The organism is Cellulomonas denverensis (assembly GCF_012396125.1).
GTDB lineage: Bacteria > Actinomycetota > Actinomycetes > Actinomycetales > Cellulomonadaceae > Cellulomonas > Cellulomonas denverensis.
The window spans coordinates 1-114,665 of record NZ_JAAXOX010000006.1 but is presented as its reverse complement, the minus strand read 5'-3'; the positions used below and the strand labels follow the sequence as shown (position 1 = coordinate 114,665).

Sequence of the window (114,665 nt, the reverse complement as noted above, 5' to 3'; positions counted from 1 at the left end):
ACACTGCCGACCAGCGACCCGGTCGGGAACGCCCGCGGGAACACGGCGACCGCCACCAGCGAGGCCACCGCCGAGGCCAGCGCGACCCCGCGCAGCCAGGACGGGCCGGCACGCAGCGCGAAGGCGGTCACCAGGAACCCGGCGGTCGGGACCCCGAACAGCAGCACCGCCACGGCCCGGGCCGCCGCGCCGCCGACCAGCCACGACCCCAGCGCGTCCGCCGGCAGACCCGGCACCCCGAGCACCGGTCCCCAGCCGAGCACGTGCCCGATCCCGTGCGCGCCGACCACGATGGCCGCGCCGATCTGCATCCAGGACATCTGCCGCTCCCCTTCCATGCGTACACCGTACGCGCAGAGCGTACAGTGTACGCTGGGAGGCGTGCCCACCCAGGACCGCCCCGAGGCTCAGCCGGATCAGCCGGGCCGCACCCGCCAGCAGGCCCCCACCCGCCAGCAGGCCCCGTCCGATCGGCCGGCCCTCACCCGGGAGGCGATCGTGACCACCGCAGCCGCGATCCTCGACCGAGCCGGCCCCGAGGCGCTGAGCATGCGGGCGGTCGCCGCCGATCTGGGCTGTGGCGTGATGTCGCTCTACCGCCACGTCGCCGACCGGGACGAGCTGCTCGACCTGGTCCTGGCCCGGCTGGTCGCCGCGATCACCCTGCCGCCACGGACCGGGCGCTGGCAGGACGACCTGGCCGGCGTCGCCCGGGCGTTCCGCGCCGCACTGGTCGCCCGCCCACAGCTGACCCCGCTGCTCACCGCACGCGCCGGACGCAACCGAGGAAGCCTGGCCCTGCTGGACGCCGCCCTCGCCGTACTGCGCGACGCCGGACTGGACCCGGATCACGCCGTGCTGGCCGGCAGCGCGCTGGGCAATCTGGTCGCCGGTGCCGCACTGCAGGAGGTCGCCGGAGCCGCCCCGGTCGACCAGGACGACGACCTGGCGCACCTGGCCTGGGCCCGCCCCGCCCTGATCGCGACCACCGCCGATGAGAGGTTCGAGTTCGGGCTCCGCCTGATCATCGACGGGATCGAGTCCCGGACGCCCTGAATGCACCGGTGAAGTCGACTTTCCGGACATCGCACGACACTCCCAAAACGCAGCCGGGCACAATGCTGACAATGTGGGAAGAAAGTCCCTGACGTGCCCGGGCGTGGCCGCCTATCGTTCCGATCCGGGTCGCTGACCAGCGCTCCGTCGGCTCCGGCACTGACCCGGAACTCCGTGCACGCAGGGGAGAAAACGCCCATGGCAACCGCGCCGCGGCCCACACCGCCCAGGTATTCGAGTCCTGTGACGAATGCGAAGCCGTCCCGGTGGAAGCTCAAGCTCGGCATCGGCGTCGCGGCCGGGCTCCTGATCTTCTTCCTGGGCGTCGGCGCCGGCGGGACCTCCCCCGACCCGAAGGACACCGCACTGATCGCGGACCTGCGCAGCCAGGTCGGCGCCCTGGAGACCGACCTGGACGACGCGACCGAGGAGATCGAGGAACTCCAGCCGTTCGCCGACCGGGGCCGCGAGGTGATCGAGGCCGAGGAGGCCGCCGCCCGGGAGGCCGAACGGGTGGCCGCCGAGCAGGCGGCGGCGGAGCAGGCAGCCGCCGAGGAGGCCGCCCGGGTCGCGGCCGAGCAGGCAGCCGCGGAGCAGGCCGCCGCGGAGCAAGCGGCCGCCGAGGAGGCAGCCCGGGCGGCGGAGCAGGCCGCTCGGGCAGCCGCACCGGCCGCACCCGCCGGTGGGTCCGGCGGGGCCTACGCCAACTGCACCGCCGCCCGCGCGGCCGGCGCCGCGCCGGTGTACCGCGGCGAGCCCGGGTACGGCTCCCACCTCGACCGGGACAACGACGGGATCGGCTGCGAGTAGGCCGGGACGGCGAAACGGGCGGCCCACCCGCAGGTGGACCGCCCGTTCGTCAGCGCGCCGGACTCAGAAGTCCCAGTCCTCGTCCTCGGTGTTCACGGCCTTGCCGATCACGTACGAGGAGCCCGACCCGGAGAAGAAGTCGTGGTTCTCGTCCGCGTTCGGGGACAGGGCGGACAGGATCGCCGGATTGACGTCGGTCTCGTCCCGGGGGAACAGCGCCTCGTAGCCCAGGTTCATCAGGGCCTTGTTGGCGTTGTAGCGCAGGAACTTCTTGACGTCCTCGGTCAGGCCCAGGGGGTCGTAGAGGTCCTGGGTGTACTCGACCTCGTTGTCGTACAGCTCGAACAGCAGCTCGAAGGTGTAGTCCTTGAGCTCCTGGCGCTGGGCTGCCGACAGCTTCTCCAGTCCCTTCTGGAACTTGTAGCCGATGTAGTACCCGTGCACGGCCTCGTCGCGGATGATCAGCCGGATCAGGTCGGCGGTGTTGGTGAGCTTGGCCCGCGACGACCAGTACATCGGGGCGTAGAACCCGCTGTAGAACAGGAAGGACTCCAGCATGGTGCTGGCGACCTTGCGCTTGAGCGGGTCGTCGCCGCGGTAGTAGTTGAGGACGATCTCCGCCTTCTTCTGCAGGGCGGGGTTCTCCTCGGACCAGCGGAACGCCTCGTCGATCTCCCGGGTGGAGATCAGGGTGGAGAAGATCGAGGAATAGGAGCGGGCGTGCACCGACTCCATGAACGCGATGTTGGTGTACACCGCCTCCTCGTGCGGGGTGATGGCGTCCGGGATCAGGCTGACGGCGCCGACGGTGCCCTGGATGGTGTCGAGCAGCGTCAGCCCGGTGAACACCCGGGTGGTCATCTGCTTCTCGACGTCGGTCAGGGTGGCCCAGGACTGGATGTCGTTGGACAGCGGCACCTTCTCCGGGAGCCAGAAGTTCCCGGTGAGCCGGTCCCAGACCTCCAGGTCCTTGTCGTCCTCGAGCCGGTTCCAGTTGATTGCCTGGACCCGGTCGATCAGCTTGAGCTTCTCGGCCATCACTGCTTCCTCATTCGTCGGTCATCCCCCGTGCTGATCATGGTGGCGCTCTGGGTCAGAGCATGCAGGACACGCAGCCCTCGACCTCGGTCCCCTCCAGCGCGAGCTGGCGCAGCCGGATGTAGTAGAGCGTCTTGATGCCCTTGCGCCAGGCGTAGATCTGGGCGCGGTTGATGTCCCGGGTGGTGGCGGTGTCCTTGAAGAACAGCGTCAGCGACAGGCCCTGGTCGACGTGCTGGGTGGCCGCCGCGTAGGTGTCGATGATCTTCTCGTAGCCGATCTCGTACGCGTCCTGGTAGTACTCCAGGTTGTCGTTGGTCATGAACGGCGCGGGGTAGTACACCCGGCCGATCTTGCCCTCCTTGCGGATCTCGACCTTGGACACGATCGGGTGGATCGAGGAGGTCGAGTTGTTGATGTACGAGATCGACCCGGTCGGCGGGACCGCCTGCAGGTTCTGGTTGTACAGCCCGTGCGCCTTGACCGACTCGGCCAGCTCGCGCCACTCGTCCTGGGTGGGGATGTGCACGTTCGCGTCGGCGAACAGCTGGCGCACCCGGTCGGTGGCCGGCTCCCACACCTGGGAGATGTACTTGTCGAAGTACTCCCCGCTGGCGTAGGTCGAGTCCTCGAAGCCGGCGAAGGACTGGCCGCGCTCGATCGCCAGCTTGTTGGAGGCCCGGATCGCGTGGAAGGCCACCGTGTAGAAGTAGATGTTGGTGAAGTCGATGCCCTCCTCCGAGCCGTAGAACACGCGCTCGCGGGCCAGGTATCCGTGCAGGTTCATCTGGCCCAGGCCGATGGCGTGACCGCCGGCGTTGGCGCGCTTGATCGACGGCACCGACTCGATGGAGGTCTGGTCGGAGACGGCGGTCAGCGCCCGAATCGCGACCTCGACGCTCTGGCCGAAGTCCGGGGAGTCCATCGACAGCGCGATGTTCATCGAGCCGAGGTTGCAGGAGATGTCCCGGCCGACGTGGCTGTAGGACAGGTCCTCGTTGAAGGTCGACGGGGTCGCGACCTGGAGGATCTCCGAGCACAGGTTCGAGTGGGTGATCTTGCCCTTGATCGGGTTCGCCTTGTTCGCGGTGTCCTCGAACAGGATGTACGGGTAGCCGGACTCGAACTGGATCTCCGCCAGGGTCTGGAAGAAGTCGCGGGCCTTGATCTTCTTCTTGCGGATCTGCCCGTTGTCGACCATGGCGTAGTACTCCTCCGACACGTTGATGTCGGCGAAGGGCTTGCCGTAGACGCGCTCGACGTCGTAGGGCGAGAACAGGTACATGTCCTCGTTCTTCTTGGCGAGCTCGAAGGTGATGTCCGGGATCACGACACCCAGCGACAGGGTCTTGATCCGGATCTTCTCGTCCGCGTTCTCCCGCTTGGTGTCGAGGAACCGCATGATGTCCGGGTGGTGCGCGTGCAGGTACACCGCACCGGCACCCTGGCGCGCGCCGAGCTGGTTGGCGTAGGAGAACGAGTCCTCGAGCAGCTTCATCACCGGGATGACACCGGAGGACTGGTTCTCGATGTGCTTGATCGGGGCGCCGTGCTCGCGGATGTTCGACAGCAGCAGGGCCACGCCGCCGCCGCGCTTGGACAGCTGCAGGGCGGAGTTGATGCCGCGGGCGATCGACTCCATGTTGTCCTCGATCCGCAGCAGGAAGCAGGACACGGGCTCGCCGCGCTGCGCCTTGCCGAGGTTGAGGAAGGTCGGGGTGGCCGGCTGGAAGCGACCGGAGATGATCTCGTCCACCAGCTGCGAGGCGAAGGTCTCGTTCCCGGCGGCCAGGGTCAGGGCGACCATGCACACCCGGTCCTCGAACCGCTCCAGGTACCGCTTCCCGTCGAAGGTCTTCAGCGTGTACGAGGTGTAGTACTTGAACGCGCCGAGGAAGGTCTGGAACCGGAACTTGTGCGCGTAGGCCTGCTTGAACAGCGCCTTGACGAACTCCGGGCTGTACTGGGCCAGGACCCCGGGCTCGTAGTACTTGTTCTCGACCAGGTAGTCCAGCTTCTCCTTCAGGTTGTGGAAGAAGACGGTGTTCTGGTTGACGTGCTGCAGGAAGTACTGCCGCGCCGCCTCCCGGTCCTTGTCGAACTGGATCTCCCCGTCCTTGCCATACAGGTTCAGCATGGCGTTGAGCGAGTGGTAGTCCTGATCCAGGGCGATGGTGCCGAGCACCCCGGTCGCGTCGGTCAGACCGTCAGTGACTGTCGCTGCCAAAATCGTCCCCATCCCTTTCGGACGCGCTGGACGTCCTCGGTCGTTCCCATGAGCTCGAAGGCATACAGGTACGGGACCTGGCACTTCGCCGCGATGATGTCTCCGGCGATGCAGTACGCACTGCCGAAGTTGGTGTTCCCCGCCGCGATCACGCCACGGATCAGGGAACGGTTCGCCTCGTCGTTGAGGAACTTCACTACCTGCCTCGGGACCGCCCCGCCCTCGTTGCCGCCGCCGTAGGTCGGGACCACCAGCACATAGGGGTCCTCGACGTGCAGGAAGGGCTCGCTCGGGCGCAGCGGGATCCGCGCGGCCTCGATGTCCAGCTTGTCCACGAACCGGCGGGTGTTCTCCGAGACGCTGGAGAAGTAGACCAGGGAGCTCATCGCTCGATCCCCCTTCGCCCCGGTGGATCGTGTACGGCTGGGAAGAGAGACCGGGCCGCCCGTGGTGGGACGGGCGACCCGGGATCTCGGGTGGTCGTCAGGCGACGACGGTGGCCGACTGCTCGGCGAGCGCCTTGATCTGGTCCGGGCGGTAGCCGGACCAGTGCTGCCCGTCGGCCACGACGACCGGGGCCTGCAGGTGGCCGAGCGACATGACGTAGTCGCGGGCGTCCGCGTCCTCGGTGATGTCCACGACCTCGTACGGCAGACCGGCCTTGTCCAGGGCGCGGTAGGTCGCGTTGCACTGGACGCACGACGGCTTGCTGTAGACGGTGATGGTCATCGCGTTCTCCCCGAATGTCTGCGGTGCTTGTTCTGTGTGCTCCGCACCCGTGGGTGTGGCCGGCACTGCTGTGGTCTCACGTGTCGCCTGCACTGGTCTTCCTCGGCGGTTCCGGCGGTCCCACCTGGTGTGTCGTGGGGTGCTGCCGGTCCCCGCGGGCCTTGTGCCGGGCGACGAGTTGGAACACTACACCTAGTGGTGGGTGGCGCCACCGACCACAAGGGTTGGTGTTACACCCATGTCGTTCCCCCGTCCCCATGTCATCCACAGGCTATCCCCGGGCACTGACACGCACTCCCTCTGAAACACCAGGCAGGGGCCGGTTCATCCACAGGGTGACGCCGGTCTGGGGACAAGCTGCGCACACCCCCCGGGTGCCGCGCACGTCACTCGAACGACGGCGTGTCGCGGCGGCCCCGGCGTGTCGCACCGCCCGAGTCGTCACCTGCCCGCAACGCACCGCGCCGCCGGCCGAAACATGTACACGCTTCTGTATACGGCCATGAGCACAGAGCCCGTCCCCCAGGCGTCCCCGGCGCCGGGCGGCCCGCCGGAACCCTCCCGGCGCGACCGCGTCTACCTCGCGCTCCGCGACGAGCTGATGAGCGGTGGCGTCTCCCCGTACGAGCGGCTGACCGAGGAGCGGCTGGCCGAGCGGCTGGGGGTCTCGCGCACCCCGGTGCGGGAGGCGCTGGCCCGGCTGCAGGCGGACGGGATCGTGATCAAGCGGGACGGCGGGCTGCACCTGTACGTGCCGAGCTTCCGTGAGCTGACCGACCTGTACGAGCTGCGGATCGCCCTGGAGCTGCGCGGGCTGACCCGGGTGCTGGAGGACCCGACCCTGCACCACGACCGGCCGCGCCTGGAGGCGGAGCTGGCGCGGTGGTACGGGTTCCGCGATCACCGGCCGGCACCGGACGCCGGGTTCGTCGGCCACGACGAGCAGTTCCACACCACGCTGCTGGACGCCTCCGGCAATCCGTCCCTGACCGAGGCGCTCGCGCAGGCGAACCGCCGGATCCGGTCGGTGCGGATGTACGACTACCTGACCGAGGACCGGATGACCGCCACCATCACCGAACACATCGCCATCGCCGACCTGGTGGTCCGCGGCCGGATCGCCCCCGCGCTGGACGCCCTGCGCGACCACGTCGGCGCCTCCCGCGAGGTGGTCATGCAGCGGGCGGCCACCGCGCTGGAGATGACCCGGCTGATGGCCGCCGAGGTCCGGCGGTGACCGCGCTGGACCGGGTGGCCCGGGCGTTCGACGCGCTGGCGGCCGCGGGGCGACCGGAGGTGTGGACCCTGGTCCGGCCGCGTGCCGAGGTGGAGGCCGACGCCCGGGCGGTGGACCGGCGGGTCGCCGGCGGTGCGACGTTGCCGCTGGCCGGGACGGTGCTGGCGGTGAAGGACAACATCGACGTCGCCGGGCTGCCGACCACCGCCGCGCACCCGGCCCGCCGGGACCCGGCCGCACGCTCGGCCACCGTGGTCGAGCTGCTGCGGGCCGCCGGGGCGGTGGTGCTGGGCAAGACCAACCTGGACCAGTTCGCCACCGGCCTGACCGGCAGCCGCAGCCCGTACGGCGCGGTGGCGAGCGCGGTCGACCCGGAGCGGGTGTCCGGCGGCTCGTCCTCCGGGTCGGCGGCGGCGGTGGCGCTGGGGATCGTGGACCTCGCCCTGGCCACCGACACCGCCGGGTCGGGCCGGGTGCCGGCCGCCTTCAACCGGATCGTCGGGATCAAGCCGACGCTCGGTCTGGTGCCCAAGGACGGGGTGGTCCCGGCCTGCGCCTCCTACGACTGCGTCACCGTGCTGGCCGGCGACCTGGCCCTGGCCCGCCGGGCGCTGGCGGTGATGATCGCCGCGAGCGCCGCCGACCCGTCCTCCCGCAGCTGGCCCGCCGACGTGCGGCTGGCCGCCCCGCCGGCCCCGGTGGTCGCCGTGCCCCGGCCCGCCGACCTGGCGGTGGTGCACCCGGCGGTCCGGGATGCCGTCGCCCGGGCGGTGCAGACCCTGGCCCGTCGCGGGGTCACGCTCCGGGAGATCGACCTGACCGCCTTCCTCGCCGCGGCCCGGCTGCTCTACGACGGCGGGCTGGTCGCCGAGCGCTACGCCGCCTACGGCCCCTACCTGGCCGACCACCCCGAGGGCGCCGACCCGACGGTGGCCCGGATCGCCGCCGCCGCGGGCACGGTGACCGCCGCGCAGTACCTGCACGACCGGGACCAGGTGGCCCGGCTGCGCTCGACCGCGCTGGCCGAGCTGGACGGCTGCGACGCCCTGGTGCTGCCCACCGCGCCGGAACACCCGACCCTGGCGGAGGTGGCGGCCGATCCGGTCGGCACCAACGCGCGGCTCGGGGTGTTCACCAACTTCGTCAACCTGTTCGACCTGTGCGGGGTGGCGGTGCCGCTGGGCCCGACCGGGCACGGCGAGGCCGGACTGTCGGTGCTGGCCCGCGCCTTCGACGACCAGGTCGCGCTGGACCTGGCGGCACTGCTGACCGAGGACGAGCGCCCGGCGGACGCCCCGGTGGCCGAGCCGGTGGTGCCGACCGGGGTGCCGGTGCTGGTGTTCGGCGCGCACCTGCGCGGCCAGCCGCTGCACCACGACCTCACCCGGCTCGGCGCCCGCTGGGTCGGCCCGGTCGGCACCGCACCGGACTACCGGATGCTGGCTCTCGCCGGCCGGCCGCTGGTCTACGCGGTGGCTCCCGGCACCGGCGGCGAGCTGGCCGGTGAGGAGTGGCTGCTCACCCCGCACGCCCTCGGGCAAATCCTGCTGTCCATCCCGGCGCCGCTCGGCCTCGGCCGGGTCCGGACCAGCGACGGCCGGGAGCTGATCGGCTTCCTCGGCCAGCCCGGCGCCGTCCCCCCGCCCGACCACCCCGGCGGGCCGATCGATGTCACCCACCTTGGCGGCTGGCGAACCGCAATCGCCGCCGGGGCCGTCCCCGCCTGAACCCCGTTCCTCCCCTCCCCCTGACAGACCCCCTGACAGAGAAGAGAACCCCCGTGCGCCTGATCCGCCCCCTGGCCGCCCTCTCGGCCGCCCTGGTCGTCACCCTGACCGCGTGCAGCCCCGACTCCGCCGGAGCCACCGACGACGCGGACGGCACCACCGTCGTCACGGTCGGCACGCTCAAGGGCCAGCCCCACCTGTACGCCCCGTTCCTCTACTCGGACCTGGCGCCGGAGGGCGTCGAGTTCGAGGTGGTCCAGTTCGACACCTCCCCCGACATCAAGAACGCCGTGGTCAGCGGGAACATCGACTTCGGGGTGGCCGGCATCCCGTCGGCGATCTCCGGCGCCGCGGCCGGCCAGGACGTGGTGGTGGTCGCCGCGGCGGCGGACGGCGGCTCCGGCATCATCGGCCGGGAGGGGCTGGACGGCATCGAGTCGCTGGCCGGGCAGACGGTCGGCTACCCGCAGGGCTCCTCGCAGGAGATCCTGCTGCGGCTGACCCTGGAGCAGGCCGGGCTGGACGCCGACAGCGACGTCGAGCTGGTGAATCTGCCGTTCTCCGACATGGCGAGCGCGCTGGACGCCGGGCGGATCGACGCCTTCGCCAGTGCCGAACTCGGGCCGTCCACCGCGTTGCAGGCCGGCGCGGTCCAGGTCGCCTCGCCCTACGACACCCCGGTCGGCCGGGTGAACATCGGGCTGTACACCACCGGGGAGCTGATCGAGCAGAACCCGGAGCTGGTGCAGCAGGTGGTGGACACGCACATCCAGGCCACCGAGCAGATGGCCGCCGACCCGCAGGCCTGGGCGGACGGCGTGGTCGAGGAGTTCGGCATCGACCAGGCGGTGGTCGAGACCGCGGTGCAGAACATCTGGCCCCGGTGGGAGATCGACCAGGAGTACACCGCCCAGGTCGCCGCGCTGATCGAGCAGATGGCCGGCCTGCAGCAGATCGACGGCGAGGTGGACGTGGACACCCTGATCGACCCGCAGTTCGTCGAGGCCACCCCGTGACCCGTCGGCACCCCGGCCTGACCACCCTGCTGCTCGCCCTGCCGGTCCCGGCGCTGATCCTGGTGCTGTGGACCCTCGGGGTGCAGCAGGCGTGGGAACTGCCGTTCGGGATCCGGATGGGCTTCCTGCCCACCCCACTGGAGGTCGGCCGCCGGCTGATCGACCTGGCCGGGGGCGGGCTGATGGACGACGCGTTCAGCGGCACGCTGCTCGCCCACCTGTGGGCCTCCACCCAGCGGGTGCTGGCCGGGTTCGGGCTGGCCGTGCTGTGCGCGGTGCCGCTCGGGGTGGTGATGGGCCGGTTCTCGCTCGCGTTCCGGCTGCTCGACCCGACGGTGAACCTGGCCCGGCCGATCCCGGTGACCGCCTGGGCGCCGCTGACCCTGCTGATCATCGGCTACGGCGACGGGTCGGCGATCTTCCTGGTGTTCCTGGCGGCGTTCTTCCCGGTGCTGCTCAACACCATCGCCGGGGTCCGGCAGGTGCCGGTGCGCCTGCTGGAGGCCGCCGCGATGCTCGGCACCCCGCCGGCGCAGGTGCTCTACAAGGTGGTGCTCCCGGCGTCGATGCGGTCGATCGCCAGCGGGCTGCGGGTGGCACTCGGCCTGGCCTGGGTGATCCTCGTGGTCGGCGAGACCGTCGGGATCAGCACCGGGCTGGGCGCCATGATCACCCAGGCCCGCGACCAGTCCCGGACCGACCTGATCGTCGCCGGGATGATCGTGATCGGGCTGTGCGGATTCGTCGCCGACCGCCTGCTGAGCGGGGCACTCATCCTCGTCACCCGTCGCCGACCCACCCTGACCTGAGAGGAGCCGTCATGCCCCGCATCGGCCCCGTCCGTCCCCGCCGGCCGGCCGACGTCACCGTCACCGGCCTCGGCAAGCAGTACCCGACCCGCACCGGCGCCCCGGTGGCCGCGATGGCCGGCGTGGATCTGACCATTCCCGCCGGGGAGTTCGTCTGCGTGGTCGGTGCGTCCGGCTGCGGCAAGAGCACGCTGCTGCGCATCCTGGCCGGGTTCGAGCCCGCGACCTCCGGCACGGTGGAGGTCGCCGGTCTGCCGGTGGACGGCCCGGACCCGGAACGCGGCGTGGTCTTCCAGGACTACGGGCTGTTCCCGTGGCTGTCGGTCCGGGAGAACATCGCCTACGGCCCGCGCCAGGCCCGGTTGCAGCGGGACGTGGTGCGCGAGCGGACCGACCGGTTCCTCACCGCGGTCGGCCTGACCCGGTTCGCCGACCGGTACCCGAGCGAGCTCTCCGGCGGGATGCAGCAGCGGGTCGCCATCGCCCGAGTGCTGGCGAACGACCCGTCTCTGCTGCTGATGGACGAGCCCTTCGGCGCCCTGGATGCGCTCACCCGGTCCTCGTTGCAGGGCGAGCTGTCCCGGATCCACCGCGAGACCGGCACCACGGTCGTGTTCATCACGCACTCGATCGAGGAGGCGGTGTTCCTGGCCGACCGGGTGGTGGTGATGGCCGGCGGCGCGGCGCACGGGGTGCCCGGGCACGTCCGCGAGCAGGTGCCGATCGACCTCGGGCCGGAGCGGGACGTCACCTCGGCGGAGTTCAACGCGCTCAAGCGCCGGATCGCCGCCCTCGTGCACGAGGAGGTCGTGCCCGCCTGAACGACGCGTGCCTGACCGCCTGACGCCGCACCGAGAGTGCACGAATGCACGCCTCCCGGATCGGGAAGCGTGCATTCGTGCACTCTCGGCGGTGAGCCGGTCAGGACGTGGCGTGACCGGTGGCCAGTGCCGGGTCGGCGGAGAGGACGACGGTCGCGCCCCCGGCCTCGACGGCCTGCAGGGTGCGCAGGGCGAGCAGGGCCGGGTGGTCGGCCATCAGCCGGGCCGCGTTGGCCATCGCCCGGGTGGCGGCCACCTCGGACCGGGCCCGCTCCAGCGCCGCCAGGCCCTCGGCCCGGGCGGAGGCCAGCGCGGCGGCCGCCCGGCGCAGCTCGGCCGGGACGATCACGTCGCGCAGGGCCACCGCGTCCAGGGCGGCACCGACCGCGGCGGCCTGGTCCTGCACCGCCAGGCGGACCCGCTCCGGCAGCCCGGCCCGGTCGGCGAGCAGCGCGTCCAGGGTGAGCGCGGCCACCTCCTCACGCAGCGCGATCTGCACCGCGGAGTAGACGAACGCGGCCGGCCCGTCCACCGCCTCGTGCCAGAGCCGCGGGTCGGCGGTCCGCACGGTGAGCACCAGGGACAGCTTCACCGACAGGCCGTCACCGGTGAGCACCTCCTGCACCGGCATCGCCATCAGCCGCGGCCGGACCGGCACCCAGACCGGCACCGTGTGACGGCGCGACCGGCGGTGACGACCGGGCCCGAGGGTCTCCTGGTGGATCCCGTCCCGGTAGATCAGCACGTTCTCCCATGCCTGCACCACGATCCGCATCGCTCGACCCTCCTCCCGTGCCGTCGCGCCGGCCGACGGTCGACCGGTCGCCACTGCCCCGGCCTGGGCTCGGAGGGCCGGTGCCCGGTCCGGCGGGCAGCGGGGGACGTCGGGCCGGAGCCCGGGTCGCAGACCGGTGACCGCCGCGGTGACCGGGCACCGGCCGACGGGAGTCGAACCCGCATTCGCCGGAGCCTTCCACAGAGGCAGGGTCATCGCCCGATGCGCAGGACCCGCGACGGCGACGCCGCCCGGCTGCCTGGAGCCGATGACGAGCAGGAACGTTAGGGGCATCCCCGCGCCGGGCGCACCCGAATTTCAGCGGCCGGTGGGCCGCCAGAGCACGATCGCCCGCTCCGGGCGCTCCGAGGCGTCGGCGGTCCGCTCGGGCATCGCGCGCCGGCGACGGCTGCGGCCGATCGCCACCACGTCGCCGGAGGGGTGCGCGGTGAAGATCCGCCGGCCGGGCTCGGCCAGCCCGCGCAGGTAGTCCACCTGGGCGGACAGCCGCTCGACCTCGGCCTCCAGGTCCAGGATCCGCTTGATCCCGGCCAGGTTGATGCCCTCCTCCTGGGAGAGCCGCTGCACCTCGCGCAGGGTGGCGATGTCGCGCAGCGAGTACCGGCGGCCGCGGCCACGGGTGCGGGCCGGGGACACCAGGCCCAGCCGGTCGTACTGCCGGAGGGTCTGCGGGTGCATCCCCGCGAGTTCGGCGGCGACCGAGATCACGTAGACCTGGGCGCTGTCCGCAGGCATCTGGTTCACCGTCCTTCGACACGTCGGGCCGCGGGGCACCGGTGGCGGTGCCCCGCGGCGGGGATCACTTCCCGGCCTGGGCGATCAGCTCGGCTCGGGGGTCGGTGCCCTCGGTGGCGGCACGGAAGGCCTCGACGGCCTCCTTCGCGGCGCCGTCCAGCCGTTGCGGCACGACCACCTGGGTGGTGACCAGCAGGTCGCCGGTGCCACTCGACGTGGTGATGCCCTTGCCCTTGACCCGCAGCGTGCGGCCCGAGGGCGTGCCGGCGGGGATCTTCATGGTCACGGTGCTGCCGTCCAGGGTGGGCACCTGGACCTTCGCGCCGAGGGCGGCCTCGTCGAAGGTCACCGGCAGGGTCACCCGCAGGTTGTTGCCGTCCAGGGTGAACACCGGGTGCGGGGCGACCTTGACCGTGACCTCCAGGTCACCGGCCGGTCCACCACCCTCGCCCGGACGCCCCTTGCCGCGCAGCCGAATCTTCTGCCCGTCCCGCACCCCCGCCGGGATCCGGGCCTTCACGGTCCGGCCCTCGACGCCCAGGGTCACGGTGGAGCCCTCCACCGCCTGGCGGAACGGCAGCGTGGTCACCGCGGACAGGTCGACGCCCCGGCGGCTGCGGGTCTGGCCGAAGCCACCGCCGCCCCCGCCGAACATGCCGCCGAGGATGTCCTCGAAGCCGGCCCCGCCCCCACCGGTGCTGAACCGGACCCGCGACCCGCCACCCGGCTGGCCGCCGGCACCGAACATGCCGCCGAACAGGTCCTCGAACCCGGCGCCGCCGGTCCCGCCACCCGGGCCACCGGCCTGGAACCGGGCGCCGCCGGCCATCGCGCGCAGCTGGTCGTACTGCTGGCGCTGCTCGGGGTCGGAGAGCACCGCATAGGCCTCGCCGACCTCCTTGAACTTCGCCTCGGCCTGCGCATCCCCGGGGTTGTGATCCGGGTGCATGGTCCGGGCGAGCTTGCGGTAGGCCTTCTTGATCGTGGCCGCGTCCGCGTCCTTGGAGACGCCGAGCACGGCGTAGAAATCCTTCTCCAACCAGTCCTGTCCGCTCATGACGCCTCCTTCCGTGTCGGGTACGGCCCGGTCGCCGGGACCGCCGCGTGCGCGACGGGCCCCGGCGACCGGGTGCGAGCGGGTGTGATCACTCCGGGTCGACCACGGCCACCCGGGCGGCGCGGATGATCCGCTCGCCCATCCGGTAACCGGGCTGCAGCACCTGCTGCACGGTCGTCTCGGTGACATCCGCGGCGTGCCCGTGCATCAGCGCCTCGTGCACGGTCGGGTCGAAGGTCTCCCCGGCGGTGCCGTAACGCTCGATGCCGAACCGGCCCAGCGTGCTCTCCAGCTTCTCCGCGATCGACGCGAACGGGCCGGTGAGGTCGCCGTGCTGGCGGGCCAGCTCGATGTCGTCCAGGACGCTGATCAGCGCCTCGGCGACCGCCGCGACCCCGGAGTCCCGGGCCGCCGCGTTGTCCGCCTTGGACCGCTTCACGAACGCCGAGTACTGCTGCTCGAGGTTGTAGTAGTCGGCGTTGCGGCGCTGGAGCTCGTCCAGCCGCTCGGCCGCCAGCTTCTCCGCCTCGACCAGGCCCTCCAGGACCACGGTCTCCTCTGCCGCACCGGCGACCGCCTCGGCCTCGGCGAGCACCTGCTCCTCGGCGCTGGGCTCGCGCACCTCGCCGGTCTCCGGGTCGATGCGGCGCTTGTCCGTGAAGCGAGGGGTCTCCTCGGGGTTCTCCTCGGTCACTTCTTGTCACCCTCGTCGTCGACGATCTCGGCGTCCACCACGTCGTCGTCCGCACCGGAGGCCGGGGCCTCGTCGGCGGCCGGCTGCTGCGCGGCGTCGGCCTGGTTCTGGGCGTACAGCGCCTCACCGATCTTCTGACTGGCGGCGACCAGGGCGGACTGCTTGGCGGTGACCTCGGCCAGGTCCTCGCCCTCCAGCGCCTTCTTCAGGTCGTCGACGGCCGTGCGGACCTCGGTCTTGACGTCGTCGGACAGCTTGTCGTCGTTGTCGGTGAGCAGCTTCTCGGTGGAGTACACCAGCTGCTCGGCGGAGTTGCGGGTCTCCGCCTCCTCACGGCGCTTCTTGTCCTCGGCGGCGTGTGCCTCGGCCTCCTTGACCATCCGGTCGATCTCGTCCTTCGGCAGGCCGGAACCACCGGAGATGGTCATCGACTGCTCCTTGCCGGTGCCACGGTCCTTGGCGGACACGTGCACGATGCCGTTCGCGTCGATGTCGAAGGTGACCTCGATCTGCGGCATGCCACGGGGGGCCGGGGCGATGCCGGTCAGCTCGAAGGTGCCCAGCGGCTTGTTGTCCCGGGCGAACTCGCGCTCACCCTGGAACACCTGGATCAGCACCGAGGGCTGGTTGTCCTCCGCGGTGGAGAAGATCTCGCTGCGCTTGGTCGGGATCGCGGTGTTGCGCTCGATCAGCTTGGTCATCACGCCACCCTTGGTCTCGATGCCCAGGGACAGCGGGGTGACGTCGATCAGGAGCACGTCCTTGCGGTCGCCCTTGATCACACCGGCCTGCAGCGCGGCACCGACGGCCACGACCTCGTCCGGGTTGACGCCCTTGTTCGGCTCCTTGCCACCGGTCAGCTCGCGCACGACCTCGGTGACGGCGGGCATCCGGGTCGAGCCACCGACCAGCACGACGTGGTCGATGTCCGACAGCTTGATGCCGGCGTCCCGGATCACCGCGTTGAACGGCGCCTTGGTCCGCTCGAGCAGGTCCTTGGTCATCTCCTGGAACTGGGCCCGGGTGAGCTTCTCGTCCAGGTGGATCGGGCCGTTCTCGCTCATCGAGAGGTACTGCAGGCTGATGTTGGTGCTGGTCGCGGACGACAGCTCCTTCTTGGCCTGCTCGGCGGCCTCACGCAGCCGCTGCAGCGCGATCTTGTCCTTGGACAGGTCGACGCCGGTCGAGTTCTTCACCTGCGAGACCAGCCACTCGACGATCCGGTTGTCCCAGTCGTCGCCGCCGAGGCGGTTGTCACCGGAGGTCGCACGCACCTCGATGGTGGAGAAGTCGTCGTCCTTGCCCACCTCGAGCAGGGACACGTCGAAGGTGCCGCCACCCAGGTCGAAGACCAGGATGAGCTCGTCCTCCTTGCCCTTCTCCAGGCCGTAGGCCAGCGCGGCGGCGGTCGGCTCGTTCACGATCCGCAGCACGTTCAGGCCGGCGATCTGGCCGGCGTCCTTGGTGGCCTGGCGCTCGGCGTCGTTGAAGTACGCCGGGACCGTGATCACCGCGTCGGTGACCGGCTCGCCCAGGTACTCCTCGGCGTCGCGCTTCAGCTTGCCCAGCACCCGGGCGCTGATCTCCTGCGGGGTGTACTTCTTGCCGTCGATCTCCTCGGTGGTCCAGTCGGTGCCCATGTGGCGCTTGACCGAGGTGATCGTCCGGTCGACGTTGGTGACCGCCTGGCGCTTGGCGACCTCGCCGACCAGCACCTCGCCGGTCTTGGAGAACGCCACCACCGACGGGGTGGTCCGGGAACCCTCGGCGTTCGCGATGACGGTGGGCTCGCCACCCTCGAGGACCGCGACCACGGAGTTGGTGGTACCGAGGTCGATGCCGACTGCACGTGCCATGTCTGATGCCTTCCTTCGTCCTGCTGTTCAGGTCTGGGTCGTCGTCACGGGGACGACTTGAGTCGTCTGCGCTCAAGTCTGCGCCGGTCGGCTGCGGCTGGCAACTCGGGGGCGGTGAACTTGAGTCTGACTGGCTCAACTCTGGAGAACGAGGGATTGTTCCCGGAGGGCCCTGCCCCAGGCAGGAAGCGGTGTCAGCGGGAGGCGTCGGAGGGTGACGGCGACACCAGCGTGGTCGCCGCCCACGACGCGAGCAGCGCGAGGCCGTCGGCCGAGGGCGTGGCGGGGGCGGCGGTGTACACGTTGAGCTGCAGACCGGGGTCGGCGGGCAGCATGAGCGCCTCGTAGTCGAGCTCGAGGACGCCGACCGCCGGATGGTGGAAGACCTTCGTGCCGGAGCGGTGATAGCGCACGTCGTGCGAGGCCCACAGCCGGCGGAAGTCCTCGCTGCGGGTGGACAGCTCACCGACGAGGTCGGTCAGGCGCTTGTCGTAGGGGTTGCGCCCGGCCTCGACCCGCAGGATCGCGACCGCGTCGTGGGCCATCCGGTCCGCCTTCGCGCCCCAGAACTCACGTGCGGCACCCGGGTCGAGGAACTGGAACCGGGCGGTGTTGACCGGCCTGCCCGGGACGTGGGTCGGTGAGTCGTACAGCGGCGCATACAGCGCCCGGCCGAGCAGATTCGCGTGCAGCACGTCCAGGCGCCCGTTGCGCACGAATGCCGGTGCGTCCAGGGCGTCGACCACCCGCTGGACCGCGGGTCGCAGCACGGCGGTGGGGGCGCGGCGGGCGCGCGAGCGGGCCGCGCCGGAGGCATTGGCGGCACGGGCCAGGTCGAGCAGGTGACCGCGCTCGGCCTCGTCGAGCTGCAGCGCCTCGGCCAACGACTCCAGGACCTCCTCGGAGACGCCGGCGAGGTTCCCGCGCTCCATCCGGGTGTAGTAGTCGATGCTGACCCCGGCGAGCATCGCGACCTCCTCCCGGCGCAACCCCGGCACGCGGCGGTTGCCGCCATAGGCGGCCAGGTTGGCGCGCTCGGGGGTGATGCGGGCACGCCGAGTGGTGAGGAACTCCCGGGTCTCGGCTCTCAGGTCCATGTTCCGACGGTACGTCCCGGCGGGTCCGACCAGGGAGGGACTGGCATGACCGGGCCCGGCGAGCGGGGTAACACCAGACCCTCCCGGCCCGCTCGATCCACTCCTAGCGTGACAGGCATGACGATGATCCCGACCCTCACCCTGAACAACGGTGTCACCATGCCGGCCCTGGGCTTCGGGGTGTTCCAGACCCCGCCCGACGAGACGGCCGCGGCGGTTCGCGCCGCCCTGGAGGTCGGCTACCGGCACATCGACACCGCTGCCGCCTACGGCAACGAGCGCGGGGTCGGGCAGGCGCTGGCGCAGTCCGGGCTGGCCCGTGACGACGTGTTCGTCGAGACGAAGGTCTGGGTGTCCGACTACGGGTACGACCAGACGCTGCATGCCTTCGACAAGTCGGCCCGCAAGCTCGGTCTCGACCAGCTCGACCTGCTGATCCTGCACCAGCCCGCGCCGGACCGGTTCGATCTGACCGTCGGCGCGTACCGGGCGTTGGAGAAGCTGCTGGCCGACGGTGCCGTCCGGGCGATCGGTGTCAGCAACTTCATGCCGCACCACCTGGACACCCTGCTCGGCCAGGTCGAGGTCGTGCCCGCGGTCAACCAGGTCGAGCTGCACCCGTACTTCACCCAACCCACCGTGCAGGCGGCGGACGCGCAGCACGGCGTGCTCACGCAGGCGTGGTCGCCGATCGGCGGGATCACGTTCTACCCCGGCTGGGGCGACGACACCCGCCGCAGCACGCTCGACGACCCGACGATCGCCGGGATCGCCGCCGCGCACGGCCGGACCGCGGCCCAGGTGATGTTGCGGTGGCACCTCCAGCAGGGCAGGTCCGCGATCCCGAAGTCGGTCACCCCGGCGCGCATCGCGGAGAACTTCGACGTGGTGTCGTTCGACCTGACGGCCGACGAGCTGGCCGCGATCGACGCCCTGGACACCGGCGTGCGCGGCGGGCCCGACCCCGACGTCCCGCGGCCGGAGTTCTTCGCTCGGGCGATCCCCGAGGCGTGAGGCCGTCCTGGGATTGATGCAGACTCGGTGATCCCGGCCGGTGTGGACCTCAGACCAGGTCCACCCGGTCCGCCTGCGGCCCACGGTCGCTCTGCCGCACCTGGTACCGCACCCGGTCGCCCTCGTACAGCGGCTCCCCGTCGCGGACCACCGACACGTGCACGAACAGGTCCGGCCCGCCGTCGTCGGGGGTGATGAAGCCGAAGCCGCGGTCGGCATCGAAGCGCGCCACGACGCCCTGGCCGCCGCGGGTGGGGCGGTCCGATCCACCCCGGCCCGACCCACCCCGGTCGGATCCGCCCCGGCCACCGCGGGCCCGGCCGCCGACCAGCCGGACGCCCTGGGCCTGCACGCCCCGGTCGCCCTCCGCGGTGCGGTAGCTGACCCGGTCGCCCTCGGCGAGCTCGGCGAGGTCGCCGGACAGCGCGCGTGCGTGCACGAAGACGTCCTGCTCGCCGGAGTCCGGGGTGATGAAGCCGAAGCCCTTGCCGGCGTCGTACCAGTTCACGGTGCCGTCGGCGCCGTCGTTCCGGGGGGCCGTTGCGGGCCCGGCGCCGATGGCGAGCGGCAGCACGTGGTCGGCCTGCGGGCCCTTCTCGCCCTCGACCACCAGGAACGCGACCGGCTGGCCGTCGGTGAGCACGCCGCCGCCGACGATGGCCGAGCTGTGCACGAAGATCTCGCCCTGGCCGTCGTCGCGGGTGAGAAAGCCGTAGCCCTTGGCCGGCTCGTACCAGTTGACGGTGCCGAGCACGCCGAGGGTGGCGTCCGCAGCGACGTCGCCGGTGACCCGGACCCGGCGGGCCTGCGGGCCGCGGTCGCCCTCGCCGACTTCGAACTCGACGGCCTGGCCCTCGCGCAGCACCGTCGTGCCGTCCTGGCCGACGATCTCCGAGGCGTGGACGAACAGGTCGTCCGTCTCGTCGGCGGGGGCGATGAAGCCGAAGCCTCGCTCGGTGTCGAACCAGCGGACGGTTCCCTGCTGCACGGTGGTGCTCCTTGGTGGTGGTGGCGGGTTGCTGGGATCCAGTGTCCCCCGGATCGCCCCGGCGATGTCGCGCTCGTCCTAGGCTCTCTGGATGGAACAGACGCCCCTGCTGGCACTGCGCACCGGCCGCATCGAGGGCTGGAAGTACACGCATCATGTGGTCGACCTGGGGACGCTGCGGCTGCCGAGCGGCCGGCTCGAGGCGTCCGACCCGTTCGTGGCACTGGGCGAGGGGATGGTGGTCCGGGTCCCGCCCGGCGAGTACCCGGTCCGGGTCACGGTCGTCGATGTGAGCGACGCCCAGGACGGCAGCCATCTCCGCGAGGCCTGGCTCAGCGTCATCCTGGCCGACGGTGAGCCCGCCACCACCCCACGGCTGACCCCGGACGGGGTGACCCCCGAACCGGGGCTGGTCTACGGGGTCGGCGTGGATGCCGGGACGGTGGCCTTCGCCGACCAGGAGGCGGTGGGGCGGTGCATGCCGCCGCCCATGACCTGGTACGACGAGGTGTACGACACCGGGCGGCCCGACTCCTGGTTCGCCCTGATGGACTCGGCCGAGCACCTCGGGCCGGGCCTCGCCAACATCACGATGCCGCACGCGACGGCCGGCGAGAACGTGGTGCTCAGCCACTCGGGGTGGGGGGACGGGTTCTTCCCCGTGGTCGGCGGCTACGACACCGACGGACGCCTGCTGTCGGTGCACATCGACCTGCTGGTCGAGGACCCCGAGGACGACCGCCCGTCAGCCTGAGCCCGGGGGGCGGCGGTCAGCAGATCCGCGGCAGCTGCTCCCCCATCGGCCGGGACACCACCCGCCCCGCGCCCAGCGGCGAGCGGGCGACCAGGATGCCGGGGTGCTGGTCGGTGACTGTCCCGATCACGGCGGCCTGCGCCCCGAGCGGGTGGGCGCGCAGTGCCGCGAGCGCCGCGTCGGCGTGCTCGCCGGGGACGATCGCGACCAGCTTGCCCTCGTTGGCCACGTGCATCGGGTCCAGGCCGAGGAAGCCGCAGGCGGCGGCGACCGCCTCGGGCACCGGGAGCGCGGACTCCTCGACCTCGATGCCGGCCCCGGCCACCTCGGCGATCTCGGACAGCGATCCGGCGACGCCGCCCCGGGTGGGGTCGCGCAGCACGTGCACGTCCGGGACGGCGGCGAGCAGGTCGGCGACCAGGCCGTGCAGGGGTGCGGTGTCGGAGGTCAGGGTGGTGCCGAACTCGATGCCCTCGCGCAGCGACATGATCGCGACGCCGTGTTCGCCGATCAGGCCGGAGACCAGCACCACGTCGCCCGGGGTGGCGCGGTCCGGGCGGATGTCGACGCCGTCCGGGACCAGGCCGACGCCGGCGGTGTTGATGAACAGCTGGTCGGCCTTGCCGCGGTCGACGACCTTGGTGTCGCCGGTGACGATCCGGACCCCGGCGGCCCGGGCGGCATCCCCGAGCGCCTGGGCGACCCGGCCCAGAGTGGCGGTCTCCAGGCCCTCCTCCAGGATGAACGCCGCGGACAGCGCGAGCGGTTGGGCGCCGGACATCGCCAGGTCGTTGACGGTGCCGTTCACCGCCAGGTCGCCGATGCAGCCACCGGGGAAGAACAGTGGCGAGACCACGTAGGAGTCGGTGGTGAAGGCCAGCCGACCGCCGCAGGGCAGGCCGAGCACCGCGGAGTCACGCATCTCGGCGTTGGTCTCGTCGCCGAGGGCCGGCAGGAACAGGTGCTCGATCAGTTCGCCGGACAGCACGCCGCCACCGCCGTGGCCGAGCACGATCCGGTCGGTGTGGCGCAGCGGCACGGGGCAGGACCAGCCCTCGACGTCGAGCGGGGCGATGGGCAGATCGGTCACGGGGTCACCTTCACGGGGAGGTCGAGGCGGCGGAACTCGTAGTAGGCGGCACACGCTCCCTCGGCGGAGACCATGGTGGCGCCGAGCGGGGTGCGGGGGGTGCACAGGGTGCCGAAGGACGGGCACTCGAAGGGTTTGATCAGGCCCTGCAGCACCTCTCCGGAGTGGCACTCCTCCGGTTCGGCGGTGTGCACGTCGTCCACGTCGAACCGGATCGAGGCGTCGAACTCGCGCCAGGCCGGGGACAGCTGCCAGCCGGAGGCCGGGATCATGCCGATCCCCCGCCACTGCCGGTCGCAGACCTCGAACACGTCGGCCAGCACGTTCTGGGCGACCGGGTTGCCGCCGGGGTCGACCGCCCGCGGGTAGGCGTTGCGCAGCGCGGGGGTGCCCGCCTCCAGCAGCGCGACGGTCTGCCGGATGCCCTCCAGCAGGTCCAGCGGCTCGAAGCCGGTGACCACGATCGGCACGCCGTACTCCTCGACCAGGGGCCCGTACTCGCTGGTGCCCATCACGGTGCACACGTGCCCGGCGGCCAGGAAGCCCTGCACGCGGGTGACCGGGGAGTCCATCACGGTGCGGATCGCCGGTGGCACCCGCACGTGCGAGGCGAGCATGGAGAAGTTGGTCAGGCCGCGCCGCCGGGCGGTGACCACGGCCATCGCATTCGCCGGGGCGGTGGTCTCGAAGCCGACCCCGAAGAACACCACCTGCTTGTCCGGGTTGTCCGCGGCGATCGCGACCGCGTCCAACGGGGAGTAGACGATCCGCACGTCGCCGCCGGCCGCCTTCACCGAGAACAGGTCCCGCCCGGTGCCGGGCACCCGGATCATGTCGCCGAAGGAGGTGAAGATGACGTCCGGCCGGGAGGCGATCTCCAGCGCCCGGTCGATCATCTCCAGCGGGGTGACGCAGACCGGGCAGCCGGGGCCGTGGATGAACTCGACCGCATCGGCGAGCAGGGTGTCGATGCCGTTGCGGATGATCGAGTGGGTCTGGCCACCGCAGACCTCCATCAGGGTCCAGCGCCGGGTGGCCAGCGCCAGGATGTCGTCGATCATCCGCTTGGCGACCACCGGGTCCTTGAACTCGTCCAGGTACTTCATCGCGATCCTCCCTCGCCCGCACCGGCCGGTGGCAGCACGATGCCGAGTTCGGCCTCCAGCATCCCGAGCTCGCGGAATGCCGCCAGCGAGGCCAGCGCGGACTCCTCGTCCAGCCGGGTCAGCGCGAAGCCGGCGTGCACGATCGTGTAGTCGCCGACCCGCAGGTCCGGCAGGTACTCCAGGCACACGTGGGTCGAGGCGCCACCGAAGTCGACATCGGCCATCAGGGCGCCGTGGTCGTCCCAGATGCGTTCGACCCGGCCGGGGATGCCGAGGCACATGGCTGTTGCTCCTTCATCGATTCCGCCGCGGCGAGCACGGCCTGTCCGAGGCTGAGACCCCCGTCGTTGCAGGGGACGAGGTGATGGCGCAGGACCCGGAAGCCGTGCGCCGCAAGCTGTGCGCCGGCCAGGCGCAGCAGCACGGTGTTGGCGAAGACGCCGCCGGTGAGCCCGACCGTGCCGACCCCGGTGCGGTCGCGCTCGGCCACCGCCCGGTCGGTGATCGCGGTGGCCAGCCACTGGTGGAAGCCGAGGGCCAGGGCGGCGCGGCCGGTGCCGGTGCGCAGGCCGGCGACCAGGGCGGTGAGCATCGCGGCCGGATCGAGCAGGGCGCGCCGGGTGTCCAGGGACAGGTCACCCGGGACGTCGGTCCAGCCACCCGCGGTCGCCACCGCAGGGTCGCCGGCCCAGGTCGCCGGGTCGGTGTCCTGGGCCGCGAGCGCACCGCCCAGCGCGCCGAGTGCCAGGTGTTCCAGCTCGATCGCCGCCTGGCCCTCGTAGCTGATCCGTTGCCGGACCCCGAGCAGGGCGGCGACCGCGTCGAACAGCCGCCCGGCCGACGTGGTGGTGGTCGCCGCCAGGCCCCGGTCCAGGGCGGTGGCCAGCAGCCGCCGGTCGGCCTGCGCGCTGCCCGCGACCGGCGGCAGGTCCTCGGCCCAGTCGATCCCGGCGCGGCGCAGGTGCGCCAGGGCGAGCCGCCACGGTTCCCGGACCGCCCGGTCGCCGCCGATCATCGTCACCGGTGCCAGGCCTGCCACCCGGGTCAGCGCGGCCTGCCCCCGGTCGAGCAGGTCGCCGCCGGTGGCCAGCCACTCCCCGCCCCAGGCGGTGCCGTCGTCGCCGTAGCCGGTGCCGTCGAAGCACACGATCAGGGCGGGTTCGGCCAGCAGGTCGTGCTCGGCGAGCAGGGCGGCGGCGTGCGCCCGGTGGTGCTGCACCTCGATCAGCGGCACGTCGGCGAACCGCTGGGCCCAGGCGCGGGTCTGGTACGCCGGGTGGGCGTCGGCGGCCCAGCGCTCGGGGCGGATCCGGTACAGCGCGAGCAGGTGGGCGGCGGTGGCGGCCAGGGTCTGCTGCGACTCCCAGCCGGCCATGTCGCCCAGGTGCTGGGAGCACACCGCCTGGTCGCCGTCCAGCACGCACACGGTGTTCTTCAGCTCGGCGCCGACCGCGAAGGTGGCGGGCAGGTCACGCTCCGGGTCCAGCTGCACCGGCAGCGGGGCGTACCCGCGCGAGCGCCGCACCGGCGAGGGCCGGCCGTCCACCACCCGGAACACCGAGTCGTCGCAGGGCGTGACGATCGGGCGGTCGTGGCCCAGCACCAGGTCCGCCAGGCCGAGCAGCAGCGGGACGTCGTCGGTGTGGCACAGCGGCTCATCGGTCAGGTTGGCACTGGTCATCACCAGCACGTCGCCGACCGGCAGCCCGGACGGTCCCGGGCTGAGCAGCAGGTGGTGCAGCGGGGTGTAGGCCAGCAGCACGCCCAGGTCGGGGGCGCCGGGGGCCACCCGGTCGGACACCGGGGCGTCCGGGCGGCGCGGGGCCAGCACGATCGGCCGGGCGGGCGCGGTGAGCAGGTCGGTGGCCGGGTCGTCCAGGTGCACCAGGCGGCGGGCGGCAGCCAGGTCGGCGGCCATCAGGGCGAAGGGCTTGTCCGGCCGGTGCTTGCGGGCGCGCAGGCGATCGACCGGCGCGGCGTCCGGGCGGCAGGCCAGGTGGTAGCCGCCGAGCCCTTTGACCGCGACCGTGCCGCCGTCGGCCAGCACCCGTTGCGCCCGGGCCAGCGCGGGTTCGTCGCCGTCGACCCGGCCGTCGGCATCCTCGGCCCACAGCCGCGGGCCACAGGCGGGGCAGGCGACCGGCTGGGCGTGGAACCGCCGGTCGGCCGGGTCGTGGTACTCGCGCTCGCAGTCCGGGCAGAGCGGGAAGCCCGCCATCGAGGTCAGCGGCCGGTCGTAGGGCAGGCCGGTCACGATGGTGAACCGGGGGCCGCAGGCGGTGCAGGTGATCAGCGGGTGCCGGTAGCGCCGGTCGCCGGGGTCGTGCAGTTCGCGTAGGCAGTCCGCGCAGACCGCGGTGTCGGCCGGGACCGTGGTGTGCCGGTCCTGGTCGTGCAGCGAGGCCAGGATGGTGAAGCCGGTCAGGTCCGGGTCCTCCGGCAGCGGGGCGGCGGTGAGGCTGCGCACCTGGGCCGCGGCCGGGGCATCGTCCCGGATCCGGCGGGCCAGCTCGTCCAGCACCGCAGCGGTCCCCTGGGCGTGCACGATCACCCCGGCCGCGGTGTTCGCCACCGTGCCGGCCACCCCGAGCTCCCGGGCCAGGCGGTACACATGCGGACGGAAACCCACCCCCTGCACCACCCCGGTGATCCACAGCCGACGACGCACCACCGCCTCAGTCCTCTCCCGGCGGCAGCAGCCCGAGCTCGGCGAAGGCGGCCAGCGACTCCGCGGCGGCCTGCGGGTCCAGCAGCTCGACGGCGAAGCCGGTGCGCACCAGCACGTGGTCCCCGACGACGGCCTCCGGGGTGTACGCCAGGCAGCACTGCTCGGTGCGGCCGGCGACCTCGATCCGGGCCATCGGCAGCGGGCCCGGGATGATCTCCGCGATCCGGGCCGGGATGGTCAGGCACATGGCACGGTCTCCACCCGCAGGCCCATCGACCCCGGCGGGGCGTCGGTGCACGGCAGGCACGGGTCGGCCTCCCGCACCGCGTCCTCCAGGTCGGTCTCCGCGGCGGCGGCGTGCCGGAGCAGGTCGGCCAGCCAGGGTTCGTTCTGGGCGGTGGGGGTCAGGATGCTGGTCGCGGTGACGATCCCGGCGGCGTCCGCGGCGTACCGGTGCACCAGCAGGCCGCGCGGGCTGTCCACCCAGCCGACCCCGACCCCGGCCGCGGGCTGCGGGTCCGGCGCGGGGAGCTGGAGCGGGCCGGTGGTGAGCTGGTCCAGATCCAGCAGGGCGGCGATCCGCTCCACGGCGTGCACGGTGATGACCGCCCGGGCGGGTCCGGCACCGGCGGTCCAGCGGTGCTGGAATCCGGCGGCGACCGGGGTGTCGAGCGGGCCGATCCGGAGCTGGGCGACCGGGCCGACCCGGTAGCCGCCGTCCCCCGGTCCGAGATCGACCAGGTAGGGCCGCGGCGCGATCGCCCCGGGGTCGGACTCGGCGACCACCCGGTCCCAGTCGGTGGGTGCGGCGCCCGCGACCAGCACCGTGCCGTCCGCGGCGACCGCGCGCAGGTGCTCGCCGAGCAGGTCCGGCCGGCCCTCGGCATCCACCAGGGCCAGGTCGGCACCGGTGAACCGGTCCGGGCCGGGGCGGTGACCGGTCAGCATCCGCTCGGTGACGGTCGACGCGGCCGCGAGCGCGGCGGGCACCGCGGCGACCAGGGCGTCCCGGGCGGCCGGGTCGACGGCGTCGGCCACCCCACCGGGGACGGCGGTCACCGGGAAGTGCCCGGGCGATCCCGCGGCGTCGGCCACCTGGCGGGCGAACCGGGCCAGCAGCGCACCGGCCCCCGGGTCGACCGTGCCCAGCCGAGGGGCGTGCGCGCCGATCGCCGCGCCGTGGTGCAGCAGCGAGCGGACCGCCCGGGCGGTGCCGGTCAGCGGGCCGGTGCCGGACAGGCACTCCAGGGCGCGGACCCCGGCCAGGTGGTGGGCGGCCGGGCAGATCCCGCACAGCCGCTCGATCAGGGCGGGCAGCCCGGCGACCGGGCGGCCGACCAGCAGTGCGTCCATCCGGGGCATCCCGCTCAGGTCGAACCGGGCGGAGCGGACCCGGCCCCGGTCGTCCCGCTGCAGCACCACCCGGGCCTCGAAGGCGTCCACGATCTCGTCCAGCACCCAGCGGCTCATCGGCGTGCCACCATGACCGGATGCACGAACTCGGGCTGCTGCGGTCGGTGGTGACCGCCGTCGAGCGGGCGGCGAGCGACGCCGGGGCCACCGTCGTGGAGGCGGTCGGCCTGCGGGTGGGCACGCTCAGCGGTGCGGTACCGGAGGCGCTGGCCGGGGCGTGGCCGATCGCCACCGCGGGCAGTGTGCTGGCCGGTGCCCGGCTGGAGGTCGAGGAGGTGCCGGCCGCGGTGTGGTGCCCGGGTTGTGCCGCCGAGCAACCGGTCGACCGGTTCTACGCGCTGACCTGCCCGGTGTGCGGCACCCCGGCCGGTGACCTGGTGCACGGCCGGGAGTTCGCGGTCGCCTGGGCGGACCTGGGCGACGCCCCCGGTCACGGCTGACCCACCGCGGCGGGCAGTTCGGCCAGCCACTCGTCCAGCACCGACACCGACGCACGTACCGCCGCCGGGACCGCCGCCCGTACCTGCGGGGTCAGGCCCAGCCCGAGCTCGACCGACGCCGGGACGATGCCCACCACCTCGATCGTGGCGGGGGTGCGGCCGAGCAGCCGGGCGGCGGACAGCACGTCCAGCAGGCCGACCTGGTGCGGGGACAGCGTGCCGGCCAGCAGCCGGGGCAGATGATCGCCGGACAACCGGACCGCCACCCCCGGCCGGGGCCCGGCGACCGCGTCCAGCAGCAGCAACCGCTCGGCCTCCTGCACCACCGGGACCAGTTCCATCCCACCGGTGCCGCCGTCGAGGTACCGGACCCGCGGGTCGGGGCGGGCGGCGGACACCGCGGCCAGCAGCTCCAGGCCGGTGCCGTCGTCGGTCATGATCGGGTTGCCGATGCCCAGCACGGTCACCGGGGCCGGCCCGGGTTCGCGCTCATCCACCGCGGTGCCGGGGCGGCGGCGACCGCCCGGCAGCACCAGCCCCGGTCCGGCGGTGAGGTCGTCCGCGGTCACTCGACCTCCGGGGCGTCCACCGGCTTCGACCCGCGGCGCAGCCACACGCCGCCGTTCATCATCGCGGACACGCCGCCGTGCCGTTCCAGCGAGTCGGCGCGCACCGCCAGGTAGACGTGCACGATCACGAACGCCCACAGCCCGAACATCACCATGGTGTGCAGCAGCCGGATCGGCGGGATGCCGAACCAGTGGATCGGGGTGCCGATCAGCTCCCAGAACGGGTTGCCCGGGTAGGCCAGCGAGTACAGCACCAGGCCGGTGCCGATCTGCAGCCCGCCGATCACGTAGAGCATGGTGTAGGTCAGCTGCTGCAACGGGTTGTGCGCCAGGTACAGCGGCGCCTCCTTGGAGATCAGCGCGTAGTGCCCGATCACCTGCCGCAGGTGCCGCAGATCCGCGCGCGACTTCAACGGCCACAGCGTCGGCCAGCGCAGGTAGCGGTCCCGGGAGGTGAAGGCCGACACGATCCGGGTCGCGCCGACCAGCACCCAGGCGAACCCGGCGGTGAAGTGGATCAGCCGGACCCAGCCCATCAGGTAACCGGTGTCCTGCCCGGCGGCCGCACTGGGCCCGAAGAACGGATCCATCATGTAGTAGCCGGTGCAGGACAGGATGAAGATCAGCGCCACGTTGATCCAGTGCTGCCAGCGCAGCGAGGCCGACCACAGGCTGATCCGGACCCAGGAGCCGTCCTCGGTGTCGTCCTCCTCGGTGTGCGGGTGCACCGCGTGCACGGCGACGAAGCCCTGCAACCGGTAGTCGCCGATCGTGCCGTCCGCGGCGATCGGGGCGGCGGCGATCACCAGCGGCCGGGACCCGCGCTGGGTGACGTGGTCGGCGTTCTTGCGCAGCAGCCCCCGGGCCTGGCGACCGGCGTGCGAGGCGGCCAGCACCGCGCTGCCCTCGCCGCGCATCACCATCACGTCCCGGGTGCTGCCGTCCGGCAGGTGCAGCCCGCGCAGCCGCAGCACCGCGTACCGGCGCTCCGGGGTGGCCGGGTCGACGTCCTCCGGATCGACCGGGGGCAGCTCGGTCGCCGGGTGGTCCATCCGGACCGCATAGCGGGCGGCGGCGACCACCGGGTCGTTGCTGTCCTCCGGTGCCGCGGCGGCCAGGGCCAGCAGCCGGCCGTGGCTCAGCCCGCCGACCGAGACGATCTCCCCGACCTGGAGCTGGGGCACCGGGGTATCGGTGGTCATGACTCCACGACCTGCAGCTCGTGGCCGTCCGGGTCGAACACGTGCACCGCGCAGGACATGCACGGGTCGAAGGAGTGGATCGTGCGCAGCGGCTCCAACGGCTGATCGGCATCCACCAGCGGGTGGTCGCCGGTGCCGGCCAGCGATTCCTCGTACGGGCCTTGCCGTCCGTCGGCATCCCGGCCACCGGCCAGCCAGGTGGTCGGCACCACCGCCTGGTACCGGGCCACCTTGCCGCCCTCGATGGTGACCCAGTGGCTGAGATTGCCCCGGGCGACCTCGACGAAGGAGTAGCCGCTCGCGCTCTGCGGCCAGCTGGACGGCGCCCACCGGCTGGGGTCGAAGACCTCGGTGTTGCCGCGGGAGATGTTGTCCATCAGGCCGGGGAAGGACACCTCGGCCAGCTTCCGGGCCGAGGTGACCGCCTCCACCGCCCGGGCCAGGGTGCGGCCAGCGGTGCTGTTCAGCTGCTCCAGCCGGATGCCCAGGGTGTCCACCGCCTGGTCGACCAGCTCGACGGTGTGCGGGTGGCCCTGGGCGTAGGCGAGCAGCACCCGGGCGACCGGCCCGACCTGCACCACGTGGCCGTCGTACCGCGGCGCCTTGGACCAGGTGTACTTCGCGTCGTCGGCCACCCACTCGTACGGCGGTTCGGGGCCGGTGTAGTCCGGGGTGGTTTCGCCCTGGTCGGGGGTCAGGCCGACGTCGTCGCCGTCCTGGTAGCTGTACCAGGCCGAGGTGACGTACTCGGTGACCTTGGCCGGGTCGAAGGGGTGCACGGTGGACAGGTCGCCGTCCAGCAGCACCCCCGGGGACACGTCCTCCACCGCACCGGTCCGGGACTCGGCCGGGTCACCGGCGAAGGTCGCCCCGGCCATCCCGACCGCCAGGTAGTTCGGCTGGGCGGCGCCGATGTCGAAGTAGTCCGGGTAGACCGACATGATCGCGGTCGCGTCCGGCAGGTAGCACGCGTTCACGAACTCGGTGGTCTCCGCGATCCAGCCGGCCACCTGGCTGAGCTGGACCTGGTTGATCGTCTCGGACTTGTCCAGGTCGATCGAGCAGGCCATCCCGCCGACCAGGAAGTTCGGGTGCGGGTTCTTGCCGCCGAACACCGTGTTGATCCGGATCATCGACCGCTGGAACTCCAGCGCGTCCAGGTAGTGCGCCACCGCCATCAGGTTCGCCTCGGGCGGCAGCCGGTAGTCCGGGTGGTCCCAGTAGCCGCCGGTGAAGATGGTCAGCTGGCCGGACTCCAGGATGCTGCGCACGGTGTCCCGGACCTGGGTCATCCGCTCGACGGTGTTGCCCTTCCAGGTCGAGCCGATCGACGCGGCGAAGGCGACCGCCGCCTCCGGGTCGGCCTCGGCGGCGGAGGGGACGTTCACCCAGTCCATCGCGTGCAGGTGGTAGAAGTGGATGACGTGGTCCTGGATCTCCTGCGAGGCCAGCACGATGTCCCGGATCTGCCGGGCGGCCTCCGGCGGGCGGGAGCCGATGGCGTTCTCCACCGCGACCACCGAGGCGATGGCGTGCACCGAGGTGCACACGCCGCAGATCCGCTGCACGAACGCCCAGGCGTCCCGGGGGTCGCGGTCCTGGACGATGGTCTCGATGCCACGGAACTGGGTGGTCTCGCTCCACGCCCGGACGATCGCCTCGCCCTCGGTCTCCAGCTCGATCCGCAGGTGGCCCTCGATGCGGGTGATCGGGTCGATGACGACGCGGGTCGACATGGGTCAGTCCGCCTTTCCGGGCTGCTCGGGTGCTGACGGGGGATCGTCGGTGCGGACGGTGGGGGTGGGCAGCCACACGTGCCCGTCGCCGAAGGCGTCCAGCGGCAGTTCCGCCTCGGACCGGCGGGCGGCCGAGCGGCGGACCGCGGTCAGCCCGGCGTGGGCGGCGACCCCGGCGACGGTGGCCCCGACCAGTCCCCAGCCGACCTTCTCCGCGGTGGCCTCGATGCCCACCCCGGTCACGTTCGGCAGCGCCTGGTAAAACGGCGTGAACTGGTCGAAGAAGTTCTTCTCGGTGCAGCCGATGCACGGGTGACCGGCGCCGATCGGCCAGGAGGTGCCCAAGTTCCACTGCAGGATCGGGCAGGCGGCGAAGGTGCTCGGGCCCTTGCAGCCGACGTCGTACAGGCACCAGCCGTTGTGGGCGCCCTCGTCGTCGAAGGTCCGGACGAACTGCCCGGCGTCGTAGTGCGCGCGCCGGGGGCAGGAGTCGTGGATCCGCTGCTCGTAGGCGAACAGCGGGCGGCCCTGGGCGTCGGTCCGGGGTGCCGAGCCGTGGGTGAGCAGGTAGGCCAGGGTCGCGGTGATCACCTCGCCGATCGGCGGGCAGCCGGCCACGTTGATCACCTGCCGGTCGGTGAGGATCTCCTCGACGCCGACCGCTCCGGTGGGGTTCGGGCGGGAGGCCTGGACCGAGCCCCAGACCGCGCAGGCGCCGACCGCCAGGATCGTGGTGGCGTTCTCCGCCGACTCGCGCAGCACCTGTTCGGCCGACTTCCCGCCGATGGTGCAGTACGCGCCGCCGGCACCCAACGGGATCGAGCCGTTCACCACCAGGATGTGCGGTTCGGCGTTGGCCTCCTCCAGCGCCAGGTCGGCGGCGTGGCCGGAGGGCGCCATCAGCAGCTCGTTGTAGTTCATCGAGAGCAGGTTCAGCACCGCCTCCTCGACGGTGGTGTCACCCGAGCGGAGCGTGCTCTCGATGCAGCCGGTGCACTCCTGCAGTTGCAGCCACACCACCACGGGCTTGGTGAGCGCGGACAGCTCGTCGGCGATCTCCTCGGCGGTGACGGCGGCGGCGGAGCCGGACCGGGCGGCCTCCAGAGTGAAGGCGGCGGCCAGCGTGCCGCAGAACGCCAGGAAGTCGCGGCGTGAGACCCCCGCCCGCTCGAGGTTCTCCCCGAGCGTCGGTGCCTGCCACTGGGACAGCTCTCCGGGCATCGATCTGGACCTTCCTCGGCACGACGGCCGGTCCTCGCATCCATCGGGTCTGCGGCCACCTGGAAGGAAGGGCGAGGACGATCAGGGTCGCCGCGCGCCGGTGCGCGGTGACTGCTTCCCGGGACGTTAGTCCTGACGAATCGGCGGATCTGTGACTTTGGTCCCAGGCGAACGCGCCTGTGGGCAGGGAACGTCGGCACGGGCAACGGTGCCGACCAGGAGAGGAGTGCCGGGTGCACGAGGTCTCCCTGTGCCGCCAGGTCGCGCGCACCGTCACCCGCGCCACCGGCACCCGGCGCGTGGTCGCCGTGCACCTGGACGTGGGCCAGGCCCGCCAGGTCGTGCCCGAGGCGATGCAGCACGCCTGGGGCTTCGTGGTCCGCGGCACCACGCTGTCCGGCGCCACGCTGCACCTGCGCACCGTGCCCGCCGTGCTGCACTGCGCGGACTGCGGCGCCCACCGCACGCTGGACCGCAGCTTCGGCTTCGCCTGCACCGACTGCCGCTCCACCCGGACCCGGTTGATCTCCGGTGAGGAGTTCGTGCTCACCGCGGTCGACGTCGACCCCTGACCCCACCCGCCCGAGAGGACCGCCCATGGGACGCTTCCACCGCCACGACGACGGCACCGAGCACAGCCACGACCACCCGCACGAGCACGACCACTCGCACGACCATGACCACCCGCACGGCCAGGCCACCGCCTTGCAGGGCCCGGAGCAGCTGGCCGAGCTGATCGGCGACCACTCCGCCTACCGCACCGGCCGCGAGCGGATCGAGATCCTGGAGGACATCTACGCCGAGAACGACCAGCTCGCCGCCGCCAACCGGGCCGCCCTGGACGCCGCCGGGGTGCACGCGATCAACCTGATGAGCTCCCCCGGGTCCGGCAAGACCGCGATCCTGGTCCGGACCCTGGCGGCGTTGCGCGGCGAACTGCGGGTCGGCGTGATCGAGGGCGACATCGAGACCCCGCTGGACGCCGAGCGGCTGTCCGGGCTGGGCGCGCAGATCTCGCTGCTGAACACCGGCGACGGCTTCGGCGGGGAGTGCCATCTGGACGCTCCGATGGTCGCGCGGGCGCTGGCCGGGCTGGACCTGTCCACCCTGGACCTGCTGCTGATCGAGAACGTCGGCAACCTGGTGTGCCCGGCCGAGTTCGAGGTCGGCGAACACCGCAAGGCGATGGTCTGGTCGATCACCGAGGGCGAGGACAAGCCGCTGAAGTACCCGGTGATGTTCCGTTCGGCCGGGGCGGTGCTGGTGAACAAGATGGACCTGGCGCCCCACCTGGACGTCGACCTGGACCTGTTCCGGCGCAACCTGGCCGCGGTGAACCCGGACGCGACGGTGATCGAGGTCTCCGCGCGCACCGGGGACGGGATGGACGCCTGGCTGGACTGGGTGCGCCGGCGCTGAGGGTCAGGCGCCGTGCCGTGCTGCGAGCGCCTGTCCGGTGAGCGAGTCCGGGCAGGCGATCAGCTCGGCCGGCGGCCCGGCGAACACGATCCGGCCGCCCTCCACCCCGGCGCCCGGGCCGAGGTCGATCACGTGATCGGCCCGGGAGATGACGTCCAGGTTGTGCTCGATCACGATCACCGTCGACCCGGCGTCCACGAACCGGTCCAGCAGGGCGATCAGCCGGTCGACGTCGGCCATGTGCAGGCCGGAGGTCGGCTCGTCCAGCACGTAGACGTCGGCCGGTGACCCGAGCTCGATCGCCAGCTTCAGCCGCTGCCGCTCACCGCCGGACAGCGTGGACAGCGGCTGGCCGAGGGTGAGGTAGCCGATGCCGACGTCGTCCAGGGCGGTGAGCATCGCGGCGATCGGCTTCTCGGTGAAGAACTCCTTCGCCTCGACCACCGGCAGTTCCAGCACGTCGGCGATCGACTTGCCGCGCAGGGTCAGGTCCAGCACCTCCTGGGTGAACCGGCGCCCGCCGCAGGTCTCGCACGGGGTCTTCACCGACTCGAAGGTGCCCAGCTCGGTGTAGATCACGCCCAGTCCGCCACAGGCCGGGCAGGCGCCCTCCGAGTTGGCGCTGAACAGGGCGGGCTTGACCCCGTTGGCCTTGGCGAACGCCTTGCGGATGTGGTCGAGCATGCCGGTGTAGGTGGCCGCGTTGGACCGGCGCGACCCGCGGGTGGTGGCCTGGTCGACGACCACGGCGTCCGGGTGCTGCTGCGGCAGGACGCCCCGGATCAGCGAGCTCTTGCCGGAGCCCGCCACCCCGGTGACCGCGACCAGCACGCCGGTGGGGATGTCGGCGTCGACGTCGCGCAGGTTGTGCCGGGTGGCATGCCGCAGCGGGATCGACCCGGTGGCCGGCCGGGGGTCGGTCTTGAGCGGCTGGTGCCGGCTGAGGTGGTCGCCGGTGAGCGTGCCGGAGGACCGCAGCCCGGCCACGTCGCCCTGGTAGACCACCCGGCCGCCCGCCCCACCGGCACCGGGGCCGACGTCGACCACCTCGTCGGCGATCGCGATCACCTCCGGCTTGTGCTCGACCACCAGCACGGTGTTCCCCTTGGCGCACAGGGCGGTCAGCAGCTCGTTCATCCGGTGCACGTCGTGCGGGTGCAGGCCGGTGGACGGCTCGTCGAAGACATAGGTCACGTCGGTCAGCGCGGAACCGAGGTGCCGGACCATCCGCACCCGCTGCGACTCGCCGCCGGACAGGCTGGTGCTCTCCCGCGCCAGGCTCAGGTAGCCCAGCCCGATCCGGACCAGGTCGTCCAGCCGGTCGGCCAACCCATCCAGCAGCGGGCGGACCGCCGGGGCGTCCAGGCCGCGGATCCAGCCCGCCAGCTCGCTGACCTGCATCGTGGTGCAGTCGTGGATCGACTTCCCGGCCAGCCGGCTGCCGCGGGCGGCGGCGTTGACCCGCGCTCCCCCGCACTCCGGGCAGGTGCCGCGGGTGGAGATCCGCTCGACCGCGGTCCGGATGTGGCCCTGCAACTGGTCGAGGTTCTTGCTCAGCGCGGACCGGCGCAGCTTGGGGATCAGGCCCTCGTAGGACATCGAGATGCCGCCGACGTCGACCTTCACCGGCTTGGACTTCTTGCCCTCCGGCTGGTCCGGGCCGTACAGCAGGAGCTTGCGCTGCTCGGCGGTGAAGTCGCGGGTCGGCACGTCCAGCGGGAACCAGCCGGTGTCGGCGAAGGCCTTCCAGTACCAGCCGCCGACCTGGTAGTTCGGGAAGTCGATGGCGCCGTCGTTCAGGCTCAGCTCGGGGTGCAGCAGGGCGTCCTCGTCGATCGCCGCCACGCTGCCCGCCCCCTCACAGGCCGGACACCAGCCGCGCGGGTCGTTGAAGGAGAAGGCGGTGGGCGTGCCGAGTGCCGGCTCCGCGGCCCGGGCCCAGATCCGGCGCAGCATCGTGTACGCGTCCGTCGCCGTGCCCACCGTGGACCGGATGTTGCCGCCCATCGGCTCCTGGTCGACCACGATCGAGGCGGTCAGCCCGGTGATCGAGTCGGCGTCGGGCTGGGCGGACTGCGGCAGGAAGTTCTGCACGAACGCGCTGTGCGTCTCGTTCAGCAGTCGCTGCGACTCCGCGGCGATGGTGTCGAAGGCCAGGGAGGACTTCCCGGAGCCGGAGACGCCGGTGAACACGGTCAGACGGCGCTTGGGGATCTCCAGGTCCACGTCCTGCAGATTGTTCTCCCGGGCACCACGGATGACGATCGATTCGGACATGGTGGGCTCCTCGGCGGGGACGTGGGGGTCGGCACGGAAGCGGCGGAAAGAGGGTCGCACAGCATACCGACACTCACCCCAGGTCCGGCCCGCCCCCGCCCAGCAGCTCGGCGACCACCGTGCGCTGCGCCCACCGTGCCCACGCCAGCCGGGTCCACCCCGCCCGCAGCACCAGCGCCTGCCACGACTCCGGGCCGAGCACCAGGTGCAGCACATCGGTGGCCTGCTCCGGGGTGGTCACCTGGGACAGCGCCGGGCCGAGCGAGTCGATCAGCGCCCGGTGCAGCTCGCGGCGCCGGTCGTCCTCGGCGGCACAGATCGAGGTCAGCTCCGGGTCGCCCTGCGCCTGGGCCCGCAGCAACTGGGTCAGCTCCGCGCCCGCGGCCAGCAGGTCCGCGCAGCCCCGCACGTGCAGGAACAGCCGCCGGTTCAGATCGGGTTCGGCCCGCGCGCCCTGCGCCCAGGCCAGCAGGCTCAACGGCCGGTGCCCGGTGCGGCGGTCCATCCCGTCCACCGCCTGGTCCAGCGCCCCCACCAGCAGCGCCGCCTTGGTCGGGAAGTGGTAGTACACCGTCTGCACCCCCACCCCCGCCCGGTCGGCCACGGCGGTCACGCTGGTGCCGTCGAACCCCCGGTCCAGGAACAGCGGGGCGGCCGCGGTGGCGATCACCCGCCGGGTCCGGGCGGCCCGGCGCGCACGGCCGTCCGGCAGCACCTCGATGGAGAGGGCGGGGTCGTGGTGGCTCACGGGGGTGATGGTAGTGCGACTACAGAAACCGTCGGCGTGTCGGCGCGAGGTCAGGGTGTCGTCGCGGGGCGATCCGGGGTTGTGGGAGTGGGACTACAGGAACTTGGGAGGGTGGGGACGGGGGCTGAAACCCGTACGAGCACGGGGCGCGGGCGGGATCGTTGTGGGAGAAGGGGGAGACCGGGGTGCGCCGGTCCGGCGTCGCTGTGCGGCGTCGAGGGCGCGGGGCCCGGGGCTAGTGTGCGGCGTCGAGTGCCCTGCGCCCGGGGCCGCTGTGCGACATCGACAGCGCTGCATCCGGGGCCTGCGCAATTGTGTAGTGCGACTACGGAAACCCCGGATCGGCGCGCTCACACACCCCTATGGAGGCGCGGCCGGCGCGCGCTGCGCCGCGTGCCGGCCGCTGGGTGCGACGGCGGCGTACGCGATGGTGAGCGCTCGGCGGCGGTGGCACCGGATGCGGGCGCGAGTAGTGGCGGTCGCCGGCGACCTCGCTCGCAGGGCCTGGCGGCGTTGCGGTCGACAGCGCGACGGAGCCCCCGGTCGCGGGGGGGCGGCCGGGGGCTCCGTGGGGCGGGTGGGTCAGCTGCCGAGGGCGTCCTCGATCAGGGGGACCAGGTTCTCCAGCGCGTAGGTCTGGGCGCCGATGGTGCCCAGGGAGTAGGCGGAGGACAGGTCGCCGTCGATGACCACCGCGCGGCCGTCGGCGACCGCGGGGATGGCCTGCCACTGCGGGTCGTCGGTGATCTCGGCGGTGTCGATGTAGATCGGGAACGCCACGATCAGGTCGGCGTCCAGCAGATCGAGCTGCTCGGCGGAGATGTCGACGCTGAAGCCGGAGGAGGACACCGGCAGGTCGGCGATGGTCGGGGACTGCACGAAGCCGAGGTTCTCCAGGAAGTCGACCCGGTCACCGCCCTCGATGTACGCACCCCAGCCCTCGGAGGTGCGGGTGGCGGCGGCGATCGTCTTGCCCGCCCAGTCCGGGTGCTCGTCGCGGGCGGCGGTGAAGGCGTCCTCGAGCTGGGTCTGCAGCTCCTCACCCTTCTCCGGCACGCCGAGCGCGGCGGAGATCAGCTCCAGTTGCTGCTGGCCGGTGGTGAGGTACGAGTCGCCGCCCTCGGGGACGCCGACGGTGGTGGCGATCTCGGACAGCCGGTCGTACCGGTCCTGGTCGCCGGAGGACTTCACGTCCAGGATCAGGTCCGGCTCCAGCGCGGCGATCGCCTCGTAGGACGGCTCCAGGGTGTCGATGATCTCCGGCGACTCGTCGTAGAGACCCTCGGCCCACGGGCCGACCCCGTCGCCACCGAAGGCCAGCCAGTCCGAGGCCCCGACCGGCTGGTAGCCCAGCGAGAGCGCGGTCTCGGCGTCGCCCCAGCCCAGCGCCACGATCCGCTCCGGCCGCGACTCGATGGTGACCTCACCGAACTTGGTGTCGACGGTGGCCGGGAAGGCGCCCTCTGCCGAGGCGGAGGCGCCGGTGCCGGCGGTACTCTCGCCGGAGTCCGCGGAGTCGTCGGTGCTCGAGCATGCGCTGAGCGCGAGGACGGCGACCGCGGCCAGACCGGCGGCGACACGCATGGACTTCATCGCAAGGCCTTTCGTGAAGGGTGCCCGTCGGTGCATGCGAACAGCGTCACAATCGGGCTGATGCGTGGAAGGGTAGCCTAACCTCATGACGAGCGGGAACCCCGGGTGACGGCCGTCGCTGCCCGGACCCTCGCGACCACGTACTCCCCGGGGCGGCGCCGCACCGCGCTGATCGTGCTGCTGATCCTGCTGGTCGCCGCGATCGCACTGAGCCTGGCCGTCGGGTCCCGGCCGGTGAACCTGGGCACGGTGTGGGGTGCGCTGACCGGCCAGGACGTGCCGGCGGCGGACCGGGCGGCCGTGGTGGGCCTGCGACTGCCGCGGACCGTGCTCGGCCTGCTGGTCGGCGCCGGACTCGCGGTGGCCGGTGGCCTGATGCAGGCGGTGACCCGCAACCCGCTCGCCGACCCGGGCATCCTCGGAGTGACCAGCGGTGCGGCCTTCGCGGTGGCGATGGGCGTGGTGCTGCTGGGCGTGACCCGGCCGAGCGGCTACGTCTGGTTCGCCTTCGCCGGGGCGCTGGCCGCGACGCTCGCGGTGTACCTGATCGGCTCGGCCGGACGGTCGAATGCCAGTCCGGTGCAGCTCACGCTCGCCGGGGTGGCGATCAGCGCGGTGCTGACCGGGATCGTGGGGGCGCTGCGGCTGGCCGACCAGGAGCGGTTCGCGGTGCTGCTGACCTGGGAGTCCGGGTCGTTCCAGGCCCGCGGCTGGTCGGTGATCGTCCCGGTGCTGCCCTTCGTGCTGATCGGCCTGTTGCTGGCCGGGCTCGTCGCCGGGGCGCTGAACACCCTCGGGCTGGGCGAGGACCTGGCGACGGCGCTGGGCGCGTCGGTGACCCGGACCCGGGTGCTGGCGATCGTCGCGATCACGCTGCTGGCCGGGGGCGCGACCGCGATGGCCGGGCCGATCACGCTGGTCGGGCTGATGGTGCCGCACATCGTGCGCTGGCTGGTCGGACCGGATCAGCGCTGGATCCTCGGGCTGTCCGCGGTGGCCGGGCCGGTGCTGGTGCTGCTCGCCGACGTCGCCGCCCGGGTGCTGCTCTGGCCGGGCGAGCTGCCGGTCGGCGTGGTGACCGCGTTCGTCGGGGCGCCGGTGCTGATCGGGCTGGTCCGGCGGCGGAAGGCGAGCGGACTGTGACCGCCCACCGCCGGCGCGCCGGAGTCGTGCTGATCGCGCTCACCGTGGCGGTGCTGGTGCTGGCGGTGGTCGCCCTCGGCCTGGGCGACTACCCACTCAGCGTGCCGGAGGTGGTGCGCGCACTGGTGAGTGACCAGGGCTTCGCCAGCACGATCGTGACCCAGTGGCGGCTGCCCCGGGTGCTGGTCGGACTGGCGTTCGGCGCGGCGCTCGGGGTCTCCGGGGCGCTGTTCCAGTCGCTGACCCGCAACCCGCTCGGCTCGCCGGACGTGATCGGCTTCTCCACCGGCTCGTACACCGGCGTCCTGATCGTCAGCACCGTGCTCGGCACCGGCACCCTCGGGGTGTCCGCCGGGGCGCTGATCGCCGGGCTGGCGACCGCCCTGGTGGTGTACCTGCTGGCTTACCGGGACGGGGTGCAGGGCTTCCGGCTGATCGTGGTCGGCATCGGCGTGACCGGGATGCTGCACGGGGTGAACGTGTGGCTGCTGCTGCGGGCCAAGACCGAGGTGGCGATGGCCGCGTCGATCTGGGGCGCCGGGTCGATCTCGCTGACCGGCTGGTCGCAGGCGGTGCCGGCGTTCGTGGTGCTGGCCGTGCTGACCCCGCTGGTCTGCCTGGTCAGCCGCCCGTTGCGGCAGCTGGAGCTCGGCGACGACGCCGCGGGGGCGCACGGGGTCCGGGTGGAACTCGCCCGGCTGGCGGTGGTGGTGCTCGGCGTGGCGCTGATCGCGACCGTCACCGCCACCGCCGGGCCGATCGCCTTCGTCGCGCTGTCCGCGCCACAGATCGCCCGCCGCCTGACCGGGTCGCCGGGCCTGCCGCTGACCGCCTCGGCGCTGACCGGTGGGTTGCTGCTGCTCGGCGCCGACCAGATCGCGCAACATGTGCTGCCCACCGCGATGCCGGTGGGCGTGGTGACCGTGGTGCTCGGCGGGATCTACCTGCTGGCCCTGATCGTGCAGGAGGCACGCCGCCGATGGTGAACGACCGAGCGGGACGACTGCGCGCCGACCGGGTGACCCTCGGCTACGACCGCAGGACCGTGTCCACCGACCTGAGCCTGGACATCCCGGACGACTCCTTCACGGTGATCGTCGGGCCGAACGCCTGCGGCAAGTCGACCCTGCTGCGCTCGCTGGCCCGGCTGCTCAAGCCCAGCACCGGCCAGGTGGTGCTGGACGGCGAATCGATCCAGCGGATGCCGACCAAGGAGGTCGCCCGCCGGGTGGGTCTGCTGCCCCAGACCGCGCTCGCCCCGGAGGGCATCACGGTCGCCGACCTGGTCGCCCGCGGCCGGTACCCGCACCAGAACCTGTTCCGGCAGCCGAGCGCGGCCGACCGGCGCGCAGTGGCCGACGCGATGACCGCGACCCGGATCGCCGACCTCGCCGAGGTGCCGGTGGACGAGCTCTCCGGCGGTCAGCGCCAGCGGGTCTGGGTGGCGATGGCGCTGGCCCAGCAGACCGGCATCCTGCTGCTGGACGAGCCGACCACGTTCCTGGACATCGCGCACCAGATCGAGCTGATGGACCTGTTCGCCCGGCTGCACCACGACGGCGCCACGCTGGTCGCCGTGCTGCACGACCTGAACCACGCCGCGCGGTACGCGACCCACCTGGTCGTGATGAAGGACGGCGCAGTGGTCGCCCAGGGCCGGCCGGCCGAGGTGGTCACCGCCGAGCTGGTCGAGCGGGTGTTCGGGCTGCCGTGCCTGGTGGTGCCCGACCCGCTGGCCGGGACGCCGATGGTGATCCCCCGTGGGGCCGCACACCCGGCGGCCGACCAGGCCTGAGCCGGGGTCAGGCACCGGTGGCGAGTAGGACGAGCAGGACCACGTTCAGCGCGACCACCAGCCCGACAACCAGGATCAGCACCCCCTGCAACCCGCGGCCGTTGACGTGCTCGCCCATCAGCCGGCGATCGGAGTTCAGCCGGACCAGCGGGATCGCGGCGAACGGGATGCCGAAGCTGAGCACCACCTGGCTGACCACCAGGGTCCAGGTCGGGTCCGCGCCGAGGCCGAGCAGCAGCAGGGCCGGCACCAGGGTGATCGCCCGGCGGACCAGCAGCGGGATCCGGCGGTGGATCAGCCCCTCCATCACCGCGGCACCGGCGTAGCAACCGACCGAGGTGGAGGCCAGGCCGGAGGCGAGCAGCCCGATCGCGAACACCAGGCCGACCCCGCCGCCGAGCGCACTGCTGATCGCGGCGTGCGCGCCCTCGATGGTGTCGGTGCCCTCGACGCCGCGCAGGTTGGCCGCGGCGACCAGCAGCAGGCCGATGTTGACCGCGCCGGCGACCACCAGGGCGGTCACCACGTCCCAGCGGGTGGCGCGCAGCAGGCGGTGCCGGGCCGGGGCGTCGGCGGTGCTGCCGAACCGGTCCCGGCTCAGCGCGGAGTGCACGTAGATCGCGTGCGGCATCACGGTCGCGCCGAGCATGGAGGCGGCCAGCACCACCGAGTCGGTGCCGGCGAACCGCGGCGCCAGCCCGGCCAGCATCTCGGACGGGTCCGGCGGTCCGACCACCAGCCCGCACAGGAAGCCGATCACGATCACCAGCAGCAGCGCGGCGACCACGGCTTCGAACCGGCGCTGCCCGTACCGGTCCTGGGTGGCGAGCAGCAGCATCGACACCACGCCGACGATCGCTCCGCCCCAGACCAGTGGCAGCCCGAACAGCAGGTGCAGCGCGATCGCCCCGCCGACCACCTCGGCCAGGTCGGTGGCGGCGGCGACCACCTCGCCCTGCGCCCAGAAGGCCAGCCGGGGGCCGCGGCGCATCCGGCGGCCGAGCACCCCGGGCAGCGACTCCCCGGTGACCACGCCGAGCTTGGCCGACTGGTACTGCACCAGCACCGCCATCGCGTTGGCCGCGACCAGCACCCAGAGCAGCAGGTAGCCGTAGCGGGCACCGGCGGTGAGGTTGGCCGCGACGTTGCCCGGGTCGACGTAGGCGATGGCGGCGACGAAGGCGGGCCCGAACAGCGCGACCAGCCGGGGCCGGCGCGCGGGGGTGTGCGCGGCCGGCGCCGTAGTGACCTCGGTGGCCACCGGCGTCCTACGTGTCACCGTACCTCCTAGTTCGGATGTCCGAACTTAGAGTAACGGCGAGCCGTGCGAGTGCAATCAGGCAGCGAGTTGCCTGCGCCACACCCCGTCCGTGCGGGTGAATCCGACCCGGTCGAGGTAGTCGTCGAGCGCCCTCCCGGCCGGGGTCACGGTCAGTTCCCGCAGCCCGGTCCCGGCCAGCGCACCACTGCGGCGGTAGACGAACTCCCCCGGCGCGAAGTCGCGGAACCGCGGTGTCACGTAATCGAGCAGCACCTCACCGACCCCGTCGCCGGAGTCCCGCAGCACCACCATCCCGACGGTCTCGTCCCCGCGCAGCACCAGGTACGCCCAGCGCGCGTCCTCGTCGGCCGTGTAGCCGGGGTAGAACCGGGCGATGTCCTCGGCGTGCACCGCCACCACGTGCCGCAGGTACGCCTCGTCCGGCCCGACCTCCACCACCCGGTAGGCGTCGGCGTCGTGACGCTCGCGCAGCAGGCGCCAGATCCAGTAGAGGTCGATCACCGCGATCACGCCGTTCATCGCGGCGAAGGGCCAGATGCCGACCCAGGCGTTGTACCCGGTCGCGATCGCGGAACCGACCAGGTTGAGCACGCGGAACCGGAGCACCCGGGCCTGCATGAGGGACACGACGACCAGGACCGATCCGGCCCATCCGATGATCTCCAGCAGCGGCATGGCGAGACGGTAGCGGGTGGGCGCAAGGGCGACCGGGCCCGATCGGGTGGTTCAGCGGGTCAGCACCGCCGAGGCGTGCGGGTCGACCCGCAGCCAGACCCGCTCGCCTGGGCCCGGCACCCGGTCCGGTCCGGGGCGGGCGGCCACCGGGGCGAGGGGGGCGCCGTCCAGCCCGGAGGCGCCCGCCCGCGGGTCCAGTTCGGCCAGCACCTCGGGCCGGCCGCGGCGGGTGCGCCGGCCGGTGACGACCGCGGCGACCAGGTCGCCGCAGCGCGCCTGGTGGTCCGCCGGCAGGTCACCGTCCTGCACCGACCAGCCGCCCTCGGCGACCACCCGGGTGCCCTCCGGCCCGGGCAGCGCGGTGCGGTAGCCGAGGAACCGGGCGACCGCGGCGTCGGCCGGGGCGGCCCAGAGCTGTTCCGGGCTGCCGGACTGGACCAGCCGGCCGGCCGACATCACCGCCACCCGGTCGGCGACGGTGGCGGCCTCGTCCTGGTCGTGGGTGACGAACAGCGCGGTGGTGCCGGTGGCGACCAGCACCGCCCGCAGGTCGTCGGCCAGGCGCTCGCGCAGATCGCGGTCCAGGGCGGACAGCGGCTCGTCCAGCAGCAGCAGCCGCGGCCGGGGCGCCAGCGACCGGGCCAGGGCGACCCGCTGCCGCTCGCCGCCGGACAGGGTGCCCACCGGCCGGTCGCCGTAGCCCGGCAGCCCGACCAGCTCCAGCAGCTCGGCGACCCGGGCGCGGGAGTCCCCGGCGCCGCGCAGCCCGTAGGCGACGTTGCCCGCGACCGTGCGGTGGCCGAACAGCTGACCGTCCTGGAACACCAGTCCGAAGCCCCGCCGGTGGGTCGGCACCCCGGCCAGGTCCTCGCCGCGCCAGGCGATCGACCCGGCGGCGACCGGTTCCAGGCCGGCGACCGCGCGCAGCAGCGACGACTTCCCGCAGCCGGAGGGGCCGAGCAGCGCCAGCACCCCGCCCGGCGCCAGCTCCAGGTCCACCCCGTCCACCGCGGTCACCGGCGGGCGGCCCGGGTAGCGGACCACCAGTCCGTGCAGGCTCAGCCCCGCATCCGTCACAGTTCACCTCCGACACCGGGCGCCCGCAGCCGTTCCGCGAGCGCCATCACCCCCGCGGTCGCCACCGCGAGCACCACACTGGCGGCCAGCGCCATCCCGTACCGGTCGGCACCGGGCAGCCCGATCAGCCGGAAGATCACCACCGGCAGCGTCGGCCGGTCCGGCCGGGCCAGGAAGCTGGTCGCCCCGAACTCCCCCAGCGACACCGCGAACGCGAAGCCGACCGCCAGGCCGAGCGAGCGGAGCACCACCGGCAGGTCGATGGTCGCCAGCACCCGCCCGGGTCCGGCGCCCAGGGTGGCCGCCGCCTCGCGCAGCCGGGGGTCGATCGCCCGCAGCACCGGCAGCACGGTCCGCACCACCAGCGGGATCGCCACCACCGCCTGGGCGATCGGCACCAGGATGCCGCTGGTGCGCAGATCGGTCGTGATCCCGAACGGGTGCGCCATCACCAGCAGGAACCCGAAGCCGACCGTCACGGCGGACACCCCGAGCGGGAGCATGAACGCCCCGTCCAGCACCGCCACCGCCCGGCGCAGCACCGGCTGTCGCGGCCGGCGGGACACCACCAGTGCGACCAGCGAGCCGACCACCACCGCCAGCACGGTCGCGTCCACCGCCACCCGCAGCGAGTTGGCCAGCGCCTGCCACACGGTGACGGTCAGCGCGGAGTCGCCGCCGGTGGTCGCCAGCGCCCGGTAGTGGTCGAGCCCCCAGCCGTCACCGACCCGGAGCGACCCGGTGACCAACGCGATCAGCGGCATCGCGAGCAGCACCAGGGTGACCGCGGTGATCGCCGTCGGCAGCGGGTGCGGACGACCGCCCGGCACCGGCGCGTCCACCAGGGCCAGCGCCCGCTCCCGGCGGCTGCGCGCCCGCCCGGCCACCGTCAGCGCGGCGACCACCACCACGATCTGCACCACGGACAGCACCGCCGCCGCCCGCAGGTCGAGGAACTGGGTGGTCTGGATCCAGATCTCGGTCTCCACGGTGCCGAACCGCAGTCCGCCGAGCACCAGCACGGTGCCGAACGCGGTGGCGCAGAACAGGAACACCAGTGAGGCGGCGGACACGATCGCCGGGGTCAGGGCCGGCAGGGTGACGGTCCGGAACGCCCGCGCCGGGGAGGCGCCCAGCGATCGGGCCGCCTGCTCCGGGCGCGGGTCGAGCCGGGACCACAGTCCACCGACCGTGCGCACCACCACGGCGTAGTTGAAGAACACCAGCGCGGCGATGATCGCGGCGAAGCTGCCGTCCAGGCCGAGGAACCCCAGCGGCCCGTTCTCCCGCAGCAACGCCCGGAACGCCACGCCCACCACCACGGTCGGCAGCACGAACGGCACCGTCACGAACGCCCGCAGCACCCCCTGGCCGCGGAACCGGCACCGGTACAGCAGGTAGGCCCCGGGCACGCCGAGCAGCACCGAGATCACCGTCCCGGCGACCCCCTGCGCCAGGGTCAGTCCGATGATCCGCCAGGTCCGCGGCCGCCCGAAGACGTCCGCGAACCCGGACAGGTCCGGCCCGCCGTCCCAGAACCCGCGCCCGACCAGCGACAGCACCGGCCAGGCGAAGAACACCGCCAGGAACGCCAGCGGCACCGCGGCCGCCACGGTCCAGGCGACCGGGGCCAGGCTGCGCCGGGGACGGCGAGCGGCGGAGGTCATCCGACGACGAGCTCCGTCCAGTCGCGGACCCACTGGTCGCGGTTCGCCGAGATCTCCGCCGGGTCGACCGTCCACGGGTCCTCCGGCAGCGGCGCCCACTGCTCCCACGCCTCGGGCAGCGCGGCGGTGCTGGACACCGGGTACATGTACATCGACCCCGGGATGTCCTCCTGCACCGCGTCGGAGAGCAGGAAGTCGATCAGCTGCTGCGCGCCCTCCGGGTTCGCGGCGCCGTGGATCACCCCGGCGTACTCGACCTGGCGGAAGCAGGTGCCGAGCATCGCCGCGGTGGTCGGTCCGGCCGCCTCGTCGGTGACGGTCTCCGGCGGGGAGGAGGCGTAGGACAGCGCGATCGGCCGGGCGCCACCGCCACCACCACCGGAGAAGTCGGAGTAGTAGGCGTCCGACCAGCTCTCGGCGACCTTGAGGCCGTTGTCCTTCAGCGCGGTCCAGTACGCCTGCCAGCCGTCCTCGCCCTTGGCGCCGATGGTGGCCAGCAGGAACGACAGTCCGGGCGAGCTGGTCGCGGCGTTGGTCACCACGGTCAGGTCGCGGTACTCCGGCGCGGTGAGGTCGTCCAGGGTGGTCGGCTCGGCCACGCCGTGGGCGGCGAACCAGGTGGTGTCGATGTTCAGGCACACGTCGCCGAAGTCGACCGCGGTCAGCGATCCGGAGTCGTCCGGGGCGTACTGGGCGGCGTCCTCGGCGGCGGGCACCTCGGAGGTGTACGGGTCGAGCACCCCGGCGTCGATCGCGCGACTGGCGAAGCTGTTGTCGATCCCGTAGACCACGTCGCCGAGCGGGCTGTCCTTGGTCAGGATCAGCTGGTTGACCAGGGCGCCGCCGTCGCCGGGGGCCACCTGCTTCACGGTCAGCCCGGACTCCTGCTCGAACTGCTCGATCAGCCCGTCGCTCAGGTGGAACGAGTCGTGGGTGACCAGGGTGACCGTGCCGGCCGACTCGCTGGCCGACGGCGTCGATCCGCCGGCGACCGAGCAGGCCGTCAGCGCGAACGCGGTCAGGACTGTCAGGGCGATCCCCGCCCCGGGGGTGGTACGCATGGTCCTCCTCGATGGGTACCGAGGGGGCGTCCGGGCACGGATGTGCCAGGACGCAGGAGAGATCTCGACTCCCTACGCCGGTGCTAACCGGATCAGGTGTGAGGGTCTGCGGTCCGTCCGCACTCTCAGCGCCGGTCGGGCCGGCCGGAGCCGACTCGGGGCGCTCCCCTGTCGTTCGCCGCCGACAGTACACCGTGCGCGACCTGCGTCGCCACCCGGGTCCGGCTAGCGTGGGACCCCGCAGCACCGTCACCGACCCAGGAGGTCCGCACCGTGTCCGACCAGGAAGAGAACGAGTCCACGCTCGCCAAGGTCACCGGCCTGATCGTGGCCGGGGCGGTCGCCTGGGCGGCGCAGAAGGCGATCGGCGCCGTCTGGCAGAAGGCGGTCGGGCACAAGCCGCCGCAGCCGGAGGACCCGGGCGACTCCCGGCTGGGCGAGGTGGTGGCCGCCGCGGCGATCACCGGCGCCGTGGTCGCGCTGGCCCGGGTGCTGGCCACCCGCGGCACCGCGAAGTTCAGCAAGCGGGTGAACGACGGGCGGCACCTGCCCGGGAAGAACTGAGCCGGCGGCTCAGCTCTCGTTCGGCACAGCTCTCAATCGGCTCAGCGCTCGTTCGGCTTGGCCTGCTCGCCCCGGTTCGCGGCCTCGGCCTGCGCGGCGGCCTCCTCGGCGGCCCGCACCGCGCGGTCCTGTGCCTCGGTGAGCTCGTCCACCACCAGCAGGTCCTCCCGGACCTTGCCGGTGCGGTAGCCCGCGCGCCCGACCAGGTGCGCGGCCACCGGCGCAGTGAGCATCTGGAACAGCGCGACCAGCACCAGCGCCCAGACCGCCGACCCGTCCCGCAGCCGCAGCGACAGGCCGAGCAGCACCAGCACCAGGCCCAGCACCTGCGGCTTGGTGCCCGCGTGCATCCGGGACAGCAGATCGGGGAAGCGCAGCACACCGACCCCGGCGGCGAACGCCAGGGCGGCACCACCGAGCAGGCAGATCGCGGAGGCCACATCCGCGATGGCGGTCCAGTTCATCAGTGCCCCTCCCCGGTGTCCTTGCCGGAGTGCTCGGCGTCCTTGGCCCGGCGGGCGCGGCGCTCGGCCTCCGCCTCCTCCTCGGCCCGGATCCGCTCGGCCTCCTCGGCGGCGATCTCCTCCCGGGTGCGCACCCGGCCCTCACCCTCCGGCTCCACCGAGGCGAACCGGGAGATCGTGACCGAGCCGATGAACCCGACCAGGGACAGCACCACCAGGATCGGCACCACATCCGCCCGGCGGTCCACCGCGGCGTAGAGCGCGATCGCGGCGACCAGCACGCTGACCACGATGTCCAGGGCGATGGTCCGGTCCAGCATGGACGGACCCTTCTCCGCCCGGATCAGCGCCATCGCGGCGGCGCCGGCCAACAGCACCGCACTGACGATCACGACGACGATCATGCGGCCACCCCCTGACGACGACGGTGCGGGTGCGGGTCCAGTCCGGCCTCACGCAGCTCGGACTCCGAGGCCAGCGCGCGCAGCACCCGCTCCTCCTGGTCCAGCACCACCTGGCGGGCGGCCTCGATCCCGCCGACCTGGTCCACGTCCAGCACGTGCAGGAACAGCTTGCCGGTCAGCCGGTGCGCCTCGACCACCAGCGACCCGGGCACCAGGGAACACAGCTCCGCGGTGATGGTCAGGTACAGGTCCGAGTGCGAGCGCAGCTGGACGCCGATCACCGCACCGTGCGGGGTGTGGCGGGGGCGCAGCGCCACCCAGGACACCTCGATCGACGCCCGGAACAGGTCCCAGATGAACCGGCTGACCAGGACGATCAGGCCCCAGGGGTGCACCCGGCCGTGGAAGTCGATCGGGGTCATCCGCAGCAGCCCGGTCACCCCGGCCGCGATGATCAGGCCGGCGATCACGTTGCCCCAGGACAGCGAGCCCCACAGCAGCACCCAGACCACGGTCAGCCAGAGAATCGTCGGCCACTGGCGCAGCAGACTCGGCTTCGGCGCACGGCTCATGGCGTCACCTCCGGGCTGGGCTCGTCGTCCTCGGCCTGCCGGGCGACCTCCGCCGAGTCACCCTCGCCGCGTTCGCCGTCCGGCAGCACCGCCTCGACGTAGGCCCCGTCGGTCAATGCCTCGGCGGCGCGCTCGGCGTAGCCGTACAGCGGCCCGGCGAACACGGTCAGCGCCAGGCCGAAGACCACCAGCGCGGCGGCCGACCCGACCATGCCGCGCGGCAGGCTGGTGTCCGGCAGCGGCGCGGGCGGGTTCTGCCAGAACGCCTTGTTCCACGCCTTGATCAGCGCGTACAGCGTGAGCAGCGAGGTGATCACGCCGCCGACCACCAGGGTGATCGCCAGCGGCGTGCCGGCCTGGGTACCGGCCTGCATCAGGCCGACCTTGCCCAGGAACCCGGACAGCGGCGGGATGCCGGCCAGGTTCATCGCCGGGATGAAGAACAGGATCGCCAGCAGCGGCGCCGCCTTGGCCAGCCCACCGAGCTCGTCCAGCGACGTACTGCCGCCCCGGCGCTCGATCAGGCCGCTGACCAGGAACAGCGTGGTCTGCACCGTGATGTGGTGCGCGACGTAGTAGATCGCCGCGGTCCAGCCGGTCATCGAGCCCAGCGCGATGCCGAAGATCATGTAGCCGATGTGGCTGACCAGCGTGAAGGACAGCAGACGTTTGATGTCGTCCTGGGCGACCGCACCCAGGATGCCGACCAGCATGGTGGCCAGCGCCGCCCACATCAGCACCGTGTCCAGCCGGCCGTCCGGGAACAGCAGGGTCTGGGTGCGGATGATCGCGTAGACGCCGACCTTGGTCAGCAACCCGGCGAACACCGCGGTGACCGGGGCCGGGGCGGTCGGGTAGGAGTCCGGCAGCCAGGCGGACAGCGGGAAGATCGCCGCCTTGATCCCGAATGCCAGCAGCAACAGGATCTGCAGCAGCAGCCGCACCCCGGAGTCGATCTCCGGCAGCCGCTCGGCCAGCTGGGCCAGGTTCACCGTGCCGGTGGCGGCGTAGATCAGCGCGATCGCGATCAGGAACAGCACCGAGGACAGCAGCGCCACGACGACGTACACGCTGCCGGCCCGGATCCGCTCGCCGGTGCCGCCCATGGTCAGCAGCACGTAGGAGGCGAACAGCAGGATCTCGAAGCCGACGTAGATGTTGAACAGGTCGCCGGACAGGAAGGCGTTCGCCACCCCGGCGGTCAGGATCAGGTACGTCGGGTGGTAGATCGACACCGGTGCGGCCTCGTCGCCGTCGGCCTCACCCTGGGCCAGCGAGTACAGCTGCACGCACAGGGTGACCGCGGCGGAGACGGTCAGCATCAGGGCGCTGAGCCGGTCGGCGACCAGGTCGATGCCCACCGGGGCCGCCCAGTTGCCGACGTCGATCACCACCGGGCCGGAGTCGGCGGCGACCAGCAGGATCGCCGCGACCACCAGCACGATGCTGAGCGCCAGCACCGAGATGATCCGCTGCAACCGGGGCCGGCGGTACAGGGCCAGCGCCAGTCCGGCACCGAACAGCGGCACCACCACCGGCAGCGGCACCAGCCAGGAGAACTCGCTCATGCGCGGTCCTCCTTGTCGGCCGGGTGCAGCGGGTCGGGGGTGGGTGGCAGGGCGTCCTCGCCGTCGTCGGTCTCGTCGCGGGTCTCGGCCGCCTGTTCGTCCAGGGTGTCGATCGTGTCCTCGGTGTCGGCGTCCTCGGTGGCACGCTCGTCCCGGGCGGCCAGCCGGGCGATCCGGCGGTCCTCGATGTCGTCCTGGACCTCGTCGTGGCGGTGCAGCTGCCAGGAGCGGTAGGCCATCGCCAGCACGAAGGCGGTGGTGGCCAGGGTGATCACGATCGCGGTCAGCACCATCGCCTGGGGTAGCGGGTCGGCCTGTTCCTCCACCGGCGCACCGCCCACGATCGGCGGGCGCCCGGCGCGGCCACCGGCGATCAGGAACAGCAGGTTCGCGGCGTTGCCCAGCAGGATCACGCCGATCAGCACCCGGGTCAGCGAGCGCTCCAGCACCAGGTACACCCCGGCGGTGACCAGCACGACGATCACGGCGACCAGCACCAGGTTCGGGCTCATGTCGATCATGCGTCACCGCCCTTCGTCGCCGGGCCGGCCGGTTTCCCGGCACCGCGGCGGGCGGCGGCACGGATCGCGGCGAACGGGTCGTTCATCTGCTCCCCTGGTTCGGCGTCCCCGCCCACCGGCAGGTCGTAGGCCTCACCGGCGGCCTCGGCCTGGCGGTCCAACTCGGCGCCCAGGCTGCGCAGGATGTCCAGCACCAGCCCGACCACCACCAGGTACACCCCGATGTCGAAGAACAGCGACGTCACCAGGTGGATGTCGCCGATCAGCGGCAGGTGCAGGTCGATGATCCAGGACTGCAGCACCGATCCCCCGGCCAGCAGGGCGACCAGCCCCACCCCGGCGGACAGGAACAGCCCGGAACCGAGCAGCAGACCCGGCTGCACCGGCGCCGCCTCGCCCAGCTCGTAGCGGCCACCGGCCAGGTAGCGCACGATCAGCGCGATCCCGGTGACCAGCCCCGCCGCGAAGCCGCCGCCGGGGTTGTTGTGCCCGGAGAACAGCAGGAACAGCGAGTACACGATCATGGTGTGGAACAGCAGCCGCACCACGACCTCGAACACCACCGAGCGTCGTTGCGGCGCCAGGGTCCGGGCCGAGCGCAGCCACTCGCGCGGCTGGTAGGCGGCGCGACGGGTGTCCGAGATCGGCAGGTTGCGCACCGCGCCCTGCGGGTCGGCCGAGCCGGTGCCGGTCCAGACCTGGCGGTGCTCCGGCGCCTCGCCCGCCCGGTAGATCGCCCCGGAGCGGCGGCGCAGGAACACCAGCGAGGCGACCCCGGTGGCGGCGACCAGCAGCACCGAGATCTCGCCCATCGTGTCCCAGGCACGGATGTCGACCAGCGTCACGTTGACGATGTTCTTGCCGCCGCCGAACTCGTAGGCCTCCGCCGCGAAGTCCACCGACACCGGGTCGTGCACCCGGGCACCGGGCACCACCAGCGCGAGGCCGCCCACGGTCAGACCGGCCGCCAGGCCGACCGCCAGCCGCACCCAGCGCGAGCTGGTCCGGGGCCGGTCGGAGAAGTACGGCGGCAGGCGGCGCATCACCAGCACGAAGACCACCAGGGTCAGCGTCTCGGTCAGCACCTGGGTCAGCGCGAGGTCGGGGGCGCCCTGGAGCAGGAATAGCGCGGCGATGCCGTAGCCGCACACGCCGAGCAGGATCACGGCCTTGAGCCGGCGCCGGGCCCGGGCCACCAGGATCGCGGCCAGCGCGATGAACAGGCCGAACACCACCTGGGCGGGCTCGTCCCAGCGCACCACGTCGTCCGGCAGCGAGGTCAGCCGCAGCATCGGGATGCCGACCCCGAGCACGAAGACCACCAGGATCGACCCCAGGTACAGCGGCAGCGAACCACGCTGGGTCTGGGCGGTGACATCCGCGGCCAGGTCGTCCAGGCGGCGCATCAGGCGGCGGTAGACCCGGTCCGCCTCGGGCACCCGCGGCATCGCGGCCTGCAGGTGCTCGACGAAGGTCCGGCGCCAGAACAGCAGCCCGCCCACGGCGAGCACCGCGATGGTCACCAGCAGCGGGAGCCCGACCCCGCCCCAGAGCGTCAGGTGGCCGGCCTCGCCCACCGGGTACTGGTCCGCGTGCGGGGCGAGCAGTTCCTCGCCGAAGTGCGGCACCAGGGCCACCGCGATGCCGAGCACCGCCAGCAGCAGGGCGGGCCAGACCAGGATCCAGGACGGGCGGCCGACCGGTGCGGGCTCCTCGAGCAGGTCGCGCGGGTCCTCGACCTCGGGCACCGGCAGGTGCGCCTCGGTGGCGGTGATCATCCGGACCTTGGCGGCGGACATCACCGGCTTGGTCGCGAAGGCGCCCCACCAGAACCGCAGTCCGTAGGCGACGGTCAACGCGGAGCCGACCGCGACCCCGGCCAGCACCACCAGGCCCAGGGTGTCGCCCTCGTGCGCGAAGGCCTCCAGCGCCGCCTCCTTCGCCACGTACCCGGCGAACGGCGGCAGGCCGATCATCGACGCGGTGGCCAGCCCACCGGCCAGCGCGGTGAACGGCAGGGCACGGCCCACCCCGGACAGCCGGCGCAGGTCACGGGTGCCGGTGGCGACGTCGACCACCCCGACCACCAGGAACAGCGCCGCCTTGAACATCGCGTGCGCGCCGAGCATCGCCAGCCCGGCCAGCGCGGTCGCCCGGGTGCCGTAGCCGACCAGCAGCACGATCAGGCCGAGCTGGCTGACCGTGCCGAAGGCCAGCACCAGCTTGAGGTCGTGCTGGCGCAGCGCCCGGTACCCGCCGAGCAGCAGGGTGCCCAGCCCGAGGATCACGATGAACCAGCGCCACACGGTCAGCTCGGAGTACGCCGGGGCGAACCGGGCGACCAGGTAGACCCCGGCCTTCACCATCGCCGCCGCGTGCAGGTAGGCACTGGTCGGGGTGGGTGCGGCCATCGCGGCCGGCAGCCAGAAGTGGGTGGGGATCAGCGCGGACTTGGTCGCGGCGCCGATCAGCAGGCAGACCACCCCGGCGGTGACCAGCGAGGAGTGCGGCGGGTCGGCCAGGATCGCGGACAGGCTGTAGGTGCCCGCCGCCTCGCCGATGAAGATGATCCCGACCAGCATCGCCAGACCGCCGGCCGTGGTGACGACGATCGCCTGCATCGCCGCCCGCCGGGAGGCCTTGCGCTCGTGGTAGTGGCCGATCAGCAGGTAGGAGAAAACCGTGGTCAGCTCCCAGAACACGAACAGCAGCAGGGTGTTGTCCGCGGTGACCAGGCCGAACATCGCCCCGGCGAAGGCGGTCAGCACGCCGCCGAACCGGCCCAGCCCGGACGCGCCCGCCTTGAAGTAGGCCGCGCAGTAGATCAGCACCACCGCGCCGACCCCACCGACCAGCAGGCTCATCAGCCAGCTCAGCGTGTCCATCCGGAACGTGAGGTCCAGGCCGATCGCCGGGATCCAGGCCACGGTCTGGGTCGGTCCCCGGCCGTCCATCACCGCACCGGTCAGGCTCAGCGCCCAGACCGCGACCGCCGCGGGGGCGAGCGCGAGCACCCAGAACGCTTTGCGGCCGAGCCACGACACCAGGGCAGGCGCGGCCAGGGCAGCGACGAGATGCAACGTGAGCAGGTGCAGCAAGCGCTCGCTCCGTCCTGTCGGTGGGCGGGTGAGGTCATGGTCGCATCGCCGGATCGGCAGCGCCCCCGTGGACCCCAGCCACGGGCACAACACAGAACGACGACTTCAGTTGTCAGATCACAGGTACGACGACGCACGGCAACGCGGGGCGTCGTCGTGGTCAAGGGATCGGCGGCACTCTATCAAGGTGGGCCTTTGGTCCGCGCTGTGCGTTCGCCCACGGCGATCACGTCCCGGTGTGCGCGCTCCCGGCCGGGCTAGCCTCATCCGGTGACCGCCCTGCGCCTGAGCTGCTTGATCCTGGTGCTCCTCGCCACCGTCGCCGGGGTGGCGGTCTTCGTCCACGGCGCGATCCGGTTGACCCGGGCGATCCGGATGGGCCGGCCCGCGCCCGGCCGCTCCGGACCGGTGCTGCGCCGGACCGGCCTGGTGCTGCGCGAGATGCTCGGACACGGCCGGTTCCAGCACACCCCGGTGGTCCGGATCGCGCACTGGACCGTGATGGTGTCCTTCCCGATCCTGTTCTTCACCCTGGTCACCGGGTACGGGCAGGTCGTCGACCCGGCCTGGACCCTGCCGGTGCTCGGTCACCTGGCGCCCTGGCAGTGGCTGACCGAGGTGATCGCCTGGCTGTCGCTGGCCGGCATCCTCGCGCTGATCGTGTTGCGGGTGCGGATCACCCCGCGCCGGGACACCCCGGAGCCGGTGGCCCGCCGGTCGCGGTTCGCCGGGTCGAACACCGGGCAGGCCGTGGTGGTCGAGGCCACCGTGCTGCTGGTGGTGCTGGCGGTGCTGCTGCTGCGCGGGCTGGAGTACCGGCTGGGCCTGGGACCGGCCTGGCAGTTCCCGACCACCGCCTGGATCGGCGACCTGTTCTCCGGGGTCGGCACCGGCACCGTCGAGACGCTGATCGTGGTGTGCGCCACGGTGAAGATCCTGGTGTCGATGGCCTGGTTCGTGGTGGTGGGCAGCCGGCCGGCGATGGGCATCGCCTGGCACCGGTTCCTGGCCGTGGTCAACCTGTACGCCCGGCGCTACGACGACGGCCGGCCGGCGCTCGGACCGCTGGAACCGGTGCGGGTCGACGGTGCGCCGCTGGACGTCGCCGCGCTGGACCAGCTGCCCGAGGACGCCCGGCTCGGTGCCCGGGCGGTGCAGGACCTGAGCTGGAAGCAACTGCTGGACGTGGCCACCTGCACCGAGTGCGGGCGCTGCCAGGACCAGTGCCCGGCCTGGGCCACCGGCAAACCGCTCACCCCCAAGGGCGTGGTGATGGCGCTGCGCGACCACGCCGCCGCGACCGCCCCCTATCTGACCGCGACCGGCTCGGCGCACGTGGACGTCGACCTGGTCGCCTCCGGCGTGATCGACACCGACGCGCTGTGGGCCTGCACCACCTGCGGCGCCTGCGTCCAGCAGTGCCCGGTGGACATCGAGCACGTCGACACCATCGTGGACATCCGGCGGTACCAGACCCTGATGGAGTCCGCCTTCCCCGCCGAGCTGGCCGGGACGTTCACCAAGCTGGAGCGGCGCGGCAACCCGTGGGGGCTGCCGGCCCGCCAGCGGCTGAACTGGGCCAAGGACCTGCCGTTCGACGTGCCGGTGATCGGCGCCGATGTCGAGTCGGCGGCCGACGTCGACTACCTGTTCTGGGTCGGCTGCGCAGGGGCGTTCGAGGAGAAGGCCGTCCGCACCACCCGCGCGGTGGCCGAACTGCTGCACACCGCCGGGGTGTCCTTCGCGGTGCTCGGCGACCAGGAGGGCTGCACCGGCGACCCGGCCCGCCGCGCCGGCAACGAGGTGCTGTTCCAGCTGCTCGCCACCGGCAACGTCGACACCCTGAACCAGGCCGGGGCGGGGGCCGTCGTGGTCACCTGCGCGCACTGCTTCAACACCCTGGCCCGGGAGTACCCGCAGCTCGGCGGCCACTACGACGTCGTGCACCACACCGAGCTGCTGAACCGGCTGGTCGCCGAGCAGCGGCTGGTCCCGGTCGAGGGCGCCGACCTGGGCCGGGTCACGTACCACGACCCCTGCTACCTGGGCCGGCACAACCAGGTCTACACCCCGCCGCGCGAACTGCTGGCCGCGATCCCCGGCGCCGAACCCGCCGAGATGCCCCGCAACCGCGAGCGCTCCTTCTGCTGTGGGGCCGGCGGTGCCCGGATGTGGATCGAGGAGTCGATCGGCACCCGGATCGGCACCACCCGCGCGCAGGAGGCCATCGACACCGGTGCCGAGGTGATCGCGACCGCCTGCCCGTTCTGCACCGTGATGCTCACCGACGGGGTCGCCGCCGCGGAGGTGAACCGCAGCGGGATCGGGGTGCCGGAGGTGGCGGATATCGCGGTGCTGCTGGCGGGGCGGGTGCGGGCGGGCTGAGCCCTTACCCGTGCAGCCCGAGTGGGTCGGCATTGCACTCATCGAACACCCGCTCCCCGGTCCGTTCGTCGACCGTGAAGGGCAGGAGCCCGCCCTGGGTGTCGTACCAGCGGCGATAGTCGTCGGCGGAGAACGACGGCGCCACCACGTCCCGGCGCACCAGGCAGGCGGCCATGATCTCCGCCTCGTCCAGGTTCTCCGGGTTCCTGGCCACCTGTTCGTACAGGTAGTCGACGCTCCCGCGGTGCTCGACATCGCAGGACTCGACCCGTTCCTGCACCAGCTCCTCGGGCACATCGGGCGACCCGGCGTCCAGCGTGAAGCCACCGTTCGCCGTCCAGGTCACGGCGTATCCCGCCTCCGCCAGGCACTGGGCGAAGGCCTCGCGGACCTGCGCGTACTCGGCATCGGAGACCACGCCGTCGGCCAGCATCTGCCGCTGCTCCCCGGTGGTGGCGGAGCGGTGCGCCGCAGCGAAGTCCTCGGCCCACGGACCCTCGAACGCGGGTCCGGCCGACCCGTCGCCGGGTGCCGGGTCGCCGCCGCAGCCGGTCGTGCCCAGGAGCAGCGCGGCCAGACACGCGGCGACCGCGCTGGCACGAACACGCATCGACATGGTCAGCCCCCTCGGCTCGGTCCGGCTGGACCATCCCTACCAGACCGGGCACGGCCCCATGCAGGACCCGGCACCCCCCGCGGTCCGGACGCGCACCCACCGAGGGCGCAGTTCCGGTTGGTCCGCTCGGCCGCAGGCCACCGCGAACTGCGCCCTCGGCAGCTCCCGCAGTTGTTGGACTGCGTCCAACAATGTGAGAGGGTCGTCCGGTGCTGCCCACCATCGAGCGCGGGATCGACGGCCCGCCCCTGGACTACCGGGAGGGCTGGACCCTCCAACGCACGCTGCACGACGACGTCGCCTCCGGGGCCCGCCCCGGCACCCTGCTGCTCTGCCAGCACGCCCCGGTGTACACCGCGGGCCGGCGCGCCCATCGCAGCGAGTTCCCGGATCCGGCGCTGACCGACACCCCGGTGGTGCCGGTGGACCGCGGCGGGCGGGTGACCTGGCACGGTCCGGGGCAGTTGATCGGCTACCCGATCGTGCGGCTGCGGATGCCGCTGGACGTGGTGGCGTACGTGCACACGCTGGAGGAGGCGCTGATCCGGGTGGCCGCCGGGTTCGGTGTGGCGGCGGGGCGGGTCGAGGGTCGCTCGGGCGTCTGGGTCCGGCGGCCCGGGGCGCCGGACGCGAAGCTGGCGGCGATCGGTGTCCGGGTGGCCCGGGAGGTGACCATGCACGGCTTCGCGCTGAACGTGGACCACCCGCTGACCCCCTACGACCTGATCGTCCCGTGCGGACTGCCCGACGCCGGGGTCACCACCCTGGCGGCCGAGACCGGGCGGCCGATCACCGTGCGCGACGTGCTGCCCGCCGTGGTCGAGGCCCTGACCGAGCTGCTGCCGTCGGTGGCCGAGCTCGCCCCCGCCACGGCCGAGGAGGTGCCGGCATGACCGCCCCCGGCGACCGCAAACTGCTCCGGCTCGAGGTGCGCAACATGGCCACCCCGATCGAGCGCAAACCCGAGTGGATCAAGACCCGCGCCCGGATGGGCCCGGAGTACCGGCAGCTCCATGGCCTGGTGACGTCAGAGGGCCTGCACACGGTGTGCCAGGAGGCCGGCTGCCCGAACATCTTCGAGTGCTGGGAGGACCGCGAGGCCACCTTCCTGATCGGCGGCGCCCAGTGCACCCGGCGCTGCGACTTCTGCCAGATCGGCACCGGGCGGCCGGCGGAGTACGACACCGACGAGCCGCGCCGGGTCGGCGAGTCGGTCGCCCGGATGGGCCTGCGCTACGCCACGGTCACCGGGGTGGCCCGGGACGACCTGCCGGACGAGGGCTCGTGGCTGTACGCCGAGACGATCCGGGAGATCCACCGGCAGGCACCGGGCACCGGGGTGGAGATCCTGGTGCCGGACTTCTCCGGTCGCGCCGAGCACCTGGACCGGGTGTTCGAGGCCGCGCCGGAGGTGTTCGCGCACAACGTGGAGACCGTGCCCCGGGTGTTCCGGCGGATCCGGCCGGCGTTCCGCTACGAACGGTCGCTGGACGTGCTGACCCAGGGCCGGGCGGCGGGGCTGATCACCAAGTCGAACCTGATCCTCGGCATGGGTGAGGAGCGGCACGAGGTCAGCACCGCGCTGCGCGACCTGCACGCGGCGGGCACCGACATCATCACGATCACCCAGTACCTGCGCCCCTCGCCCCGGCACCTGCCGGTGGCCCGGTGGGTGCACCCCGAGGAGTTCACCGAGATCGCCGCCGAGGCGGAGGAGATCGGCTTCCTCGGGGTGCTGGCCGGGCCGCTGGTGCGCTCGTCCTACCGGGCGGGCCGGCTGTGGGCGCGCTCGATGGCCGGGCACGGGCGACCGGTGCCGGACCATCTGCGGGCGCTGGCCGAGCCGGTGGCCTGAGCGATCAGTCCCCGGTCGCCTTGCGCAGCGTCACGAAGGACACCACCGCGGCGGCGACCGCGACCACGATCCCGAGCAGGGCCGAGCGCTGCATGCCCAGGTCGAAGGCGGCCCGGGCGGAGGACAGCAGGCTGTCGGCGACCCCGGCGTCGATCTCCCCGGCGACCCGGACCGCGCCGGCCAGGGTCTCGGCGGCCGCGTGCGCCTGGTCGCCGGTCACCGCAGCCGGGACGACCACCTGCGCCCGGTAGGTCGCGTTCAGCACCGAGCCGAGCACCGCGACGCCCAGCGTGGTGCCGAGCTCGTAGGCGGTCTCGGACACCGCGGAGGCGGCACCGGCCTTCTCCGCCGGGACGGAGGACACGATCTCGTCGTTGGTCAGCGTCTCGGCCAGGCCGACCCCGAGCGCCATCACCACGAAGGCCACCGCAATGGTGCCCGCGGTCGGATCGGTGCCGACCCGGCTGGCCAGCAGGTAGCCGAGGGCGGCGAGCAGGAAGGACCCGCCGATCAGGGTGGCCGGGCGGATCCGCTTGACCAGCTTCACCGCCAGCAGGCCCGCCACCACCGAGGCGACCAGCCCGGGCAACAGCACCAGGCCGGCGTCCATCGGCGACATCCCGAGCACCAGCTGCAGGAACTGGGACACCACCACCAGCAGGCCGCTGAAGCCCATGATGGACAGCAGGTTCGCCGACACCGCACCGGAGAAGCTGGCCCGGGTGAACAGGGTGACGTCCAGCATCGGGGTGGCCAGCCGGAGCTGACGACGCACGAACAGGGTGCCGGCGGTCAGGCCGATCGCCACGCCCAGTAAGGTCCGGACGGTCACCCCGCGCTCGCCGACCTCGATGATCGCGTGCACCAGCGGCAGCATGGTGACCAGCGACAGGGCGATGCTCGGCACGTCCACCCGGCCGGGGTTCGGGTCGCGGGACTCCGGCACCAGCCAGAGCGCCAGCGGGATCAGCACCAGCAGCAGCGGGGTGTTCAGCAGGAACACCGACCCCCACCAGAAGTGGGTGAGCAGGAACCCGCCGACGATCGGCCCCAGCGCGCCACCGGCGGCGAACCCGGCGGCCCAGATCGCGATCGCCAGCCGGCGCTGGGCGCGGTCGGTGAACACGTTCCGCAGCAGGGACAGCGTCGACGGCATCAGGGTGGCGCCGAAGACGCCGAGCAGTGCCCGGGCCGCGATCAGCAGCTCCGGGGTCGGCGCCCAGGCGGCCAGCAGCGACACCAGTGCGAAGCCGGTCGCGCCGATCAGCAACAGCCGCCGCCGCCCGATCCGGTCGCCCAACGACCCCATCGGCACCAGCAGCCCGGCCAGCATCAGCGGGTAGGCGTCCACGATCCACAGCAGCTGCCCGCCGGTGGCGCCCAGCGCGGTGGTGATCGCGGGCAGCGCGAAGCTGAGCACGGTGTTGTCCACCGAGATCAGCAGCACCGGCAGCATCAGCACGGCCAGGGCGGACCACTGGCGGCACGAGCTGGAACGGGTCGCCGGCGGGGCGAGGAGGGCGGACATCGGGCACGGCCTTTCCGGTTCGGAACGTCATCGCGGGATCGGGTCGCGCTCTGCCTCGGGCGTCCCGGGCGGCTCTCGACCGACGTCGACTGTACCGTCTGGACGGTACAGTCGCTAGCCCGGGCGTGGAGAGGCGCGCCACACCGGTACCGTCGTCCCCATGGCCGACCCCGCGAGCACCCGCGACCGCCTGATCGATGCCTTCGAGCAGGTGCTGATCGCCCATGGCAGCCGCGCCGCCACCCTCGATGCCGTCGCCGCGGCGGCCGGGGTGTCCAAGGGCGGACTGCTCTACCACTTCAAGAACAAGGCGGCGCTGGAGGCCGGGCAGCGCGAGCGGCTGGCCCGGCTGGGAGCGGCGGACATCGCCGCGATGCGGGAGGCGCCGAACGGGGCGGCCGACTACTACCTGGTGGAGTCGACGTCCTCCGGTGGGGCGCTGGACCGGGCGCTGATCGCGGCGGCGCGGCTGGCCGAGGACGCCGGGGAGCACGAGTCGGTGCTGGAGGACCTGCGGGCCGCCTGGTATGAGGCGTTGCTGGCCGAGCTCGGCGACCCGGCGCTGGCCCACGTGATCCAGCTGGTCGGCGATGGGATGTACTACAACGCGGTGGCCGGCACCCGGGACGAGGGCGCCCTGGAGCACGCCCGGGAGATCCTGGCCCGCCTGCGCGGCTGAGACCTCCGGGTCAGAGCGTCCCGGTGGAGGCCCAGGTGTCCACCGCCCGGGCCAGCGCGTCCCGGTTGTCCACCCCGGCCTTGCGGAAGGCGTTCAGCAGGTGGTTCTCCACCGTGCGCACGCTCAGCACCAGCGAGGCGGCGATCTCCGCGGTGTGCATCCCCTCGGAGACCATCACGGCGATCTCCCGCTCCCGGGAAGTCAGGTCCACCGACCGGGCCAGCGGGGCGAACAGCCCACGGAGGTCGCCGGCGTAGACCGCGGCCTCGGCCCAGGACCGCTCGGCCTGCCGCGACCCGCTCTCGATGTCGCCGCGGGTGCGCAGGGCCAGGGCCCGGGTCACCCCGGCGCGGGTGGCGTACAGCTCGTACCCGGCCTCGTGCAGGTGTCCGGCGCTGGTCGCCAGGGCGTCCACGTCGTCCAGGCCGACCGCGACGCAGTACTCCGCGAGGGTCTGCACCAGCGCGGAGCCGACGTCCTTGACCCGCTCGGCCAGCTCGGCGGCCCGGGCCGGTTCGGGGCGGCGCTCCAGGGCGGCCACCGCGATCGTCATCGCCGAGACGACCATCCCGGCGTCCAGCCGCTCGTCCACCAGGTCCCACAGGGCGTCGGAGGTCTCGGCGCCGGGGCCGCGCACCAGGGACGTGGCCATGTCCGGGGCCATCGCCGGGTAGGGACCGCGGGGGGCGCCGAGCGCCTCGGCCTGCTCCGCCAGGCTCTCCGCATAGCTGGCCCGGCCCCGGAAGGACGCCACCACGGCGGCCAGGGTGAGCACGCCGTTCCGGAAGTGGGTCTGCAGGGTCTGGTTGTTGGGCAGCGCCAGCACCGAGGACAGCAGGGTGTCGCACTCGTCCAGCCGGCCCGCCATCATCAGGCCGAGCCCCGCCACGTAGGCATAGGCCTGGTACGCGCCCGGATCGAGGGCCGCCCGGGCCTCCTGGGCGTAGGACAGCGCCTGGCTGACCCCCTCCTCCGGGTGCCCGTCGAAGACCAGCAGCAGGGTGGCGCTCAACCGGGCACTGAGCCGGAACCGCGGTTCGAGCGGGTCGAACCCCTCCAGCTCCGCCCGTGCCTCGGCGATCCGGCCCGCGGCCACCAGGCACTCGGCGCGGGTAGCCCGCAGCGCCTCCCTGTTCACCGGGTCCTCACCGACCTGGTCCGGGTGCAGCAGGGCGTCGTCGGGGATCCGGGAGGTGATCAGGCACAGGTGGGCCCGGGTCGCGCTGAGCAGGCCGGCGTACTCGGGGAACCGGGGCATCGCCTCGGCCACCAGCCGGTCCGCCGCCTCGAGGTCGCCGCGGCGCAACCCCAGGTCGACCGCGTGCCAGACCACCAGCAGCGCCTCCGAGCGCGGGTCGTCCGGCGCCGGGTTGGTGCCGCGCACCACGGCGTCGACCTCCTCGGCATCGGCCTGGACGCCGAGCAGCGCGATCAGCAACGGCACCGCGTGCGCGGGGGTGGGCTGGTCCGTCCAGGCGGTGCGGCGGGTCTCGGCCTCGACCTGCCACTGTTCGTCGAACCGGCGGCCGATCATGGCCGGCGCACCCTGGGCGACCGCCCGGGGCGCGGTGGGGGGCACCGCACGCCAGGTGCCCCGGTCGCCCAACAGCCGGGAGAGTTCGCCGACGGCCCGCGACCGGCGGATCGGGCTGGACTCGTTGCGCAGGAACTCGGCGACCAGCGGCGGGAACACGCCGATCACCGGCTGCCCGCCGTCCTCCAGCACCTGCAGCAGTCCGGCGTCGTCCAGCTGGGTCAGCACCTGCCAGGGGATCGCGGACCGGGCCACCTCCAGGTCCAGGCTCCCGGCCAGGGAGAGCAGGGCCAGCGCGTCCAGGTGCTGTTCCTCCAGGCCGGCCAGCAGCGGCTCGACCGCCTGGGCCATCGACGGGTCCCACAGCCCGTCCCGGACCACCCACAGCCCGTCCCGGCGGACCAGCCGGCCACTGCGGCGACCGGTGTCGACCAGGGCCGCGACCAGGCCCGGCAGGCCGCCGGACTTGGTGGCGATCCGGGCCAGCGCCGAGGGTTCGACCGTCCCGGGCAGCAGCTCGTGCACCAGGGCGTGCACCGCGTCGTAGCGCAGCGGCGGCAGCACCACCCGGGCGGACGGCGCCATCTCCCCGGTGACGAACACGGTCTGGTTCTGGATCCGCCCGTCCGGACGGCTGGACGCCAGCACCGGCACCGGCACCCGGCGGCGAACCGCGGAGACCACCCCGGCGCTGACCTGGTCCACCGACTCGACGTCGTCGATCACCAGCACCGAGGGCCGGGCGCTGATCCGGCGTTCCAGGGCGGTCACCGCCGCGGACAGCGACCCGGGGCCGGAGGGGGCGTTCGGCACCTCCACCCCGCCGACGCCCAGTGCGGCCAGCGGCCGGTCGTGCAGGGCCGGGATCCCGTTGATCGTCACGGCGGAGATCCCGTCGTCGGCGAGCAGGTCCACCACCCGGCGCAGCACCGCGCTGCGGCCGGAGGTCCGCATCCCGACCACGTTCACACTGATCCCGGAGCGGAGGTATCCCACCACGGTCCGGATCGTGTCCGCGTGCAGTGCTACCTCGTCGCCCATAGACCGAAGCTACTCACCTCACCCGGAATCAGCGACAATTTCATGGCGATTTGTCGTTCTTATCCTGTGAACGCACCCTCATCCCGAGGTGGACGAACCCCCACCCGGCACCTACAGCCGCACCCGGCGCGGATTGCTGACCGAGGAGAACCGTGCGTCCTCCTCGCGCTGAAGGCCGTCCTGCTGGTCGGTCGTCTGCTCCATCGCCCATCCCCCCGGGTTGCTCTGCTCGATCTGGGCGACCAGTCTGAGCACTGTCCGTCCCGGTCGCATCCGGAGCGGGCGAACGGCAGGCAAAACTCGATCGGCCCCACCGGCGTGGGCACGGCGTCCCACACGGATCCGTGGACCGGTTGGCAGGATCGACAGTTCCGCCCGAGCGCCCGACAGCGGCCGAACCCCATCCGGAGGTCCGATTGACCGTCGACACCAGCCCTGCGTCCCTCCCCTACGCCGAGCCCACCGACCGGGTCCTGGGCGAACTGGGAGTGACCGACGACGGCCTCAGCGCCGCCCAGGCCGCCGACCGGCTGCGGACCGCGGGGCCGAACCGGCTGCCCGCCCCGCCGCGGCCAGGGGTGATCCGCCGCCTGCTGGGCCACTTCGACGACATCCTGATCTACATCCTGCTGGCCTCCGCGGTGCTCAAGGCGATCCTCGGCGACTGGATCGACTTCACCGTGATCCTGGCGGTGGCGGTGATCAACGGCCTGGTCGGCTTCATCCAGGAGGGTCAGGCCGAGAAGGCGCTGAACGGCATCAAGACCATGCTGTCCCTGGACGCCCAGGCGCGCCGGGACGGGCAGTGGCAGGTGATCGACGCCGAGACCCTGGTGCCCGGCGACGTGATCCGGGTCCGCTCCGGCGACCGGGTGCCCGCCGACGTCCGGCTGCTGTCCGCCACCAACCTGCAGGTCGACGAGGCCGCGCTCACCGGCGAGTCGGTGCCCGCCGCCAAGGACCCGCGGGCGGTCGACGCCCGGGCCGGGATCGGCGACCGGTCCTCGATGCTCTACTCCGGCACCCTGGTCGCCACCGGCACCGGGATCGGCGTGGTGGTCAGCACCGGCGGCGACACCGAGATCGGCCGGATCCAGGCGCTGGTCGCCGGGGTCGACCACCTGGACACGCCACTGACCCGGCAGCTGGCCGCGTTCGGCCGGGCGCTGTCGATCGGCATCCTGGTGATGGCCGCGGTGATGCTGGTGATCGGCCGGGTGGTGCACGACTTCGAGCTGCCCGACCTGGTCTCGGCCGCGATCGGCTTCGCGGTGGCCGCGGTGCCGGAGGGCCTGCCCGCCCTGGTCACGGTGACCCTGGCGCTCGGGGTGCAGCAGATGGCCCGGCGCAACGCGATCACCCGCAAGCTCACCTCGGTGGAGGCGCTGGGCTCGGTCACCACGATCTGCTCGGACAAGACCGGCACCCTGACCACGAACGAGATGACCGTGCGCTCGGTGGTCACCGCCGCCGGTGAGTACGACGTGCACGGCCTGGGCTACGCCCCCGAGGGCCACCTGACCTTCGACGGCGCCACCGTCGATCCCGGCGCCCGCACCGACCTGCGCCGGCTGATCCGGGCCGCCGGGTCCTGCAACGACGCCCGGGTGGTGCAGAACGCCGAGGGGCACTGGACGGTCGTCGGCCAACCGACCGAGGGCGCGGTCGCCACCCTGACCCGCAAGGCCGGCATCGACCTGTCCGGCGTGCACCGGCTCGCGGTGCTGCCCTTCGAGTCCGCCACCAAGTACATGGCCACCCTGGACGACGACGGCGGCGACCGGGTGCTGCGGGTGACCGGCGCCCCGGACCGGCTGCTGGAGCGCTGCACCCAGCAGTTGACCGCGGACGGCGGGGTCGAGCCGATGGACCGCGCGCACTGGGAGCGGGTGATCGACGAGCTGGCCGCCCAGGGTCTGCGCACCCTGTCCGCCGCCGAGCGCCCCGCCGGCCCGGAGCAGGACGGCCTGGCGCCCGAGGACGTGGCCGACGGCCTGGTGTTCCTCGGCGTGATCGGCATCGTCGACCCGCCGCGGCCGGAGGCGGTGCAGGCGATCGCCGACTGCCACCGGGCCGGGATCCGGGTCAAGATGATCACCGGCGACCACGTCGGCACCGCCACCGCCATCGCCCGCGAGCTCGGCATCGCCGGCCCGGAGGGCGAGGTGCAGGCCCTCACCGGCGCCGAGCTGGAGGAGATGACCGGCGACCAGCTGTCCGCCCGGGTGCGCGAGGTCGACGTGTACGCCCGCACCAGCCCCGAGCACAAGCTCCGGATCGTGCGCGCCCTGCAGGGCCACGGCGAGGTGGTCGCCATGACCGGCGACGGCGTGAACGACGCCCCGGCACTGACCCGGGCCGACGTCGGCATCGCGATGGGGATCAAGGGCACCGAGGCGACCAAGGAGGCCGCCGAGATCGTCCTGGCCGACGACAACTTCGCCACCATCGAGCGGGCGGTCGAGGAAGGCCGCCGGATCTACGACAACATCCGCAAGTCGGTGGTCTTCCTGCTGCCGACCAACGGCGCCCAGTCGCTGGTGATCCTGGTGGCGGTGATCTTCGGCCTGTCGCTGCCGCTGGCGCCGGTGCAGATCCTCTGGGTCAACCTGGTCACCGCGATCACGCTGTCGCTCGCCCTGGCCTACGAGCCCGCCGAGCCCGGCGTGATGAGCCGCCCACCGCGCAAGCCCGGCGGGTCGGTGCTGTCCCGGGACTCGCTCACCGAGGTGATCACCGCGTCGCTGCTGATCGGTGGCGCCACCCTGCTGGTCTACTTCATCGAGCGCGACTCCGGCTCCAGCAACGCGGTCGCCCAGACCACCGCGGTCACCATGCTGGCGCTCGGCCAGCTGGCCTTCCTGTTCTCCTGCCGGTTCCTGAACAACTCCAGCATCACGGTGCAGGTGCTGCGCGGGAACCCGGTGGTGTGGCTGGCGACCGGGGCGCTGGTGGTGTTCCAGCTGATCTTCACCTACGTGCCGTTCATGCACAGCTGGTTCGACTCGGCCCCGATCGGAGCCCGGCAGTGGGCGTTCACCGCCGGGCTCGCGATCGTGGTCTTCCTGCTGGTGGAGGCGATGAAGGCGCTCACCCGCGCCCGCGAGCGCCGTCGTCAGTAGGTCGAGGCGACCGACCAGAACTCGTCGCCCGGCTTGTTGATCAGGCGGTAGTCGAAGAACGACCCGTCGTGGAACGACACCCGCGCCACCGGCACCCCGCCCTGAGCGGTGGTGCCGGTGTCGTGGAAGGCGGCGACCTCGGTCCGGGGCACGCTGGCCAGCAGCTCCGCCGGGGTCTGGTTCATGGTCAGGCCCAGGTCCCACACGGTCAGCGACTGCGAGCCCAGCACCAGCACGTGCGGACCCGCCTGCTGCGGCAGCCGGCGCGCCGCCGACCCCTCGTCACCGCCCACGTGCCGGGAAGTGGACACCGCGTTCTGCACCGCCGACGTCGCGGCGTTGAACAGCCGGCCCTGGGCACTCATCCCACCGCCGCCGCCACGCTCGTAGGCGCTCGGGATCACCCCGGTGTGGGTCAGCACCTCGTCCCCGGGCGGCAACTGCCCGGCCAGCTCGGTGGCGATGTCGATCTCCGGACCACTGAAGAACGACTTGTACCGCTCCCACAGACCCATCTGCACGCACGTCCTCTCGGCTGTGGCCGGTGCGTGCGCGGTCGGCTCGCCGCGCGGTGCGTCGTCGCAGCCGGCCGCCGTCCATCCTGGCCCACCGATCCGGGCAGGTCACTCCTCCGCCAGGGTCAACGCCGCCTGCACCAGCGCGAGGTGGCTGAGCGCCTGCGGCAGGTTGCCCAGGAAGTCGCCGGTGCGCGCGTCGATCATCTCCGGCCAGATCCCGACGTCGTTGGCCTGGGCCAGCAGCTCGTCCATCCACTGCCGGGCCTCCTCCCGGCGACCGACCAGGGCCATCGCCGCCACGCCCCAGAATGCGCAGGCGACGAAGCTGCCCTCCTCCTCGGGCATCCCGGTGTAGCGGTGCAGCAGCGGTCCGGTGCCGAGCTCGGCGCGCAGGGCGTCGATGGTGCGGCTCATCCGCTCGCCGGTGTCGAATCCGCTGCGGGCGTGCAGCAGGATCGAGGCGTCCAGCGCGTCCGACCCGGGGGCCATCAGGTAGGCGCCGCGCTCCTCGGACCAGCAGTGCGCGCGCACCCAGTCGGCGATCCGGTCCGACTCCGCGGCCCAGCGCGCGGCGTCCCCGGCGATCTGCCCCTGTTCGGCCAGGTGTACCGCACAGCGCAGCGCCTGCCAGCAGCCGAGCTTGGAGCTGGTGTGGTGCCGGGGGCCGGGCAGCTCCCACATCCCGGCGTCGGGGCGGTGCCAGGCGTCGGCGGCCTGGTCGGCGACCGCGGCCAGGAACCGGCCGGTCTCGGCGTCCAGCAGGTTGCCCGCGTCCACGTAGCCGCGCATCACCGCCAGCAGGTCGCCGTAGATCCCGAGCTGCAGCTGGCCGTCCGCGCGGTTGCCGGTGAGCACCGGGCCGATCCCGCGCCACCCGGGTGCCAGCGCTTCCTGCTGCCCCTCCGGCAGGTCGCCGGCCAGGGTGAAGAACACCCGCAGCCCGTGCTCGCGCAGGGTGTGCAGCACCCAGGCGGTGGCGGCGTGCACCTCCTCGCGCAGCCCGAAGCCGATCCAGGCGTCCAGGGTGTAGGCGGCGTCCCGGACCCAGGCGTAGCGGTAGTCCCAGTTCTTGCCCCCGGCGACCGACTCGGGCAGCGAGGTGGTGCCGGCCGCCGCGATCGCCCCGGTCGGTGCGTGCAGCAGCAGCTTCAGGGTCAACGCCGACCGCTGCACCGCCTTGCCCCACGGCCCGTCGTAGTGGAACTCCCGGGTCCAGGCCCGCCAGTTGTCCGCGGTGCGGTCGATGCCCCGGTCGGCGTCCTGCGGGTCGGGCAGGTAGACCGGCTCACCGGCGGTGGCGGCCAACACCAGCAGGTGGCGGCTGCCGGCGACGGCGGTGAACACCCCGGACACCTGCTGGCCGTCGGGCACCACGGTCATCTCCCCGCCGGTGCGCACCGCGACCGTCACCCCGTCGTCGTGCAGCACCAGGCCGTGCACGGTGTCCTGCACCCACGGTGAGGCGGTGCCGAAGACGGTGCCCGGCCGGACCCGCCACGCCATCGGCACCGTGCCCCGCACCCCCTCCACCCGGCGGGCCAGCTCGGCCCAGGGCAGCCGCCCGGCCACCCCGGTATTCATCGCCTCGGTGACCCGGACCTCGCCATCGTCGGTGACGAACGTGGTGACCAGCACGTTCGTGCCGACCAGGTACTCCCGTCGCAGCCGGAACGCCACGGTGGGCGCCAGCTCGATCCGGCCGCCGTCCTCGGCGTCCACCAGGGCGGCGAACACCGGCGGGGTGTCCAGGTCCGGCAGCGGCAGCCAGTCGATCCGGCCGTCCTCCGCCACCAGTGCCAGGGTCCGGCCGTCGCCCAGGGCCGCATAGCTGCGCAGCGGGGCGTAGCCGTCGACCCGGGCGGCCGGTGGCCGCAGCTGCTCCGACGCGGCGTGCCCGGACCCCTCCCGCGCGTGCCCGGCGTCGCCGTCCAGATGCCCGAGACCGTCGGTCATCGTCCTCCCACCAGGGCGGACCCTCCGCCGTCAGGTCATCGTCGGATGACCGGGCGGGACCGGCAATCGGAGCGGTCAGAGCTCCGCGGGATCCACCAGGAACCCGGCCATGTCGGCGACCTCGCCGCCGACGTCGTGCTGGACCTCGCGGGCGATCGACCGCACCACCTGCGCCGCCCGGCCGCGGGCCACCCGGTGTGCCAGCGACGGCCGCTCCGACTCCAGCTCCTCCAGCTCCGGCGGCTCCCAGGTCACCCGGTAGGCGATCACCTCACCGGTGGTCCAGCTCAGTCCCTGCAACACCAGCGGCAGGTCGCCCTCGGACTCGGCGCGGATCGACACCGCACCGTCCGCACCCAGGTCGATCAGCACCCCGAAGCCCTCGGCGGCCGGCGGGTGCTCGATCATCCAGGCGTCGAAGGCATCGGCCTCGGCGTGCAGCCGGCGGCGTTCGTCCGGGTCGGTCACGCCGATGCCGGCCTCCGGCCGGTCCACCAGCACCCGGCCGGTGTGGGTGACCGCGGCCAGGCGCTCGCCGGTCGGCGCGGGCGCGTCCAGCCGGGCCTGCGGGGCGACCCGGCACGCGGCGGCCAGCACCTCCTCCGGCTCCACCCACCGGTCCGAGACCACGGTCAGGTCGAGGGCGGCGTCCATCTCCGGCACCAGCACCACGCCGGTGTCCGTGCGCACCGCCCCGCCGAGCCGCCGGGCCACGTCGATCGCCCAGCGCAGCACCCGGCCCTCCTCCCGGACCGGCTGCTGGTCGCCGAACGCGCGGCGCAGCCCGTCCCGGTCACCGCCGATCGCCGGGGTCGCCGCCCGCTCGCGCGGCACGTCCACCGGCCAGGCGGCCACGATGTCGCCGGGCACCCCGAGCCGGGCGGCCACCGCGGGCTCCACCCCGAACGGCCCCGTGACCGTGGACAACCGGCCCAGCCGCAGCACCCCGGGGGTCGGCTGGGCCGCACTGTCCCGCCGGCGACTGGGCACCCGCGGCGGGCGCTCCCAGCGGGCCGACGCGAACCGGCTGACCGCCAGCACCTCGACCTCCTCGCTGACCACGCCGTCCGGGAGCAGCAGCAGGTGCCGCCCCGGGGCCGGAGCGTCCTGCGGCCAGCTGGTCAGCCGCGGCAGCGGGATCGCCGGGCCGTTCACGCGGTCAGACCCGGGTCCGGTGGAAGTTCTGCCAGGACCGGGAGGCGGTCGGCCCACGCTGCCCCTGGTACCGGGAGCCGGTCGCGCCGGACCCGTACGGCCGCTCGGCGGGGGAACTGAGCCGGAAGAAGCACATCTGCCCGATCTTCATCCCCGGCCAGAGCGTGATCGGCAGCGTCGCGACGTTGGACAGCTCCAGGGTCACGTGGCCGCTGAACCCCGGGTCGATGAACCCGGCGGTCGAGTGGGTCAGCAGCCCGAGCCGGCCCAGCGAGGACTTGCCCTCCAGCCGCGCGGCAATGTCGTCCGGCAGGGTCACCTGCTCGAAGGTCGAGCCGAGCACGAACTCACCCGGGTGCAGCACGAACGGCGACTCCGGGTCGACCTCCACCATCCGGGTCAGGTCGGGCTGCTCGGTCGACGGGTCGATCATCGCGTAGCGGTGGTTGTCGAACAGCCGGAAGAACCGGTCCAGCCGCACATCCACGCTGGACGGCTGCACCATCTCCGGTTCGGTCGGGTCGAGGACCACCCGCCCGGCGTCGAGCTCGGCACGGATGTCGCGATCAGAGAGCAGCACGGGACCACGGTAATGCCTGGCGACGGCGGGCAGGGATGGGCCGCCGGGCCTAGCGTGGACGTGTGGCCGTCGAGCACTGGGACGCACCGGTCGTCGCCCCGAACGCCTTCGACGAGGCGATCGGCGAGGCGCGGCGCTGGTTGACGGCCGGGCGGGACGTGGTGATCCGCGGCGAACCCGGCTCCGGGCGCAGCCGGGCTCTCGACTCCGTGGTCGCCCAGACCGAACGCCGGTCGATCCCGGTGCTGCGGCTCTGGGCCTCCGGCGATGCCCCGCTGGCTGCGCTGCGCACGCACCCCTCGGTGGTCGCCGAACGGTTGCGACCCGATCCTGGCGTCCTGGCCATCTGGCTGGCCGGGGAACTGGCCGGCCGGCGCGCGCTGCTGGTGGTGGACGATCTGGACCGGCTGGACGCGGTCAGCGCGACCGTGGTGCTGGATGCGCTGCGCCGCAGCAGGGCCCGGATGCTGGCCACCGCCGGACGCGACCTGTCCCGGGTGCACGGCTCCGCCGTGGCCGAGCTGGTCGCCGAGCGCGCGCCCGCGGAGGTGCTGCTGCGCCCGCGCGGGTTCGCCGCCATCAGCCGGCTGCTCGCCGAGGAACTGGGCGCGCCGGTGGACGTCGCCCTCGCCTCCTCACTGACCGCCCGGGCGGACGGGAACCCCAAGGTGGCGCTGGCCATCGCCGACGCCGCCCGGTTCAGCGGGGCGATCGAACTGGACGGCGACCGCTGGCGGACGGTCGGCCCGCTGGACGGCCTCCCGCTGGCCGCGGTCGCGCACGCGCTGCTCCCCCGGCTGGATGCCGAGCAGGTGGCGGCGTTGGAGGTGCTGTCCTGCGCCGGACCGGTCCGCCGCCGGGTGGCCGAGGGTGCGCTCGAACTCGACCCCGCGATCCTGGACGAGTTGCTCGCGATCGGCCGGCTGCGGGCGACCCCAGAGGTCCTGGTCGTGACCCCGCCGGCTCTGGCGGCCGCCCTGCGGGACCGGATGGACCCGCTGCGCCGCGCCGCGCTGATCCGGCAGGCCGAACGCGCCTGGAACGAGACCGGGACGGATCTGCCCAACCCCGACCCTGACCTGATCGACGACGTGACCCAGGACGAGTGGCGCTGGGCCGCGGACCTGGCCGGGCCCGCACAGGAACGCGATGCGGTCGAACAGCTCCGCCGGCGACGGCGGTGGCAGGCGGCGCCCCTCGTGCCGAACGCGAACGACTACCTGTCGGTGCTGCTCCGGCGTCGCGGGACCGCGGTCGCTGCTGCGGCGGTGTTCGCCGGCACCGAGGTCACCGGCTCCGAGTCGGCGGACGACCTGGTGACCTTCGCGCTGGACGAGCTGCGCTGGGCGGTCTGGGCCGACGAGGACTTCGGCGATGTCGCAGAGCGGTTCGCGGACCGGCCGAGCCTGCTGGCGCTGATCGACCTGCTCACCGGTGCCCGCCGCGCCGGACAGCAGGGAGAACCGGGGCCCGACCTGCCGCCTGGTGGCGTCCTGCGGAGTTGGGCCGCGGTCTCCCAGGGTGCCGGGCTGCTGGATGCCGGCCGGGCCACCGATGCACTGGAGGCCTGCGACCGGGTCGACGCCGAGCCGGCCGTGGCCGACTACCACCTCGATGGCCTGCGCGCCGAGGCGATGCTGCTCCTGAACCGGGCCGACGAGGTCGAAGAACTCTCCCGGCGCGAGCTGCGTCGCGCGCTGGTGAACCTCGACCTGCTCGGGGTCCGCGTCCATGCCTGCGCCCTGGCCGAGGCCCTCGTGGTCGGACATGACATCCCCGGCGCGGTGCAGGCGCTCGGCACCTCGCTGCGCCTAGGCCCGGGTGGTCCGCTGGACACCACCTTCTACCGCCGGACCCTAGCCCTCGGGTCGCTGCTCGCCACCCGGTCAGGGCAGTACGACGTCGCCGAGACCCTGCTCGACGCCCTCGACCACACGCCACATCGGTTCATGCAGGCGGTGCAGAGCTTCGGGGTGATCGCCCGCGCAGCACTGGCCCGGGCCACCGGCACCGGCGACGGGGACGCGCTGCTGTGGGAGGCCGGATGCCGGTACGCCGATCGCGGGCTGCGCACCGCCGCGCTGATCTGCTGGCTGAGCCGGCCCGGCGCCTACGACCCGGCGCGGCTGCAGCAGATCGAGGAGTTGATGCGCGGCACCGACCTGCCCGCCCTGGTCCCGGCCCTGGGCCTGCACCGGGCACTGGCCGCCGACGACCAGGACGCCCTGGTCGAGATCCTGCGGCATCGTCCCGCCGACTTCACCGGACTGACCGACGCCGCCCTCGCCGCGCTGGACGCCGACCATGCGCACGACCCCGCCCTCCGGCACCTGCGCGCCGCCACCGACGACCGGGGTTCGCGGTGGGAGGCGCTCAGCGCCCGCGAGCAGGAGATCGCCGCGGGGGTCAGCGCCGGGCGGACGAACCGCGAACTGGCGGATGCCTTCCATCTCAGCGTGCGCACCGTGGAGAGCCACGTCTCGCACATCCTGCGCAAGCTCGGCCTGACCAACCGGGCCGAGATCGAGCGGTACGTGGCCGCCGAGCACCACTGATCGCCACCACGTACCCGCCACCGAACCCGTGATTCGGTACCCCGATTCCGCGCGACCACGACCGCCTCCGTACCCGCGCGACCCCGACTCCGCACTCCTCCCGCTGGTGATCTGGACATGTCCCGGTCCACGACCGGACGCCCCGATCGAGACCAGCCGGGCTCTGCCCGGGGAAGGAGGAGTCCCCATGCTCACCGTCATGCCCGCCGCCGCCGCGGCGCTCGCCCTGACCATCGCGGGGCCGGTCGGGGCGCTCCCCGGCGAGACCGCGGGAGGGGCCGAGGACGGTGCAGTGCCGGCGCCGAGCACGCAGGCCGCACCGCAGGCGCCCGCTGCCACCCCGGAGGCCGGGGACGGCACGTCCGCCGCCGAGGCCACGTCCGCGCCCGCCGCGGAGCCGACACCCGCCACCGACCCTGTGTCCGCCGCCGAGCCCGCGCCCGCCACCGACCCCGCGCCCGCCGCTGACCCCCTGCCCGCCGCTGAGCCCGCTGCCGCACCCGCCACTGAGCCCGCGGCCGCCGAGCCGAGCACCGCAGCACCGGCCGCCGCTCAGCCGGCCGCCACCGATCCGGCGCCGAGCCAGGCACCTGCGGTCGATGACTCCGTCGCCGACCCTGCGGACCTGCCCACCTCCACCGGCACCGGCGACGGCACCCTGGACTACTGGTGGGACGAGGACGGCCTGCACTTCTACGACCCGATCCCGGACAAGAACGTCAACATCTGGGTCGAGACGTCCGAGGGCAAGATCCACCTGAAGATCGACAAGGACTCCGATCTGCACGGCGCGACGGTCATCCCGTGGGACGTCTTCGGCGTGCCGGAGGGCGGGTGCGTGACCCGGACGCACGTGAACCACACGGGAACACCGGTGTCGGAGCAGGGGTACTGCAGGCCGACGTCTGAGCTGATCGTCGATCCCGTCGATCCGACGGACCCTGCCGACCCGACGGACCCCACGGACCCGACCGACCCTGTTGACCCGACCGACCCTGTCGACCCGGCGGATCCGACGGACCCCACCGACCCTGCCGACCCGACGGACCCTGTCGACCCGACCGAGCCGACCGAGCCGACGGACCCCGTCGACCCGAGCGAGTTCGTCGAGCTGGGTCTGCCGACCGACCTCGACCCGACCACGGCGACCGACCCGACCGCGACGACCGACCCGACCGCCGCATCCCTGCAGAGTCCGGTCCTGGCCGCCACGACCGACTCGGCAACCGGGGTGGCTCGGCCCAGCACGCGGCACACCGCGAGCTCGACGGCCTCGGCTCCCACGGCCCTGGCCACCACCGGCTCCGGCGTCGCGATGCTCGCCCTGACCGGTGCGGGCGCGACCATGGTGGGTCTGGCGCTGCGGCGGCTGAACCGGGCGGTCCGATGAGCGCCCCGGCTCCGGCCCTCCGGGCACTCGCGGGCTGGGCCTCACCGCAGGGCGACCAGGACCCGGTCCTGGTCGCCCGGGCGACCGGGATCGTGATGGCCCTGCGGCGCTGCGACGCCGAGGAGGCGCTGGTGGTCCTCACCGACGCGGCCGAGCGCCAGGATGCGCCGCTGAACACGGTCTGCCGGCACGCCGAGGCGATGGTCGCCGGCTCGCTCGCCGACGATCCACTCGCTCCGCGGATCGAGCTCGGGCCCCGTGCGCTCTGGCCCTGATCGGACCCGCCCCTGGACGGCCCTGGTGCGAGACGCCCCCTCGTCTCGCACCAGGGCCTTCACCTACCCGGCCCCCAGGGCCCGTTGAAGCGGTTCGACCGTGCGCTACGCTGTCGATCGCGGATGCGTGGGAGCGCTCCCGCACAGCAGCCAGCACCCCACTCCGGAAGGCGCAACGATGCGGTTCGGCCACTTCGACGACGAGGCACGCGAGTACGTCATCACGACGCCGCACACCCCGTACCCCTGGATCAACTACCTGGGCTCGCAGGAGTTCTTCTCGCTGATCTCGCACACCGCGGGCGGCTACTCCTTCTACCGCGACGCGAAGATGCGCCGGCTGACCCGGTACCGCTACAACAACATCCCCACCGACGACGGCGGCCGGTACTTCTACGTCAACGACGGCGGCGACGTGTGGACCCCCGGCTGGCTGCCGGTGAAGGCCGAGCTCGACCACTTCGAGGCGCGGCACGGCCTGGGCTACTCCCGGATCACCGGCTCCCGCGGCGGGCTGACCGTGGACACCCTGTTCTTCGTCCCGGTGGACGAGAACGCGGAGATCCAGCAGGTCACGCTGACCAACGACTCCGCCGAGCCCAAGACGGTGCAGCTGTTCTCCTTCGTGGAGTTCTGCCTGTGGAACGCCCAGGACGACCAGACGAACTACCAGCGCAACCTGTCGCTGGCCGAGGTCGAGGTGGACCTGGACGGCCCGCACGGCTCGGCGATCTTCCACAAGACCGAGTACCGCGAGCGCCGCGACCACTACGCGGTGTACGCCGTGAACACCCGGGCCGCCGGCTTCGACACCGACCGGGACACCTTCGTCGGGCCGTGGAACGGTCTGGGCGAGGCCGCAGTGCCCCGCGCGGGCAAGTCGTCGGACTCGGTCGCCTCCGGCTGGTACCCGATCGGCTCGCACCAGGTCGAGGTGACCCTGGCCCCCGGTGAGTCCCGGTCGCTGACCTACGTGCTCGGCTACGTCGAGAACGACCACGACACCAAGTGGGCCCCGGGCAGCAACCAGCAGCTGGTCAACCGCGAGCGCGCCTACGACCTGCTGTCCCGCTACGCCACCACCGAGCAGACCGACGCCGCCTTCGACCGCCTGCGCAGCTACTGGGCGGACCTGCTGGGCAGCTACACGGTCAGCTCCGGCGACGAGAAGCTGGACCGGATGGTCAACATCTGGAACCAGTACCAGTGCATGGTCACCTTCAACATGTCCCGGTCGGCGTCCTACTTCGAGACCGGCATCGGCCGCGGGATGGGCTTCCGCGACTCCAACCAGGACCTGCTCGGCTTCGTGCACCTGGTCCCGGAGCGCGCCCGCGAGCGGATCATCGACATCGCTTCCACCCAGTTCCCGGACGGGTCGGCGTACCACCAGTACCAGCCGCTGACTAAGCGCGGGAACAACGACATCGGCTCCGGCTTCAACGACGACCCGCTGTGGCTGATCCTCGGCGTGGCGGCGTACGTCAAGGAGACCGGCGACTGGGCGATCCTGGACGAGCCGGTGCCCTTCGACAACGAGCCCGGCTCCGAGGTGCCGCTGTTCGAGCACCTGACCCGGTCCTTCGACTTCACGGTGAACAACCGTGGCCCGCACGGCCTGCCACTGATCGGCCGCGCCGACTGGAACGACTGCCTCAACCTGAACTGCTTCTCCACCGAGCCCGGCGAGTCCTTCCAGACCACGGAAAACCAGTCCGGCGGCGTCGCGGAGTCGGTGTTCATCGCCGCGATGTTCGCCGCGATCGGCCCGGAGTACGCCGAGCTGGCCGAGCGCCGTGGCCTGACCGAGGTCGCCGCGAAGGCCCGGGACGCGGTGGGCGAGATGCGCGCCGCGGTGCTGGCCCACGGCTGGGACGGCGAGTGGTTCCTGCGCGCCTACGACTTCTTCGGCAACCCGATCGGCACCGACGCCAAGCCGGAGGGCAAGATCTGGATCGAGCCGCAGGGCTTCGCGGTGATGGGCGGCATCGGCGTCGACCCGCAGAACCCGGCGAACCCGGAGTCCGAGGCCGTCCGCGCCCTGGCGTCGGTCAACCAGCACCTGGCCACCGACCACGGCATGGTGCTGCAGTACCCGGCGTACACCAGCTACCAGATCGAGCTGGGCGAGGTGTCGACGTACCCGCCGGGGTACAAGGAGAACGGCGGCATCTTCTGCCACAACAACCCGTGGGTGATCATCGGCGAGACCGTGGTCGGCAACGGCGCCCGGGCGTTCGACTACTACAAGCGGATCACTCCGGCCTACCGCGAGGACATCTCCGAGGTGCACCGCCTGGAGCCCTACGTCTACGCCCAGATGATCGCCGGCAAGGAGGCGGTCCGGCACGGCGAGGCCAAGAACTCCTGGCTGACCGGCACCGCCGCCTGGAACTTCGTCGCGGTGTCCCAGTACCTGCTGGGCGTCCGCCCGGACTACGACGGCCTGGTCGTCGACCCGCAGCTCGGCCCGGACGTCCCGTCGTTCACGGTCAACCGCACCATCCGCGGCGCCCGGTACGAGATCGCCGTCACCAACTCCGGCACTCCCGGTGCCCGCGCCGCGGTGACCGTCGATGGTGAGCCGATCACCGGCCGCACCGTGCCCTACGCCCCCGCCGGCAGCACCGTCCGGGTCGAGGTCACCGTCTGATCGATGAGGGCTCCGGGAGACTCAGTCCCCGGAGCCCTCATCGCGGCGGGTCCCATCCCCGGCGCGGAGCCGTTACACTGGTCACGGCCGTCCACCCGGACGGTCACGCGGATGTAGTTCAATGGTAGAACTTCAGCTTCCCAAGCTGACAGCGCGGGTTCGATTCCCGTCATCCGCTCGCTCGAAGGCCCGGACCCGGCGGTCCGGGCCTTCGTCGTACCGGGGTGGAACCGGTCCGCCGCTCGTACGATCGCCCGGTGATCCTCGTCGACCCCCCGGCCTGGCCCGCCCACGACACCCTGTGGTCGCACCTGGTCTCGGACAGCTCCCCCGCCGAGTTGCACGACTTCGCCGCCGGGCTGGGCATCGGCCGGCGGGCCTTCGACCTGGACCACTATGACATCCCGGCATCCCGGTACCAGGACGCGGTCGACGCCGGGGCGGTGCCGCTGGGCGGCGGGGAGCTGACCCGCCGGCTGATCGGGTCCGGTCTGCGGGTCCGGGGGCGAGACCGGGCGGTGCTGAAGAGACTCCGGCGGCGGTGGCTGGACGCACGGCCCGACGACTACCTGCCGGTGGACGACCTGTTGCTCCGCTGGCGGGAACCGCACCGGGCGTACCACGGGCCGGTGCACCTGGCCGAGGCGCTGACCGCGCTGGACCTGCTCGCCGCCGAGTCGACCGGCCCCGGGGACCGGCGCACCGCCGAACTCGCCCTGTGGTTCCACGACGCCATCCACCGGGGCAGCACCCCCGCCGACGAGGACGCCTCCGCGGAGCTCGCGCTCACGGTCCTGGATGACGAGCGGGTGGCCGACCTGGTCCGGATGACAGCGCACCACGATCCTGACCCCGCCGACCCGGCCGCCGCCCTGGTCAGCGACGCCGACCTGGCGATCCTGGCGGCCGAGCCCAGCCGGTATGCCGAGTACACCCGGCAGGTCCGCGCCGAGTACGCGCACGTGCCTGATCCGGACTTCCGCGCCGGGCGAGCGGCGGTCCTGGACCAGCTCCTCGCCCTGCCTTCGCTGTATGCCACCGACCGGGCCCGCGGGCAGTGGACCGCCCGCGCCGAGACCAACCTCCGCGCGGAGCTGCACGCCCTCACCGCCCGCGCCTGAACCCCCGGCTTCGATCGACCCAGCGCAGCGCCCGCGTGCTCGCGTGCTCGCGTGCTCGCGGCCACCCGAGCCGGTCCATCTGGGCCGACCGCCCCCACCCGACGACGCCCCGTCCCCAGCGCCGCCGCACGCCGGCCGCCGCACGCCGCACGCCGCACGCCGCACGCCGCACGCCGAGAGTGCACGAATGCAGGCCTCACGGCCTGGGACGCGTGCATTCGTGCACTCTCGGCGCGGAGCTGGGCACGGGCGGCGACACGGCGAGCGGGGCGCGGGCGGCGACGCGGCGAGCGGGCCCAGGCGGATGCACGGCAAGCTGGGCAGCCGACCCCGCTCAGATCAGCGGCGGCATGTCCGGCGCGAGGCGGCGCTGGAGTCCGGAACCGAGCGCCAGTCCGGCCAGCACGCCGAGGCAGATCGTCACCATCGAGACCCCGGCGGTGACGATCGTGGTGATCGTCTGGTCGGTCACCTGGTCCAGGGCGGACGTGACGCCGACCAGGCCGAGCGCACCGGGCACCAGCACCCAGAACCCGGGCAGGAAGGTCACCAGGAACGGTGGGGCGGACGGCCGGGTGGCGGCGATCATCGCCACCGGTGTCATGGCCAGCGCCCCGACGAAGGACGACACCGACGTGCCCAGCAGCAGCCCGCCGACCACCTGCCCGGCATAGGCCACCACCAGGACCAGGGCGATCCAGGGCAGCGCGCCGGGCCGGGCGTCGTTGTTCAGCACCACGCCGACCGCGTACACCAGCACCCCGAGCCACGGGGCGGCCCAGCCGAGCGGGTGACCACCGCCGGCGCCGAACTCGGTGGCCGGCACCCCGACCAGACCGGCGGCGGCGGTGATCCCCAGGCCGAGCAGCACCAGCTGCATCACACCGGAGGCCAGCCGAGCCGACCCGGCGATCATCTGGCGGGTGGCCAGGTCGATCACGCCGGTGGTCAGCAGTGCCCCGGGTAGGAAGGTGACCAGCGGGCCGATCAGGGGCGCGAGCAGCCCGACCGGCAGCCCGGTGCGCACCAGCAGGAACACCGGCACCGCGACCAGGAACGCGCACGCCCCGGTGAGCAGGCCCTGGTAGACGGCCGGCATCCGGCGGGTGAGGTGCGTGACCACGGAGACCAGCCCGCCGAGCACCGCGGCGATCAGCACGTCCAGCCAACCGCCACCCAGCACCAGCGACAGACCGGCGGCGACCACCACGTAGCCCAGTGCGCGCCGGCGACCGGTGGACGGCGGCGGCGAGTCCAGCACCGTGGCGAGCCGGTCCAGGCCGTCCTCCGGAGTGGTGTCGCCGCGCACCGCGGACTGGGCGAGGTCCAGCACGTCGGCGATCTGGTCCAGCCGCAGCGTCTGCGAGCCCGCGGTCGCCACGGCGGTCCGGACGGTGCGCCCGTCCGGCACGGACACCATCAGTGCGGTCGGGAATGTCACCACCGCGGTGCCGGGCAGGCCGTTCACCACGGCAATGCGTTCCAGGGTGCCGTTGACCTGGGCGATCGGGGAGCTGCTGTTCACCATCGCCTCGCCCAGCCGGACCAGGAACCGCACGGTCTGCTCCGGGTCGGCGGTGCCGGTCGGCTCCGACGCCTGCGGGACCGCGGCGCGGGGCAGCGTCTCGTGCGGGTCGTCCACCGTGGCGACCGCGATCACCCCGGTGACCGGCGCGGCCTCGGCCGGAGCGGTCGCCGGGACGGAGTGGGTCAGGTCGGGATGGGCCGGGTCGGGATGGGCCAGGTCGGTGTCATCGGCGCCGTCCGGGGCCGCAGCCTCTCCGGCTCCCGCGGCCACCGGGTCTCGGCCGGGATCGGACGGCGCGGCCTCGGTGTCGCCGTCCCGGTCCGTCGCGGAGGCAGGGGCCCCCTCCGCGGACGGCCCACCCGCGGTGCCCGTGCCCGAACCGGCGACCGGCGGCACGGCAGCCGGGTCCACCCCGGCGTCCACCGGCGGCACGGCAGCCGGGTCCACCCCGGCGACCACCGGCGGCACGGCAGTCGGGCCCTCCCCGGCGTCCGCCGCTGGCACGGCAGCCGCGTCCACCCCGCCACCCACCGGCGGCAGCTCCGCGGTGTCCCCGTCCGCCACCGGGCCGAGCACCACGGTGTCCGCGTCCCGGTCCACCCCGGATCGCCGACTCGCCACACCAGGCTCCGGGACGGCCCCCGCCACCGCACCGCGCCGCCCGCCCAGCGCCCCGGTCCGCCACAGCCAGACCAGCCCGGCGGCCGCCGCGACCAGCACCAGGACCGCGACCAGCACCATCCCCCAGGGCAGCCCGGAGTCGGCGGCCGCGGGGCGGGAGATCCAGCCGGGGACGGGCACCGTGCTGGTGCTGGTCGGCTCCGGGCTGGGCGAGGCGGGGGCACTCGGTTCGGTGGTGGGGGCCGGCTCGGCGGTGGGGCCCTGCGTGGGCTGAGTGGTGGAGCCGTCACCGGGTTGCCGGGTGGGCTCGGGCGCCTGGGTCGGCCCGGTGGTCGGCCCGGTGCTGGGTGCCGGAGTGCTGGTGGGGCCGGGTTCGGTGGTGGGATCGGCCGTGGCGCGGGCGGTCTCCGGCGCGTCGGGCTGCTCGACCGAGGTGGGCACCGCGACCTGGATGCCGATCGCCGTCACCGCTGCACACCGAATCCCTGCAGGCCCTCCGGCTGCTCCTCGGCCACGGTGGTGCGGTCGACGTGGGCGCCGCGCGGGCCGTGGCGCAGCCAGTCCAGCATCGCCCGGCCGGCCGGTTCGTCGCCCTCGATCACCGCCTCGACGGTGCCGTCGTCCCGGTTGGCGACCCAGCCGGACAGCCCGAGGCGCTCGGCCTCCCGGGCAGCGGACCAGCGGAAGCCGACCCCCTGGACCCGGCCCTCGACGATCACCCGCCAGCGACGCACACCCGCACCTCCCGTCCGGGCAGCGTACCGACGCGGCCTGGGGACGGCCCGGGGGCGACCGATCAGAACGGCACGCCGCAGCGCAGCGCGATGTTCGCCCAGGGTGTGGCCTCGCCGGTGCGGATCACCAGGGCGGCGTCGGCGAGCAGGTCCTTGAACCGGTCGTGCGGGATCAGGTCGGGGGCCAGGCCCCGGTCGGCGAACCATCCGCCGACCGGGGTGCCGCCCGACTCCGCGGCGGCGATCGAGCCCTCGACCACGATCTCGGCCAGCACGGCGTCCAGCACCGCGGTCAGCGACGGGACCCCGGCGACCAGGGCCAGGTCGACCACCCGGGCGTCCCGGGGCAGCGGCGTCCCGCAGTCGACGATCGCGACCAGGTGCCCGTGTCCGAGCCGGGCGATCCCGGCCGCGAGCGCCGGGTTGAGGATGCCGGACCGTTTCACCCCTGCTCCTCGACCACCGGCAACGGGTCGGTGGCGCCCGGGTAGGACGGTTGCGCCCCGGCCCGGCCGACCGCGTAGGCCCCGACCCGGGCGGCGAGGTGCGCGGCGGTGACCAGGTCGTCGCCGCGAGCGAGCCGGTGGGCCAGCGCCCCGACGAAGGCGTCGCCGGCACCGGTGGTGTCCACGGCCCGGACCCGCGGCGAGGGCACCCTGGTCAGGGCCTCCCCGGCCCGGGCGACCAGGGCACCGCGCGCCCCGACCGTGACCACCACCGAGCGCAGGCCGTGCTCCACCAGCGACTGCGCCACCCGGTCCTCGTCCGCCGGGCCGGTGATCGGGGCGGGGGTGCCGGAACCGTCCAGGGCGGCCAGCGCCGCGGCGGCCTCGTGCTCGTTCACCACCAGCGGGTCGGCCTGCCGGAGGGTGTCCGGGTCGACCTCGATCACCGGGGCCAGGTTGAACACCAGGCGCACCCCGGCCTCGCGGGCGGCCCGGGCGGCGGCCTCGGCGCCGGAGCGCGGGATCTCGCCCTGGAGCACCAGCACCCGGCCGGACCGGATCAGGTCCGCGTGCCGCTGCACCGCCTCGGCGTCCATCGACCCGTTGGCGCCGGGGATCACCACGATGGCGTTCTCCCCGTCGTCGGCCACGGTGACCAGGGCGATCCCGGTGGCGCCGGGCAGCTCGGCCAGGCCGGTCAGGTCCACCCCGGCAGCCCGCAGACCGCTGAGCGCCGCCGGGGCGAAGGTGTCCTGGCCGACCGCGCCGATGAAGGCGGTCCGAGCGCCGAGCCGGGCGGCGGCCACCGCCTGGTTGGCGCCCTTGCCCCCGGGCAGCACGTCGACCGAACGGCCGAGCAGCGTCTCACCCGGGGCGGGGTGCACCCGGACCCGGGCCAGCAGGTCGGCGTTGGTGGAGCCGACCACCACCACCTCGGGGGCGTTGTCGTCGGTGGTCACTGCAGGTAGTCCTCCACGTTGTCCACGGTCACGGTCTCCACGGCCACCGGGACCTCGGAGTCCACGGTCTCACCGTCGAGGGCCGCCGCCATCAGCTCCACCGCCTGGCGGCCGAGCTCGCGGGGCCGCTGGGCGATGGTCGCCACCAGGGTGCCGTCCTGCACGGCGGTCAGGCCGTCGTCGGTGCCGTCGAAGCCGACCACGAACACGTCCTGCCCGGCCCGGGAGCCGAGCGCCTGGATCGCACCCAGCGCCATCTCGTCGTTCTCGGCGAAGATGCCGACCACGTCCGGGTGCGCCTGCAGCAGGTTGGTCGCCACGTCCAGCGCCTCGGCCCGGTCGAAGTTGGCGGTCTGCTGCGCGACGACCTCGATGTCCGGGTACGCGGCGATCCCCTCGGTGAACCCGGCGCCCCGGTCCCGGCTGGCCGACGTGCCCGGCTGGCCCTGGAGCACGATCACCTTGCCGGACTCGCCGATCGCCTCGGCCAGCGCGTCGGCCGCCTGCCGGCCACCGGCCACGTTGTCGCTGGACACCAGGGAGGTGATCTCGGCGTCGTTGACCGCCCGGTCCACCCCGATCACCGGCAGCTCACCGGACAGTGCCGGGGCGACCGCGGCGGCTGCGGCGTCGGAGTCGACCGCGTTGATGATCAGCCCGGCGGTGCCCGCGGAGACCGCCGAGGCGATCTGGTCGGTCTGGGTGGTGGAGTCGTTCTGGGCGTCGACCACGGTGAGCGACAGGCCCAGCTCGTCCGCGGCGGCCTGCGCCCCGTCCCGGACATCGACGAAGAACGGGTTGTTCAGGGTGGACAGCGACAGGGTGACCGCGTCGCCGCCGCCGGTGCCGTCGCCGCCGGACTCGCCGCCGCGACCGCACGCCGCGGTGCCGATCAACAGACCGGCGGACAGCACGGCGGCCACGATCCGGCCTCGGGTGGAGAACGTCATCGTTCGCTCCTTCGGTAGGGGACTTGCTGAGGGATGAGGGGTGGGGCGTCAGACCCGGCGGCCACGCCGGCGCAGCACGTCGATCAGGACGGCCAGCGCGATCACCAGGCCGATCACGACCTGCTGCCAGAACGAGGACACCCCGAGCACGTTCAGGCCGTTGCGGATCACGGCCAGGATCAGGGCGCCGACCAGGGTGCCGGAGGCGCGGCCGACCCCGCCGGACAGCGAGGCGCCGCCGATCACCACCGCGGCGATCGCGTCCAGCTCGTAACCGGAGGCCGCCTGGGGCTGGGCGGAGTCGAGCCGGCCGGCGATCAGCATCCCCGCCAGGCCCGCGAACAGCCCGGACAGCGCGAAGACGGTCACCAGCACCCGCTTGACCGGGATGCCGGACAGCCGGGCGGCCTCCTCGTTGCCGCCGACGGCGTACATCGACCGCCCGATCACCGTGCGGTTCAGCACGAAGGCGGTGACGATCCCGGCCAGCGCCAGCACCAGGATCGGCACCGGCACCCCGCCCAGGTCGCTGCCCAGCCAGGACACCTCCGGCGCGGTGCGGATCGGCCGCCCGTCGGACAGCACCAGGGTCAGGCCGCGGGCCACCGACAGCATGGCCAGGGTCGCGATGAACGCGGGCAACCGGCCATAGGCGACCGCGAAGCCGGACACCGCCCCGGCGATCAGCCCGACCACCAGCCCGCCGACCAGCGACAACCAGCCGGGCAGCTGTGCGGTGCTGAAGATCCAGGCCGACACCATCCCGGACAGCGCCGCCACCGAGCCGACCGACAGGTCGATCCCGGCCGCCACGATCACGAAGGTCATCCCGAAGGCGAGCACCGCGATCGTGGAGGCCTGCACCCCGACGTTGAGCAGGTTGTCCAGGGTGAGGAAGTTCGGCGTGAGGATGAACAGCACCAGGCAGAGTGCGAGCAGGCCGATGAACGGCAGCAGCGTCGACATCAGCTGGCTGTGGGCACCGGGCAGCCGCAGCCCCCGGCGCGGTGCGGTCGCGGTGGTGCTGGGCGCGTTCATGGCTGGTTCCCTTCGGGTGCGTGCGAGGGCGCCGCGTGGCCGTCGTCATCGGCATTGCGGACCGCCAGGGCCATCACCTGGTCCTGGCCGGCGGTGGGGGGCAGCTCTCCGGCGAGCTGGCCCCCGCTCATGACGAGGACCCGGTCGGCCATGCCGAGCACCTCGGGAAGATCGCTGGACACCAGCAGCACGGCACCGCCGGCCGCGGCGACCGCGTTGATCAGTTCGTAGATCTCGACCCGGGCGCCGACGTCCACGCCGCGGGTCGGCTCGTCCAGCAGCAGCACCCGCGACCCGGCGAGCACCCAGCGGCCGAAGACGATCTTCTGCTGGTTGCCGCCGGACAGGTCCCGGGCGTCCTGGTCGATGTCGCGCATCCGGATCCGCAGCCGCTCGGCCACCTCGGCGGCGCGGCGGTGCTGCCCGGACAGGTCGGCCAGCGGGCCCCTGGCGGTGGACCGCAGGGTGGCGTAGCCCAGGTTGTCGGCGACCGAGGCGTCCAGCACCAGGCCCTGCGCCTTGCGGTCCTCCGGCACGTGCCCGATCCCGGCGGCCACCGCCCGGCCGACCGAGTGCCCGGGCAGGACCCGCCCCTCGACGGTGACCGTGCCGCTGTCGTAGGGGTCGGCCCCGGCGACCGCGCGCAGCAGTTCGGTCCGCCCGGCACCCACGAGTCCGGCCACCCCGACCACCTCGCCCGCCCGGACCTGCAGGTTCAGGTCGTGCAGCACGCCGGTCCGGTTCAGGCCGCGGACGTCCAGCACGACCTCCTCGCCCACCCGGTGCGTCCGGGGCGGGAACTGCTCGGTGATGTCCCGGCCGACCATCAGCCGGACCAGCTCGTCCTGGTCGGTGCTCGCCGGGACCTCGGCCACCAGCGACCCGTCGCGCAGCACGCTGACGCTGTCGCCGATCGCCGCGATCTCCTCCAGGTGGTGGCTGATGAACACCATCGCGACGCCGTTGGCGCGCAGTTCCTCGACCACACCGAACAGCACCTCGGTCTCCGCACCGGTCAGCGCGGCGGTCGGCTCGTCCAGGATCAGGATCCGGGCGTCCAGGCTGAGCGCCTTGGCGATCTCGACCAGCTGCTGCCGGGCGATGCCGAGCTCGCCGACCGGGGTGTCCAGCCCGACGTCGAGCCGCACCCGGTCCAGCGCGGCGCGGGCCAGCCGGCGGGTGGCCCGGCGGTCGACCAGCCCGGCGCGGGCAGGCAACCGGCCCATCATCACGTTCTCGGCCACCGACATGCCGGAGACCAGGTTCAGCTCCTGGTGGATGGTGGCGATGCCCAGGTGCTCGGCCGCCCGCACCCCGTTCAGGTGCACCGGTGTGCCGTCCACCACCACCCGGCCGGCGTCCGGCTGGTAGATCCCGGACATCATCTTGATCAGCGTCGACTTGCCCGCGCCGTTCTCGCCCAGCAGCACCTGCACCCGGCCGGGACGGACATGCACGGTGACGTCCTGCAGCACCCGCACCGGCCCGAACGACTTGGACACCCGGTCCAGGGTCAGCACCGGGGCCGGCAGCTGCTCCGCCGCGGTCACCGGGTGCCCCCGGCCGGGCCGGTCGACCCGCGCAGCACCAGGCTGCTGGTCAGCACCGCCGAGGTCACCGGCTCACCGGCGAGCAGGTCGCGGATCATGTCCACCGCCAGCGCGCCCATCCGGGACGGGTCGTGCGCGATCACGGTCAGCGGCGGGCTGACCAGGCCGAAGGACTCGATGTCGTCGTAGCCGATCACCGACAGGTCAGCCCCGATCCGCAGTCCCCGGTCCCGGCACTCCAGCAGCACGCCGAAGGTCATCAGCGAGTCGGCGGCCAGCACCGCGGTCGGCGGGTCGGGCAGGGCGAGCAGGGCCCGGGCGCCGGCGACCCCCGACGCCGACCGGAAGTCCCCCTCGAAGACCAGCCCCGGGTCGGTGTCCAGCCCGGCATCGGCCACCGCCTCCCGGTAGGCCGCCAACCGCTCCCGGCCGGTCGACGTCACCTGGGGACCGGCAACGTAGCCGATCCGGCGGTGCCCGAGCCCGGCCAGGTGCTGCACCGCCTCGACGATCCCGGTCCGGTTGTCCGAGGTCACGCTCGGCACCTCGACACCGTCGATCGTCCGGTCCACGAACACCACCGGCAGCCCGAGCGACAGCACCTCGCGCAGCGAGCCGGAGCCGTCGCCCTGCGGGGTCACGATCATCCCGTCCACCCGCTGCGAGACCAGCAGGTCCAGGCAGTGGTCCTGCTGCTCGGTGGACTCGTCGGCGTTGCAGAGCAGGGTGGCCATCTCGTGCGAGAGGGCGGTCTGCTCCACGGTGTGCGCGATCTCGGCGAAGAACGGGTTGCGCACGTCCGAGACCAGCACGCCGATGGTGTTGGTCCGGGTGCGGCGCAGCGACCGGGCCTGGGCGTTCGGCCGGAAACCGAGGTCGGCCGCGGCGCTGAGCACCTTCTGCCGGGACGCCGCCGAGGTGCTCGGGTGCTCGGACAGCACCCGGGAGACGGTCGCCACCGAGACCCCGGCCCGGGCTGCCACGTCACGGATGGTGGGGGTCTGCATCGCGCTCCTCGTCGAGCCGGGCGGCGGGGGCGACCACGCCGCGGTGCGTGTGTAACCGATTCCATGGAATCGGTTACACGACCGTAGGCGACCTCGGCGACGGCGTCAACACCCGGTGGTGACCGCGCCGATGCGCCGCCCGGGGGCTTCTCGACCGGGCGCTGTCCGATTGCGTCCACATCGGCCGCACGGGCGTGACCAGCACCGTCACCCGCCCATCCCCCGCCGTCACCCACATTGTGGACCGACCTGTGGATAACTCGTCCGCAACCGAGACGTTTCGGGCGAATTCGGGTGTCGCCCGCATCGCCAGGAGGCCACGTTGTACACAATCCCCGGGGACCGGCCGGATCCGCCATATCGTCCGATCCGGGTCGCCGTCAAGGCCGGGACGCATGGGTTCCTCCCAGCCACCCCACCGGTGCCGATCAGCTCGGAAAGTGCTCCTGACCTGCACGGAGGCCCGGCGCCACCGTCCCGGCATCCGAGCGGCGAACGGTACACCCGCTCAGCGCCCGAATGGCACGGTTTCGGCGACCCATCGTTCGCCGCTCACGGTTGTCCACACGTTGTCCACAGCGCAGCGCGCTCCGGAGGCCCGGACTCCACAGGGCTGTGGACGCAATCTGTGGACAACACACCTGACGACACGCCGAACGCGGCGCTCCCGCGCGGGACTCAGGCGCCGATGTCGTGCAGGTGGTGCACCACGTCGTGCAGGTAGTACTCCGCGAGCGTGGTCACGGTGAACACCGACCCGTTCGATCGCCGGCCGGTGCGCTGCCACTGCGCGCCCTGGACCCGGTCCAGGGCGGTGGCGAAGGCGTCGGCGGCGTCGGCCAGCTCGTCGGCGACCCGGCCGGGGTCCTGCAGGTCGTAGCGGTCCGCCCGGGCGGTGGCGTCCTGGTCCCAGTTCGGGAACTGCGGGTCGTCCTGGCCGAGCATCAGCGCCAGGCGCTCGGTGAACACCCGGTGCACGTCACGCACGTGGGCGCCGTACTCCAGCACCGACCACACCGTCGGAGCGGGGCGGACCACCGCGTCACGGCGGTTCAGGGCGGCGCGGTAGCGGGGAACCAAGTCCCGGGTGGTGGCGGCGATCTGGCCGGCGGGCACGTCGTCGGCGCCGAAGCCGCAGTCGGGGCAGCGGTCAACCAGCACCCAGGTCCAGTCCTTGCCGTCGGGTTCAGCCGGGACGTACTGGCGGATGCTCGGGTCGACTGCGCTCATGCCCGCACGCTAGGACGACTTCGCGGTCACGGTCGAGAGGGCTGAGCGGTGGACGCGCCACCCACTCAGGGCGTGATCCGCCTCGGCCGGTCAGTGCTGGGCGGTCAGTCGCCCTGGGTGCGCTGGGTCGGCACCGCGGTGTCGGACCGCGGGACCATCGAGCGCGGACCGAGCAGCTGCTCGACATCGGACCGCCGGTACCGGCGGTGACCACCCAGCGTCCGCACGGCGTCCAGCCGTCCGGCACGGGCCCATGCGGCCACCGTCTTGGCCTGGACGCCGAAGACCGCGGCGACCTCTGCCGGGGTCATGAGCTCCTCCCTCGACTTCACCGGGTTGCTCACTTCCACACCTCCTGGGGTTGGGCCCGGCCGTGGTCGGCGAGCCTTGCGATGCGGCAGCGAATCACCCGAAAACACCGAGAGAGCCCCGATCGGGCAATCTGGGGGTGCATGCACGGGGAGGACGGGCCCGAGGTGAGTAGTAGGAGCGGCTCGACTGAGGGGTACGGCGACCCGGGCCGTGAGACGCCGGGAGTCGGGGTCAGCGGTGCCGAACGGCGATCGTCCATCCGATGAGACGCTCGACTCTGAGGGTAGGGAACCCTAACTTCGTATGTGATTCTGACGGCGCGTCACTTCCTGGTCTGATGGCCGGACCGCAGCCGACCCGAGGAGTCCCGATGACCGCCACCACCCCGCGGCCCACCGCCGAGCCACTCTCGCTGCTGCTCCGGACCGGCACCCGGGACGAGCACCAGGCGGCCGAGTCGATGGCCTTCGTCGACCGGCTGCTGGCCGGCGATCTGAGTGCTGCCGCCTACACCGACCTCGCCGCCCAGCTGCTGCACGTCTACCGCGCACTGGAGGAAGCCGGCGACGCCCTGGCCACCGACCCGATCGGCGGCGCCCTGGTGTTCGAGGAACTGCGCCGGGCGCCCGCGCTGGAACACGACCTCGCCGTGCTCGCTGGCCCGGGCTGGGCCAACCGGGCGGACGTGCTGCACCCGCACCCGGCCACCGCCGCCTATGTCGCCCGGATCCGCTCCGGCGGGCTGCCCGGCTACGTCGCGCACGCCTACACCCGCTACCTCGGCGATCTGTCCGGCGGCCAGGTGATCGCCCGGATGGTGCAGCGGCACTACGGGGTGCCGGACGAGGCGCTGTCGTTCTACCGGTTCACCGGCATCGACCGGATCAAGCCGTTCAAGGACGTGTACCGCGAGCGCCTGGACGCCCTGCCGCTGACCGCCGATCAGCGGGACGCGGTGGTGGCCGAGTCGCGCGAGGCGTTCCGGGCGAATCGCGAGCTGTTCGCCGTGCTGGGCTCCGCCCACCTGGCGTAACGACGGTGCTGACACTTCGTGCGAGAATGTCAGCATGCCCAAGATCATCGGCGGGTCCCTGCACGAGCACCGGGAGCAGACGCGGCTGAAGCTGTTCGCCGCCCTCTCCGAGCTGATGACCGAGCGCGGCTTCGACGCGATCACCCTGGCGGACATCGCCGCGGCGGCCGGGATCGGCCGGACCGCGGTGTACAACCACTTCGCCGACAAGGAGGCGATGCTGCTCGGCTTCATCATGCATGAGACCGAGCAGTACGTCGTGGCGCTGGAGCAGGAGCTCGACGGCATCGAGGACCCCACCCAGAAGCTGCGCACCTACATCCGGGCCCAGTCCCGGCTCAAGCGCGACTACCACATGGTCAGCGGCGCCGATCTGCGCTCGGTGCTGTCCCGCGGCACCCAGCAGCGGGTCCGCGAGCACGTGGTGATGCTGGAGCAGGTGCTGCGCCGGATCCTCGCGGCCGGCATCGACTCCGGCGACTTCCCGCCCCAGGATCTGGCCACCACGGTCGCCCTGGTGAACGCCTGCCTGACCCGGACCCTGCCGAACCAGGAGCCCGCCCGCGGAGAGGCGATCGAGTCCACGGTGACCTTCGTGCTGCGTGCGGTCGGCGCCGACCCGGAGCCCGCGCAGGCCCCGCAGCCCGCCGACCACGACCCGGTCCCGGCGGTGGCCTGACTCACCCGCACGGGCGACGCGCGGATCCCACCCGCACCGATGGGGTGTGCGGGCACCGGCCAGCCGGGATGATGGTCCGATGACCGATGCCGTCCGCGAGCTCGCCCTGCTGGCCCACCGGCTGGCCGGGCACACCGTGCCCGAGGACGTGCACCGCTCCGCCCTCGACGCCCTGCGCACCCTGGTCGGCGAGCGGGTCACGCTGCTGCGCTTCGAGCAGGACGACCAGATCGTGCTCGCCGGGGCCCCGGTGGCGGAGCCGCCCGCGCTGGACGGCACCGCCCTGGGCGAGCTGCGCCGCACCGACGCGACCCTGCTGCTGCCCCCGGGCGGCCGCAGCCCGGGCCGGCTGGTCGCACCGATCCGGGTGAACGGCGAGCTGTGGGGGGCGTGCCTGATCCAGCAGGCCGAGCCCTTCACCCCGGACGACGCCGCCCGCGCCGAACTGGTCGGTGCCCTGGCCGGAGCGGCCATCGCGCGCACCGACCTGGCCGAACAGGTCCGGCACCTGGTCTCCGACGATGCGCTGACCGGGCTGAACACCCGCCGGGTCGCCGACGAGGCCGCCCACCGCGCCCTGGAGTCCGGCGAGGAGACCTGCATCGTGATGTGCGACGTCGACGGCCTCAAGCAGGTCAACGACGATCTGGGCCACGACGCCGGCGACGACCTGCTGCGCGCGGTGGCCGGGGTGCTGCGCCGGGCCGGTGCCGGACTGCCCGGGTCGACCGTGGCCCGGATCGGCGGCGACGAGTTCTGCCTGGTCACCCAGGGCATCCCCCGGGCCACGGTCGCCCGGGTGATGGAGTCCGCGGTCGCCGAGGCCCCGCTGCCGCACGGCGCCTCCCTGTCCTACGGTGTGGCGTCGTCCGCCCGGGGGTCGCTCGGCACCCGGACCACCACCCGCTCGCTGTTCCGGCGGGCCGACGCCGCGCAGTACCACGCCAAGCGCGCCCACCAGGCCGCCCGGTCCCGGCTGTACCGCTCGGACGACCCCGCCACCGTGCTCGGCCGGACCGTGTCCGCGGCGGTCACCGCGCTGAGCCGGTCCGGGCCCAACCGGCTCAGCCGGCTGTGCGCGCTGGCCCCGGCGGTCAGTGAGGCGATGGGCGGTTCCGCCTGGGCCGTGCACCGCGAACTGTCCGGCGCCCCGGACGGTCAGCAGTGGGCGGCGGTCGCCCGCGGCGGGTCCAGCGGCGGGCACCTGCCCGACGTGCGGCGGATCGAGCTGCGCGAGGGCGACTGGGTGATCACGGTCGAGAGCACCCTGCCCGCCCACGACCGCACCGTGGAGGCCACCCTGCACACCCTGATGTCGCTGGCGGTGCTGGGCGGCAGCTGACCGCGCTCAGCCGTGCAGCGGCAGGGTCAGCTCGCTCGCCGCACCGGCCACCACCCGCACCGGCACGCCCCACTCCTGGGAGTTGAGGTGGCAGGCCGGGAACTCGATCGACGGATCGGCATCGCAGGAGGCGGCGCGGGCGGCGATGTGCAGCACGCCCTCGGCGACCTCCGGGTTGATCCGCAGCCCCCGGGTCAGCGGGATGTCCCGGCCCTCGCCGTCCAGCAGCAGCTCCGGCGGCGAGCTGGACACGGTGAGCTGGGTGGACGGCCCGTAGCGGTCGTCGTACTTCTGCCCGGCCGCCGGGGTGAACACCACGTCCAGGGTCAGCTCGCCGGGCGCGACATCGGTCGCCGGGCGGGCCGTGCGGTGCGCGCCGGCGTCCAGGATCTCCCCGGCCAGGGTCGACGGCAGCGTGATCCGGGTCAGCCGGTGCGCGGCGGACTCCACCACCAGCACGGTCAGGTCGCCGTCGGCGGCCGGGAGCAGCACGATCCCGCTCGGCTCGGCCAGCCCGGTGGCCAGGGTGGACACCTGCCCGTCCGGCGACCAGCGGCGCACCGCCCCGTTGTAGGTGTCGGCGATCAGCACCGAGCCGTCCGGCAGCGCGGCGACCCCCAGCGGGTGCTGCAGCAGTGCCTGATCCGCCGCCCCGTCCCGGTGCCCGAAGTCGTAGAGCCCGGAGCCCACCTCGGTGTCCACCGTGATGGCCGCCCAGCGATCCGCCGGTCCGGCCACCCGGTCGGCGGCGGGTCCGGGGCCGATCCGGCGCAGCGCCGAGGTCTCCGCGTCGGCCAGCCAGATCGTACCGTCCGGGCCGAGGCTCAGGCCGGAGGGCTGAGCGAACCAGGTGTCCCCCGCCGCGCCGGCCGCGCCGTCCTCCAGCCCCTCGTTCATGCTGCCCGCCACCGGCTCGACCGCGCCGGTCACCGGGTCGAAGGCCCACAGCTGATGGTTGCCGGCCATCGCCACCAGCGCGGTGCCGGTCGCCGGCACCCAGGTCACGTCCCACGGCGAGGACAGCGGCACGGTCAGCGGATCGCGCGGCGCACCGTCCACCCGCCACAGCTCCGGGCGGCCCGGCAGCGGCGCCGGCACCGTCGGGTCGCCGACCAGGTACTGCGCGCCGGTCCCGGCCACCGTCCGCACCGCACCGTCGGACAGCCGGACCCCGCGCAGCGCGTGGTTCACGGTGTCGGCGACCAGCACGTCGTAGCCCACCTGCTCCGCGACCTCGGCGGGCAGCAGGGTCAGGCCGTTCGGCTCGCTGAACCGGGCGGCCGCCGCGTCCCCGTCCACCAGGCCGCGCTCGCCGGTACCGATCCGCCGCACCAGGGTCTCGCCGTCCGCGGCCAGCTCGGCCAGGCCGTGATGCCCGGCATCGGCGACCAGCAGGTTCCCGGACGGCAACCGCACCGCCTTCGCCGGGAACCGCAGCGTGCCCGCCACCGGCTCCGGCGGCACGTACACCCCACCACCGCGATGCAGCGTGCCCTTGGCCTCGTGCTCCGCGATCAGCTCCTCGACCAGCACCCGCAGGTTGCTCAGGTGCCCCTCGCCGGCCATCTGGGCGACGATGTAGCCCTCCGGATCGATCACCACCAGCGTCGGCCAGGCCCGCGCGGTGTACGCCGACCAGGTCACCAGCTCCGGGTCGTCCAGCACCGGGTGGTGCACCTCGTAGCGCTCGACCGCCGCCGCCAGGGCGTCCGGGTCGGCTTCGTGCGCGAACTTCGGCGAGTGCACCCCGACGATCACCAGCACGTCCCGGTGCTGCTCCTCCAGCTCGCGCAGCTCGTCCAGCACGTGCAGGCAGTTGATGCAGCAGAAGGTCCAGAAGTCGAGCAGCACGATCTTGCCGCGCAGGTCGGCGAGCGAGACCTGGGCACCGCCGGTGTTCAGCCACCCCCGTCCCACGAGCTCGGAGGCGCGGACGCGGGGCAGGCGGCTGGTCGAGGCGGTCACAGGAGAAGTGAACAGCATCGGGGGTCGCGGCCTTCCCGGGCGTCCACGATCCGCCCCCGCAGACGCCACAACACCCCGGGTGCGCAACCGCACGGTTGCGCACCCGGGGTGTTGTCATCGTCAGCCCAGTGCGTCCGGCAGCGGCGGCAGGTCGTCGCCGGTCTGACCGAGCACCTGCTCCGCCAGGAACCGCTCGACCACCTGGTACCAGACCTTCGCGTGCTGCGGGGTCAGCACCCAGTGGTTCTCGTCCGGGAAGTACAGGAACCGGTGCGGGGTGCGGCCCTGCTCGTCGGCGGGCAGCGCGGAGCGGGACAGCAGCTCGTACCAGAGCCGTAGGCCCTCCCCGATCGGCACCCGGTAGTCCTTGTCCCCGTGGATGACCAGCATCGGCGTCACGATCTTGTCCACCGACAGGTGCGGGGAGTTGGCCATCGCCATCTCCGGCGTCATCTCCCGCGCCCAGTAGAAGGCGTCGTCGGTGGTCGGGCCGAACTGGTCCAGCGCCCACAGGCTGGCGTGGGTCACGATCGCCCGGAACCGGTCGGTGTGGCCGGCCACCCAGTTGGCCATGTATCCGCCGAAGGACCCGCCCATCGCGGCGGTCCGGGTCTGGTCGATCTCCGGCCGGGCGACGGCGGCGTCGGTGAGCGCGATCAGGTCGGTGAACGGCGCCGCACCCCAGGCCCCCCAGCCGCGCTGCACGAACTCCTGCCCGTACCCGGTGGACAGCGCCGGGTCCGGCAGCAGCACCGCATAGCCCCGGGCGGCCAGGATCCACGGGTTCCAGCGCCAGGACCAGGTGTTCCACGACCCGAGCGGGCCGCCGTGGATCCACAGCAGCAGCGGCGCCGGGGTCGACGCATCGGCGCCCTCCGGCAGCACCAGCCAGGACCGCAGCGCGGACCCGTCCTGCGCGGTCGCAGTGACCTCGGTCAGCGTGCCGGGCACGGAGGGCAGCGGCGCGGGAGTGGGCAGCTCGGTCGCCGGGACCGGGTCGCCGGTGGCGAGAGCGGCGGCCAGGTCGATCCGCACCGGGTGCGCCGGGGCCAGGTACGACGAGCGCAGCGCGTACAGCGTCCGGCCGTCCGGGCTGACCTGCACGTCGGTGAACACCGCGTCGTCGGCGGTGATCCGGGTGACGGCGTCCGTAGCCAGGTCCAGGTGGAACACCGGGCCGCGGCCCAGGTGGTCGGCCTCGATCAGCAGGCCGGCACCGTCCGGGGTCCAGGTCACGTGCCCGGGCCAGCGGTCCCAGCCGGCGGCCAGGCGGCGCGGCGCGGCACCGGCCAGGTCGGTCAGCCACAGCTCCACCCGCGGCGCCTGGTGCGGGGTGGAGATCGTCTCGCGCAGGAACGCCACCCGGTGGCCGTCCGGGGCGATCGCCGGCGATCCGGCCTCGGCGGCGGGGTCGTCGACCAGCGTGCGCCGCTCGCCGGTGGCCAGGTCGACGGCGACCAGGATCTGGCGCAGCGTGCCCTTGGCCCCCGGCACCGTCCAGGAGGTCACCGCGGTGGCACCGTCCGGGGTGAGCACCGCGTCCTGGTGCCGCAGCCCCACACCGGGGTCGGCGGTGACGTCGCGCAGCGTGCCGCGCTCGCCCTCGCCGGGCTCCAGCACGAACAGGTGCGGCACCGACGGTCCCAGGTCGTGATCCCAGAACCGGACCGGGTACGCCTCGTGCAGGATCGCGGCGACCTTGGTGTCCTTGCGCAGCTGGTGGCGGCGCTGGTCGTCGGCGTCGTCGGCCGACCGCGGCAGCACCTCGGAGAGCACGGCGGTCACCGGGGCGTCATCGGCGGTCAGCACCCCGTCGATCCCGGCGTGCCGGGTCGCGATCACCCGGGCCTCGCCACCGGCGGCCGGCAGCAGCCACAGCGCGGCCGGGGCGTCGTCGTCCGCGGACTCCGGGTCCGGGCGGCCGGAGGTGAACAGCAGGTCGCCGCCGGCGGTGAAGCGCGCGGCCGACTCGCCCTTGGCGGAGCGGGTCAGGCGGTGCGCGGGGGCGGCACCGGCCGGGTCGATCTCCCACAGGGCACTGACGTGCTTGGTGCGCTTCGGGTCCAGGGTGGACACCGAGGTCACCAGGCGGGTGCCGTCCGGGGAGAGCCGCAGGCCGGACAGCCGCGGCAGGGCGATGTAGTCGTCGAGGTCGTGGAACGGAGTGGGCGGTGGGGCGGCGTCGGTCATGCGCACCGGTGTATCACGACCGGGGCTGCGGGTCCCCGTCCTGTGCGGCCGCCCGGTCCCGATCGGGGGCCACCCCGGTGCGATCCCGCTCGGCCAGCCCGGCCAGCATCGCGTTGTAGGCGTCCAGCTCCGCGTCGCCGTCCCGGTCCACCTTGCGGTCCCGGCGGCGGGCGGTGCGCTCGTCGTCCCGGGACCAGGCCAGCGCCACCCCGATCGCCAGCGCGAGGGTGGGCAGCTCGCCGATCCCCCAGGCCACGCCACCGCCGCGCTGCTGATCCTCCAGCGCACTCGGCCCCCACGGCCGGCCCAGGTTGCCGAACCAGTCCGGCACCAGCAGCACCTCACCGGTGACCAGTGCGACGCCGAAGAACGCGTGGAAGGCCATCGTGGCGAACAGCAGCAGCAGCCGTTGCGGGTAGCCGGGCCGGGTCGGGCCGGGGTCGATGCCGACCAGCGCGTTCGCGAACAGGTACCCGGCCAGGGAGAAGTGCAGCACCATCGCGTAGTGCCCGACGCCGGACTCCAGCGCCCAGCCGAAGATGCCGGTGTAGTAGAAGACGATCATCGACCCGGCGAAGTTCACCGCCGCGATCACCGGGTTGGCGAAGAACCGGCCCCACCGGCTGTGCACCAGCGCCAGCAGCCACTCCCGCGGCCCCCGTGAGGTGTCCGCACCCCGCGCCTGTCCGGGCCGGGCCGCCCCGCGGGACGGCAGTGCCCGCAGCGCCAGGGTGACCGGCGCGGAGAGCGCCAGCAGCACCGGGATCACCATCGCCAGCAGCATGTGCTGCACCATGTGCGCGCTGAACAGCACGTGGCCGTACATCGCCGGGCCGCCCGAGGTGGTCCAGAAGAACACCAGCATCCCGGTCACCCAGCTCGCCGTCCGGGCCCAGGGCCAGGCGTCGCCGCGCCGGCGCAGCCGCGCCGCCCAGCGCAGGTAGACCACGATCCCGGCGACCGCGGCGCTGGCCAGCAGCACGTCCCAGCGCCACTGGGTGACCCAGGACAGCGTGGTCGGCTCCGGCGGCAGCGCATGCCCGGTGACGATCTCGGCCGGCGTGGGGTCGGCGATCGGGTCGTCCGGCACCGGCGGGGCGGTGGAGCCCAGTGCCACCGCGACCCCGGAGACCGCCCCCATCACCGCCAGCTCGACCAGCACCAGCCGCCAGAACAGCCGGGTGACCGGCCCGTCGGTGGCGGTGAGCTTGGCGACCACGGCCCGCCGGTGCAGCAGCCCGAGCAGCCCGAGCACGCCGAACAGGGCGATCTTCACCAGCAGCAGCAGGCCGTACCGGGTGCCGAGGTCGGACCAGGTGCCGAGCCGGACCAGCGAGTTCACGATCCCGGAGACCGCGACCAGCGCGAAGCACCAGCCCGCGATCACCGAGAACCGGGCGACCGCCGGGGCCAGGTCGCGGCCGAGCCGCTGCGCCAGCGGGGCCAGCGCGGCCAGCACCCCGATCCACAGGGCGGCACCGATCAGGTGTAGGAACATCGAGGAGGTCGCCAGGTCGTGGCTGGCCGCCCCGGAGGCGTGCCCGGTCTGCGCGGTCTGCCAGAGCGCGACCAGCACCAGCACCGCGGTCCACGCCGCCCCCACCGGCGAGGTCACCAGCAGCGACAGCGCCGTGACCACCCCCGCGGCGATCACCGCGGTCAGCAGCACCCGGCCCAGTTCGAAGCCGGTGACGAACCGGCCCAGCTCCGCACCGAACGCCGGGTCGGAGGGCGACAGCCCCGCGACGTTCGCGTAGGTCAGCACCAGCTCCAGCACCGCGATCAGTGTCCAGGCCGCCGACGACGCCGCGGTCACCCCGGCCGCCGCCCGCACCAGCGTGGTGTCCTGGCGGCGCGGCAACACGGTGGCCAGCAGCACCAGCCCACCCAGGGTCAGCGACGCGGCCAGCTCGCTCAGCGTGGTGACCACCGGCAGACCCCAGCGCACCAGCGCCCCCGGGTCGCGCAGCAGCACCGGGTCCGCCGCACCACTGAACGCGACGCCGGCCACCACCGCGGCGACCCCGGCGATCGCCAGCGCGGCGATCCGGGTGGCACCCGCGGTGGTCCGGGGCCGGGCCGTGGTGGCCGCCGTCGTCATCACTTGTCCTGGTCGGCCTTCGCCTTGCGCCGCTCGTGCACCACGAAGGTCACCACGGCCGCGAGCGCCAGCACGCCGACCACGATCGCGACGATCGCCCCCGCGGCCAGCCCGGCGTCCTCGTCCTCGGCGATCGCGTCCGGTGCGGGGGTGGCGTCGATCGGCTCGGCGATCGGCGATGCGTCCTCGGTCGCCTGGGTGGTCACCTCGGGCTCCGCGGACGCGCCCGGGTCCACCCCGACCGTGGTGGCGGCCTCGGCGGTGAAGGTCAGGGTGCCGTCGATCGGGTGCCCGTCGGCGGAGGTGACCCGCCAGCTCACCGTGTACGTCCCGGCGGGCAGGTCGCCGGTCAGCGGCTGGATCACCGAGGTGTCGGCCAGCTGCACCGGGCCGTCGCCGACCGCGCGGCCGTCCGGGGCGGTCACCACCAGCTCCGAGCCCAGCTCCTGCGCCGGCTCGTTGAACACCAGGGTGATCTGCTCCGGCGCGGTGGCCACGGTCGACCCGTCGGCGGGGTCGCTGGAGACCAGCGCATTGTGCGCGGCGGCCCGGGGCGCGCCCAGCACGATCAGCACCAGGCCGAGCAGGGCCACGGCGAGCGTGGCGGCGGTGCGGGCGACGGCGGGACGGGACGGCGTGGCGACTGCGGCGCGGCTGAGGGTGCTCACCACCCCATCATCACCCGCGACGTGCCCCGCTGGGGCACCAGGTGGCTGATCTCACGTCGGGGCGACTGCCACTGTGGATAACTCCACCCGGTCCCGCGCGGCCCCTAGCGTCCTGGACATGACCTCACTGCTCGCCGACACCGACCCGTGGGACCGGCCACGGGAGCGGATGCTGCGCCTGGGCGCCGACGCGCTCTCCGACGTCGAGCTGGTCGCGCTGCTGCTCGGTTCCGGCCGCCGCGGCTCCGGGGTCCTCGACTGTGCCCAGGACCTGCTGGCCACACACGGCGGCCTGTCCGGACTCGCCGACCAGGACAGTGTCACCCTCACCGCCGTCCCCGGCGTCGGACCGGCGAAGGCGACCCGGCTGGTGGCCGCCCTCGCACTGGCCCGCCGGTTCGGCACCTCCACCGACCGGCGGCAGACCGTCCGCGGGCCCGACGACATCCGGCGGGTGGCCGCCCCGCTCCTGGCCGGGGTGCGGGACGACCGGGTCGCGGTGATCGCCGCCGACCGTGCCAGCCGGGTGCTGGGCACCACCGTGCTGGCCGACGTCCGTGCCCACGACCGGCCGGTCCCGGTGCGCCTGGTCCTCGCCGCGGCACTCCGGCACGGCGCGGTGACCTTCGCCCTGGCCCACCGCTGCACCGCCCGCCCCGACGGAGGCGGCGCGCCCGGTACCCCGAGCCCCGGTCCGTACGACCACGGCGCCCGCGGAGCGAACGCCACCACCGCGACCGGCCGGGCCGGCTCCACCACGGACCGGACGGCTGGCGCCACCCCGGACCGCCGGGTCGCCACCTCCTCGGACCGCCCGGCCGACGCCACCCCGGACCGCCGGGCCGGCACCACCGCGGACCGCCCGGCCGGCACCACCGCGGACCGCCCGGCCGGCACCACCGACCGCCCGGCCCACACCGCCGGGGCCCGCGGGGCCGGATCTCCGGATCGGAGCGCGGGCGCCGACGATCGCGAGTTCACCGCCCTGATCGCGAACGCCGCGGGACTGTGCGGTCTGCGCCTGCTCGACCACGTGGCGCTGCTCCTCGACGACGGGGGTGATGCCGCAGGATGAGACCGTGACCGAGAACCCCGTCCTGCACATCGCCGCCGCCCTGATCACCGACCCGGAGGGCCGCCACCTGCTGGTCCGCAAGCGCGGCACCACGATGTTCATGCAGGCCGGCGGCAAGCTCGAACCCGGTGAGGACCCCGACGCCGCCCTGGTCCGGGAGATCGCCGAGGAATTGGGCGTCACCGTCGACCGCACCGCCCTGCGCCCGCTGGGTGTCCGGCACGCCCCGGCCGCGAACGAGCCCGGCCATGACCTGATCGCCCACGTCTTCGCCCTGGACGGTGTCCCGGCCGCGCGGGCCACGGCGGAGATCGAGGAGGTGGTGTGGGTGGACGCTACCCAGGCCGCCGCCCTGCCCCTGGCCCCACTCACCCGCGACCTTCTCGGCCACGCCGGCTGACGGCCCGGGGCATCCCTTTTTCCGCGCCTCACCGGCACGACTCGACCCCGCCCCAACCCCACACCCCGCCCGCCGGCACGACTGCCTTGCTGCCCGACAGCGCCACTGCCCCACAGCCCTCCGGCCGACCGCCTGGCCGTCCCACCGGCGCACCGCCGCACCGCCGCACCGCCGCACCGCCGCACCGCCGCACCGCCGCACCGCCGCACCGCCACACCGCCACACCGCCGCACCGCCACACCGCCACACCGCCACACCGCCACAGTGCACAACCTGGGCGGTCCCCGGCCACACGACCCGGCCGACCGGTCACGCGACCACCGCGCGCCGACCCGGCGAGCCGCCGCGCCGCCCCACCGCCTCACTGCCGACCGCCGACCGCCGACCGCCGACTGCCGACTGCCGACCGCCGACTGCCGACTGCCGACTGCCGACTGCCGACTGCCGAGAGTGCACGAATGCACGCCTCTAGCGCCGAGTGAGCTGCATTCGTGCACTCTCGGCGCGGATGAGGCGTGCACTCCGGTCTGGCCCTGGCCGCTCGGCCCGGCCGGCCGGTCACGCGACCACCGCGCGACCCGGCGAGCCGCGGTCGAGGGCGCAGTCGGCGTTGCTCGGTCCGCCCCAGGACTCACCGGAACTCCGCCCTCGACGTCCTCGACGCCCCGGCGCGACCGACGCGGGGCTGGCCGGGGCGGCGGGGGCCCGGGCCAGTGCGCCGGTGCGGGGGTGAGCAGGACCTGCGCGCGAGCCCGGCTGGTCCGGGGGTCCTCCCCGGTCGGCGGGTGAGTGGCCTACCGTCGTGTCATGGCCCGCAGCATCGCCACCACCACGCCCGTCGACCTGCCCACGCTGCTGGACTTCGTCCGGCCCCGGCACCACCTCCTGTTGGTGACCCTCCGGCGGGACGGCCGCCCGCAGATCTCGCCGGTGTCCGGTGGGGTCGACGACCAGGGCCGGATCGTGATCTCGACCTACCCGGGCCGCGCCAAGACGGTGAACGCCGAGCGCGACCCCCGGGTGTCGGTCTGCGTGCTCTCCGACGACTTCGGCGACGCCTGGGTGCAGGTGGACGGAGACGCCGAGGTGTTGCACATGCCCGAGGCGGAGGACGCGCTGGTCGACTACTACCGGTGCATCGCCGGTGAACACCCGGACTGGGACGAGTACCGCGCCGCGATGCGGGTGCAGGGCAAGTCGCTGATCCGGATCACGCCGACCCGGTGGGGACCGATCGCCACCGGCGGGTTCCCGGCCGACGTCGCCGCCCGCCTGGACGGCTGACCCCGACCGCCGGACGGCTGCCCGGCGCGCTCAGTCCCGGTCGCTGAGGACGAGTTCCAGCGCGTGCAGCGCCTGGCGGACGATCCCGGGGTTGGTCCGCCAGTAGTACGGCAGCGCGATCAGCGCCTGGGCCAGCGCCCAGCCTCGGCCGCGCAGGCGCATGGCGTCGTCGGCGTGCACGGCGGTGAGGAAGGTCCGGCGGTCCGGGCCTGTGAACAGGTTCCAGGCGGGTTGCAGGTCGCAGGCGGGGTCGCCGACGTTGAGGCCGCCGTAGTCGATGACCGCGGAGAGCCGTCCGCCGACCACCAGCAGGTTCCCGGGCAGCAGGTCGCCGTGGACCCAGACGTCCACCCCGTCCCAGACCGGCGCGGCGAGCGACTGTTCCCAGGACCGCAGGGCGGCGGTGCCGTTGATCCGGTCACCCAGCTCGGCGATCGCCCGGCGGACGCCCTGGTCGCTCTCGGCGAGTGCGCCGCCGCGGGCTCCTGGCTGCCGGGCCGGTGCGCCGGTGGAGTCGACCGCGCGCAACGCCAGGACGAACGCGGCCAGGTCGGCGGCCGCCCGGCCGAGGTCGTGCAGAGTGCCGTTGGCGTTCTGCCCGGGCAGCCACTCGTGCACCGCCCAGCTGAATGGGTACTCCGCGTCCGGGCGGCCGAGGGCGACCGGGGTCGGGACCGCCAGGGGCAGGTGTGGGGCCAGGCGGGGCAGCCACTCGGCCTCCTTCGCGGCTTGCCCATCGGCCCAGGCGATCCGGGGCAACCGGACGACGAGGTGGTCACCGAGCCGGTAGATGTCGTGGTCGGTGCCGTAGGACGGGACCAGGGTGGCGGGCAGGCCGGCCCATTGCGGGAACTGCCGGGCCAGCAGCCGGCGCACCAGGGCGGCGTCGGTGGTGATCTCGTCGACGTGCATCCGGGGTCGGGTCATCACCGGCAGTGTCCCGGCTGCGCGCTGCGCCGGACCACCGGTTTTCCGGGCGCGCACGGCCCGCCGCCCGGGCCCAGCCGGAACGACGCCCGGCCCACCACCCGGGACCCTCCCGGAACCGCGCACGGCCCGCCACCGATCGGATGACGGGCCGTGCGGAACTCACTCCGGGCCGGTCAGCCCCAGACCAGCCCCTGCGCGGGGTCGCCCAGCACCGCCGCGACATCCGCCAGCACCCGGGAGCCGAGCTCGCCGTCCACCAGCCGGTGGTCGAAGCTCAGCGCGAGCTGGGTGACGTAGCGCGGCTTGATCTTGCCCTTGTGCACCCACGGCTGCTGCCGGATCGCCCCGAACGCGAGGATGGCCGCCTCGCCGGGGTTGAGGATCGGGGTGCCGGTGTCGATGCCGAAGACGCCGACGTTGGTGATCGTGATCGTGCCGTCGGACATGTCGGTGGGCGAGGTCTTGCCGGCCCGGGCGGTCGACGTGAGTCCGGCGATCCCCTCGGCCAGGTCGTGCAGCCCCATCCGGTGCGCGTCCTTGACGTTGGGGACCACCAGCCCGCGGGGGGTGGCGGCGGCGATGCCGAGGTTCACGTAGTGCTTGTAGACGATCTCCTGCGCGGCCTCGTCCCAGGAGGCATTGATCTCCGGGTGCCGGCGCACGGCGAGCAGCAGGGCCTTGGCGGTGATCAGCAGCGGGGTGACCCGGACGTCGGCGAACTCGCGCTCCTCGCGCAGCCGGGCGACCAGCTTCATGGTGCGAGTGACGTCGACGGTGTGGAAGACGGTGACGTGCGGCGCGGTGAACGCGCTGGCGACCATCGCCTCGGCGGTGCGCTTGCGGACCGACTTCACCGGTACCCGGGTCTGCCGCCCGTCCGCGGAGACCGTGCCGGAGGCGAGCCAGGGCTGGTCGTCACCGGGGTAGGTCGCCAGGCCGCGGGGTTCGGCCTGAGCGGTGTAGGCCAGGACGTCCTCCCGGGTGACGATGCCGCCGGGGCCGGTGGGCTGCACCGACTCCAGGTCGACGCCCAGGTCACGGGCCAGCTTGCGCACCGGCGGCTTCGCGAGCGCCCGGCCGTGGGCGGAGTGGCCGGTCGCGGACCCGGACGGCTGGGCACCCGCCGCGCCCGCACCGTTCGCCGGCGACGCGGCACCGGTGGCGGTGGCGGCACCCGTGGCGGCGGCCAGCGTGGCACCGGGCCCGGCAGTCCCGGAGGACACCGCACCGGGACCGGCAGTCACGGCACCCGGCCCCGCGGTCCCGGAGGACGCAGCTCCCGGCCCGGCCGCACCAGCACCCGCGGCGGGCGCACCCAGCGCCGGGTCGCCCTCGGCGGAGGTGAACCGTGCCCGCCGCCGGCTCGGCGCCTCGGCCGTGCCGTAGCCCACCAGCACCGCGCCACCGACCTCCTCGGCCGGGGCGGGCTCGGCGGCGGTCGCGGGCTGCTCGACCGGCGCAGCGGCGGCACCTCCGTCGCGGGAGTACGGCTCGCCGGCCCCCTGCGGGTCGGTGTCCACGACGATGATCGGCACGCCGACCTCGACCGTCTCGCCCTCGGCGACCAGCAGGTCGACCACGACGCCCGCGAACGGGCTGGGCAGGTCCACCAGGGACTTGGCGGTCTCCACCTCGACGATGGTCTGGTTGATCTCCACCGCGTCACCGACGGCGACGTGCCAGGCGGCGATCTCGGCCTCGGTCAGGCCCTCGCCGGCGTCGGGGAGGCGGAACTGCTGGTAGGACGGCACGGATTCTCCTTGGTGCGGGCGGTCGGCTCAGTGGGCGAGGACGCGGTCGACGGCGTCCAGCACCCGGTCCAGGCCGGGCAGGTACTCGTGCTCCAGCTTGGCCACCGGGTAGGGCGTGTGGAAACCACCCACCCGCAACACCGGGGCCTCCAGGTGGTAGAAGCACTCCTCGGTGATCCGGGCGGCGACCTCGGCGCCGGTGCCGTACAGGACCGGGGCCTCGTGCATGACCACGCAGCGGCCGGTGCGGCGGACCGACTCGGCGACCGTGGTCACGTCCAGCGGGGAGATCGCGCGCAGGTCGACCACCTCGATGCTGCGGCCCTCGGCGGCGGCGGACTCGGCGACCTTGAGCGCGGTGGCCACGGTCGGCCCGTGTGCGACCAGGGTGACGTCGGTGCCGGGCCGCAGGATGCGCGCGGAGTCGAGCAGGGCACCGGCCTCGGGGGCGAGCGCGTCGCCCTCGGTGTCGACCTCGCCCTTCTCCCAGTACCGGCCCTTCGGCTCGAAGAACAGCACTGGGTCGGGGCTGGCGATCGCCTGCTGGATCATCACGTGCGCGTCGGCCGGGGTGGACGGGCTGACCACCCGCAGGCCGGCGGTGTGCGCGAACAGCACCTCCGGCGACTCGCTGTGGTGCTCGACCGCGCCGATCCCGCCGCCGAACGGCACCCGGATCACGACCGGCAGGTTCAGCCGCCCGCGGGACCGGTAGTGCATCTTGGACAGCTGGGTGGTGATCTGGTCGAAGCCCGGGAAGATGAACCCGTCGAACTGGATCTCGCACACCGGGCGGTAGCCGCGCAGGGCCAGGCCGATCGCGGTGCCGATGATCCCGGACTCGGCGAGCGGGGTGTCCACCACCCGGTCGGTGCCGAAGTCCTTGGCCAGGCCGTCGGTCACCCGGAACACGCCACCGAGGGCGCCGATGTCCTCGCCCATCAGCATCACCTTCGGGTCGCGCTCCATCGCGCGGCGCAGCCCGGTGTTGATCGCCTTGGCGAAGGTGATCTTCTGCGTACTCACTCGGCACCTCCGATGAAGGACGACTCGTAACGCTCGAACCACTGGCGCTCGGCGTCGACGATGGCGTGCGGGGTGGCGTAGACGTGCTCGAACATCGTGGCGGTGCTCGGCCGGCCGAGGGACCGGGTGAACTCGCGCACCCGCTCACCCAGGGCGTCCGCCTCGGCCTCGACCTCGGCCCGGACCGCGTCGGTGAGGGCGCCGGTGCCGGTCAGGTAGGTGGTGAGCCGGTCGATCGGGTCACGCTGGCGCCAGTAGTCCTCCTCGGCGGCCGACCGGTAGCGGGTCGGGTCGTCGGAGGTGGTGTGGGCGCCCATCCGGTAGGTGAACGCCTCGATGAAGGTCGGTCCGCCGCCGGAGCGTGCCCGTTCCAGCGCCTCGGCGGTGACGGCGTAGCAGGCCAGCACGTCGTTGCCGTCGACCCGGACGCTCGGCACCCCGAAGCCCAGGCCGCGGTCGGCCAGTGGGACCCGGGTCTGGCGAACGGTGGACTCGGAGATCGCCCACTGGTTGTTCTGGCAGAACAGCACCAGCGGGGCGTTGTTCACCGCGGAGAACACCAGGGCCTCGTTCACGTCGCCCTGGCTGGTTGCCCCGTCGCCGAAGTAGGTCACCACGGCGGTGTCCCGCTCGGGGTCGCCGGTGCCGACCGCGCCGTCGCGCTGGACGCCCATCGCGTAGCCGGTGGCGTGCAGGGTGTGCGAGCCGATCACCAGCGTGTACAGGTGAAAGTTGTGCGCGGCCGGGTCCCAGCCGCCGTGGTCGACGCCGCGGAACAGCCGCAGCAGTTCGGTCAGGTCCAGGCCGCGGGTGTGGGCCACGCCGTGCTCGCGGTAGGACGGGAACACGAAGTCCTGCGGCGCCAGCGCCCGGCCGGAGCCGATCTGCGCGGCCTCCTGCCCCAGGCTCTGCACCCACAGGCCCAGTTCGCCCTGGCGCTGCAGCGAGGTGGCCTCGGTGTCGAAGCGCCGCACCAGCACCATGTCGCGCCACATGCCGAGCAGGGCCGCGGAGTCCAGGTGCGCCACCCGGGGGCTGTACTCGGGGTGTTCCAGTCGCTCACCACCGGGGGTGAGCAGCTGGACCAGGCCGTCGTCGGTCAGCGGTCCGCTGTCGTGCACGCGGTTCTCCTTCGCCTGCGTCGCCGCCCCGGGACCGGGACGTCGTTCAACCTACGCCACCGTAGGCTACGCAACCGTAGGTCCGCAGTCCTGGGGACCGTCAAGTCTGCCCGGGACCGGTTGTGCGGACTCCACAACCGCGTGACACCAGCCTGGCGGGCGGTCGCGCGGGTGCGAATCCGGGAAGCCGGTCAGTACCCGGGGGGAACCCCGAGCCGGGCTCGCAGCTCGTCGTTCTCCCGCTGGATCGGCCACCGGGAGTAGGCGAACACCAGGAACATCACCACGTTCACCACCGGGACCAGGCCGATCAGGATCCACCAGCCCGAGTAGCCGGCCTTCTGGATGATCCGGATGTAGGCGATCACGAAGATCAGCCAGATCACGATCGCGATCGTGATCCCGATCCCGCTGCCCAGCCAGGCGAGGACCTCGTTCTGTGTCGTGTCGTCCATGCCGGACAGCATCCTCGCCCGGGCCGGTCCCGGCACCCGGACGACGCACGACGGCCCGCCCCGGGCGCCCGGGACGGGCCGTCGTCGACTGCGGCTTCAGCGCTGCGGCAGCCGGACCACCTCGACGAAGAACTCGTCGATCTGCCGCACGACCTCGATGAACCGGTCGAAGTCCACCGGCTTGGTCACGTAGGCGTTCGCATGCAGGGAGTAGGAGCGGACCACGTCCTCCTCGGCCTCGGAGGTGGTCAGCACCACCACCGGGATCCGGCGCAGCGCCTCGTCGCCCTTGAGCGCCTCCAGCACCTCGCGGCCGTCCATCTTCGGCAGGTTGAGGTCCAGCAGGATCAGGTCCGGCGTGGGGGCGTTCGCGTGCTCGCCCTCCTTGCGCAGGAACTCCATCGCACTGACCCCGTCCGCGACCACGGACAGCCGGTTGGCGACCTTGTTGTGCTCGAACGCCTCCTGGGTCATGAGCACGTCGCCCGGGTCGTCCTCCACCAACAGCACGTCGATGACCTTGCCCGCCATGTTCATTCCTCCGTCCCGCCGGCTGCGACCGGCGTGTTGTCGTCGGGTGCCGCCGCGGGCAGCGTCCAGCGGATGCTGGTACCGGGCCCTTCGGAGTCGCCGAGCCAGATCCGACCGCCGTGGTATTCGACGATCTTCTTGCACAGCGCCAGCCCGATGCCGGTGCCGCCGTACACGTCCTTGGGGTGCAGTCGCTGGAAGATGACGAACACCCGCTCGGCGTACTGGGGGTCGATGCCGATGCCGTTGTCCCGGCACTCGAACTCCCACTCGTCGCCGACCCGCTCGGCGCTCAGCCGCACCACCGGGGGCCGGTCGGGGTCGTGGAACTTGATCGCGTTGCCGACCAGGTTCTGCAACAACTGGACCAGCAGCCCGCGTTCGCCGCTGACCACCGGCAGGCCGTCGGCCTCGACCACCGCCCCGGTGTCCTCCACCCGGTCGCCCAGGTTGTCCAGCGCCTCGGCCAGGGCGGCGTCCATCGGCACCTCGGTGACCTCGCCGCCGATCCGGCCGACCCGGGAGAAACCGAGCAGGTCCTGGATCAGCGCCTGCATCCGCTTGGCGCCGTCCACCGCGAAGCCGATGTACTGGTCCGCCCGCTCGTCCAGCTGGCCGCCGTACCGCTTCTGCAGCAGCTGGGTGAAGCTGGCCACCTTGCGCAGCGGCTCCTGCAGGTCGTGCGAGGCCACGTAGGCGAACTGCTCCAGGTCCCGGTTCGACCGGCGCAGCTCCTCCGCCTGTTCGGTCAGCTGCTCGTGCGCGGCGGCGACCTCGGCGCGGGAGGCCTCGATCGACTGCAGCTGGGCGACCAGGCTCAGCCGCATCTGTTCGACGTCGGCGGCCAGGTTCGCGATCTCGCCCGGACCCGTGGTCTCCACCCGGTGGTGCAGGTCGCCGGAGGACACCGCGCGGCTGTCCTCGGCCAGCGCATTCAGCGGCTCGGTGATCCACCGGCTCAGGGTCTGCCAGAGCAGCGCGGCGGCGACCACCGCGGCGAAGACCAGCACGGCCATCGTCGCCACCACCACCTGGGTCCAGGTGTCCAGCTGCTCGGCGGCCTGGCTGCGGCGGTCGGCCAGCAGGTCGAGGTAGTGCTGCACCGCGTCGCGGGTCCGGTCGAAGACCACCTGGCCGGCGGTGATCTCGTCCGGGGTCACCGCGGCGGGTCCGTTGGCGGCCACGTGCTCGATGATCGGTGCCGCGACCCGCTCGTCCCACTCCTGGGCGGCGACCAGCGCCCGGCCGGCCGCGTCCTGCATCTCCTCGGGGTACCGTCCGTCGGCGTTCTCCGCGACCTCGGCGAAGGTGTCCAGCGCCTCGTCCACCCGCTCATACGGTTCGAGGGTCACCTCCGACCCGGTCAGCGCGTAGCCCCGCACCGCGGTCTCGGCATCGACCAGACCGGTGTACGCGCTCTCCGCCGCGGTGATCGCGCTGAAGTACCGGTCGGCGACCTGGTTCTGCCGGTCGATCATCTGCCAGAGCGCCAGCACGGCCGCGGCCACGATCAGGGCGAGCACGATGCCGCCGGCGGTCAGCGCCTGGAACAGCCGGCCGCGCAGGGTGCGGGTGGTGCGGGCAGGCCGGGTGGTGACGGCAGTGCTCACGCCTCGACCACCTCGCGGCCGTCCCAGCCGACGACCACCACGGCGGTGTCGTCGACCAGCTCGCCGCCGTGCTGGGCGCGCACCTCCTGCAGCACCGACTCCACGACCTCGTCCCGGTCCGCGGCCAGCGCCTCGTCCACCACCTTCAACAGCCCCTCCTTGCCGATCCGTTCGGAGCCGCGGCCGGCGATCGTCGCCTCCAGCACCCCGTCGGTGTACATCATCAGCCGCCACCGGTCGCCGACCCGCAGCCGCTCCGGCTCCCAGACGCCGTCCACCGGGATGCCGAGCGCGCGGCCGCGGTGCCCGGTGGGCAGCAGCTGCGAGGGCCGGCCGGTGTCCGGGTCGCCGAGCAGGAACGGCACCGGGTGGCCGGCCAGGTACATGTCCACGGTCTGCCGGTCCGGGCCGATCCGCACCATCGACGCGGTGGTGAAGATCTCGCTGCGGGAGCGCTCGGAGATCAGCACCCGCTCGACCAGGGGGAACAGCTCCGCCACCGGGGCGCCGGCCAGCACCAGGGTCCGCCAGGCCGTGCGCAGCACCGCGCCGAGCGCCGCCTCGTCCGGACCGTGCCCGCAGACGTCGCCGACCAGGGCCAGCACGCTGCCGTCCGGGCACTCGACCACGTCGTAGAAGTCCCCGCCGAGCACCCCGGCCCGGCCGGCCCGGTACCCGACCCGGACCTCCAGCCGCTGGTCCGACACCGCGGGCCGGGGCAGCAGGGCACGCTCGAAGCGCACGGTCTCCTCCGCCTGCACCCGGGAGCGGTACAGCAGCAGGTCCGCGGTCTGCAGCTGGCGGCGCTGCACCGCGTACCGGATCGACCGGCTCAGCAGCTCGCCGTCGACCTCGCCTTTGACCAGGTAGTCCTGCGCGCCGGCGGCGACTGCCTGCAGCCCGGTGTCGGTGTCGGTCCGGCCGGTGAGCACCACCACCGCGGGGGCACCGGCGGACAGCAGACGGCGCAGCGCGTCCAGCCCGTGCGCGTCCGGCAGCCCGAGGTCGAGCAGCACGCAGTCGACGTCCAGCCGGTCGATCGCCTCGTTGAGCGTGCGGACATGATCGGTGTGCACCGCCAACCCGGCGTCGTCCAGGTGCTCGGCGACCAGGACCGCGTCCGCGTCGTCGTCCTCCACGAGCAGGAGCCGGATCGAGTCGCCATCGGCGGGGTCACCGAAGTCGATCGGGGGCGCGGGCCAGTCAGCGCTCTCGGTCACCGGACCACCCTTCGAGACATCCCCCTGGCTGAGCCGCGAAGGATAGGCGAATTGCGGCACTTCGGCATAACCGTCGATTCACCCGCTGGTCGCAGCCTATCCGCAGGGTGCGCGGGCTACCGCCTGAACCCGGAGGTGACCTTCAGCACCAGATCCGTCGCCTCCGGCTCGCCGACACTCACCCGCACCCCGTCACCGGCGAACGGGCGCACCAGCACCCCCGCCGCGGTCGCCTCCTGGGCGAAGCGCAGCGCGTCCTCGCCCAGCGGCAACCAGACGAAGTTCGCCTCCGAGTCCGGCACCTGCCAGCCCTGCTCCCGCAGCCCGGCCAGCAACCGCCCGCGCTCACCGACGATCCGCTGCACCCGGTCCAACAGCTCGTCCACCGCGCGCAGCGAGGCCACCGCAGCCAGCTGCGCCACGTGTGACACCCCGAACGGCGTCGACGCCGCCCGGATCCCCGCCGCCAGCCGGGCGTCCGCCACCGCGAAGCCCACCCGCAGCCCGGCCAGCCCGTACGCCTTGGAGAAGGTCCGCAGCAGCACCACGTTCCGGTGCTCGGCCAGCACGGCCAGGCCGTCCGGCGCCTGCGGGTCGCGGACGAACTCGACATAGGCCTCGTCCAGCACCACCAGCACATCCCGGGGCACCGCCGCCAGGAACGCCGCCAGCTCATCCGCGTGCACCGCCGGGCCGGTCGGGTTGTTCGGGGTGCACACCAGCACCACCCGGGTCCGCTCGGTGACCGCGGCGGCCATCGCCGGCAGGTCCAGCCGTCCGTCCGCCCGCACCGGCACCTGCACCGACTCGCCGCCGGCGAGGGTCACCGCGATCGGGTACGCCTCGAAGGACCGCCACGGGTAGACCACCTGATCGCCCGCATCGCAGAACGCCGCCAGGATGTGCCCCAGCACCGCCACCGACCCACAGCCCGCGACCACCTGCTCCGGCTGCACGCCGAGGTGCCCGGCGACCGCCTCGGTCAGCTCGGTGGCGTACATGTCCGGGTACCGGTTCACGTCGACCGCCGCATCCGCGATCGCCGCCACCACCGAGGGCAGCGGCGGGTACGGGTTCTCGTTCGACGACAGCTTGTAGGCCGCCGCACCCACCGGCACCCGTGCACCGGGGACGTAGGGCGGCAGCGTGGACAGAGCGGGCCGGAGCGGAACGTGCTTCACGCAAGACAGGATGCCACCGGCGCTGGCACCATCGGAGGCATGAGATTCGTCGTGCGCGTACTGATCAGCGGGGTCGCCCTGTGGCTGGCGGAGATCCTGCTGTCCGGGATGGAGATCGTCGGCGCCGATTCCACCGGCGGCAAGATCGGGATCATCCTCCTGGTCGCGCTGGTGTTCGGCATCGTCAACGCCATCGTCAAGCCGATCGTGCAGGTGCTGAGCATCCCGCTCTACATCCTGACGCTCGGGCTGTTCACCCTGGTGGTGAACGCCCTGATGCTGATGCTCACGGCGTGGATCACCGAGCAGACCGACTGGGGCCTGCGGATCGACAGCTTCGGCACCGCGGTGATCGGCGCGCTGATCGTGTCGGTGGTCAGCTTCGTGCTGTCGGTGCTGATCCCGGAGTCCCGCAAGGACTGACCGGCCCGCAGGTCAGCGCGGCGCGATGGTGTACGTCACCACCGGCACGCCGCCCTCCTCCTTGAGCACCACGGTGACCGCGTGCCCGGCGGAGACCATCGAGTAGGACCGCAGATCGTCCCGCTCGATCTCCCCCGTCGGCAGGAAGCCTGCATCCGCCAGCAGTTGCAGCGCGGCGTCCTGAGCCGCGGTGCTGTCCACCTGGACCGTCGCGGTGTGCGTCCGGTCGCCGACCAGCCGGGACTCCACCAGGGTTCCCTCGGCCAATGGGAAGTCCTCCGGGAAGCCCGCTGCCACCGTGACCTCATTGCGCGCCTCGACGGGGGCACCGTTGCCACCGGTGACCAGCAGGATCGCAGCGACCACCACCGCTGCTACCGCCACCAGGACCGGCACCACCAGTCGCCTCGGCCAGCGGGGAACCGCCCCTGCCAGTGGGGTCCTCGAACCACGGGTGCGCTTGTGCGTCGTCACGGGTGATCTCCTGTCAGATCGGAACGAATGACTAGTCACACACGGGCGTACGGGTGCCCGCTCGGACTGAGTGGCGGTTCGGCCATGAGTTGGGTGGTCGACCGCCCGCCCACGGCACCGCTGGGTGCAGCGGCCGGGACATGACCGGACGGGCGGGGCGCGGTGGCCCCACCCGTCCGGTCATCGGCGGCGGGGGCATCGGCCACCGTGCTGGTGACCGATGCCCCCGCCCGGCGTCACTTCACCTGCGCGCCGTGCCGGCGACGGAGGGCGATCGCCCACCACCCGGCACCGAGCAGCAGCAGCGCCCCAGCGGCCAGACCCGCGGCCTCGCCACCGGTGATCGCCAGCGCGCCCGAACCAGAACCCGAACCGGATCCGGATCCGGAGCCACCAGCGGCCACCACCTGGAGCGGAGCACTCCCCTCGGCCGCCGACTCCATCCCCTTGACGACCACGCTGTGGGCGCCGAGCGGGAAGTCGGCGGGCACCGTGATCACCTGGGTCACCGCACCAGCGGCGTCCATCGTGACCTCGCCAACCAGCACCGGGGTGGAGTTCAACCAGATCTCGCCCGGCTCGCCCTCGGCGAAGCCGGTCGCGGTGACCGTGACCTGCTCACCCGGGGCGACCACGTCCTGGGACAGAGTCACCTCGATCTGGCGGCGCACGGTGACCTTGACCCGGTCGGACACGTTGCCCGAGTCGTCGACCACCTCGACCTCGATCTCAGATCCAGGGCCCTGCGGCGGGTCGAGAGTGATCTCGAACCGGCAGTCCTCATCGGCCTTGGCAGTGCCGATCAGGTTGCCCTGGGAGTCGTAGACGTTGACCGTCGCGCCCGGCTCGGCGCAGCCCGTCACCTTGTCGCCGTCGGTCTCGTCGACCTTCGGCGGCGCCGGGGCCTCGGAGTCCACCGTCACCGACGCGGGGTCGGAGACATTCCCGGCGGCGTCGGTCGCCCGAGCGGTCACCACCAGCCCGTGGGCCAGCGGCGGCGTGAACGGGCAGCTGAACGCGCCGGTCTTCGCATCCGCGACCACCGTGCAGAGCACGGTCCCGTTCGGGTCGGTCAGCGTCACCGTCGAGGACGGCTCAGCGGTGCCCGACACCTTCGTGCCGTTGCTGGGGTTGAGCACCGGGGGCGCCGGAGCGACCCGATCCACGACCACCATCGACTGCGGGCTGATGCTGCCGGTCTCCAGGATCGCCACCGCACCCACGATGGTCCCGTCCGCCAGCGGCGGATCGAAGGGCATCACGAACGCACCGGTAACCGGGTCGGCCTTCACCGTGCCCAGCTTCTCCCCGGTCTTGACCAGGGTGAGCTCGACCATCGCGCCCGGAACCGTGGTCCCGGAGACGGTCGACCCGTTGGACGGGTTCAGCGCCGGCGCATCCGGCACCGTGGCATCCACCGTCACCGACGCGGGGTCGGAGACGTTGCCCACGGCGTCGGTGGCGACACCGGTCACCACCAGACCATCGGCCAGTGCGGGCGAGAACTCGCAGCTGAACACACCGGTCGTGGCGTCGGCGACCTTCTCGCAGAGGACCGCACCGGTCTTCTGGTCGGTCAGGGTGACCGTCGATCCCGGCTCGGCGGTGCCGGTGATCCGGGCGCCATTGGTCGGGTTCAGCACCGGAGCGTCCGGCGGCGTGGTGTCCACGATCACATCGACCGGGTCGGACTCGTTACCAGCGGGGTCCTTGACCACGACCACCGGCGGCTTCTCGCCCTCACCAGGCTCCTTCAGCGGCTCATCCGGAGTGAACGTCCAGTTCCCATCACCCTTGTCCTCCCACGAACCAGGAATCTCCTCGCCCGTGTCAGGGTCACGAATGATCGGCTTGGCACCGTCCTCCACACCCTCGACCTCGACCTTGTCACCCTGACCCGGGTGCACGATCGGAGCGTCCGGCGGCGTGGTGTCCACGATCACATCGACCGGGTCGGACTCGTTACCAGCGGGGTCCTTGACCACGACCACCGGCGGCTTCTCGCCCTCACCAGGCTCCTTCAGCGGCTCATCCGGA

The 114,665-nt window shown here is 73.2% G+C and carries 102 protein-coding genes, 1 tRNA gene and 1 riboswitch (1 of these 104 running past the window's edge); of the genes, 34 read left to right on the top strand and 69 right to left on the bottom strand.

The features are described 5' to 3' along the window. On the bottom strand, window positions 1-338 hold the 5' portion of the coding sequence (locus HGA03_RS12520; RefSeq protein ID WP_168630617.1) for a hypothetical protein. It extends 49 nt beyond the left edge of the window; 338 of the gene's 387 nt are visible here — the first part of the coding sequence; it begins with the start codon at window positions 336-338; its stop codon lies beyond the left edge, outside the window. A 43-nt stretch (window positions 339-381) separates the two neighbouring features. On the opposite strand from HGA03_RS12520, the gene HGA03_RS12515 reads away from it, so the two are divergent. Further along, a complete protein-coding gene (locus tag HGA03_RS12515; RefSeq protein WP_168630616.1) occupies window positions 382-1,056 on the top strand; it encodes a TetR/AcrR family transcriptional regulator in 675 nt (224 codons plus the stop codon). Window positions 1,057-1,299: 243 nt separating this feature from the next. Continuing rightward, window positions 1,300-1,866 carry an excalibur calcium-binding domain-containing protein gene (locus HGA03_RS12510; protein ID WP_239073524.1) on the top strand — a complete coding sequence of 189 codons (567 nt, stop codon included), beginning with the start codon at window positions 1,300-1,302 and terminating at the stop codon, window positions 1,864-1,866. Window positions 1,867-1,929: 63 nt separating this feature from the next. On the opposite strand, the gene nrdF is transcribed toward HGA03_RS12510, so the two are convergent. The 4 genes from nrdF to nrdH form a co-directional block, all read right to left on the bottom strand. Beyond that, on the bottom strand, window positions 1,930-2,904 hold the full coding sequence (gene nrdF / locus HGA03_RS12505; RefSeq protein WP_168630614.1) for a class 1b ribonucleoside-diphosphate reductase subunit beta: 975 nt from the start codon (window positions 2,902-2,904) through the stop codon (window positions 1,930-1,932). A 55-nt stretch (window positions 2,905-2,959) separates the two neighbouring features. Further along, window positions 2,960-5,131, bottom strand: coding sequence for a class 1b ribonucleoside-diphosphate reductase subunit alpha (gene nrdE, locus HGA03_RS12500; RefSeq protein WP_275407585.1), 2,172 nt, complete (start codon window positions 5,129-5,131; stop codon window positions 2,960-2,962). After that, window positions 5,104-5,517 (bottom strand): class Ib ribonucleoside-diphosphate reductase assembly flavoprotein NrdI, encoded by a 414-nt coding sequence (gene nrdI / locus HGA03_RS12495; protein WP_168630612.1) that lies wholly within the window; start codon window positions 5,515-5,517, stop codon window positions 5,104-5,106. The genes nrdE and nrdI overlap by 28 nt, the downstream gene beginning before the upstream one ends. Before the next feature lie 97 nt (window positions 5,518-5,614). After that, complete coding sequence (nrdH, locus tag HGA03_RS12490; protein ID WP_168630611.1) at window positions 5,615-5,860, bottom strand: glutaredoxin-like protein NrdH; 246 nt, start codon at window positions 5,858-5,860, stop codon at window positions 5,615-5,617. Between the two features lie 502 nt (window positions 5,861-6,362). Here nrdH and HGA03_RS12485 point away from each other — a divergent pair. The 5 genes from HGA03_RS12485 to HGA03_RS12465 are packed head-to-tail and all read left to right on the top strand — an operon-like array spanning window position 6,363 to window position 11,470. Then, entirely contained in the window at window positions 6,363-7,097 is a 735-nt protein-coding gene (locus tag HGA03_RS12485) for a GntR family transcriptional regulator (protein WP_168630610.1), read from the top strand. After that, entirely contained in the window at window positions 7,094-8,824 is a 1,731-nt protein-coding gene (gene atzF / locus HGA03_RS12480) for an allophanate hydrolase (RefSeq protein ID WP_168630609.1), read from the top strand. Before HGA03_RS12485 ends, atzF begins: the two co-directional genes overlap by 4 nt. Before the next feature lie 53 nt (window positions 8,825-8,877). After that, a complete protein-coding gene (locus tag HGA03_RS12475; RefSeq protein WP_168630608.1) occupies window positions 8,878-9,840 on the top strand; it encodes an ABC transporter substrate-binding protein in 963 nt (320 codons plus the stop codon). Continuing rightward, window positions 9,837-10,649, top strand: a complete 813-nt coding sequence (locus HGA03_RS12470; RefSeq protein WP_168630607.1) for an ABC transporter permease — start codon at window positions 9,837-9,839, stop codon at window positions 10,647-10,649. The genes HGA03_RS12475 and HGA03_RS12470 overlap by 4 nt, the downstream gene beginning before the upstream one ends. Before the next feature lie 11 nt (window positions 10,650-10,660). Then, window positions 10,661-11,470 carry an ABC transporter ATP-binding protein gene (locus HGA03_RS12465; protein WP_168630606.1) on the top strand — a complete coding sequence of 270 codons (810 nt, stop codon included), beginning with the start codon at window positions 10,661-10,663 and terminating at the stop codon, window positions 11,468-11,470. Window positions 11,471-11,570: 100 nt separating this feature from the next. Here HGA03_RS12465 and HGA03_RS12460 read toward each other — a convergent pair whose 3' ends face one another. The 6 genes from HGA03_RS12460 to HGA03_RS12435 all read right to left on the bottom strand — a co-directional run bounded on the left by HGA03_RS12460 (window position 11,571) and on the right by HGA03_RS12435 (window position 17,705). Then, window positions 11,571-12,245: an SPFH domain-containing protein gene (locus HGA03_RS12460; RefSeq protein ID WP_168630605.1), complete on the bottom strand. Its 675-nt coding sequence runs from the start codon at window positions 12,243-12,245 to the stop codon at window positions 11,571-11,573. A gap of 318 nt (window positions 12,246-12,563) precedes the next feature. Further along, window positions 12,564-13,001: a heat shock protein transcriptional repressor HspR gene (locus HGA03_RS12455; RefSeq protein WP_168630604.1), complete on the bottom strand. Its 438-nt coding sequence runs from the start codon at window positions 12,999-13,001 to the stop codon at window positions 12,564-12,566. Between the two features lie 64 nt (window positions 13,002-13,065). Beyond that, a complete protein-coding gene (locus HGA03_RS12450; RefSeq protein ID WP_168630603.1) occupies window positions 13,066-14,058 on the bottom strand; it encodes a DnaJ C-terminal domain-containing protein in 993 nt (330 codons plus the stop codon). 88 nt (window positions 14,059-14,146) lie between these two features. Beyond that, window positions 14,147-14,752: a nucleotide exchange factor GrpE gene (grpE, locus tag HGA03_RS12445; protein WP_168630602.1), complete on the bottom strand. Its 606-nt coding sequence runs from the start codon at window positions 14,750-14,752 to the stop codon at window positions 14,147-14,149. Then, a complete protein-coding gene (gene dnaK / locus HGA03_RS12440) occupies window positions 14,749-16,608 on the bottom strand; it encodes a molecular chaperone DnaK (protein ID WP_168630601.1) in 1,860 nt (619 codons plus the stop codon). Before dnaK ends, grpE begins: the two co-directional genes overlap by 4 nt. Before the next feature lie 194 nt (window positions 16,609-16,802). After that, entirely contained in the window at window positions 16,803-17,705 is a 903-nt protein-coding gene (locus HGA03_RS12435; protein WP_168630600.1) for a helix-turn-helix transcriptional regulator, read from the bottom strand. A 123-nt stretch (window positions 17,706-17,828) separates the two neighbouring features. Between HGA03_RS12435 and HGA03_RS12430 the strand changes: the two genes are divergently transcribed. Then, entirely contained in the window at window positions 17,829-18,719 is an 891-nt protein-coding gene (locus HGA03_RS12430; RefSeq protein WP_203767357.1) for an aldo/keto reductase, read from the top strand. 49 nt (window positions 18,720-18,768) lie between these two features. Here HGA03_RS12430 and HGA03_RS19395 read toward each other — a convergent pair whose 3' ends face one another. After that, window positions 18,769-19,707 carry a cold-shock protein gene (locus HGA03_RS19395; protein ID WP_168630598.1) on the bottom strand — a complete coding sequence of 313 codons (939 nt, stop codon included), beginning with the start codon at window positions 19,705-19,707 and terminating at the stop codon, window positions 18,769-18,771. A gap of 91 nt (window positions 19,708-19,798) precedes the next feature. On the opposite strand from HGA03_RS19395, the gene HGA03_RS12420 reads away from it, so the two are divergent. Further along, a complete protein-coding gene (locus tag HGA03_RS12420) occupies window positions 19,799-20,461 on the top strand; it encodes a DUF4241 domain-containing protein (RefSeq protein ID WP_168630597.1) in 663 nt (220 codons plus the stop codon). 16 nt (window positions 20,462-20,477) lie between these two features. Here HGA03_RS12420 and hypE read toward each other — a convergent pair whose 3' ends face one another. From hypE to HGA03_RS12390, 6 genes are read right to left on the bottom strand one after another with little or no spacing between them, the layout of a single operon-like run. Continuing rightward, entirely contained in the window at window positions 20,478-21,551 is a 1,074-nt protein-coding gene (hypE, locus tag HGA03_RS12415; protein ID WP_168630596.1) for a hydrogenase expression/formation protein HypE, read from the bottom strand. Next, window positions 21,548-22,657, bottom strand: coding sequence for a hydrogenase formation protein HypD (gene hypD / locus HGA03_RS12410; RefSeq protein ID WP_168630595.1), 1,110 nt, complete (start codon window positions 22,655-22,657; stop codon window positions 21,548-21,550). The genes hypE and hypD overlap by 4 nt, the downstream gene beginning before the upstream one ends. Further along, a complete protein-coding gene (locus tag HGA03_RS12405; RefSeq protein ID WP_168630594.1) occupies window positions 22,654-22,938 on the bottom strand; it encodes a HypC/HybG/HupF family hydrogenase formation chaperone in 285 nt (94 codons plus the stop codon). The genes hypD and HGA03_RS12405 overlap by 4 nt, the downstream gene beginning before the upstream one ends. Continuing rightward, window positions 22,881-25,328: a carbamoyltransferase HypF gene (gene hypF / locus HGA03_RS12400; protein ID WP_168630593.1), complete on the bottom strand. Its 2,448-nt coding sequence runs from the start codon at window positions 25,326-25,328 to the stop codon at window positions 22,881-22,883. Before hypF ends, HGA03_RS12405 begins: the two co-directional genes overlap by 58 nt. 4 nt (window positions 25,329-25,332) lie before the next feature. Continuing rightward, a complete protein-coding gene (locus HGA03_RS12395) occupies window positions 25,333-25,572 on the bottom strand; it encodes a HypC/HybG/HupF family hydrogenase formation chaperone (RefSeq protein WP_168630592.1) in 240 nt (79 codons plus the stop codon). Then, window positions 25,563-26,795, bottom strand: coding sequence for a reducing hydrogenase subunit alpha (locus HGA03_RS12390; protein ID WP_168630591.1), 1,233 nt, complete (start codon window positions 26,793-26,795; stop codon window positions 25,563-25,565). Before HGA03_RS12390 ends, HGA03_RS12395 begins: the two co-directional genes overlap by 10 nt. Window positions 26,796-26,815: 20 nt before the next feature. Between HGA03_RS12390 and HGA03_RS12385 the strand changes: the two genes are divergently transcribed. Continuing rightward, window positions 26,816-27,178, top strand: coding sequence for a hydrogenase maturation nickel metallochaperone HypA/HybF (locus HGA03_RS12385; protein WP_168630590.1), 363 nt, complete (start codon window positions 26,816-26,818; stop codon window positions 27,176-27,178). On the opposite strand, the gene HGA03_RS12380 is transcribed toward HGA03_RS12385, so the two are convergent. Genes HGA03_RS12380 through HGA03_RS12365 form a run of 4 tightly spaced genes read right to left on the bottom strand, consistent with a single transcriptional unit; the run spans window position 27,169 to window position 31,906 of the window. After that, on the bottom strand, window positions 27,169-27,747 hold the full coding sequence (locus HGA03_RS12380) for a hydrogenase maturation protease (protein WP_203767339.1): 579 nt from the start codon (window positions 27,745-27,747) through the stop codon (window positions 27,169-27,171). The genes HGA03_RS12385 and HGA03_RS12380 overlap by 10 nt on opposite strands. Further along, entirely contained in the window at window positions 27,744-28,949 is a 1,206-nt protein-coding gene (cybH, locus tag HGA03_RS12375; RefSeq protein WP_168630589.1) for a Ni/Fe-hydrogenase, b-type cytochrome subunit, read from the bottom strand. The genes HGA03_RS12380 and cybH overlap by 4 nt, the downstream gene beginning before the upstream one ends. After that, on the bottom strand, window positions 28,946-30,685 hold the full coding sequence (locus HGA03_RS12370; RefSeq protein WP_168630588.1) for a nickel-dependent hydrogenase large subunit: 1,740 nt from the start codon (window positions 30,683-30,685) through the stop codon (window positions 28,946-28,948). The genes cybH and HGA03_RS12370 overlap by 4 nt, the downstream gene beginning before the upstream one ends. Before the next feature lie 3 nt (window positions 30,686-30,688). Next, window positions 30,689-31,906, bottom strand: coding sequence for a hydrogenase small subunit (locus HGA03_RS12365; RefSeq protein ID WP_168630587.1), 1,218 nt, complete (start codon window positions 31,904-31,906; stop codon window positions 30,689-30,691). Window positions 31,907-32,139: 233 nt separating this feature from the next. On the opposite strand from HGA03_RS12365, the gene HGA03_RS12360 reads away from it, so the two are divergent. Both HGA03_RS12360 and hypB read left to right on the top strand, forming a co-directional pair. Next, the gene (locus tag HGA03_RS12360) at window positions 32,140-32,478 is read left to right on the top strand and encodes a hydrogenase maturation nickel metallochaperone HypA/HybF (protein ID WP_168630586.1); all 339 of its coding nucleotides are present in this window, start codon (window positions 32,140-32,142) and stop codon (window positions 32,476-32,478) included. A gap of 25 nt (window positions 32,479-32,503) precedes the next feature. Then, entirely contained in the window at window positions 32,504-33,325 is an 822-nt protein-coding gene (hypB, locus tag HGA03_RS12355; protein ID WP_168630585.1) for a hydrogenase nickel incorporation protein HypB, read from the top strand. Window positions 33,326-33,328: 3 nt separating this feature from the next. Here the strand turns inward: hypB and HGA03_RS12350 are convergent, their stop codons facing one another. The 3 genes from HGA03_RS12350 to HGA03_RS12340 form a co-directional block, all read right to left on the bottom strand. After that, window positions 33,329-35,602 (bottom strand): ATP-binding cassette domain-containing protein, encoded by a 2,274-nt coding sequence (locus HGA03_RS12350; protein ID WP_168630584.1) that lies wholly within the window; start codon window positions 35,600-35,602, stop codon window positions 33,329-33,331. Between the two features lie 73 nt (window positions 35,603-35,675). Further along, on the bottom strand, window positions 35,676-36,350 hold the full coding sequence (locus HGA03_RS12345) for a TetR/AcrR family transcriptional regulator (protein ID WP_168630583.1): 675 nt from the start codon (window positions 36,348-36,350) through the stop codon (window positions 35,676-35,678). 582 nt (window positions 36,351-36,932) lie between these two features. Continuing rightward, a complete protein-coding gene (locus tag HGA03_RS12340) occupies window positions 36,933-37,943 on the bottom strand; it encodes an iron-siderophore ABC transporter substrate-binding protein (RefSeq protein WP_168630582.1) in 1,011 nt (336 codons plus the stop codon). A gap of 105 nt (window positions 37,944-38,048) precedes the next feature. Between HGA03_RS12340 and HGA03_RS12335 the strand changes: the two genes are divergently transcribed. The 3 genes from HGA03_RS12335 to HGA03_RS12325 are packed head-to-tail and all read left to right on the top strand — an operon-like array spanning window position 38,049 to window position 40,881. Beyond that, on the top strand, window positions 38,049-39,086 hold the full coding sequence (locus tag HGA03_RS12335; protein WP_239073525.1) for a FecCD family ABC transporter permease: 1,038 nt from the start codon (window positions 38,049-38,051) through the stop codon (window positions 39,084-39,086). Further along, window positions 39,083-40,072 (top strand): FecCD family ABC transporter permease, encoded by a 990-nt coding sequence (locus tag HGA03_RS12330; RefSeq protein WP_239073526.1) that lies wholly within the window; start codon window positions 39,083-39,085, stop codon window positions 40,070-40,072. Before HGA03_RS12335 ends, HGA03_RS12330 begins: the two co-directional genes overlap by 4 nt. Further along, entirely contained in the window at window positions 40,066-40,881 is an 816-nt protein-coding gene (locus HGA03_RS12325; protein ID WP_168630581.1) for an ABC transporter ATP-binding protein, read from the top strand. The genes HGA03_RS12330 and HGA03_RS12325 overlap by 7 nt, the downstream gene beginning before the upstream one ends. 7 nt (window positions 40,882-40,888) lie before the next feature. Here HGA03_RS12325 and HGA03_RS12320 read toward each other — a convergent pair whose 3' ends face one another. Genes HGA03_RS12320 through HGA03_RS12300 form a run of 5 tightly spaced genes read right to left on the bottom strand, consistent with a single transcriptional unit; the run spans window position 40,889 to window position 46,643 of the window. After that, entirely contained in the window at window positions 40,889-42,160 is a 1,272-nt protein-coding gene (locus HGA03_RS12320; protein WP_168630580.1) for an Nramp family divalent metal transporter, read from the bottom strand. 57 nt (window positions 42,161-42,217) lie between these two features. Further along, the gene (locus HGA03_RS12315) at window positions 42,218-42,838 is read right to left on the bottom strand and encodes a YgjV family protein (RefSeq protein ID WP_168630579.1); all 621 of its coding nucleotides are present in this window, start codon (window positions 42,836-42,838) and stop codon (window positions 42,218-42,220) included. 51 nt (window positions 42,839-42,889) lie between these two features. Continuing rightward, window positions 42,890-43,915 (bottom strand): ABC transporter ATP-binding protein, encoded by a 1,026-nt coding sequence (locus HGA03_RS12310; RefSeq protein WP_168630578.1) that lies wholly within the window; start codon window positions 43,913-43,915, stop codon window positions 42,890-42,892. Continuing rightward, window positions 43,912-45,582: an ABC transporter permease gene (locus tag HGA03_RS12305; protein ID WP_168630577.1), complete on the bottom strand. Its 1,671-nt coding sequence runs from the start codon at window positions 45,580-45,582 to the stop codon at window positions 43,912-43,914. Before HGA03_RS12305 ends, HGA03_RS12310 begins: the two co-directional genes overlap by 4 nt. After that, on the bottom strand, window positions 45,579-46,643 hold the full coding sequence (locus tag HGA03_RS12300) for a thiamine ABC transporter substrate-binding protein (RefSeq protein WP_168630576.1): 1,065 nt from the start codon (window positions 46,641-46,643) through the stop codon (window positions 45,579-45,581). The genes HGA03_RS12305 and HGA03_RS12300 overlap by 4 nt, the downstream gene beginning before the upstream one ends. A 52-nt stretch (window positions 46,644-46,695) precedes the next feature. After that, a riboswitch (TPP riboswitch) is annotated at window positions 46,696-46,823 on the bottom strand. Between the two features lie 93 nt (window positions 46,824-46,916). Between HGA03_RS12300 and HGA03_RS12295 the strand changes: the two genes are divergently transcribed. Then, a complete protein-coding gene (locus HGA03_RS12295) occupies window positions 46,917-47,207 on the top strand; it encodes a DUF4235 domain-containing protein (RefSeq protein ID WP_168630575.1) in 291 nt (96 codons plus the stop codon). A gap of 41 nt (window positions 47,208-47,248) precedes the next feature. On the opposite strand, the gene mnhG is transcribed toward HGA03_RS12295, so the two are convergent. The 6 genes from mnhG to HGA03_RS12265 are packed head-to-tail and all read right to left on the bottom strand — an operon-like array spanning window position 47,249 to window position 53,834. Continuing rightward, window positions 47,249-47,671, bottom strand: a complete 423-nt coding sequence (gene mnhG / locus HGA03_RS12290; protein WP_168630574.1) for a monovalent cation/H(+) antiporter subunit G — start codon at window positions 47,669-47,671, stop codon at window positions 47,249-47,251. Then, on the bottom strand, window positions 47,671-48,075 hold the full coding sequence (locus HGA03_RS12285; RefSeq protein ID WP_168630573.1) for an MrpF/PhaF family protein: 405 nt from the start codon (window positions 48,073-48,075) through the stop codon (window positions 47,671-47,673). Before HGA03_RS12285 ends, mnhG begins: the two co-directional genes overlap by 1 nt. Beyond that, window positions 48,072-48,647: a Na+/H+ antiporter subunit E gene (locus tag HGA03_RS12280; RefSeq protein WP_168630572.1), complete on the bottom strand. Its 576-nt coding sequence runs from the start codon at window positions 48,645-48,647 to the stop codon at window positions 48,072-48,074. The genes HGA03_RS12285 and HGA03_RS12280 overlap by 4 nt, the downstream gene beginning before the upstream one ends. Further along, on the bottom strand, window positions 48,644-50,215 hold the full coding sequence (locus HGA03_RS12275) for a Na+/H+ antiporter subunit D (protein ID WP_168630571.1): 1,572 nt from the start codon (window positions 50,213-50,215) through the stop codon (window positions 48,644-48,646). The genes HGA03_RS12280 and HGA03_RS12275 overlap by 4 nt, the downstream gene beginning before the upstream one ends. Continuing rightward, on the bottom strand, window positions 50,212-50,736 hold the full coding sequence (locus tag HGA03_RS12270) for a Na(+)/H(+) antiporter subunit C (RefSeq protein WP_168630570.1): 525 nt from the start codon (window positions 50,734-50,736) through the stop codon (window positions 50,212-50,214). Before HGA03_RS12270 ends, HGA03_RS12275 begins: the two co-directional genes overlap by 4 nt. After that, window positions 50,733-53,834, bottom strand: a complete 3,102-nt coding sequence (locus tag HGA03_RS12265; RefSeq protein WP_168630569.1) for a Na+/H+ antiporter subunit A — start codon at window positions 53,832-53,834, stop codon at window positions 50,733-50,735. The genes HGA03_RS12270 and HGA03_RS12265 overlap by 4 nt, the downstream gene beginning before the upstream one ends. 270 nt (window positions 53,835-54,104) lie before the next feature. Between HGA03_RS12265 and HGA03_RS12260 the strand changes: the two genes are divergently transcribed. After that, window positions 54,105-56,219 carry a heterodisulfide reductase-related iron-sulfur binding cluster gene (locus HGA03_RS12260; protein ID WP_168630568.1) on the top strand — a complete coding sequence of 705 codons (2,115 nt, stop codon included), beginning with the start codon at window positions 54,105-54,107 and terminating at the stop codon, window positions 56,217-56,219. A gap of 4 nt (window positions 56,220-56,223) precedes the next feature. On the opposite strand, the gene HGA03_RS12255 is transcribed toward HGA03_RS12260, so the two are convergent. After that, a complete protein-coding gene (locus HGA03_RS12255; protein WP_168630567.1) occupies window positions 56,224-56,835 on the bottom strand; it encodes a hypothetical protein in 612 nt (203 codons plus the stop codon). A gap of 209 nt (window positions 56,836-57,044) precedes the next feature. Here HGA03_RS12255 and lipB point away from each other — a divergent pair, with 209 nt between their 5' ends. Both lipB and lipA read left to right on the top strand, forming a co-directional pair. Further along, complete coding sequence (gene lipB / locus HGA03_RS12250; RefSeq protein WP_168630566.1) at window positions 57,045-57,728, top strand: lipoyl(octanoyl) transferase LipB; 684 nt, start codon at window positions 57,045-57,047, stop codon at window positions 57,726-57,728. Further along, on the top strand, window positions 57,725-58,690 hold the full coding sequence (lipA, locus tag HGA03_RS12245; protein ID WP_168630565.1) for a lipoyl synthase: 966 nt from the start codon (window positions 57,725-57,727) through the stop codon (window positions 58,688-58,690). Before lipB ends, lipA begins: the two co-directional genes overlap by 4 nt. Before the next feature lie 4 nt (window positions 58,691-58,694). Here lipA and HGA03_RS12240 read toward each other — a convergent pair whose 3' ends face one another. Beyond that, window positions 58,695-60,218: an MFS transporter gene (locus tag HGA03_RS12240; protein ID WP_168630564.1), complete on the bottom strand. Its 1,524-nt coding sequence runs from the start codon at window positions 60,216-60,218 to the stop codon at window positions 58,695-58,697. 160 nt (window positions 60,219-60,378) lie between these two features. Between HGA03_RS12240 and HGA03_RS19390 the strand changes: the two genes are divergently transcribed. After that, entirely contained in the window at window positions 60,379-60,897 is a 519-nt protein-coding gene (locus tag HGA03_RS19390) for a TetR family transcriptional regulator (protein ID WP_168630563.1), read from the top strand. 10 nt (window positions 60,898-60,907) lie between these two features. On the opposite strand, the gene HGA03_RS19385 is transcribed toward HGA03_RS19390, so the two are convergent. Beyond that, window positions 60,908-63,472, bottom strand: coding sequence for a helix-turn-helix transcriptional regulator (locus tag HGA03_RS19385; protein WP_168630562.1), 2,565 nt, complete (start codon window positions 63,470-63,472; stop codon window positions 60,908-60,910). Between the two features lie 111 nt (window positions 63,473-63,583). Then, window positions 63,584-63,727 (bottom strand): hypothetical protein, encoded by a 144-nt coding sequence (locus HGA03_RS12225; protein ID WP_168630561.1) that lies wholly within the window; start codon window positions 63,725-63,727, stop codon window positions 63,584-63,586. A gap of 161 nt (window positions 63,728-63,888) precedes the next feature. Here HGA03_RS12225 and HGA03_RS12220 point away from each other — a divergent pair, with 161 nt between their 5' ends. After that, the gene (locus HGA03_RS12220) at window positions 63,889-66,594 is read left to right on the top strand and encodes a cation-translocating P-type ATPase (RefSeq protein WP_168630560.1); all 2,706 of its coding nucleotides are present in this window, start codon (window positions 63,889-63,891) and stop codon (window positions 66,592-66,594) included. Here HGA03_RS12220 and HGA03_RS12215 read toward each other — a convergent pair. The 4 genes from HGA03_RS12215 to dcd form a co-directional block, all read right to left on the bottom strand. Next, window positions 66,588-67,109, bottom strand: a complete 522-nt coding sequence (locus HGA03_RS12215; protein WP_168630559.1) for a hypothetical protein — start codon at window positions 67,107-67,109, stop codon at window positions 66,588-66,590. The genes HGA03_RS12220 and HGA03_RS12215 overlap by 7 nt on opposite strands. A 108-nt stretch (window positions 67,110-67,217) precedes the next feature. Continuing rightward, a complete protein-coding gene (locus tag HGA03_RS12210; protein ID WP_168630558.1) occupies window positions 67,218-69,065 on the bottom strand; it encodes a glycoside hydrolase family 15 protein in 1,848 nt (615 codons plus the stop codon). Window positions 69,066-69,140: 75 nt separating this feature from the next. Next, a complete protein-coding gene (locus HGA03_RS12205; protein WP_239073527.1) occupies window positions 69,141-70,220 on the bottom strand; it encodes a hypothetical protein in 1,080 nt (359 codons plus the stop codon). A 4-nt stretch (window positions 70,221-70,224) separates the two neighbouring features. Then, window positions 70,225-70,800 (bottom strand): dCTP deaminase, encoded by a 576-nt coding sequence (dcd, locus tag HGA03_RS12200; RefSeq protein ID WP_168630557.1) that lies wholly within the window; start codon window positions 70,798-70,800, stop codon window positions 70,225-70,227. A gap of 62 nt (window positions 70,801-70,862) precedes the next feature. Between dcd and HGA03_RS19625 the strand changes: the two genes are divergently transcribed. The 6 genes from HGA03_RS19625 to HGA03_RS12170 all read left to right on the top strand — a co-directional run bounded on the left by HGA03_RS19625 (window position 70,863) and on the right by HGA03_RS12170 (window position 78,794). Beyond that, window positions 70,863-73,355, top strand: coding sequence for a helix-turn-helix transcriptional regulator (locus HGA03_RS19625; RefSeq protein WP_168630556.1), 2,493 nt, complete (start codon window positions 70,863-70,865; stop codon window positions 73,353-73,355). 187 nt (window positions 73,356-73,542) lie between these two features. Beyond that, window positions 73,543-74,745: a hypothetical protein gene (locus HGA03_RS18985; RefSeq protein WP_239073528.1), complete on the top strand. Its 1,203-nt coding sequence runs from the start codon at window positions 73,543-73,545 to the stop codon at window positions 74,743-74,745. Next, window positions 74,742-75,020 (top strand): ANTAR domain-containing protein, encoded by a 279-nt coding sequence (locus HGA03_RS12185; protein WP_168630554.1) that lies wholly within the window; start codon window positions 74,742-74,744, stop codon window positions 75,018-75,020. The genes HGA03_RS18985 and HGA03_RS12185 overlap by 4 nt, the downstream gene beginning before the upstream one ends. 178 nt (window positions 75,021-75,198) lie before the next feature. After that, entirely contained in the window at window positions 75,199-77,673 is a 2,475-nt protein-coding gene (locus HGA03_RS12180; RefSeq protein ID WP_168630553.1) for a glycoside hydrolase family 94 protein, read from the top strand. A 107-nt stretch (window positions 77,674-77,780) separates the two neighbouring features. After that, a tRNA-Gly gene (locus tag HGA03_RS12175) sits at window positions 77,781-77,851 on the top strand. 79 nt (window positions 77,852-77,930) lie between these two features. Next, window positions 77,931-78,794 (top strand): DUF4031 domain-containing protein, encoded by an 864-nt coding sequence (locus tag HGA03_RS12170; RefSeq protein ID WP_308439749.1) that lies wholly within the window; start codon window positions 77,931-77,933, stop codon window positions 78,792-78,794. Between the two features lie 334 nt (window positions 78,795-79,128). On the opposite strand, the gene HGA03_RS19380 is transcribed toward HGA03_RS12170, so the two are convergent. The 10 genes from HGA03_RS19380 to HGA03_RS12120 all read right to left on the bottom strand — a co-directional run bounded on the left by HGA03_RS19380 (window position 79,129) and on the right by HGA03_RS12120 (window position 89,201). Further along, the gene (locus tag HGA03_RS19380; RefSeq protein WP_168630552.1) at window positions 79,129-81,411 is read right to left on the bottom strand and encodes a threonine/serine exporter family protein; all 2,283 of its coding nucleotides are present in this window, start codon (window positions 81,409-81,411) and stop codon (window positions 79,129-79,131) included. After that, window positions 81,408-81,677, bottom strand: a complete 270-nt coding sequence (locus HGA03_RS12160; RefSeq protein ID WP_168630551.1) for an acylphosphatase — start codon at window positions 81,675-81,677, stop codon at window positions 81,408-81,410. Before HGA03_RS12160 ends, HGA03_RS19380 begins: the two co-directional genes overlap by 4 nt. Before the next feature lie 62 nt (window positions 81,678-81,739). Then, complete coding sequence (locus HGA03_RS12155) at window positions 81,740-82,123, bottom strand: RbsD/FucU domain-containing protein (protein WP_168630550.1); 384 nt, start codon at window positions 82,121-82,123, stop codon at window positions 81,740-81,742. Further along, on the bottom strand, window positions 82,120-83,082 hold the full coding sequence (locus tag HGA03_RS12150) for a ribokinase (protein ID WP_203767349.1): 963 nt from the start codon (window positions 83,080-83,082) through the stop codon (window positions 82,120-82,122). The genes HGA03_RS12155 and HGA03_RS12150 overlap by 4 nt, the downstream gene beginning before the upstream one ends. Next, window positions 83,079-84,032 (bottom strand): substrate-binding domain-containing protein, encoded by a 954-nt coding sequence (locus HGA03_RS12145; RefSeq protein ID WP_168630549.1) that lies wholly within the window; start codon window positions 84,030-84,032, stop codon window positions 83,079-83,081. The genes HGA03_RS12150 and HGA03_RS12145 overlap by 4 nt, the downstream gene beginning before the upstream one ends. A gap of 48 nt (window positions 84,033-84,080) precedes the next feature. After that, entirely contained in the window at window positions 84,081-85,070 is a 990-nt protein-coding gene (locus HGA03_RS12140; RefSeq protein ID WP_168630548.1) for an ABC transporter permease, read from the bottom strand. Continuing rightward, on the bottom strand, window positions 85,067-86,620 hold the full coding sequence (locus tag HGA03_RS12135; RefSeq protein ID WP_239073529.1) for a sugar ABC transporter ATP-binding protein: 1,554 nt from the start codon (window positions 86,618-86,620) through the stop codon (window positions 85,067-85,069). The genes HGA03_RS12140 and HGA03_RS12135 overlap by 4 nt, the downstream gene beginning before the upstream one ends. After that, the gene (locus HGA03_RS12130; protein WP_168630547.1) at window positions 86,617-87,627 is read right to left on the bottom strand and encodes a LacI family DNA-binding transcriptional regulator; all 1,011 of its coding nucleotides are present in this window, start codon (window positions 87,625-87,627) and stop codon (window positions 86,617-86,619) included. Before HGA03_RS12130 ends, HGA03_RS12135 begins: the two co-directional genes overlap by 4 nt. A gap of 678 nt (window positions 87,628-88,305) precedes the next feature. Beyond that, the gene (locus HGA03_RS12125) at window positions 88,306-88,857 is read right to left on the bottom strand and encodes a DinB family protein (protein WP_168630546.1); all 552 of its coding nucleotides are present in this window, start codon (window positions 88,855-88,857) and stop codon (window positions 88,306-88,308) included. 104 nt (window positions 88,858-88,961) lie between these two features. Beyond that, window positions 88,962-89,201, bottom strand: a complete 240-nt coding sequence (locus tag HGA03_RS12120) for a BldC family transcriptional regulator (protein WP_308439752.1) — start codon at window positions 89,199-89,201, stop codon at window positions 88,962-88,964. Between the two features lie 338 nt (window positions 89,202-89,539). Here HGA03_RS12120 and HGA03_RS12115 point away from each other — a divergent pair, with 338 nt between their 5' ends. From HGA03_RS12115 to HGA03_RS12105, 3 genes are all read left to right on the top strand, one after another. After that, window positions 89,540-90,202 (top strand): biliverdin-producing heme oxygenase, encoded by a 663-nt coding sequence (locus HGA03_RS12115; RefSeq protein ID WP_168630545.1) that lies wholly within the window; start codon window positions 89,540-89,542, stop codon window positions 90,200-90,202. 34 nt (window positions 90,203-90,236) lie between these two features. Then, on the top strand, window positions 90,237-90,881 hold the full coding sequence (locus HGA03_RS12110; RefSeq protein WP_168630544.1) for a TetR/AcrR family transcriptional regulator: 645 nt from the start codon (window positions 90,237-90,239) through the stop codon (window positions 90,879-90,881). A 79-nt stretch (window positions 90,882-90,960) separates the two neighbouring features. Further along, the gene (locus HGA03_RS12105; protein WP_239073530.1) at window positions 90,961-92,223 is read left to right on the top strand and encodes a GGDEF domain-containing protein; all 1,263 of its coding nucleotides are present in this window, start codon (window positions 90,961-90,963) and stop codon (window positions 92,221-92,223) included. Window positions 92,224-92,229: 6 nt separating this feature from the next. Here the strand turns inward: HGA03_RS12105 and HGA03_RS12100 are convergent, their stop codons facing one another. The 4 genes from HGA03_RS12100 to HGA03_RS12085 form a co-directional block, all read right to left on the bottom strand. Continuing rightward, the gene (locus HGA03_RS12100) at window positions 92,230-94,206 is read right to left on the bottom strand and encodes an NHL domain-containing thioredoxin family protein (protein ID WP_168630543.1); all 1,977 of its coding nucleotides are present in this window, start codon (window positions 94,204-94,206) and stop codon (window positions 92,230-92,232) included. 102 nt (window positions 94,207-94,308) lie between these two features. Further along, window positions 94,309-96,378 (bottom strand): alpha/beta hydrolase family protein, encoded by a 2,070-nt coding sequence (locus HGA03_RS12095; protein WP_168630542.1) that lies wholly within the window; start codon window positions 96,376-96,378, stop codon window positions 94,309-94,311. 13 nt (window positions 96,379-96,391) lie between these two features. Further along, the gene (locus HGA03_RS12090; protein WP_168630541.1) at window positions 96,392-98,479 is read right to left on the bottom strand and encodes a bifunctional copper resistance protein CopD/cytochrome c oxidase assembly protein; all 2,088 of its coding nucleotides are present in this window, start codon (window positions 98,477-98,479) and stop codon (window positions 96,392-96,394) included. Next, on the bottom strand, window positions 98,479-99,147 hold the full coding sequence (locus tag HGA03_RS12085) for a copper resistance CopC family protein (protein WP_168630540.1): 669 nt from the start codon (window positions 99,145-99,147) through the stop codon (window positions 98,479-98,481). Before HGA03_RS12085 ends, HGA03_RS12090 begins: the two co-directional genes overlap by 1 nt. 118 nt (window positions 99,148-99,265) lie before the next feature. On the opposite strand from HGA03_RS12085, the gene HGA03_RS12080 reads away from it, so the two are divergent. The 3 genes from HGA03_RS12080 (at window position 99,266) to HGA03_RS12070 (ending at window position 101,906) form a co-directional block, all read left to right on the top strand. Beyond that, window positions 99,266-100,222 carry a JAB domain-containing protein gene (locus HGA03_RS12080; RefSeq protein ID WP_168630539.1) on the top strand — a complete coding sequence of 319 codons (957 nt, stop codon included), beginning with the start codon at window positions 99,266-99,268 and terminating at the stop codon, window positions 100,220-100,222. Between the two features lie 4 nt (window positions 100,223-100,226). Next, on the top strand, window positions 100,227-100,622 hold the full coding sequence (locus HGA03_RS12075; protein WP_239073531.1) for an NUDIX hydrolase: 396 nt from the start codon (window positions 100,227-100,229) through the stop codon (window positions 100,620-100,622). An 807-nt stretch (window positions 100,623-101,429) separates the two neighbouring features. Then, window positions 101,430-101,906: a PPOX class F420-dependent oxidoreductase gene (locus HGA03_RS12070; RefSeq protein ID WP_168630537.1), complete on the top strand. Its 477-nt coding sequence runs from the start codon at window positions 101,430-101,432 to the stop codon at window positions 101,904-101,906. A 30-nt stretch (window positions 101,907-101,936) separates the two neighbouring features. Here the strand turns inward: HGA03_RS12070 and HGA03_RS12065 are convergent, their stop codons facing one another. The 9 genes from HGA03_RS12065 to hisC all read right to left on the bottom strand — a co-directional run bounded on the left by HGA03_RS12065 (window position 101,937) and on the right by hisC (window position 111,731). After that, window positions 101,937-102,833 carry an aminoglycoside phosphotransferase family protein gene (locus HGA03_RS12065; protein ID WP_168630536.1) on the bottom strand — a complete coding sequence of 299 codons (897 nt, stop codon included), beginning with the start codon at window positions 102,831-102,833 and terminating at the stop codon, window positions 101,937-101,939. Between the two features lie 176 nt (window positions 102,834-103,009). Then, window positions 103,010-104,587, bottom strand: coding sequence for a dihydrolipoamide acetyltransferase family protein (locus tag HGA03_RS12060; RefSeq protein WP_168630535.1), 1,578 nt, complete (start codon window positions 104,585-104,587; stop codon window positions 103,010-103,012). Between the two features lie 27 nt (window positions 104,588-104,614). Continuing rightward, entirely contained in the window at window positions 104,615-105,556 is a 942-nt protein-coding gene (locus HGA03_RS12055; RefSeq protein WP_210732476.1) for an alpha-ketoacid dehydrogenase subunit beta, read from the bottom strand. 53 nt (window positions 105,557-105,609) lie between these two features. Then, window positions 105,610-106,734, bottom strand: a complete 1,125-nt coding sequence (gene pdhA / locus HGA03_RS12050) for a pyruvate dehydrogenase (acetyl-transferring) E1 component subunit alpha (RefSeq protein ID WP_168630533.1) — start codon at window positions 106,732-106,734, stop codon at window positions 105,610-105,612. Window positions 106,735-106,925: 191 nt separating this feature from the next. Then, window positions 106,926-107,189, bottom strand: coding sequence for a DUF805 domain-containing protein (locus HGA03_RS12045; RefSeq protein WP_168630532.1), 264 nt, complete (start codon window positions 107,187-107,189; stop codon window positions 106,926-106,928). Between the two features lie 96 nt (window positions 107,190-107,285). Next, on the bottom strand, window positions 107,286-107,726 hold the full coding sequence (locus HGA03_RS12040; RefSeq protein WP_168630531.1) for a response regulator: 441 nt from the start codon (window positions 107,724-107,726) through the stop codon (window positions 107,286-107,288). Further along, window positions 107,723-109,330 carry a sensor histidine kinase gene (locus HGA03_RS12035; protein WP_168630530.1) on the bottom strand — a complete coding sequence of 536 codons (1,608 nt, stop codon included), beginning with the start codon at window positions 109,328-109,330 and terminating at the stop codon, window positions 107,723-107,725. The genes HGA03_RS12040 and HGA03_RS12035 overlap by 4 nt, the downstream gene beginning before the upstream one ends. Continuing rightward, entirely contained in the window at window positions 109,327-110,550 is a 1,224-nt protein-coding gene (locus HGA03_RS12030; RefSeq protein WP_168630529.1) for a PP2C family protein-serine/threonine phosphatase, read from the bottom strand. The genes HGA03_RS12035 and HGA03_RS12030 overlap by 4 nt, the downstream gene beginning before the upstream one ends. 116 nt (window positions 110,551-110,666) lie before the next feature. Continuing rightward, the gene (hisC, locus tag HGA03_RS12025; RefSeq protein ID WP_168630528.1) at window positions 110,667-111,731 is read right to left on the bottom strand and encodes a histidinol-phosphate transaminase; all 1,065 of its coding nucleotides are present in this window, start codon (window positions 111,729-111,731) and stop codon (window positions 110,667-110,669) included. A gap of 39 nt (window positions 111,732-111,770) precedes the next feature. Between hisC and HGA03_RS12020 the strand changes: the two genes are divergently transcribed. Beyond that, window positions 111,771-112,154 carry a phage holin family protein gene (locus HGA03_RS12020; protein ID WP_168630527.1) on the top strand — a complete coding sequence of 128 codons (384 nt, stop codon included), beginning with the start codon at window positions 111,771-111,773 and terminating at the stop codon, window positions 112,152-112,154. A 12-nt stretch (window positions 112,155-112,166) separates the two neighbouring features. Here HGA03_RS12020 and HGA03_RS12015 read toward each other — a convergent pair whose 3' ends face one another. Beyond that, window positions 112,167-112,520 carry a hypothetical protein gene (locus HGA03_RS12015; RefSeq protein ID WP_168630526.1) on the bottom strand — a complete coding sequence of 118 codons (354 nt, stop codon included), beginning with the start codon at window positions 112,518-112,520 and terminating at the stop codon, window positions 112,167-112,169. A gap of 344 nt (window positions 112,521-112,864) precedes the next feature. Then, a partial coding sequence (locus tag HGA03_RS12010) for an Ig-like domain-containing protein (RefSeq protein WP_247602111.1) occupies window positions 112,865-114,665 on the bottom strand: 1,801 nt, incomplete at its 5' end.

What these genes read in the sequence shown, in the direction of transcription:
- HGA03_RS12070 (WP_168630537.1), top strand. Translation starts at nt 101,430, where the DNA reads ATGGCCCGCAGCATCGCCACCACCACGCCCGTCGACCTGCCCACGCTG.
- HGA03_RS12210 (WP_168630558.1), bottom strand. Translation starts at nt 69,065, where the DNA reads ATGACCGACGGTCTCGGGCATCTGGACGGCGACGCCGGGCACGCGCGG.
- dnaK (WP_168630601.1), bottom strand. Translation starts at nt 16,608, where the DNA reads ATGGCACGTGCAGTCGGCATCGACCTCGGTACCACCAACTCCGTGGTC.
- HGA03_RS19385 (WP_168630562.1), bottom strand. Translation starts at nt 63,472, where the DNA reads ATGGGCGACGAGGTAGCACTGCACGCGGACACGATCCGGACCGTGGTG.
- HGA03_RS12455 (WP_168630604.1), bottom strand. Translation starts at nt 13,001, where the DNA reads ATGCCTGCGGACAGCGCCCAGGTCTACGTGATCTCGGTCGCCGCCGAA.
- HGA03_RS12115 (WP_168630545.1), top strand. Translation starts at nt 89,540, where the DNA reads ATGACCGCCACCACCCCGCGGCCCACCGCCGAGCCACTCTCGCTGCTG.
- HGA03_RS12240 (WP_168630564.1), bottom strand. Translation starts at nt 60,218, where the DNA reads ATGTCCGCCCTCCTCGCCCCGCCGGCGACCCGTTCCAGCTCGTGCCGC.
- HGA03_RS12465 (WP_168630606.1), top strand. Translation starts at nt 10,661, where the DNA reads ATGCCCCGCATCGGCCCCGTCCGTCCCCGCCGGCCGGCCGACGTCACC.
- lipA (WP_168630565.1), top strand. Translation starts at nt 57,725, where the DNA reads ATGACCGCCCCCGGCGACCGCAAACTGCTCCGGCTCGAGGTGCGCAAC.
- HGA03_RS12280 (WP_168630572.1), bottom strand. Translation starts at nt 48,647, where the DNA reads ATGAGCCGTGCGCCGAAGCCGAGTCTGCTGCGCCAGTGGCCGACGATT.
- hypD (WP_168630595.1), bottom strand. Translation starts at nt 22,657, where the DNA reads ATGAAGTACCTGGACGAGTTCAAGGACCCGGTGGTCGCCAAGCGGATG.
- HGA03_RS12390 (WP_168630591.1), bottom strand. Translation starts at nt 26,795, where the DNA reads ATGAGCCGCTGGGTGCTGGACGAGATCGTGGACGCCTTCGAGGCCCGG.
- HGA03_RS12105 (WP_239073530.1), top strand. Translation starts at nt 90,961, where the DNA reads ATGACCGATGCCGTCCGCGAGCTCGCCCTGCTGGCCCACCGGCTGGCC.
- HGA03_RS12055 (WP_210732476.1), bottom strand. Translation starts at nt 105,556, where the DNA reads ATGGAGCGCGACCCGAAGGTGATGCTGATGGGCGAGGACATCGGCGCC.
- mnhG (WP_168630574.1), bottom strand. Translation starts at nt 47,671, where the DNA reads ATGAACTGGACCGCCATCGCGGATGTGGCCTCCGCGATCTGCCTGCTC.
- HGA03_RS12450 (WP_168630603.1), bottom strand. Translation starts at nt 14,058, where the DNA reads ATGAGCGGACAGGACTGGTTGGAGAAGGATTTCTACGCCGTGCTCGGC.
- HGA03_RS12315 (WP_168630579.1), bottom strand. Translation starts at nt 42,838, where the DNA reads ATGCCGCTGCTGGAGATCATCGGATGGGCCGGATCGGTCCTGGTCGTC.
- HGA03_RS12185 (WP_168630554.1), top strand. Translation starts at nt 74,742, where the DNA reads ATGAGCGCCCCGGCTCCGGCCCTCCGGGCACTCGCGGGCTGGGCCTCA.
- HGA03_RS12020 (WP_168630527.1), top strand. Translation starts at nt 111,771, where the DNA reads ATGAGATTCGTCGTGCGCGTACTGATCAGCGGGGTCGCCCTGTGGCTG.
- HGA03_RS18985 (WP_239073528.1), top strand. Translation starts at nt 73,543, where the DNA reads ATGCTCACCGTCATGCCCGCCGCCGCCGCGGCGCTCGCCCTGACCATC.
- HGA03_RS12215 (WP_168630559.1), bottom strand. Translation starts at nt 67,109, where the DNA reads ATGGGTCTGTGGGAGCGGTACAAGTCGTTCTTCAGTGGTCCGGAGATC.
- cybH (WP_168630589.1), bottom strand. Translation starts at nt 28,949, where the DNA reads ATGACCACCGATACCCCGGTGCCCCAGCTCCAGGTCGGGGAGATCGTC.
- HGA03_RS12285 (WP_168630573.1), bottom strand. Translation starts at nt 48,075, where the DNA reads ATGATCGTCGTCGTGATCGTCAGTGCGGTGCTGTTGGCCGGCGCCGCC.
- HGA03_RS12350 (WP_168630584.1), bottom strand. Translation starts at nt 35,602, where the DNA reads ATGTCCGAATCGATCGTCATCCGTGGTGCCCGGGAGAACAATCTGCAG.
- HGA03_RS12405 (WP_168630594.1), bottom strand. Translation starts at nt 22,938, where the DNA reads ATGTGCCTCGGCATCCCCGGCCGGGTCGAACGCATCTGGGACGACCAC.
- HGA03_RS12140 (WP_168630548.1), bottom strand. Translation starts at nt 85,070, where the DNA reads ATGAACGCGCCCAGCACCACCGCGACCGCACCGCGCCGGGGGCTGCGG.
- HGA03_RS12435 (WP_168630600.1), bottom strand. Translation starts at nt 17,705, where the DNA reads ATGGACCTGAGAGCCGAGACCCGGGAGTTCCTCACCACTCGGCGTGCC.
- nrdI (WP_168630612.1), bottom strand. Translation starts at nt 5,517, where the DNA reads ATGAGCTCCCTGGTCTACTTCTCCAGCGTCTCGGAGAACACCCGCCGG.
- HGA03_RS12325 (WP_168630581.1), top strand. Translation starts at nt 40,066, where the DNA reads ATGGTGAACGACCGAGCGGGACGACTGCGCGCCGACCGGGTGACCCTC.
- HGA03_RS12045 (WP_168630532.1), bottom strand. Translation starts at nt 107,189, where the DNA reads ATGGACGACACGACACAGAACGAGGTCCTCGCCTGGCTGGGCAGCGGG.
- nrdH (WP_168630611.1), bottom strand. Translation starts at nt 5,860, where the DNA reads ATGACCATCACCGTCTACAGCAAGCCGTCGTGCGTCCAGTGCAACGCG.
- HGA03_RS12090 (WP_168630541.1), bottom strand. Translation starts at nt 98,479, where the DNA reads ATGACGACGGCGGCCACCACGGCCCGGCCCCGGACCACCGCGGGTGCC.
- HGA03_RS12080 (WP_168630539.1), top strand. Translation starts at nt 99,266, where the DNA reads ATGACCTCACTGCTCGCCGACACCGACCCGTGGGACCGGCCACGGGAG.
- HGA03_RS12040 (WP_168630531.1), bottom strand. Translation starts at nt 107,726, where the DNA reads ATGAACATGGCGGGCAAGGTCATCGACGTGCTGTTGGTGGAGGACGAC.
- HGA03_RS12420 (WP_168630597.1), top strand. Translation starts at nt 19,799, where the DNA reads ATGGAACAGACGCCCCTGCTGGCACTGCGCACCGGCCGCATCGAGGGC.
- HGA03_RS12130 (WP_168630547.1), bottom strand. Translation starts at nt 87,627, where the DNA reads ATGCAGACCCCCACCATCCGTGACGTGGCAGCCCGGGCCGGGGTCTCG.
- HGA03_RS12300 (WP_168630576.1), bottom strand. Translation starts at nt 46,643, where the DNA reads ATGCGTACCACCCCCGGGGCGGGGATCGCCCTGACAGTCCTGACCGCG.
- HGA03_RS12305 (WP_168630577.1), bottom strand. Translation starts at nt 45,582, where the DNA reads ATGACCTCCGCCGCTCGCCGTCCCCGGCGCAGCCTGGCCCCGGTCGCC.
- HGA03_RS12275 (WP_168630571.1), bottom strand. Translation starts at nt 50,215, where the DNA reads ATGAGCGAGTTCTCCTGGCTGGTGCCGCTGCCGGTGGTGGTGCCGCTG.
- HGA03_RS12370 (WP_168630588.1), bottom strand. Translation starts at nt 30,685, where the DNA reads ATGTCGACCCGCGTCGTCATCGACCCGATCACCCGCATCGAGGGCCAC.
- HGA03_RS12065 (WP_168630536.1), bottom strand. Translation starts at nt 102,833, where the DNA reads ATGACCCGACCCCGGATGCACGTCGACGAGATCACCACCGACGCCGCC.
- HGA03_RS12270 (WP_168630570.1), bottom strand. Translation starts at nt 50,736, where the DNA reads ATGATCGACATGAGCCCGAACCTGGTGCTGGTCGCCGTGATCGTCGTG.
- HGA03_RS12255 (WP_168630567.1), bottom strand. Translation starts at nt 56,835, where the DNA reads ATGTCGATGCGTGTTCGTGCCAGCGCGGTCGCCGCGTGTCTGGCCGCG.
- HGA03_RS19390 (WP_168630563.1), top strand. Translation starts at nt 60,379, where the DNA reads ATGGCCGACCCCGCGAGCACCCGCGACCGCCTGATCGATGCCTTCGAG.
- HGA03_RS12365 (WP_168630587.1), bottom strand. Translation starts at nt 31,906, where the DNA reads ATGCCCGGAGAGCTGTCCCAGTGGCAGGCACCGACGCTCGGGGAGAAC.
- HGA03_RS12485 (WP_168630610.1), top strand. Translation starts at nt 6,363, where the DNA reads ATGAGCACAGAGCCCGTCCCCCAGGCGTCCCCGGCGCCGGGCGGCCCG.
- HGA03_RS12180 (WP_168630553.1), top strand. Translation starts at nt 75,199, where the DNA reads ATGCGGTTCGGCCACTTCGACGACGAGGCACGCGAGTACGTCATCACG.
- HGA03_RS12460 (WP_168630605.1), bottom strand. Translation starts at nt 12,245, where the DNA reads ATGCGGATCGTGGTGCAGGCATGGGAGAACGTGCTGATCTACCGGGAC.
- hypB (WP_168630585.1), top strand. Translation starts at nt 32,504, where the DNA reads ATGGGACGCTTCCACCGCCACGACGACGGCACCGAGCACAGCCACGAC.
- HGA03_RS12110 (WP_168630544.1), top strand. Translation starts at nt 90,237, where the DNA reads ATGCCCAAGATCATCGGCGGGTCCCTGCACGAGCACCGGGAGCAGACG.
- HGA03_RS12385 (WP_168630590.1), top strand. Translation starts at nt 26,816, where the DNA reads ATGCACGAACTCGGGCTGCTGCGGTCGGTGGTGACCGCCGTCGAGCGG.
- HGA03_RS12125 (WP_168630546.1), bottom strand. Translation starts at nt 88,857, where the DNA reads ATGAGCGCAGTCGACCCGAGCATCCGCCAGTACGTCCCGGCTGAACCC.
- HGA03_RS12100 (WP_168630543.1), bottom strand. Translation starts at nt 94,206, where the DNA reads ATGCTGTTCACTTCTCCTGTGACCGCCTCGACCAGCCGCCTGCCCCGC.
- HGA03_RS12395 (WP_168630592.1), bottom strand. Translation starts at nt 25,572, where the DNA reads ATGTGCCTGACCATCCCGGCCCGGATCGCGGAGATCATCCCGGGCCCG.
- nrdF (WP_168630614.1), bottom strand. Translation starts at nt 2,904, where the DNA reads ATGGCCGAGAAGCTCAAGCTGATCGACCGGGTCCAGGCAATCAACTGG.
- HGA03_RS12095 (WP_168630542.1), bottom strand. Translation starts at nt 96,378, where the DNA reads ATGACCGACGCCGCCCCACCGCCCACTCCGTTCCACGACCTCGACGAC.
- HGA03_RS12145 (WP_168630549.1), bottom strand. Translation starts at nt 84,032, where the DNA reads ATGACGTTCTCCACCCGAGGCCGGATCGTGGCCGCCGTGCTGTCCGCC.
- HGA03_RS12430 (WP_203767357.1), top strand. Translation starts at nt 17,829, where the DNA reads ATGATCCCGACCCTCACCCTGAACAACGGTGTCACCATGCCGGCCCTG.
- HGA03_RS12340 (WP_168630582.1), bottom strand. Translation starts at nt 37,943, where the DNA reads ATGAAGTCCATGCGTGTCGCCGCCGGTCTGGCCGCGGTCGCCGTCCTC.